We start from the raw sequence: 113,314 nt of genomic DNA, 5'->3' as shown, positions 1-113,314 counted from the left end.
CGGCGAGGTCGAAGAACGGCAGCTCCACCCGGGCGTTCTCCAGCGGGGTCATGCCCAGCTCCCGGACATGCTCCACCCACTGAAGGGTGTCCACGTAGTACTCGTGGTTCCCCGTGACGAAGTACGCGCCGTCCGTCGCCTCAAGCTCCGCGAGCGGGGCCGCCGCCGAGCGCAGATCGGACACCTCGGCGTCCACCATGTCGCCGACCACCGTGATCAGATCGGGCTGGGTGCGGTTGATGGCGTCCACGATCCGGCGGCTGTGCGAGCTGCCGAGTATCGCGCTGAGATGAATGTCACTGACCACCGCGATCCGGTAGCCGTGCGCGGCGCGCGGCAGCTTCGCCAGCGGGACCCGGACATGCTTGGTGGTCAGCTGCCGGAAGCGGTAGCTGCCGTAGCCGACCGTGCCGGCCGCCACCAGGCCGGCGCCGACCGCCACCGTACGGGCCACGAACTGCCTGCGGTCCGTCTCCGCCCGGTCCGGGGTGGTCGGCGCGTCAGAGGCATCAGAGGCATCAGAGGCGTCCGGGGTGCCGGAGGTGTCCGCCCGCTCCCGGGGCGCGTCGGGGAGCCCACCGGACCCCGCGCCCGCGCCCGTACCCGCGCCCGCCGCGACCGGCTCGCTCACCGGCTCGGCCTCGGTCTCCGCCCCGGTCCCGGTCCCGGCGCCGGCCCCGGCCCCGGCACCCGCCCGCCGCGCGTCGCGCCGCCGCAGCACCCGCAGCAACAGCGGACGCAGCACCTCACCCACCGCCAGCGCCAGCAGCAGGTACAGCAGCATCGCGATCCAGTAGCTGCCCGGCCAGGCCACCAGCCGCTTGACGGAGAACGGCACCCCCGCCGCACCGCCCCACTGGAACAGCACCGTGGTCACCGGCAGCAGCACGAGCGCTGCGGTGCCCACCCGCCGGTACACCCCGCCCGGGGCCGACACATCGGCGACGAGCCGTTTCCACAGATACCAGTGGACAGCGCTCAGCAGCAGCAGTCCGACAAGGGCCGCGACGATGGCCATGAAGAATCCAGATCCTCTCACTGACACAGGTTCATGAGTCAGGACGCAGAAACCGCCCGGAGCGATGACAGCCCCGACCCACGATCAGAACGATCTTCGCCCGGATGAACGTGCCGCCTCACCGGATCGGGCCCCCTGCACTCGCAGGCCCCGCACTCACTATGGGTAAGTTCACGGTGTGCCGATTCTGCGATCGCCCTCTTTTCCGATCATGGTCCGCCGTGGCCGCGTGCGCCGGGCGCTGGCGCTGCCGCTGACGGCCGCGCTGCTCCCGGCAGCCGCCCTGCTGCCCGCCGCCACCGCCACCGCCGCCGCCCCTGCCGCCCCCGCCACAACCGACGACAGCATCGTCATCGGCGGCGAACGGCTCGGCGCGAACGGCCCCCAGGTGTCCCTCGGGCCCGGCGCCCCCAAGCTGCCCGACGACATCTCCTCCCGGGCCTGGATCGTGGCCGACGCGGAGACCGGCGAGGTGCTGGCCGCCAAGAACGCGCACCACCGGCTCGCCCCGGCCTCCACCCTCAAAATGCTGTTCGCGGACACCCTCATCCCCAAGTTCGACGCGGGCGAGATCTACACCGCCGAACCCGAGCACTTCACGGGCATGGGCGAGGGCAGCAGCGCGGTGGGCATCGCCGACCACCAGACATACACCGTGGAGGACCTGTGGCACGGGGTCTTCCTCGCCTCCGGCAATGACGCCGTGCACGCCCTCACCGCCATGAACGGCGGCATGGACACCACCGTCGCCGAACTGAACGAGCGCGCCGCCGACCTCCAGGCCCTGGACACCCACGTGGTCTCCCCCGACGGCTACGACGCCGAGGGCCAGACCTCCTCCGCGTACGACCTCACCCTCATCGCCCGCGACGGCCTCAAGAACGACGACTTCCGCCGCTACGCCGCCACCGCCCGCACCGACTTCCCCGGCGGCGCCCCGGAGGAGGACGAGGACGGCAAGCCGGGCAAGCGCCAGTCGTACGCCATCCAGTCGACCAACCGGCTGCTGGTCGGCGACCGCGGTCTGGAGCCGTACGACGGGATCGCCGGGGTCAAGAACGGCTACACCACCAACGCCGGGCACACCTTCACCGGCGTCGCCGAGCGCGGCGACCGGGTGCTGCTGGTCACCTGCATGAACCCGTCCCAGGGCGACGGCCTCCAGGTGTACCGGGAGACCGCCGCCCTGTTCGACTGGGGCTTCGAGGCGGCCGGCTCCGTCGAGCCGGTCGGCGAGCTGGTGCCGCCGCTCAGCGAGATCGAGGCCGCCGCCCGCGAGGCGCAGCTCGCCGACGACGGCAAGAACGCCGGCAGCGGCACCCCCCTGGACGGCGACACCGCCGCCCACAGCGGCGCCCGCCCGGCGAGCATCGGCACCGTACTGGGCATCACGGGCGCGGCGCTGGTGCTGATGGCCGTCGCCGCCTACGTCTTTCACCGGCGCCACCCCCTGCCCACCATCGCGGGCCTGCCAGCACGTCTGCGCCGCTCCGCTCCTCCTCGCTGACCGCCGTCGCCGTCCAGGCGCAGCAGGCCAGCACCAGCCGGGCGATCAGGTTGATCCACACCAGCAGCGCGACCGGCGCCCCGAACGCGCCGTAGACGGTGCGGCCGGCGATGTGCAGCAGATAGCCGCCGAGCAGCAGCTTCAGCAGTTCGATGCCGACCGCGCCGACCAGGCAGGCGTCCAGCAGGGCGCGGCGCGGCGGCCGTACCCCGGGCAGCCACACCAGGACGTACAGCAGCAGGGCGAACGTCGAGGCGATGGCGAAGGCGTACGCGGCGGCCTGGAGCAGCGCCTGGGCGAGGCCGCCCTCGGTGACGCCGAGCCAGCCGGTGGCCCAGTGCACGGCGTTCATGGCGAGCGCGGAGGCGGTCAGCGAGACGATGACGACGGCGCCCAGGCCGGCCAGTACGCCGATGTCCTTGACCTTGCGCAGGATCGGGTTGCCGGCCGGGTCCGGGAGGTGCCACACGGTGCGCAGGCTGCCGCGCAGCGAGTCGATCCAGGAGGCGCCGGCGGGCAGCAGCAGAAGCAGCGCGGCGAGGCCCACGGCGCGGGCGCTGGTGAAGAACGACTGGAGGTCCAGTTGCTGGGAGATGCCGGGCACCTGGTCGGTGAACCAGTGTTCGACGCTGCTGACCTGGGAGTCGTTCAGGACGGTGGCGGCGATGGCGGCGGCCAGCGCGATCACCGGGAAGAGGGTGAGGAAGCTGGTGAAGGTGATGGCGGCGGCGAGCCGGGTCCAGGTGCGTTCCTCCAGGTGTTCCCACACCCGGTAGGCGCGGGAGGCGAACAGCGCGGCGAAGACCGGTCCTGCCCAGGGCAGCCGGGACAGCCGCTGCTCGATGGTGATGTCCCGCTCCCGTACGGTGCCGGGGTGCGCGCCGCCGATGCCGGTGGCGCCCGTCGCCGCCCTGGGGGTTTTCGGCCCTTTGCCCATGGTTGAGAACTGTAGGGCGGCGGGGCGGTGGGTCGGGCGGTTACACGGCGGTCTCGGGGGCGCGTTCCCGGGAGCCGGCGAAGTGGAACTCCCGCTGCAACCGCCAGGCGCCGTCCCGGCCCTGCTCGTACAGCGCGAACCCGGAGGCCGTCCAGGCCGCCTCGTACTCCGCCAGCTCACTCTCGGCGGCGTCCATCCGCTCCTCGGCGATGCCGTGCGCGATGGTCACATGCGGGTGGTACGGGAACTGGAGCTGGCGGGCCAGGGGACCCTGCGGGTCGCGGACCCGCTCCTGGAGCCAGCCGCACGCCGAGCCGCCCTCCACCACCTGGACGAACACCACCGGCGACAGCGGGCGGAACGTACCGGTGCCGTACAGCCGCATCGGGAAGGCGCGCCCGCCGGCCGCGATGGCCGCCAGATGCTCCTCGATCTCCGGGCGGGCCGCCGGCGCGACCGCGGTCGGCGGCAGCAGGGTGACATGGGTGGGGATCTTGGCGGCGGCGGCGTCACCGAAGTCCAGGCGGCAGCGCTGCAACCGACTGCCGTACGGCTCCGGTACCGCGATCGACACGCCCAGCGTGACGGTCCCCACAACCTGCTCCCTTCCTGCGGTGCCCGGCCGCCAGTGTGCCGGGGGGCGGGGTCCGTACGCGGCGGCCCGCCGTCCCTTTTCCGTCATCTTCCCAAGGTGCGCGCTCCCGAGGTGCGCGCGTGCGCGCGAGCGCGCGTGCGACGGCTCAGGACCGCAGCGGCAGGAACCCGACCCGGTCGTACGCGGTGGCCAGCGTGTCGGCCGCCACCGCGCGGGCCTTGGCGGCGCCCTTGGCGAGCACCGCGTCCAGCTCGGCCGGATCGGCGAGGTATTCCTGGGTGCGCTCCCGGAACGGCGTCACCCAGTCGGCGACGATCCCGGCGAGCTCCGTCTTGAGCGCACCGTACAGCTGTCCGGCGAACTTCTCCTCCAGCTCGGGCACGGTGGTGCCGGTCAGCGCCGAGTGGATGACCAGCAGATTGCTGATGCCGGGCTTCCCGGCCGGGTCGTAGCGGATCTCGGTGCCGGTGTCGGTGACCGCCGACCTGACCTTCTTCGCGGACGCCTTCGGCTCGTCGAGGAGGTTGATGATGCCCTTGGGCGAGGACGCCGACTTGCTCATCTTGGCGGTCGGGTGCTGGAGGTCGTAGATCTTCGCCGCGTCCTTGAGGATGTAGGCCGCCGGGATGGTGAAGGTCTGGCCGAACCGCCCGTTGAAGCGCTCGCCGACATCGCGGGTCAGCTCGATGTGCTGCCGCTGGTCCTCACCGACCGGCACCTGGTCGGCCTGGTAGAGGAGGATGTCGGCGGTCTGGAGCACCGGGTAGGTGAACAGCCCCACCGTGGTGGCCTCGGCGCCCTGCTTGGCGGACTTGTCCTTGAACTGCGTCATCCGCGACGCCTCGCCGAAGCCGGTGAGGCAGTTCATCACCCAGGCCAGCTGGGTGTGCTCGGGCACATGGCTCTGCACGAACAGGGTGCAGCGCTCCGGGTCGAGCCCGGCGGCCAGCAGCTGGGCGGCGGCCAGCCGGGTCGCGGCGCGCAGCTCGGCCGGATCCTGCGGGATGGTGATGGCGTGCAGATCGACCACCATGTAGAAGGCGTCGTGCGTGTCCTGGAGCGCTACCCACTGGCGGACGGCGCCGAGGTAGTTGCCGAGGTGGAACGAGCCCGAGGTCGGCTGGATTCCGGAGAGCACGCGGGGACGATCGGTTGCCATGCCGCCCATTGTCTCAGGCGTTCGCCGCTTCCTGTCCCGGGTGTACCAGGCGGTGCACGGTGTACCGCGGCTGTCCGCTGACCGGACGTTCGCCCGCGCTTTCTTCCGCGTCCCGGCCACCGGCGCCACAATCGGCGGCGGATGATCCCCGTCACAGCCGCCGGAAGATCACAGGAGAGCTGCCCATGATCGTGAAGCCGTCCAGGTCGTCAGCCGGACTGATCAGCGCCGCCGAGGCCCACAGCGCCCACAACTACGCCCCGCTGCCGGTGGTGATCGCCTCGGCGCGCGGCGCCTGGATGACGGATGTGGAGGGCCGCCGCTATCTGGATCTGCTGGCCGGCTACTCGGCGCTCAACTTCGGGCACGGGCACCCGCGGCTGATCGCCGAGGCCAGGGCGCAGCTGAGCCGGCTGACCCTCACCTCGCGGGCGTTCCACCACGAGCACTTCGCGGCGTTCTGTGCGGGGCTGGCCCAGCTGTGCGGGATGGAGCTGGTGCTGCCGATGAACACCGGGGCGGAGGCGGTGGAGACGGCGGTCAAGACGGCGCGGGCGTGGGGCTACCGGGTGAAGGGGGTGCGTCCGGGGCGGGCGAAGATCGTGGTCGCCGAGCAGAACTTCCACGGCCGGACGACGACGATCGTCAGTTTCTCGACGGACGAGGAGGCGCGGGCGGACTTCGGCCCGTACACCCCGGGGTTCGAGATCGTCCCGTACGGGGACCTGGCGGCGCTCGAAGCCGTCATCGACGAGGACGTGGTGGCGGTGCTGCTGGAGCCGATCCAGGGCGAGGCGGGGGTACGGGTGCCGCCGCCCGGCTATCTGGCGGGGGTGCGGGAGCTGACCCGGGCCAGGAACGTGCTCTTCCTGGCGGACGAGATCCAGTCCGGCCTGGGCCGTACCGGGGCGACGTTCGCGTGCGAGCACGAGCATGTGGTGCCGGACATGTACATCCTGGGCAAGGCGCTGGGCGGCGGGGTGCTGCCGGTGTCGGCGGTGGTGTCCTCGGCGGCGGTGCTCGGGGTGCTGCGGCCGGGCGAACACGGGTCGACGTTCGGCGGCAATCCGCTGGCGTGCGCGGTGGCGCTGGAGGTGATGGCGATGCTGCGGGAGGGCGAGCCGCAGCGCCGGGCGCGGGATCTGGGCGAGCAGTTGCACCACGAGCTGGCCGGGTGGGTGGGTGCCGGGGCGGTGACCGCGGTGCGCGGGCGCGGCCTGTGGGCCGGGGTGGATGTCGATCCGGCGCTCGGTACGGGGCGGGAGATCGCGGAGCGGCTGATGCGGCGGGGGGTGCTGGTGAAGGACACCCATGGCTCGACGATCCGGATTGCGCCTCCGCTGGTCATCTCGGAGCGGGATCTGGGGTGGGCGCTGGAGCAGTTGCGGGCGGAGCTGATGGGCTGACCCGGGCTGCCCGCGGCCCGGGGCGGGGCGGGCCGACCGGGGGCCGGGGCGGCCGGGGGCCGGGGCGGCCGGGGGCCGGGGCGGCCGGGGGCCCGGCCCGGCCCGGCCCGGCTACCGGGTCAGTCGCCGATCCGGGCGATGGACCCGGTGAGCAGCCGTACCAGGGCCGCGTTGTCCACGTCCGTCACGACCTCGACCGGCGGCGGCTCGGCCGCCGACTGGCCGGGCCGGTGCCGCAGCCGGCCGGGGGTCCAGCGGATGGACTTGCCACGGGTGAGCGAGCCGTGCAGCTCGATGCCCACCGCGTAGCGCCGGGTCCGTACCAGCGACGGCTCCAGGAGCAGCGCCACCGTCAGCGGGTCGTGCAGATAGCAGCCCGGCAGGCCGCGGGTGGCGGCCGAGTAGCCGATCCAGGCCCGCGCCCAGGGGCTGACCGCCGCCCGTACCCGGGGGTCGGTGGCGGCGTCGACCGCCGCCCAGTCGTCGAGGGTGAGCTGGGTGCGGGTGGTGACGTCCAGCGGGACGAGGGTGATGTTCGCGCCGCTGGTGAGCACCGCGTGGGCGGCCTCCGGATCGACCGCGAAGTTGGTGTCCACGGGCTGCCCGTCGACGTCGAAGGCGCCGCCCATGATGACGATCCGGCCCACCTCGGCGGCGAAGCCCGGGTGGAGCCGCATGGCGAGTGCCACGTTGGTCAGCGGGGCGATCGCGATCAGCGTGATCCGGCCGGGCTCGGCCCGTACCAGGTCCACCAGCGCCTGCGCCGCCGACGGCGCGGTGTCCGGGCGGAGGTACGCGCGGGGCGGGGGCACATCCTCGTAGAGCCGGGCCAGCTCGGGGTCGGTGACCGGCCGGTCGAGGTGGGCCCGCCAGTCGGGTCCTGACTCGGTGAGGGCCCGCTCGGCGCCGCCGTGGACGGGGATGTCCGCGCCGAGGTCGGCGAGCAGGGTACGAGCGGCGGCGTAGCCGACGTCGCGGTGGGTGTTGCCGGAGACGACGGTGACGGCGGCCAGGTCCAGGCGGTCGCGGGCGGCGACGGCGAGGGTCAGGGCGAGGGCGTCGTCGACGTTGGCGCCGGGGACGCCGTTGCCCGGGTCGCAGTCGATGACGAGCCGCTGCCGGGCACCGGGGGCGCTCGGGAGGGCGTTCGGGAGGGCGGTCACCGGGCGTCCGCCAGGGCGTTGAGGTCGCGGCCCCGGGTCTCGGGGGCGAGGAACGTGGTGCCGAAGCCGATCGATGCCATCAGCAGGAAGTATGCGGCGATGGGCCACCAGTGGCCACTCCAGGCGAGCAGGGCGGCGGCGATCATCGGGGCGGTGCCGCCGGAGAGGATGGCGCCGAGTTCCTTGGCGAGGGCCATCTTGGTGTAGCGGTTGCGGGCGCCGAACAGTTCGACGCCGTAGGCGGCCTGCACGCCGAAGATGCCGAGGGAGGCCAGGGCCATGCCGACGACGATGACGGTGAGCACGATCCACGGTTCGCGGCTCTCCAGGAGGGCGAAGGCGGGGATGGCGTAGATCATCAGGGCGAGGCAGAAGGCGCGGTAGGTGACGCGCCGGCCGAAGCGGTCGGAGGCCAGGCCGGCCAGCGGGATGACGGCGAAGCCGACGAAGGAGGCGACCAGGACGGCGGTGGTGGGCACCGACTTGTCGACGCCGAGGGCCTTGGCCACGTAGCCGATGAGGAAGCCCTGGGCGAGGTAGGAGGGGCCGTTCTCTCCGATGCGCAGCCCGAGCATGATGAAGAACGCCTTGTTGCGGGCGAGGAACGACGCGTGCGCCCGGCCCTGGTCGGCCTGCTCGGCCTGCTGAGCCCGTTCGGCCTGTTCGGCCTGTTCGGCCCGTTCGGCTTGTTCCGCGCGGGCGGCCCGGGTGGTCTGGGACGCCTCGGCGAGCGCGTCCTGGTGGGCCTGGAAGACCGGGCTCTCCTGGAGGTTGCGGCGGATGACGAGGGCGACGACGGTGATGAGGAAGGAGCCGAGGAACGGCAGCCGCCAGCCCCAGGACATCAGGTCCTCCTCGGGGAGGGTGAGCACGAGCAGCCAGACGCCGGAGGCCAGCAGGGTGCCGCTGTTGGAGCCCAGGCCGATGACGGAGGCGACCAGGCCGCGGCGCCTGGTGGGCGCGTACTCGGCGAGCATGACGGCACCCCCGGACAGTTCGGCGCCGGCGCCGAAGCCCTGGGCGAGCCGCATGAGGACGAGCAGGGCCGGGGCGAGGACGCCGATCTGCTCATAGGTCGGGATCAGCCCGATGAGGGTGGTGGAGACGCCCATCAGGGCGACCGTGGTGACGAGCACGATCTTCCGGCCGCGCCGGTCGCCGAGCCGGCCGAAGAAGACGGCGCCGACCGGCCGGGCGAGGAATCCGACGGCGTACGTGGCGAAGCCGAGCAGCAGGCCGACCGCGGCGGAGTCGCCGGGGAAGAAGACCTCGCCGAACACCAGTCCGGCGGCCAGGCCGTACAGGGCGAAGTCGACGTACTCCATGGTGGTGCCGAGCCAGATCGACAGGACGGCGCGGCGGAAGCGGGAGCGGCCTTCGGGGGTGTCGAGCTGGAGGTCGGCGGCGGCCTGGGGCGGGGGCGCCGCCGTGGTGCCGGGGTGGTTGAGGGTGGTGGTGTCCACGGGGATGGCTCAGATCTGTCGCAAGGGGGGAGCGGGGACGACAGTGGCCCCTCGGGGACGCCCAAGGTGGGGCAGAGAGCCACCAGTGCCGGGTAAGCCCTGGTGCTCGGCACGAGCCTCGGCGGCGACAGAAACCGGACAGTAAATTCCGGGCAAAGCGCCGGCGAAGAGATCGGCCGGCCCGTAGAGCGGCGGCGGGGCGCAGCGGGCCACCGTCCCTTGGGCGGGGGCCCGGGCGGGGGCTAGGGTGGGCCTGGGTATCTTGATGACGAGATATTGAGATCCCAGAACGACCCAGCCGGCCCGGAGGGACAGACCGTACCCATGGCAAAGATCAAGGTAGCCAACCCCGTCGTCGAACTCGACGGCGACGAGATGACCCGCATCATCTGGCAGTTCATCAAGGACAAGCTGATCCTTCCGTACCTCGACGTCGAGCTGAAGTACTACGACCTCGGCATCGAGCACCGCGACGCCACCAACGACCAGGTGACGATCGACGCGGCCGAGGCGATCAAGCAGTACGGGGTCGGCGTGAAGTGCGCCACCATCACCCCGGACGAGGCGCGGGTCGAGGAGTTCGGCCTCAAGAAGATGTACCGCTCGCCCAACGGCACCATCCGCAACATCCTGGGCGGTGTCATCTTCCGCGAGCCGATCATCATGGAGAACGTGCCGCGGCTCGTCCCCGGCTGGACCAAGCCGATCGTCGTCGGCCGTCACGCGTTCGGCGACCAGTACCGCGCCACCGACGTGAAGATCCCCGGCGAGGGCACCCTCACCCTGTCCTTCACCCCGAAGGACGGCTCCGAGCCGATCGAGCTGGAGGTCTACGACTTCCCCAGCTCCGGCGTCGCGCTGGCCATGTACAACCTGGACGACTCCATCCGCGACTTCGCCCGGTCCTCCTTCCGGTACGGCCTGGAGCGCAACTTCCCGGTCTACATGTCCACCAAGAACACGATCCTCAAGGCCTACGACGGCCGCTTCAAGGACCTGTTCCAGGAGGTCTTCGACGCCGAGTTCAAGGCCGAGTTCGACGCGCGCGGGCTCACCTACGAGCACCGGCTGATCGACGACATGGTCGCCGCCGCCCTGAAGTGGGAGGGCGGCTACGTGTGGGCCTGCAAGAACTACGACGGTGACGTGCAGTCCGACATCGTCGCCCAGGGCTTCGGCTCGCTGGGCCTGATGACCTCCGTGCTGATGACCCCCGACGGCAAGACCGTCGAGGCCGAGGCCGCGCACGGTACGGTCACCCGCCACTACCGGCAGCACCAGCAGGGCAAGGCGACCTCCACCAACCCGATCGCCTCGATCTTCGCGTGGACCCGGGGCCTGGCCCACCGTGGCAAGCTCGACAACACCCCCGAGGTGACCGAGTTCGCGCACAAGCTGGAGCAGGTCTGCATCGAGACCGTCGAGGCCGGTCAGATGACCAAGGACCTGGCGCTGCTCATCGGCAAGGACCAGCCGTGGCTGACCACCGAGGAGTTCCTCGCCGCCCTCGACGAGAACCTGAAGAAGAAGATCGCGGCGACCGCGTGACGCGATAGCGGCACGGCAGCACGGCAGTACGGCAGTACCGTGCGGGCCCCGGAACGGCACCGGGGCCCGCACGCGGGATTCCACCACCACACGGCAGGAAGCGGAGAAGGCCAGAGATGTCCCAGACCCCCGTCAACGTCACCGTCACCGGCGCGGCCGGCCAGATCGGCTACGCGCTGCTCTTCCGGATCGCCTCCGGCCAGCTGCTGGGCCCCGATGTCCCGGTCCGGCTGCGGCTGCTGGAGATCACCCCGGCGCTCAAGGCCGCCGAGGGCACCGCCATGGAGCTGGACGACTCGGCCTTCCCGCTGCTGTCCGGCATCGACATCACCGATGACCCGAACGTCGCCTTCGCCGGCACCAACGTCGCGCTGCTGGTCGGCGCCCGCCCCCGTACCAAGGGCATGGAGCGCGGTGATCTGCTGGAGGCCAACGGCGGGATCTTCAAGCCGCAGGGCAAGGCCATCAACGACCACGCGGCGGACGACATCAAGGTGCTGGTGGTCGGCAACCCGGCCAACACCAACGCGCTGATCGCCCAGGCGGCGGCCCCGGACGTCCCCGCCGAGCGCTTCACCGCGATGACCCGGCTCGACCACAACCGGGCGCTGACCCAGCTGGCCAAGAAGACCGGCACGCCGGTCTCCGAGATCCGCCGGCTGACGATCTGGGGCAACCACTCGGCGACCCAGTACCCCGACATCTTCCACGCGGAGCTGGCCGGGAAGAACGCCGCCGAAACCGTCAACGACGAGGCATGGCTGGCGGATGAATTCATTCCCACCGTCGCCAAGCGCGGCGCCGCCATCATCGAGGCGCGCGGCGCCTCGTCGGCCGCGTCGGCCGCCAACGCCGCCATCGACCACGTCCACACCTGGGTGAACGGCACCGCCGCCGGTGACTGGACCTCGATGGCGATCCCCTCGGACGGCTCGTACGGCGTTCCCGAGGGCCTGATCTCCTCGTTCCCGGTGACCACTTCGGGTGGTACGTACGAGATTGTCCAGGGGCTGGAGATCAACGAGTTCTCCCGTACCCGGATCGACGCCTCCGTCCAGGAGCTCGCGGACGAGCGAGAGGCCGTGCGCGCACTGGGCCTGATCTGACCGGTTGGGCATATCCTGCGGAATGCGGCCCGGCCCGATGGCGCCGGGCCGCACCGCCGCCCAGCTGAGAAGGCCGAAGGAACGGACACCATGCGGAAGAGCCGGCGCGTCCTGATCACGGGAGTCGCGGTGCTGGGCCTCACCCTGAGCGGCGGCGGCTGCGCTCTGCTGGACGAAGGGGTGGCCGGCGCCGGCGAGGGGCCCGAGACCCGGATCGCGATAGCCGTCCCCGACTGGCCGGGCGGGCAGGCGAACGCGGCGGTGGTGGCGTACGTCCTGGAGACCGAACTGGGCGTCGGCGTGGACCAGCTCCCGGTGGACCAGGCGCGGGCCTGGGACAGCCTGAACAACGGCACGGTGCAGGCGGTGCTTGAGGACTGGGGCGGGCTGCCGGAGAAGACGGAGCTGTACGTCCGGCAGAAGCGCAGCGTGGTGGACGCCGGCGATCTCGGGGTCACGGGCCACATAGGGTGGTTCGTGCCGAAACGGTTCTCCGACGCGCACCCCGAGGTCCTCGACTGGCAGAACCTCAACGACTTCGCCGACGCCTTCAACGGCGAACTCCTCCAGGCCGACCCCGCCTACGCCACCTTCGACGCGGCGATCATCGAGGAACTGGGCCTGAACCTCACCCCGGTCACGGCCGGCAGCGAGAACGCCCTGCTGAACACCATCACGGAGGCATCGGCCACCGGCAGCCCACTGCTGACCTACTGGTGGCAGCCGCACTGGCTGAACGCCGAGGTGGAGATGGCGGAGATACGCCTCCCCCGGCACACCCTGGGCTGCCAGAGCGACCCGGCCACCGTCGCCTGCGCCTACCCCGACCTGGCCCCTCGCAAATACCTCAACGCCACCTTCGCCCAGTCCGACACCCCGGCGGCGGACTTCCTGCGCGCCTTCCGCTGGACGACGGACGAACAGAACGAGGTCGCCCGCCTGATCGAGGCCGACGGCCTGTCCCCGATGGCGGCGGCCGAACGCTGGCTGACCGAGAACCCCGAGAAGCTGGCCGAATGGTTTCCGGAGCCGCAGGACTGACGTCGCGGGAGGGCGGCGCGGTCAACCGGGGCCGGGAACGCTACTGCACCTCACCCCCGACCCCCGACCGCCCGGCCGGCACCCCGACCAGTTCCACGATGACCCGTTCCCGTACCGGCTCCCCGTACACGGCGACCACCGCGTCCGTGATGGCGGCGATCAGCCGCCCGGTGGCATCGGGGTACTCCGGGTGCTGGAAGGCGCCCTCGCGCATGGTGAGCACGACGAACGGCTCGTTCTCGGTGGCGACCACCCCACCGACTCCCCGCCGCCCGGCCGGAATCCCGAACAGCTCGACCACGACCAGCGGCCGGAAGAACTCCCCGAACACCCCGATGACCGCTTCCGTAAGCTCCTTGATGAGCCGCGGCTCCGCCGTGCCGTCCAGTTGCGCCTCGTCGATGTGCACCTGGTAGTGCGGCATGGAGACTCCCTCGCATCAGAAATACCTTTGATGACAAAGCTAAAATCCGAGGTGCGCGATGTCAACCCACAACGATGAACCGGACGTGGACGAGGCCGTCAGAAAACTGCTGCTGCTGATGCCCCGGATGGTCGGCCGCGCCAAACGGATCCAGGTCCCCGCAGCGCTCCAGTCGATGGCCCTGGCCCCGCGCCATCTGTCACTGCTGTCCTACCTGCTGTTCGACGGCCCCATGACGGTCAACGACCTCGCCACCCGCCTGGAGGTGGCCCCCACCACGGTGAGCCTGATGGTCGGCGAACTGACCCGCAAGGACATCCTGGAACGCCGCCCCGACCCCACCGACCGCCGCCGCCGCATCATCAGCATCACCGACCCCATGCGCCCCGCCATCACCCAATGGCTCTCCCCCGGCGCCACCGCCTGGCGCAAGGCCCTGGCCCCCCTGACCCCCGACCAGCGCCAGCTGTTCGTCCACACCCTGCGCGCCTACGAAGCCGCCCTGACCTGGGAGGACGACGCGGCCGAAGCGCATCCCAAGGATTGATCGCGCTGGAACCGTTCCCGTACCGGTCGGCAGCCAAGGCGCGCATAGCGCTGTCGGCATGGCCTTGCGCGCCGCCTCAGCCGCAGGGGCGTACTCGATGCGATAGCCGCTCACGCGGCCTCCGAGCCGGCCTCATCGCCTGCGGGGAGGCAGCCGGAGTGATCCCCGACCTCCAGTCTGCGGCCACTGCGCATTCCTTCCATTCGGTGAATCCCCGCCGATGAACGGGCTTCGCGCGTACGTTTCCTATACGGCAGCTGATCATCGAAGCGGAAGACGGACAGCGCGACATGAGATTCGGCGGCGCTGTACCGGGCTTCGATGCCGTCCGTTCCGCGCAGTCTCCGCAAGTGCTCCAGCGAGATAATGAATCCGGGTGGACAGCGTGAGCGCGGTATCCTCCACCGCTTCGCGCCGTCGGGTGACGTCCGAGTCCGGGTCGCCGAGCAGAAAGCGGATCCGGACACCGGCCTGGGCCTTCTTCCGGAGGGCTGCGGAAAAGTTCGGATGGTCCAGCCACAGAAAGTAGTTGGTGTATCCGGCGAAGGTCAGTTCATGCCGCGCGTCCGAGATCAGCGACCGCCACACCGAGGACGGGCACGCGGACCGGTAAGGATAGACCGAGACGACCTCACGGTCCGGCCCCGTCTTCATCACTGCCTTCGCGGCGGCGGGCCACAGCACAGACTCCTCCACTCTCAGGCGTTCAGCCACCGCCACCCGCGTTCGCGGGTGGGGGACCCGCCCCTCATACAGCCACCGTTCACCTGTACGGTCCTCGACTTCGCAGGACCGCGCCAACTGGTGGGCGGACATTCCCGCTTCAGAGATCGCACGCCTTAGCGCCTCATTCAACGTCACTCCTTCGTCAGAACTGACACTTCTGAGGCTAGGGAGAAAGTGTCGGAACTGCCGCCGGAATGACGTGGTTCTGACCGGAAGGGTGAGAGAACGTCGGCCTTTCACGACGGAGCCCCGACGACGGATGGAGGCCGTCCCGGAGCGTGGTCAACGCTGAAAGGAGCGTCAACATGACGAAGGCCAAAGCGGGATCGACCGGAACGGCGGTGCTGGAGGTGCGTCGGCAGGCCGTGCTCACGGTGGCCCGGGAGAATCTCGCCGATGCGGAGGGGCTGCGGCTCGACTCGGCTTCCACCGAGGAACTCACGTACCACTTCTGCGTTCTCAAGCGCAGTCTGCGCGAGGTCCTCGCGGAGGTGACGCCGTGACGGCGCGGGTGGCCGTGCTTGTTCCGGTGGACGGGGAGGCGCGGACGGTGGTGCTGTCCGTGGTCGAGGCGGAGTTGCCGCACGCCCGGCTGTGCCACGCGCTCAGCGGGGAGCCGGTGCCCGGTGGGGCACCCGAGTGCCGGTTTGATCGCAAGCTTGATCCTCGGCGGCGGGCCTGGGCAGGCATGAGAAAGCCCCCGGGGCCGGTACGGGAGGGGACCGGCTCCGGGGGGATCTGAGGGGGTGGGTGGGTCAGGGGCGGCGGGGGGTGGTGGCCGCCGGGGTGCGGTCGGCTTCTTCCAGGGCCGCCATCGCCTCTTCGATCAGCCGCTCCTCCGTGCGGCGCCGCTCCGCCGCGAGGTACGCGGCCCGTTCGGCGCGGAACTGTTTCAGCGTGGCCACCGCCATCGCGATCATCACCAGGCTGAACGGCAGGGCGATGATGATCGCCACCGTCTGAAGGGTGGTCAGCGCGTCACTGCCCGCGGCCACCAGCAGGGCGATGGCCACCGTGCCCTCCACCAGCGACCAGAACACCCGGCTCCAGCGCGGCGGCACCGGGTCGCCGCCCGAGGCCAGCATGTCGACCACGTACGAGCCGGAGTCGGAGGAGGTGACGAAGAACAGCACGATCAGCAGCATCGTGATGCCCGCGACCAGCGCCCCGCCGGGGAAGTGGTCGAGCAGGGCGAACAGCGCGCTGTCCTTGTCCACACCGTCCGGGCCGACCATGCTGCCCGGCTCGGCGCGCTCCTGCTGGACGGCGGAGCCGCCGACCACCGAGAACCAGAAGAAGGTGAGCGCGCAGGGCACCAGCAGGACGCCGCCCACGAACTGCCGCACCGTGCGGCCCTTGGAGACCCGGGCGATGAAGATGCCGACGAACGGCGCCCAGGAGATCCACCAGCCCCAGTAGAAGACGGTCCAGCCGCTGACCCAGTTGCGGCCCTCCTCGCCGTGCGCGGCGCCGGTGTCGAAGCTGAGGGAGGGCAGCGACTGGAGGTAGTTGCCGATGTTCTCGGTGAAGTCCGAGAGCAGCAGGGTGGTGGAGCCGGCGATCAGCAGGAAGGCCATCAGGCCGAAGAACAGCACCATGTTGATGTTGGACAGCCACTTCATGCCCTTGCCGAGGCCGGACAGCACCGACAGCAGCGCCAGCATGGTGATGCCGACGATCAGCGCCACCTGGAGCGCCGTACCCGGGTTGTCCGCCCAGCCGAGGAAGTCGGCGCCGGCGGATATCTGGAGCACGCCGAAGCCCAGCGAGGTGGCGACCCCGAAGATGGTGCCGACCAGTGCGATGACGTCGATGACGTCGCCGGCCCGGCCCTTGACCCGGTCGCCCAGCAGTGGCTCAAGCGCCCAGCGGATGGACACCGGCCGGCCCTTGCGGTGCACGGCGTAGCCGACCGCCAGGCCGACCACGACGTAGATGGCCCAGGGGTGGATGCCCCAGTGCAGGAAGGTCTGTGAGAACGCCGCCTGTGCGGCCTCCGCCTCATCGCCGTTCACGCCGGGGCGGGGGGAGTCGTAGAAGGTCAGCGGCTCGGCGACGCCCCAGTAGACGAGGCCGATGCCCATGCCGGCGGCGAACAGCATCGCCAGCCAGGAGGCGGTGGAGAAGTCCGGCTTGTCGTCGTCCTTGCCGAGTTTGATGTCACCGAAGCGGCTGAGTCCGACCCAGATCACGAAGATCACGAAGAGTGAGACCAGCACCATGTAGTACCAGCCGAGGTTGCCGACCACGTCCGAGTTGAGGTTCTTCACCACGCGGTTGGCGGCGTCGTCCCAGATGATGGCCCACAGCACGAACACCCCGATGATCGCGATCGAGGGCCAGAAGACCCAGGGTGCGATCGTGTGGAACCACGGCTGTGGTTTCACCGGTGATGGTGGCGTGGGTTTCGGGTCCGACATGCGTTTCCCCTCTGGGCGGTGCGAAAGGCCGTGCGAACGGCCTGGTCAACGTGTCGCGCCTGCCCGAAGGCGAAAGATGTATGTGTCACGGTTCGGTTTCCGTGCGGAGACGAATCCCACACGGCGGACGTCAGAAGCCGCCGCCTCCCCCGTCCCCGCCGCCACCGCCACCGTCGCCACCGCCACCGCCGCCGTCACCGCCGGAGCCGTGGCCGGAGTCGGTCCCGGAGTCGGCGCCGGCCGCGTAACCGCCCCCGCCCCCGTCCGAGGAGTGGCCGCCCCGCCCCCGCGCACCGGTGGCCGCGCCGGCGGCCCCCATGCTCCGGATGACCAGGAACAGCACGGTGCCCGCGAACAGGACGATCACGAACGGAAGCACGATCGCGAAGATCCCGATCCACATGTGCGCCCCCCTTTCCCTGCCCCGTCTCTCCCCCGCCCACGAGCCCGCAAGCGGCCCGTCGTCGCCCTGTGACGGTGCTGTGACGGGTCCGGGACCGCTGTTGTCCGGTGTTATCCGGCCGAGAACCGCAGCACGTCGTTGAAGAACGGCACCTCAAGCCACGGCTTCGGCTGCGCCATCAGCGTCAGCAGCACGATCGTGGTGCCCAGCAGCCCGTACGTGACGATGTCGGTGGTCCGCGAGCGGACCGCGAGCATGCCCACCTCGGGCAGCCAGGCGCGCAGCACCGCGCCCGCCAGCACCGCCCCGCCGACGATCAGCAGCCCGACCCGGAAGTTGCTCAGGGTGACCAGCAGCCCGACGAGGGTGCCGCCACCCACCCCCACCAGCGGCCACTGCCGTATCGCCGCGGGCGCGCTGCCGGGCGCGGTGCGCCGGCCGCCCTCGGGACGGGCGGTGTCGCGGGGGCCGTACTTGTCGGACGGGGTGCCGCCGCCGCCCACGGTGGCGACCTTGCGGACCCGGCCGATCCAGCCCCGTACGGTACGGGGCAGCAGGGGTCGGGTCATGCGGCCGACCGCCGCTCCGCCGCCTCGACCACGTTGCGCAGCAGCATCGCGCGGGTCATGGGGCCGACGCCGCCGGGGTTCGGCGAGAGCCAGCCGGCCGCCTCCGCCACGCCCGGGTGGACGTCGCCGACGATCTTGCCGCTCTCGTCCCGGCTGACGCCGACGTCGAGGACGGCCGCGCCCGGCTTCACGTCCTCGGGCTTGATCAGGTGCGGCACCCCGGCCGCCGCCACGATGATGTCGGCGGCGCGCAGCTGTGCGGACAGGTCGCGGGTGCCGGTGTGGCACTGGGTCACGGTGGCGTTCTCGGTGCGCCGGGTGAGCAGCAGCGGCAGCGAGCGGCCCACGGTGATGCCGCGGCCGACGACGGCGACCTGGGCGCCGGCGATCTCCACGCCGTGCCGGCGCAGGAGTTCGATGATGCCGTTGGGGGTGCAGGGCAGCGGGGCGGGCTCGCCGAGCACCAGCCGGCCGAGGTTGACGGGGTGCAGGCCGTCGGCGTCCTTGTCGGGGTCCATGAGGGCGAGGACGCGATTGACGTCGATGCCGCGCGGCAGCGGGAGCTGCACGATGTAGCCGGTGCAGTCGGGGTCCTCGTTCAGTTCGCGGACGACGGCCTCGATCTCCTCCTGGGTGGCGGTGGCGGGCAGCTCGCGCTGGATGGACGCGATGCCGACGGCAGCGCAGTCGCGGTGCTTGCCGGCCACGTACTTCTGGCTGCCGGGGTCCTCGCCGACGAGTACGGTGCCGAGCCCGGCGGTGATGCCGCGCTCGCGGAGGGCCTGGACCCGGGTGGTGAGGTCGGACTTGATCGCCGCGGCGGTCGCCTTGCCATCGAGAATCTGCGCGCTCATGACCCCTATCCTCGCGGATGCGGGGCCGTGCCCTCCAATCGCCCGCCGGGAACCCTGGACAGGGGGCGGGTGGGCACGATCAAATGACGGGCGCCATTGTGTACAAAATGAAGATCCGAGAGGGTTGTTGACCGCATGAGCACTCCGGCTCCGGCTTCGCCGACGCCTTCGCAGATGCCCGGCCGTACGCGTTCCGCCCGCGGGGTCTCGTACGGGGTGGCCGCTGTCACCCTGCTGATGGCCCTGATCTCGCTCCAGGCCGGCTTCGGGGACGAGGAGACCCTGCGCGAGCTGGAGCTGACGGCCGGCCCGGTGATCACCCTCGGGCTGATCTTCCTGGCGTACGCGGCCACCGGCATCGCGCTGGCCGCCCGCTTCGCCCGGGGCGGGGCACGGGTGCGGATCGGCGGCATCGTGTGGGGCTCGGTGGGCGTGGTGCTGGGCTTCGGCACCGGGACGCTGGGCCTTGTGGTGCTCGCGGCGTCGGTGGTGGTCGTCGTGCTGCTGGTCATGGGGGACAGCCGCGCCTGGTTCGCCCGGCCCAGGGACTGACGCAACCCGCTGGGTGCGCGGGGGTGTTGGGCGGCGCGTTATCAACTCGCGTAGAAAAAGTCATGAGCACGTCATCTGAGCGCTCAACAATCTGTCAGGAACCCCCACATCCCTACGGGAGGCACCCTGATGGTTACCCGCGTCCGACGGCGCGCGGCAGTGCTCATCACCGCACTGTGTACCGCGCTGCTGTTCGTTCTCCTGGGCCAGCCGGCCACCGCCGCACCGCCCAACATCCCCTCCGCCGCCACCGCCCGCACCGAGCTGGCCGCCCTGCGCGTCGCCGCCGAGGGCTCCATGACCGGCTACTCCCGCGACCTCTTCCCGCACTGGACCTCCTCCGGCGGCTGCACCACCCGCCAGACCGTCCTCAAGCGGGACGGCTCCAACGTGGTCGTGGACGGCAACTGCCAGCCCACCTCCGGCACCTGGTACAGCCCGTACGACGGCATCACCGTCACCGCCGCCTCCGGCGTGGACATCGACCACATCGTGCCGCTCGCCGAAGCCTGGCGGTCCGGCGCCAGCACCTGGACCACCGACACCCGGCGGGCCTTCGCCAACGACCTGTCCAACCCGCAGCTGATCGCCGCCAGCGCCAGCTCCAACCGCTCCAAGGGTGACTCGGATCCGGCCAACTGGAAGCCGATGACCTCCTACCAGTGCACCTACGCGCGCATGTGGATACGCGCCAAGTACCGATGGGACCTGAGCGTGGATTCGGCCGAGAAGAGCGCCCTGACAAGCATGCTCAACACCTGCTGATCATGGTCAGATGTCGGGTATGAGTGATTCACCGAGCACCCAGAGCCAGGACAGCGAACGGTTCACGACCTTCAAGCCGCCGCGCGGCGGGGTCATGACCAAGGAAGTCGGGGCGATCAACGGCGAACTGGAGCTGCACACCAGAGCCGACGAGGACGGTGTCCTCCATCTCCGGATCCGCTACGCGGGCGCCAATGAGTGGTACACGCTGGAGGGCGCGCCGTACCAGCTGTACGACGCGCGCGACGCCGGTGTCCTGCACGACATCCTCATCGAACTGCTGCACCGCCCCCAGCCCTGACGGCCCGGCGACGGCGGACGGCCGCGCTTCCGAAGCGGAAGCGCGGCCGTCCGGCACAGAGCCGTTCCATCAGTGGAAGAAGTGCCGCGTTCCGGTGAAGTACATCGCCACCCCGGCCGCCCGGGCCGCCTCCATGACCTCGCCGTCCCGCTTCGAGCCACCGGGCTGCACCACCGCGCGAATCCCGGCCGCCGTCAGCACCTCCAGGCCATCGGCGAACGGGAAGAACGCGTCCGACGCCGCGTACGCGCCCGCCGCCCGGTCCTCGCCCGCCCGCTGCACCGCGAGCCGCGCCGAGTCCACCCGGTTGACCTGACCCATCCCCACGCCCACCGTGGCGCCGTCCTTGGCCAGCAGGATCGCGTTCGACTTCACCGCGCGCGACGCCCGCCACGCGAACGCCAGCTCGGCCAGCTCCGCCGCGTCCAGCGCCTCGCCCGCCACCAGCGTCCAGTTCGCCGGGTCGTCCCCGTCCGCCTGGAGCCGGTCGGCGACCTGGAGCAGCGTGCCGCCCTCCAGCGGCCGGTACTCGCCGGCCCCCGCCCCCGCCGGGGCCCCCGGGGCGCGCAGCACCCGGATGTTCTTCTTGCGGGCCAGTACGTCGACGGCGCCCGGCTCGTACCCCGGGGCCACGATCACCTCGGTGAAGATCTCCGCGACCTGCTCGGCCAGCGCCACCGACACCGGACGGTTGACGGCGATGACGCCGCCGTACGCCGACAGCGGGTCGCACGCGTGCGCCTTGCGGTGCGCCTGCGCCACATCGGCGCCGACCGCGATCCCGCACGGGTTGCTGTGCTTGATGATCGCCACGGCCGGCGCCTCGTGGTCGTACGCGGCGCGCCGGGCGGCCTCGGCGTCGATGTAGTTGTTGTAGCTCATCTCCTTGCCGTGCAGTTGCTCGGCGGCCGGCAGCCCGGTGCCGGAGCCGTCCGCGTACAGCGCGGCCCGCTGGTGCGGGTTCTCGCCGTAGCGCAGCACGCCCTGCCGGGTGAACGTCAGCTGGGCGGTGGCCGGGAAGTCCTCGGTGCCGCCGCCGGCCGCGTCCTCGCTCTGCCGCGCGAACCAGCCGGCCACCGCCGCGTCGTACTCGGCGGTGTGCGCGAACGCCTCCGCCGCCAGCGCGCGCCGCTGCGGCAGCGTGAAACCGCCCTCGGCGACGGCGGCCAGCGTGTCCGCGTACCGCTCCGGGTTGACGATCACGGCCACCGACGGGTGGTTCTTGGCGGCGCCGCGCACCATCGACGGGCCGCCGATGTCGATGAGCTCCACGCACTCGTCGAAGGACGCGCCGGAGGCGACCGTGTCCTGGAAGGGGTAGAGGTTCACGATGACCAGATCGAACGCCTCGATCTGAAGCTCCGACAGCTGCTGCCGGTGCTCGGGGCGGCGCAGATCGGCCAGAATCCCGGCGTGCACCCGCGGGTGCAGGGTCTTGACCCGGCCGTCCAGCATCTCGGGGAAGTTGGTGACCTCCTCGACCGGGGTCACCGGTACCCCGGCGGCGGCGATCGTCTTCGCGGTGGAGCCGGTGGAGACCAGCGCCACCCCGGCGGCGTGCAGGCCGCGGGCCAGCTCCTCCAGACCGGTCTTGTCGTACACGCTGACCAGCGCCCGGCTCACCGGGCGCTTCGTACCTTCTTCGGAGGTCACGGGATGGAAACCTTTCGTCCCTCGATGCGGTATCCCTCGCGGGCGAGACGGCCCACGGCGTCGACGAGCAGGGAGCGTTCGACTTCCTTGATCCGCTCGTGGAGCGACGCCTCGTCGTCCTCCTCGCGGATGTCCACGGCACCCTGGGCGATGATCGGGCCGGTGTCCACCCCGGCGTCGACGAAGTGCACCGTGCAGCCGGTCACCTTGACGCCGTGGGCGAGCGCGTCCCGTACGCCGTGGGCGCCGGGGAAGCTCGGCAGCAGCGCGGGATGGGTATTGATGAATCGCCCGCCGAACCGGGCGAGGAAGGCCGGCCCCACGATCTTCATGAAGCCGGCCGAGACGACGAGATCCGGCTGGTACGAGGCGACCTCGTCGGTGAGGGCGCGGTCCCAGTCGGCGCGGGTGGGGAAGTCGCGCAGCCGGCGCACGAACGCCGGCACCCCGGACCGCCCGGCGCGCCGCAGCCCCTCGATGCCGTCGCGGTCGGCGCCGACCGCGACCACCTGTGCTCCGTACCAGCGGGGGCCGAGGGCGGACTGGGCGTCCAGCAGGGCCTGGAGGTTGGTGCCGGAGCCGGATACCAGGACGACCAGGCGTGCGGGATCCTTCGGCTGCGGTGCTGGGGCCACGGCGGGAATCTTCCTTGAGCGGTGGGCAAAGCGCGACAGGGCCGTCGGCCACCGGTCACCATACCGGCATACCGGGCCTCCCCCGTGCGACGGGTGAGGCCGGTCCCAGGTACGGTCGTTGCCAGCGAACCGTGGACGAAGGGGACAGCCACACCATGACCGATCGACGGCGAGCCTCGGGGCGCCAGGACCGGCCCCGCGAGGAGCACAACCCCTTCGCGCCGCCGCCCGAGGGCCAGCCCGACCGGCCGTGGCAGTCCCGCCGTGACGAGGACGGGAACGGCGAGGGGAACGGCGAGGAGAAGAAGGACCCGGCACACGGGGACAGCGGGGCCAGCGGGGACAGCGAGGGCGGCGAGGAGAACCAGCGCTCGCGCTGGGGCAGCCAGTGGAGCCGGCGCCAGCCGGGCCGGGGCGGCCCCGGCTTCGGCGAGTCCCCGCGCCGCCCGGGCGGCAACGGCCGCGACGGCGGCCCCGGCCCGCTCGGCCCGCGCTGGGACCCGACCGACCCGGCGCAGCGGCACGCCCGGTACGCCGTGCTGGCCGGCATGTGGGGCATCTTCGCCGGTCTTTTCGGCTGGGAGTGGCTGGGGCTGCTGCTGGGCGCGCTGGCCCTGTACTGGGGCATCAGCGCGCTGCGCGGTGGCCCGAAGGACGAGAAGGAGTCCGCGAAGAAGCCCGGGGAGCAGGCTGAGGAAGCCCCGGAACACGCTCGCGCGACGGTCGCCCAGGTGGAGGGCGAGGCACCCGTACCCCCGCGTCCGGCGACCCCGCCGGCCACCGCACCGCCCGGCGCCCGCCGCTCGCCGATCGGCATGTCGATCGCCGGTGTGATCCTGGCGGGCATGGCCCTGCTGATCGTCTTCACCACGTACACGGTGCAGCTGGTCTACAAGGACTACTTCGACTGCTACCGGGACGCTCTGACCGCCCCCACCCGCGAGGCGTGCGAGACCCATCTGCCCAAGCAGCTCCGCCCGCTCCTGGGCGAGCGCGACTGACCCGCGCCGCCCGGGGCCGCCCGCCCCGTCAGCGGGTGTGGACGCGGATGCGGTAGCGCAGCCCGGACGACGCCGAGGACCGCCAGCCCCGGTCCTCGGCCACCCGCCACTCGGGGCCCGGGGCGGGGGCGTACGTGTCGCCCTCCACCACCGCGTCGATCTCGGTCACCGAGAGCGTGGTGGCGTACTCCAGGGCGGCCCGGTAGATCTCCCCGCCGCCGATCACCCACGGGGTGCCGGCGGCGTCGGGGCCCGCCGCGAGTTCCAGCGCGTGCGGGACGGACCCGGCCCGTTCCGCGCCGTCGGCGGCCCAGTGCGGATCACGGGTCACCACGATGTTGCGCCGGCCGGCCAGCGGGCGGAACCGCGCGGGCAGCGAATCCCAGGTCCGGCGCCCCATCACCACCGGATGCCCGAGGGTGGTGGCCTTGAAGTGGGCCATGTCCTCGGGCAGCCGCCAGGGGATCGCGTTGCCCGCGCCGATCACTCCGTCGAGGGTCTGCGCCCAGATCAGTCCGACGTTCACCCTCACACCGCCACCGGGGCCTTGATGGCCGGGTGGTGCCGGTAGTCGAGCACCTCCACGTCCTCGTAGGCGTAGTCGAACAGCGAGTCGGCGCGGCGCAGCCGCAGCCGGGGGAAGGCGAAGGGCTCGCGGGTCAGCTGCTCGGTCACCTGCTGGACGTGGTTGTCGTAGATGTGGCAGTCGCCGCCGGTCCAGATGAAGTCGCCCGCCTCCAGGCCGGCCTGCTGGGCCACCATGTGCGTGAGCAGGGCGTAGCTGGCGATGTTGAACGGGACGCCGAGGAACAGGTCGGCGCTGCGCTGGTAGAGCTGGCAGGAGAGCCGGCCGTCTGCCACGTAGAACTGGAAGAGGGCGTGGCACGGGGCCAGCGCCATCTTGGACAGGTCGGCGACGTTCCAGGCGGAGACGATCATCCGGCGGGAGTCCGGGTCGCGGCGCAGGGTGTCGAGGATCTCGCCGATCTGGTCGATGTGCCGGCCGTCCGGGGTGGGCCAGGAGCGCCACTGCACGCCGTAGACCGGGCCGAGTTCGCCGCGCTCGTCGGCCCATTCGTCCCAGATGGTGACGCCGTGCTCATGGAGCCGGGCGACGTTGGACTCGCCGCTGAGGAACCAGAGCAGTTCGTGCACGATGGATTTGAGGTGCACCTTCTTGGTCGTGACGAGCGGGAACCCCTGGGAGAGGTCGTAGCGCAGCTGGTGCCCGAACACGCTTCGGGTGCCGGTGCCCGTCCGGTCGGCCTTGGCCGTCCCCGACGTGAGCACCAGCCGCAGGAGGTCTTCGTACTGGGTGTCCGTCACGGGACTCGATTCTAGGCGGTGCCCGCCTCGAACGCCCGGGCCACGGCCAGGCTGTCCTCGTAGATGTGGTGGCGGGTGATCAGGCCGTCCGCCACGGTCAGGTGCAGGGCGAAGGCGGCGCGGTAGGGGCGGCCGGTGGGGCGGGCGGTCTGCCGGATCTCGCCGGTGACGACGGCGTCGGGGCCGTCCACCAGGATGCGCTCGACGACGGTGCCGTCCTCCTGCGGCACATGGTGCCGCGCCACCTCCCGGTAGTGCGCGGCGATGTCGGCGCGGGTGTGCCGGTGCCGGATCCAGGGGGTGGCCGTACGACCGTGCTCGGCTTCCGGCCAGTCCAGTTTCCAGTCGACGCGCTCCGCGTACAGTCCGGCGGTCTTCTCCGGGTCGCCGGCGGCGATGCGGGTCAGCAGCTCGCCGACGACGGCCCGGGTACTCGAACTTGTGTCCATGGCGGGGATTCTCACATGTCGCCCTCGGCGAGTTGGGAGAGGTCGGTCTCCTGGTCGAAGGGCACATCGGGGGTACGGGGCACCGCCGCCGGCGGTGCGGCGGGCGGCGGCTCCGGCCGGGTGCGGAGCCGCAGGCGGAGCCGGCCGATCGTGCCGGCCGCCTCGGGCGCCGTCCCCTCGGCACCGCGCCGGCGCGCGCGCCGCCACGGTCGTCGGCCGCCGGCCTTCGCCTGCTCCGGCTGCTCCGCCCCGTCCGCCCGGTCCGCCCGGTCCGCCCGCCGCCACAGCCGTGCCAGCCGTGCCAGCCGGACCGGCAGTTCCCGCAGCCCCGACGTCCGCAGCTGCCACCCCCGCAGCGCCAGCGCCAGCGGTACGCCCGCCAGCACGCCCCACCCGGCCGCCGCCAGGCCGGTCAGCCCCGGATCGGGGCCGAACTCCGCCAGCGCCCGGGTCCCCAGCGGCCCGCCCGCCAGCGCCGCCAGCGCGGCCAGCGCCACCCCGCACCCCACCGCCGCCAGCAGCGCGGTGAGCGCGGTGGCGCCCCAGCCGGACCCGGACCGTACGGCCCCCCGCGCCGTGAACCACGCCAGCACCCCCACCCCCGCCACCGGCACGACGGCCGCCACCGCCCACGCCGCCCAGCCCTCGCCCAGACCCACCGGGGCCACCGCCAGCAGTGGAAACGCGGGCAGCCGCGGTTCGCCACCGCCCGAGCCCGTCCCGGCCAGCGCGCTCACCGGCGCCACCACACTCCCGGCGCCCAGCGTGAACCCGGGACCGAGCCCGTACGCCGCCGCCCACACCGCCGCGTTCGGCGCCAGCGCCAGCCCGAGCAGCAGCACCGCGAACCGCCCCGACCAGGGCCCGGACAGCTGCCCGAACGTCCGCTGCGCCACCTCCGCGTGCAGCACCAGCGCCCCGGCCGCCAGCAGCGCGCCCGCCCCGACCACCGTCGCCGTCCCCGCCACCGCCGCCCGCCCGGCCGCCGCCAGCCGGTACGGGTCGGGCCACGAGGCAGGCCACCGCCCCGGCCACCCCAGTACCGACACGGCGGACGCCGCCGTCACCACCCCCGTCAGCAGCGGCAGCATCAGCAGCGCGCTCAGGGGGCGCGCGCTGATCGGCCCGCCCAGCGTGTACAGCACGGCGGGCACCGCCGCCAGCAGATACCCGGCGCTCACCCACAGCGCGGCGCGTGGCCCGACCGCCGGCTCGTCCTCACCGACGAGCGCCACCCGTACCGCCCGGTGCAACAGCCAGCACGGCAGCGCGGTGAGCAGCAGCGGGGTGAGTCCGATCGGCGCGGGTACGCCGCTGAGCGTCTCGGCGCGCACCAGCTCGGTGCCGTGCGCGAGCAGCCACAGCCCGGCGACGACGCGCAGCGCGCCGCCCGCTCCGCTGTCGGGATAGGGGGAGGTGGTCCACAGCACGAGGCCGGTCACGGCCAGCGCGCCGAAGCCGAGACCGGCCGCCACCAGGCCCTCGCCGAGCCATCTGGTGTGGGTGATTCGGCCGTCCGGGGCAAATCGCTGGATAAGGAGGCGCACGCCGCCATGCTGCCAATACCGCCCGGCAGGCTGAGGTATCGCCACGGTCGGGACCAGGAGGGAACAGCAGCCGGTGGAGACTCTGACCAGCACACCGAGCCGCACACGTACGCCCGTTCGGGGGGTGACGCCGGAGGCGGCGTTCGCGGCACTGTACGAGGCGCACGCGGCCGGGCTGGCGCGGCAGGCGTATCTGCTGTGCGGCGGCGACGCGCGGTTCGCGGCGCGGGCGATGGAGCGCGGGTTCCAGCGGAGCTGGGAGGAGTGGCCGGCGGTGGCGGCCGATCCGGATCCGCTGGTACGGGTGCGGGCGGCGGTCTACGGGTACGCGCTCTCGCCGTGGCACCGGCTGCGCCCGTGGGGGCGGCCGGCGCCCGTACTGCCGCCGCTGCTCGACCTGCCGCCGCACCGGCGCCGCACGGTGGTGCTGCACGACTGCGCCGGGGTGGGCCTGGCCGGCACGGCGGCGGAGACGGAGGCCACCGAGCCGGTGGCCCGCGCCCGGCTGGTGGCGGCCCGGGCGGCACTCCCCCCGGGCCTGCCACCGCTGGCGGCCCTGGCGGCGGCGGTCCCGGTCCGCCCCCGCCACCCCGACACGGTCCGCCACGCCGGCGAACGCACCACGGCCCGCCGCACCCGGGCCACCCTCCTCCTGACGGCGGCCACCCTCGCGGCGATGACGGCATCGGCCCTGACCGCCGTGCGCTGAACCCGGCGCGCGCCTCCCACCGCGGTTCCCGGGCCGCCGCGGCTCCGCCGGCGCGGCGGCACCCGGACTCAGCCCCGGCGGAGGCGACGGCCGCGGCGCAGACTCCGGCGATGGAGCCGAAGGCCGGCGTAATAGACCCGGGCCTCGGCCGTGTTGAGCAGGACGGCCGGGCCGGCCAGGGTCAGCAGCAGCGCACAGCCCAGGGCCTGGTAGAACACGATCAGCGCCAGCCCCAGCAGCCCGTAGCAGGCGGTGAACACCGTCGCGATCCAGCGCGCGGCGGCCGAACCGCGCCGCACGAGGCCTGCGATGAGAAAGTGCCCCAGGCTGACCGCGCCCCACAACCCGATCCACGGGCTCCAGCCGCGCAGCCCGTCCAGCATGTTGTCCTGGAGCAGCGCCATGAGCAGCAGCATCCCGGGGACGAAGGTCAGCACCCATCCCTGGTGGGTGAGGAGCGCGGCGGCCTGCACCACAGGTTCCGGTGCGCCGGGGATCGGGCGGCGCGGCGCGGTCAGTATGCCGCAGTGCGTGCGGACATCCCGGGTCAGCATGACGCCGATGGCGAAGACCGTGACCACCAGGCCGAAGAACACCACGGACAGGTCGGCGCCGGTGGCCCGCAGCAGCCCGATCTGGGCGATGAGCAGCAGGGCCAGCACCGCGACGGTGAGCGTCCAGCCCCGCCCGGAACCGCGCCGGACGGCGCGGCCGGTGACCGCGAGCAGCGCCGCGCACAGCAGGATCACGACGGCACACAGCCGCTGTCCGTCGCGGTCCCAGCCCGTGCCGCCGAAGAAGCCGTCCTCGTGGACGGTCAGCCCGGTCACGCCCAGGCCCAGGGCGACCGGGAGCATGACGAGGTAGAGGCAGCCGACGGCGGGGTCCGGGTCTCCCCCGGTGCCCGGCCACGCCCTGCGGTCCGTACCCGGCGTTCCGCTCATCCGCTGCCCTCTCCCCCGGCACCACGCCCCTGCGAGCAACAAAGCGCCGCCCGTCCGTGGTGTCAAGAGCGGCGCGGGAGCCGGCGCGGAGGCTCAGCGACGGCGAAGGGCGCCCCCGCCGTACGGTGTACGGCGGGGGTGCCCTCGGCGCAGCAGATCGCTCAGCTCGCGGCCAGCAGCTCGCGGGCCAGCAGCGCGGTCTCGGACGGGGTCTTGCCGACCTTCACGCCCGCGGCCTCCAGGGCCTCCTTCTTGGCCTGCGCCGTGCCGGAGGAGCCGGAGACGATGGCGCCGGCGTGGCCCATGGTCTTGCCCTCGGGCGCGGTGAAGCCCGCCACGTAGCCGACGACCGGCTTGGTGACGTTGGCCTTGATGAAGTCCGCGGCCCGCTCCTCGGCGTCGCCGCCGATCTCGCCGATCATCACGATCAGATCGGTGTCGGGGTCGGCCTCGAACGCCGCCAGGGCGTCGATGTGGGTGGTGCCGATGATCGGGTCACCGCCGATGCCGACCGCCGAGCTGAAGCCGATGTCGCGCAGCTCGTACATCATCTGGTAGGTCAGGGTGCCCGACTTCGACACCAGACCGATCCGGCCGGGCTTGGTGATGTCGGCCGGGATGATGCCCGCGTTGGACTGGCCCGGGGTGATCAGCCCGGGACAGTTGGGGCCGATGATGCGGGTCTTGTTGCCCTTCTGGCCGGCGTACGCCCAGAAGGCGGCGGTGTCGTGCACCGCGATGCCCTCGGTGATGACGACGGCCAGCGGGATCTCGGCGTCGATCGCCTCGATGACCGCGTCCTTGGTGAACTTCTCCGGTACGAAGATCACGGTGACGTCGGCGCCGGTGGCCTCGATGGCCTCCTTGACGCCGCCGAAGACCGGGATCTCGGTGCCGTCGAAGTCAACGGTGGTGCCCGCCTTGCGCGGGTTGACGCCGCCGACGATGGTGGTGCCGGAGGCCAGCATCCGCCGGGTGTGCTTCTGGCCCTCGGAGCCGGTCATCCCCTGGACGATGACCTTGCTTTCCTTGGTGAGAAAGATAGCCATGGTGTGTTCGGTGTCCTCGTCCGTCGTTACTTGGCGGCCAGCTCGGCGGCGCGGTCGGCCGCGCCGTCCATGGTGTCGACCTGCTCCACCAGCGGGTGGTTGGCGTCGGTCAGGATCTTCCGGCCCAGCTCGGCGTTGTTGCCGTCGAGACGGACGACGAGCGGCTTGGTGACGGCCTCGCCCTTGCTCGCCAGCAGGTCGAGCGCCTGGACGATGCCGTTGGCGACGGCGTCGCAGGCGGTGATGCCGCCGAAGACGTTGACGAAGACCGACGTGACGTCGGGGTCGCCCAGGATGATCTCCAGGCCGTTGGCCATCACCTCGGCGGACGCGCCGCCACCGATGTCGAGGAAGTTGGCCGGCTTGGCGCCGCCGTGGGCCTCGCCCGCGTACGCGACGACGTCCAGGGTGCTCATGACGAGCCCGGCGCCGTTGCCGATGATGCCGACGTTGCCGCCTTCGAGCTTGACGTAGTTGAGGCCCTTGGCCTTGGCCGCCGCCTCCAGGTGGTTGGCCGCGGCCTTGTCCTCCAGCTCGGCGTGGCCGGGCTGGCGGAACTCGGCGTTCGCGTCCAGGGAGACCTTGCCGTCCAGCGCGACGATCTTGCCCTCGCCGGTCTTGACCAGCGGGTTGACCTCGACCAGCAGGGCGTCTTCCTTGATGAAGACGTCCCACAGCCGCTGGAGGGTGGTGACGACCTGGTCGGCGATCTCGGCCGGGAACTTCGCCGCCTCGACGATCTCGCGCGCCTTGGCCTCGGTGACCCCGTCGATCGGGTTCACGGGGATCTTGGCGAGCGCCTCGGGGTTGGTGGCGGCGACCTCCTCGATCTCCACGCCGCCCTCGACGGAGGCCATGGCGAGGAAGGTGCGGTTGGTGCGGTCCAGGAGGAAGGAGACGTAGTACTCCTCCACGATGTCCGCGGTCTGGGCCAGCATCACCTTGTGGACGGTGTGGCCCTTGATGTCCATGCCCAGGATGGCGCGGGCCTTCTCCACCGCGTCCGCGGGGTCGGCGGCGAGCTTGACGCCGCCGGCCTTGCCACGGCCACCGACCTTCACCTGCGCCTTGACGACCGCGCGGCCACCGAGTCGCTCGGTCACCTCGCGCGCCGCCTCCGGCGTGTCGATGACTTCACCGGCCAGCACCGGTACGTCATGCTTGGCGAAGATGTCCCTCGCCTGATACTCGAACAGGTCCACGCGCGTCCGTCCCTCAATCAGTGGTCTCGCGGTTCGTACTTTCAGCGTGGGCGTGCCGGGTGGCCGCAGCGCATGCGATTCAGGCGGGCAAGCGAGCACGCGGCAGGTCCGCAGTGCAGCGTACCGGGGGGCTATTTGCCTATTTGAAATCCAGGTCACACCTGGGTGGTGACAAGGGTCACAAAACCGTACGGGCCTGCCGCGCCGGGGCCGGTCAGGCGGCCCGGATGTGCTCCCGCACCCAGGTCACGACGTCGCCGGTGGGCGCCCCGGGGGTGAAGATCGCCGATACTCCGGCGGCTTTCAGCGGGGGAATGTCCGCCTCCGGGATGATCCCTCCCCCGAAGACCTTGATATCGGCGGCGTCCCTTTCCTTCAGCAGTTCGATCACCCGCGCGAAGAGTGTGTTGTGCGCGCCGGACAGGACGGACAGGCCGATCGCGTCGGCGTCCTCCTGGATGGCGGTGTCCACGATCTGTTCGGGGGTCTGGTGCAGTCCGGTGTAGATGACCTCCATGCCCGCGTCGCGCAGGGCGCGCGCGATGACCTTCGCGCCGCGGTCGTGGCCGTCGAGCCCCGGCTTGGCGATAACGACCCGGATCGGTCCGGAAACACCCATCAGAAGCCTCCCGAGAACCTCCGGCGCCGATGCCGGAGTGAACGGACATTAACTTCAGCATCCCGCAATCGGCCAGGCTTACGCACGCGCCGCGAGGCAGATCACATGGCGGGTGGGGTCGGGCTCTCATTCGAACGAATATCGAACAAATCGTGTGGCACCGATGGTGCCGCTCCCGAATGGCGGCTGAATGCCCGATTCCTCAACTCGCGAAACCCCGCGAAAGATTGTCGCGGCCAGGAAACGACAGGTACAGTCGCGCTGCCGTACGCAGCCGCCGGGTCCCCACCCCAGCTCCTGTAGTCGAGCCGAAAGGCGTAGTCAGTGAGCGATCGTCACCCGTCGGGAGCCTTCTCTCCGACCGGACACACTGACGAGATCGGAAACCCCTCCTACGGGACGCTCTCGTACGACGGTTACGCGACGTACGACGGGTACCAGGCACAACCGCAGGCGCACGCACCGGCACCGACCCACACCCAGGGATACGACGGCTACCAGGGCGGTGGCTGGGACAGCGCCTACGGCTGGGAACAGCAGCAGGCCGCCGCCGGTACCGCCACGCTGGCGCCGGAGGCCGACGACCAGCAGACGTACGCCGGTTACGACGCGTACGAGACCTACGGCGCACCGGCCCCCGACACGTACGACACCCCCGTGCACGGAACCCCCCTGTACGAACAGGAGTCGCAGCCGGCGGAGGCGGAGGCGGAGGCAGCACCGGAGCGGGAACAGGACCCGCAGGCACCGCCGGAGCCGGAGCAGGAGCCGCAGCAGCGGTTCGCCGAGGCCGCCGAGACCGCCGGGGACGACGGCTGGCAGCCGGAGCCGTGGCAGCCCTCGGAAGGGCCGCAGGACGACTTCCCCGACGAGTGCGCCCCCGAACGCCCGGCGGGCCGCGGCCGGCGCCGCTGCGTCAAGCCCAAGCGCTCCGCCCTGCTGTCCGTCGCCGCGCCCTCCCTCGCCGTGCTGGGCATGACCGCCGTGGCCACCGCCGCCACCGTCTCCAGCTCGGACAGCGTGGAGGACGAGGCCCCGGTCGCCGCCCCCGACCCCGGCGAGGCCAAGCAGGTCGAGGCGAACAAGGAGTTCAACACCCAGCTGGAGAGCCTGTCCGCCGCCGCCGACGACTACGCCGACCGCGCCAACCGCACCCAGGGCCGGCTCGACCTGGAGGAACGGCTGGAGCAGGAACGGATCGCCGCCGAGGAGGAAGCCGCCAGGATCGAGGCAGCGCGCCCCAAGTTCGCGCTCCCGGTCGACCAGCACGGCCTCAGCGCCTACTACGGGCAGGCCGGCATCAACTGGCTTTCCCTGCACACCGGCATCGACTTCCCGGTCAGCTACGGCACCCCGGTGAAGGCCGTCACCGACGGCTCCATCCGCACCCAGTGGCACATCAGTTACGGCAACCTGCTGATCCTGACCGCGCCGGACGGCACCGAGACCTGGTACGCGCATCTGAGCAGCACCGCCTACCAGTCCGGGTACGTCCAGGCCGGCACGGTCATCGCGTACTCCGGCAACTCCGGCAACTCGACCGGTCCGCACCTGCACTTCGAGGTCCGCCCGGCGAGCGGCGGCACCCTCGACCCGCTGACCTGGCTGCGCAACAAGGGCCTGGAGCCCAACTGACATACGGCTGTCCGACCGCACGACAGCACGACCGCGCCACGGGGAACGGCAGGCCCGCCCCTTCGAGGGCGGGCCGCCGCGTCCGCGCAGCGCCGATCAGGCGGTGCGGTAGGCGTCGATGATGGTGACCTCGGTGAAGCCGCCGTCGGCGCCCGTCAGTTCGGCGCGCAGAGACACCGAGCCGTCGGCCGCCGGGTTGACGACCTGGATGGCGCCGGCCGTGACCACGGCCTCCTGCCAGGTCCCACCACGGTCGTAGGAGACGGCGACCACCAGCGTGTCCACGCCGGCTTCGGCCGCCGCGCCCTGAACCTCCAGGGGCACGGTGACGGTCGCCCCGGCCGGGAGGGTGCTGTCCAGCGCGGTCGCGGGGGCGAAGCGCACCATGGAGAGCGGCAGCCGTTCCTGATGCTCGGTACGGGCCGAGGTGAAGGTGTGCACGGCGTCGATCCTGGTGCTGACGGGGTACAGACCGGAACGGTCCATGGTCGTCTCCAGCCGGTACCCGGCCCGCTCGGCCGGAACCGGAATCCGCAGCCGGTCCATCGGGGCGCGCGCACCCGCGTACTCCTCGCCGTTGACGAACAGCGTGGTCCGCGCCGAGGTGAACGGCGTGTAGCCCTCGCCGCCCTCGCCGTCCGAGCCTTCGGCGAACGAGCCGGTGAGCACATCACCGTTCCGGAAGAGACCGACCGCCGGTACCCGCCCCCCTTCGCCTCCGTTGTCCACCATCGGCCCGAAGACCGCCGTGTTCATCGTGAGCCGGTACCGCGCACCGCCCGCGTAGGAGCGCCCCGGGCCCTTGATGCGCCACGTCTTGACGTGGGCCGGGTCGTCCAGATCGAGGCTGACCTTGCGGTTCGCCGGGACGAACACCCGCGCCGTGGTGGGTGCCACCACGGAGCTGCGGAAGGTCAGCCCGACATGGTGGTCGACCGTCAGGTCCAGCGCGGTGACGGGTTCTGGCGCACCCACCCGCACCTCAAGTTCCGCCATGTCCCGGGTGGCGAAACGACCCCGGAGACCGGTGGGGACGGCTCCCTCGACCTCGTCCACCGCGTAGTACTGGAGCAGTTGGTCCCGCGAGCGCAGCATGGCCTGGAAGACGGTCGTCAGCTCGGCGTTCCCGGGCAGCTCACCGACCTGGCCGACGCGCAGGTTGTTCTCGCCCGCACCGAGGTAGTGGAAGCCCCTGAAAGGGTTGCCCGCGATGGTCAGCTGAACGTCCGCCACCAGCTGCACGGGAAGAAATTCCGCCCCCTGGCCGGTGTTCTCCGGCAGGTCGTACCCGACATCGCCCGCGTCCTCGGCCGCGTAGCGCAGCGTGGTGTCCCCGGAGATGATCAGCCCCGGCTGGAACAGTCCGTCCGAGGTGAAGGTTTCGCCGGAGTCGTCCGAGCCGGTGTTCCCGAAGTCCGCGATGTAGTGGCCGGGGCGCAGTCGTACGGTGGCCGGCTCCCCCGTGGTGCCCCCCAGCACGTGGTCCGCCAGGTGATCCCGGTCGTGGAGGAAGAGCGTCCACGTCTCGGTGCCCGCTTCCCGGCCGTCCCGCCCCAGGGGAACGATGGTGACGTCGTACATCTCCGCCTCCCGCTCGACACCGGCCACCGCGCGTACCGTGCGGCCGTTGTGGTCGGTGGCGGTGAGGTAGGCGCTGTACGTGCCGTACACCTCGCCACCGATCCGGGTGTCGGCGGTGACGTCGACGGTGGCGGTACCGCCGGCCGGGACGGTGAGCCGGCCGGCGGAGAGGGTGTAGAAGCCTTCGGGTGCCGGATGGCCCTCGGGGTCGACGGCCGTCACATCGAGGGCGAGGGTCACTTCCTCACCGCTCAGGTTGCGATAGGTCAGCTCGCGGCTGACCGGGGCGGCGTCCTCGTGCGGATACCGGACGGTGCCCAGGTTGAGCGGGCCGTTCTCGGCGATGACGGCGACGTCGAGGGCGTCCGGCACACTGATCCGGCCGGTGCCCTGCTGGACCGGGGTGAGTCCTTCGCCGCCGAGGGCCGAGCCGGTGAGGGCGGCCTTGAGCTGCCGGCCGGTCCAGTCGGGGTGGGCCTGCTTCAGCAGCGCGGCGGCGCCCGATACGTGCGGGGTGGCCATGGAGGTGCCGGAGAGGGACACATAGCCGTCGGCCACCGGCGTTCCGTAGTCCCAGATCGCCGCGTCCGGTGCGCCCGCGGCGGCGATGTCCACTCCGGGGGCGGTGACGTCGGGCTTCAGCGCGCCGTCCCTGGAGCGCGGGCCGACGGATGAGAAGTCGGCGATCCGGTCCCGCTTGTCCACGGCACCGACGGTCAGGGCCGCGTCGGCCGTGCCGGGGGAGCCGATGCTTCCCTCGGTGGGGCCGGAGTTGCCGGCCGAGATGACGAACAGGGCGTCGGACGCGTCGGAGAGCCGGTTGACGGCCTCCTCCACCGGGTCGATCTCCGGTCCTGCCGAGCCGCCCAGGCTCATGGAGATGATGTCGGCGCCCTGGTCGACGGCCCACTCCATGCCGGCGATGATGTCCGACTCCCAGCCGAAGCCGTTGTCGTCGAGCACCTTGGCGGCGATGATGCCGGCGCCCGGCGCGACACCGGTGCGCTCGCCGTCCGAGTGCGCGCCGGTGCCCGCGACGGTGGACGCCACATGGGTACCGTGCCCGTCCCGGTCCACGGCGTCCGGGGAGTTGGAGAAGTTCTCGGCGGCGATGAGCTGTCCGGCCAGATCGGGGTGGTCCGCGCTGACTCCGGTGTCGACGACGGCGACCTTGACGCCCTCGCCGTCGTATCCCGCCGCCCACGCCTGCGGGGCGCCGATCTGCGGCACCGACTCGGCGAGCGTCTTCTCCATCATTCCGTCGAGTGCGATGGCCTCGATCCCGGGCGCGGCGGCCAGGGTCGCCGGTCCTCCGGCGCCGGGCCCGGTGAGCGCGTCCCAGACCCCCGCGGCCTGTTCCGCGCTGACCGTCATGGCCTCGCCGTTGATCGAATCCAGCCGGGTGCGATCGGTGGGGCCGTCCGCGACGGCTGTCCGGAAACGCGTGCCGTCGTAGCTGACGATCAGCGGCAGCCCACCGGCCCGTGCGTACGGCTCGGAGGCCAGCAGCCCGATGTCGAAGAGCCGCCGGTCGAGGGTGCCGGCCATCAGCAGCGGCTGGGCGTCCGCGGGGAGGACCAGGGTACGGCCGTCCACCGTCGTGGCGCGGAACGGCAAGGATTCCCGCCCCTGGGCCGGAACGATCGCGGTGACCTCGCCCTCGTGGTCCAGCAGGACCCGGTCACCGGTGATGAGCGTGATGGCGCTGGGCGCGCCGCCGTCCGAGGACCTGACGGGCAGGACGATCGGGTCCCCCGCGGACCCGCCGGACCCGCCGGGGTCGGCCGCGGCGGCGGCGGTGAATCCCGCCACCATACTGACCGCGATGGCTGCCGCCACGAGTGAACGTGGCACGTTGCGGCTCAATGTTCCTCCTGAGCTGGGCCGTGGATACGGATCGCGGGTGCACGGCGCACCGGATTCCGCGGTTCCGGATCATCCACGCGATGCGCGCGGCGATCCTTAAGCCCGACGGGAGGAAGCGTGGATGACCCGTGGCTCTTTCCACGAGTTGTCTGATTTCCGGTCAACTATCGGGTCGTGGGGACGGTCAGGACCCCGGACCTGGCTGAGCGGCCCGGCCGACGGCTTCACCGGCACCCGTACCCGCCCCACACACGAACGTCGGCCTCCAGGACCACGATCAGGTCCTGGAGGCCGACGTCACACGCCCGATCCGTGCACGGCGTCCCCGCGAAGGAGGCGGGCCGTCGCGGGGACGAGCCGGGTCAGTTCGAGCGCTCGCCCAACCGGTAGGCGACACCGAGCGCGGCGATCGGGGCCACGAAGACGAAGATCCAGTTGACCGCCTCGGCCCCTTCCTTCCAGGCGTCGAACACGTCGCCGAAATCACCGAAGAGGAAACCGAAGGCGCTCTTCTGCTCCAGACCGAACATGGCGGCCTCATCGGCGGAGAGTCCGCTGACCGTGTCGGCGAGGATGGCCGACAGCGCGAACAGCTCACCGAGGAACATCGACACCAGCGCGATCACCGCACCCGCCGCGTAGGCACCCCAGTTGCGCGGGGCCAGCTTGCCGATCGGCAGCGCGATCAGCGCACCGATGAGCAGTGCGGCGTAGGTGAACTGCGGGTACTCGCCGGACTCCTCGTCGAACATCGCGGCCACGATGTAGCCGTACGCGATGAGCAGCACGATCCCGATGCCCAGCGCCGCCAGGATCGCCAGCAGAACCTTGTTGCCGCCGCCCACCGGGGGCGGAGGCGGCGGGAAGCCGCCCTGCGGCGGGGCCCCGTACGGCTGCTGCGGGGGTACCGGCTGGCCGTAGCCGCCCGGGACACCGGGCGGCGGCTGCTGCGGGTAGCCGTAACCCGGCTGGGGCGGCTGCTGCTGCGGGGGTACGGGCTGGCCGTAGCCACCACCGCCCGGCGGGGGCTGGTGCGGCGGCGGCTGCTGGCCGTAACCGCCCGGCTGTTGCGGCTGCTGCCACGGCTGGCTCATGAAAATTCCCCCTGGGTGGAGAGAGTTGATCCCGTACTCCATGGTCGGAACAGCGAAGAGGAGCACGCAGAACTACGACGACGACAATGCCGGGCCATCTCATCTCGTCCGGGGGGACTTCACAAGGCTTTTATCCCGTCTGTGACAGGACAGCGACACATTTCCGGCCGACGGCGGCGCAGCGTCAGAGCTTCTCCACCGGGGCGTAACGAAGCAGCAGCCGCTTCGGCTTCTCGCCGCCGAAATCGATCGTCGCCTCCGCCCGGTCACCGCTGCCCTGCACCGAGACCACCCGGCCCAGGCCGAACGTGTCGTGGCTGACCCGGTCCCCGGCCGCCAGGGCGACGACCTGCCGCTCCGTACCTCCCCTGGCCGGGGCCCGGCCGGTCGCGAAGCCGCCGGTCAGGCCGGACGACGAGGAGGCGGTACGGCGGCTGCCGGGGGCGGTCGGCGGCGGCGCCGCCAGCGGTCCGGTGCGCCGCCACTCCAGGTGCTGCTCGGGGATCTCCTCCAGGAACCGCGACGGCGGGTTGTGCTGCGGCTGCCCCCAGGCGCTGCGCAGCGCGGCGCGCGTGACGTACAGCCGCTCGCGCGCCCGCGTGATGCCCACGTAGGCGAGCCGGCGCTCCTCCTCCAGTTCCTTGGTCTTGCCGAGCGAGCGCATGTGCGGGAAGACGCCGTCCTCCATGCCGCTGAGGAAGACCACCGGGAACTCCAGGCCCTTGGCGGTGTGCAGGGTCATGAGGGTGATCACCCCCTTGTCCTCGGCGTCCGCCTCGTCCGGGATCTCGTCGGAGTCGGCGACCAGCGCCACCCGCTCCAGGAACTCGGCGAGGGTGCCGGGGGATTCGTCCTCGCTCTCCCGCTGCTGCTCGAACTCCAGGGCGACGGAGGCCAGTTCCTGAAGGTTCTCCACCCGGGTCTCGTCCTGGGGATCGGTGGAGGACTGCAACTCGGCGAGATAGCCGGTCTGTTCGAGAACCGCCTCCAGTACGGTGGCGGGCCCGGCGCCCGACTCGGCGATGGTGCGCAGTTCCTCCAGCAGGACGTTGAAGCGCTTGACGGCGTTCATGGAGCGCGCCGCCATGCCGTACGCCTCCTCCACCCGCGCCAGCGCCTGCGCGAAGGAGATCTTCTCGCGCTGGGCGAGCGCGTCGATCATCGCCTCCGCGCGGTCGCCGATGCCGCGCTTGGGGACGTTGAGGATGCGGCGCAGCGGCACGGTGTCCTCGGGGTTGGCCAGCACCCGGAGGTACGCGAGGACGTCGCGGACCTCGCGGCGCTCGTAGAAGCGGACGCCGCCGACGACCTTGTAGGGCAGGCCGACCCGGATGAAGATCTCCTCGAAGACCCGGGACTGGGCGTTGGTGCGGTAGAAGACGGCGACATCGCCGGGCTTGGCGTCGCCCGCGTCCGTGAGCCGGTCGATCTCATCCGCCGCGAACTGGGCCTCGTCGTGCTCGGTGTCCGCGACATAGCCGATGATCCGGGCGCCGGCGCCGGCCTGGGTCCACAGGTTCTTGGGGCGGCGGCTCTCGTTGCGCTCGATGACGGCGTTGGCGGCGGACAGGATGGTCTGGGTGGAGCGGTAGTTCTGCTCCAGCAGCAGGGTGGTGGCCTGCGGGTAGTCCTCCTCGAACTGGAGGATGTTGCGGATGGTGGCGCCGCGGAAGGCGTAGATGGACTGGTCGGCGTCGCCCACCACGCACAGCTCGCCGGGGTCGTCGCCGGTGCCGACGAGTTCCCGGATGAGGGTGTACTGGGCGATGTTGGTGTCCTGGTACTCGTCGACCAGGATGTGCCGGAAGCGCCGCCGGTAGTGCTCGGCGATGTCGGGGAACGCCTGGAGCAGATGGACGGTGGTCATGATGATGTCGTCGAAGTCCAGCGCGTTGGCCTCGCGCAGCCGGGACTGGTAGAGGGCGTACGCCTCGGCCAGGGTCTTCTCGAACCCTCCCCCAGACTCCGTCTGGGAGGTGCCCCCTGTGGCCTGGGCGGCGAACGTCTCCTCGTCGATGAGTTCGTTCTTGAGGTTGGAGATCTTGGCGCTGAACGACTTCGGCGGGAACCGCTTGGGGTCCAGGTCCAGGTCGCGGCAGACCAGCGCCATCAGCCGCTTGGAGTCGGCGCCGTCGTAGATGGAGAAGCTGGAGGTGAACCCGAGGTGCTTGCTCTCGCGGCGCAGGATGCGTACGCAGGCGCTGTGGAAGGTCATCACCCACATCGCGGCGGCGCGCGGGCCGACCAGCTCGGCGACCCGCTCCTTCATCTCGCCGGCGGCCTTGTTGGTGAAGGTGATGGCGAGGATCTGCCCGGGGTGGGCGCCGCGCGCTGCCAGCAGATGGGCGATGCGGTGGGTGAGGACGCGGGTCTTGCCGGAGCCGGCGCCGGCCACGATGAGCAGCGGCGCGCCGCTGTGGGTGACGGCGGCGCGCTGTGCGTCGTTCAGGCCGTCGAGCAGCTGGGCGGGGTCGATGACGGGCTTGGGGGCGCCGTTGCGGTAGTAGAGGTCCCGCTCGGCCACCTCGGAGGACGCGGCGAAGAGGGCATGCGGGATCTCCTCCTCGTGCTCCTCGGGTGGGGGAGGCGGCGGCTCCGCACCGGGGGGTACGAGATCCGCCAGAACACTGTCGTCAAAGAGGCCGCTCATCGTCTCCCGAGTCTAGAACCCCGCCGCCGGGTGCGTTCCCCTATCCCGGAAGGGCACCGGATGGGCACCGGAGACTCCGGGAAACCCGAAACAGATCACAAATTGATTTCGGTCATATCGCACATCAGTCTTCACAAGTACCCCTCAAGGTGGCTAGCGTGCGACGGCAGGTGGCTCGCTCCCCTGCCCGCCGGCCCCGGCGGCACGAGCCGCCGGCCGCTGAGCCCGGGTGCGCCGTGGGGGCCACCTTCCCCCGGCAGGCGGACGAGGAAGAGGACACAGAAGGAGACCACCGGCCTTGGGTACTCACCGCAAGCCGCGTACCGGAATCCTGGAATCCCCCGCCGGCCGCCGGGGCGCCCTGGGCATGGGCGCCGCCGCGCTCGCCTCGGCCACCCTGCTGTCGTCCCAGACGGCCTACGCCGACGACATCGACGACCAGCGCGAACGCGCCGAGTCCGCGGCGGCCCGCGCCTCGGAGGTCAAGGACCGGGTCGACACGCTGTACCGCGAGGCGGGCAGCGCCACCCAGCACTACAACGCCGCGCAGGAGAACGTCACCGAGCAGCAGGCGCGCGTTGAGGAGCTGCTGCACGAGGCGGAACGGGCCACCGGCCAGGTCAACGAGGCCCGCCGCACGCTCGGCAGCTACGCCGCCGCCCAGTACCGCACGGGCGCCGGCTCCGCCATGCCGTCCACCCTCACCTTCATGCTGTCGGCGGACCCGCAGAGCTTCTTCGACCAGCGGTACGCGCTCTCCCGGCTCGGCGATCAGCAGCAGCAGGCGCTGGCCGACTACACCGAGCGGCAGACGGAGGCGACCGAGCAGCGCGAGGCGGCCACCGAGGCGCTGGACGAGCTGGTGGTGCGGGAGGACGAACTCCAGGCGCAGAAGGAGACGGTGCAGGGCAAGCTCGCCGAGGCGCGGCAGCTGCTGGAGCAGCTGACCGAGGAGGAGCAGAACGAACTGGCCGAGCTGGAGCGGCTGGAGCGCGAGGAGGCCGAGCGGATCGCGGAGCAGGAGCGGCTGGAGCGGGAGGCGGCGGAGCGGGAGGCGGCCCGGCTGGCGGCGGAAGCCGAGGCGGAGGCCGCGGCTGCGGCCGCGGCTGCGGCCGAAGCGGAGGCCGACGCCGGGGAGAACACCGGCGGCGGCTCGGGAAGCGACTCCGGCGGCGGGTACGCGACGAAGGCGGCGGCGGCGATCGCGTACGCCGAGGCCCAGCTGGGCAAGCCGTACGTGTGGGGCGCCACCGGCCCGAACTCGTTCGACTGCTCGGGGCTGACCCAGGCCGCCTGGCGCGAGGCCGGGGTACAGATCCCCCGGGTGACCTGGGACCAGGTGAACATCGGCACCAAGGTCGCCAAGTCCGACCTCCAGCCCGGCGATCTCGTCTTCTTCTACAGCGACATCAGCCACGTCGGCCTGTACATCGGGAACGGCCGGATGATCCACGCCCCGAAGCCGGGCGATGTGGTGAAGGTCGAGTCGATCGACTACATGCCCTGGCACAGCGCGGTCCGCCCGGCCTGACCCCCGCGGGCGCCCCGGCCCGCGAGCCTGTGAAGTTCCGGTGAAGCGCGCGTGGTCGCCGGTCCCCGGGGCGGGCGGACCCGCGTAGCGCAGATCACATTCGCACCTTCCCGCCCTGTTAGTGTTTCGCGGCCCGCTGCCCCCTCCCCCCACCGGATGCGGGGCGGCGGCGGACATCTGCGAAGACACACGGGGTTGGTCAATGAAGATTGCGACACGGGGAGCAAGGACGGCGGCGGCAGCGGCTGCGGCGGCCGGGATGGCGGCGATGCTGGCCCTGACCGCCTGCGGCGGCGACAGCGGCGGCGGCTCATCGCCGGACGGCCCGGGGAGCGGTGAGGGCGGCAGCACGTCCTCGGACACCGACACCCTCCCGCAGGACGCCGTCGCGGCGCTGGGCGGCGCGTCGTCCTTCCACGCCACGGGCACCTGGAACTACGCGCTGAGCCCCTTCGACGTCGACCTGCGCATGGACACCGACGGCACCTGCGCCGGCACCGTCACCGAAGGAGACCACGGCGGCTACGAGATCATCATCAGCGGCGAGACCGTCTGGCTCAAGCCGGACGCCGCGTACTGGGAGCGGCAGCACCGGCTCAGCCAGGCAGTGATCGCCGAGGTCGACGGCGCGTATCTGGTCCTCGACCGGGCCGACGCCCGCACCCTGGTGCTCGACATCTGCGACCCGGAACAGTACGTCCGCCAGGTCGACTCCTTCGTCACCATCAACCACCGGATCGCCGACATCGGGACCTCCACCCACCACGGCGTCCAGGTCCGCACCCTCCAGACGAGGGACGGCGAGATCAGCATGCGGATCGCCACCGGGGGCGAGCCGTATCCCATCCATCTCAAGGACCCGGGGTCCATGGCGATCGACCTGGGCTTCACCGCGTTCGGCGAGCCGGTCACCGCCGAGGAACCCGCCGCCGACTCGGTCATCACCGAGGACCGGCTCCAGCAGCTGACGTTCGCCCTCGGCTGACCGGACCTGGCGGCACCACTCAGGTGCCCGAGCCGCCGTAGTGCCGCAACTGGCCGCGCCACAGCAGATACGCGCCCGCGTACAGCAGTGGCCCGGCCAGGGGCGCGCCGTACGCCAGCCACGGGGCGATCTGGAGCCCGTCCGCCCGCTCCAGGAGCACCCCGGCCGGCAGATAGGCGACGAAGGCGACCGGCAGCAGATAGGTGAGGGCGAGCCGGGCGGCGTCCGGAAAGGCTTTCAGGGGATAGCCGCCGAAGGTGTTCATGATGTCGTCGACGAAGGTGCGCAGCGCCAGATTGGACAGCATGCGGAACGAGAAGGACGCGGCAGCCAGTTGCAGCGCCCCCTCGACCATCGCGCCGCCCGCCAGGGCCAGTACGAGATAGAGCAGCGCCCCCGGGCTCGGGGTGAAGCCGGCCGGCCCGGCGGCCAGCGCCAGCACGGCGACGCCGGTGGCCAGATCGCCGAGGGTGGGCAGATGTACCTGCCGGCACAGCAGTTGGGTGAGCACGCCGGCGGGGCGCACCAGATAGCGGTCGAACTCGCCGGTACGGATGGCCTGGTCGAGATGGTGCAGCTGACTGGTGGGCACCACCCACAGACCGTGCGCGGTGACCCGCATCCCGTACAGGAAGGCGATCTCGGCCATGCTCCAGCCGCCCAGCTCCCCGAACCGGGAGGTGATCACCCACAGGAAGAGCAGCCCGGTGCCCTGGTAGGCGGCCCCGCCCGCGAGGGTCAGCAGCAGGTTGCTCCGGTACTGGAGCTGGGCGCGGTAGGCGGCCCCGGCCAGCAGCAGATAGGTACGGAGCGCGCGCACGGCCCGGTCACCCGCCCTGCACGACGACCCGGCGCAGGGCTCGCGCCCACACCAGCCGCAGGGTCAGCCACAGCGCCACCGTCCACCCCAACTGCACGGCGAGCGCGGCCAGTACGGGCCCGGCGCCGTGGATCTGACCGAGGTAGAGGGCGATCGGCGTGTACGTGGTGGTCTGGAACGGCAGCACCTGCGCCAGCCAGGCCAGCCCCGGCGGCATGAACCACAGCGGCACCAGCGCGCCCGCGAAGAACTGCGCGACGACCCGGTGGATCATGAAGATGCCGGTGACCTCCAGGGTCCAGAAGCACACCATGGAGACGATCACCGCCAGCAGCAGCGCGTTGCACAGCGCCGGCAGCACACTGAGCGCGGCGGCCAGCGCGGCACCTGCCGATGGGGGCGGCTGGGCGCCTCCGACCAGCATGGCGAAGGGCAGGGCCAGCAGCGCGAGCGGGGCCTGGGCGGCGACCGCACCGGCCTGGCCGGCGAGCATCTGGGCCGGGAAGCCGATGGGCCGCACCAGGTCGAAGACCACGCTGCCCTCGCGCACCCGCTGCGGGATGGCGGTGGGGGCGAGCCCCGGCGGGTTGAACAGCCAGTTCTGGACGGCGGCGTAGGTGACGTACGCGAGTTGGGTCTCCAGTGGAATGGGCTGCCCGGCCGGGTAGATGGCGCGCCAGACGAGGGCGAGCAGCGTGACCTGGACCAGCAGGCCGAGCATCCGCAGCAGGAAGTCGCCCCGGTACATGAGCTGGCCGCGCAGGTGGCGGCCGGCCATGCCCCGGCAGGCGGCGTACTTCTGCCGCCGGGTCAGCACGGGCCGCCCTCACGGGCCGTGTAGATCCGGTGGACGACGCCTTCCAGGCCGGGCGCCGGCAGCGACAGATCGGTGACCGCGTGCCGGGCGACCACCGCCGCTATCACCTCGGCGGCCGGGGTACGGGCCGGGTCGAAGCGCACCGTGACCCGGCCCGGATCGGTGCCGGGTTCCGTGCCGACCCCGGGCAGTTCGACGCCGCGCCACCGGGTGCCCTCCCCCAGTTGGACGACGAGCCGGCGGCCCGGCGCGTACCGCTGTGTGAGCCGGGCGAGGTCCCCGTCGTACAGCACCTTCCCGCCGTCGATGAGGACGATCCGGCGGCACAGCCGCTCCACATCGTCCAGGTCGTGGGTGGTGAGGACGATGGTGGTGCCGTCCTCGCGGTTGCGGGTGGCGAGGAAGGCACGGATGCGTTCCCTGGCGACCACGTCCAGACCGATGGTCGGCTCGTCGAGGAAGAGCACGCGCGGCTCGGGCAGCATGGCGGCGGCCAGATCACCGCGCATCCGCTGGCCGAGGGAGAGTTGCCGCACCGGGGTGTCCAGGAACGGGCCAAGGCCCAGCAGTTCGGTGAACCGGGCGAGGGTGGCCCGGTGCCGGGCCGGTCCGACTCCGTACAGCCGGCCGATGAGGTCGAGGGAGTCGCGCAGCGGGAGATCCCACCACAGCTGGGTGCGCTGCCCGAAGACGACGCCGATGGTGCGGGCGTGGCGCTCGCGGTCCTGCCAGGGGACGATGCCGTTGACCCGGATCCGGCCGGCGGTGGGGCGCAGGATGCCCGTCATCATCTTGATGGTGGTGGATTTCCCGGCCCCGTTCGGACCGAGGTAGCCGGTGAACTCGCCCTGGGCGAGCGCGAAGGTTACCCCGTCCACCGCGCGGGTGGTGTCGTACCGGCGGGTGAGCAGCGTACGGACCCCGCCCAGCGGCCCCTCGACCCGCCGGGGCCGGCGAAACTCCTTGACCAGTCCCTCGACTTCGATCACGGGCGCCATGTCTAGCCGAACACGCGGGCCGCCCGCGACCGAATTTGCGGGTTGCGGGTGGCGGGTTCCTGGCACGATGGGGCGCATGGTGACGATCCTGCGCGGGGCACAGGTGACCCTGCGGCCGGCGGTGGCGGGGGATGTGGCCGCGCTGGCCGCGATCCGTGGCACCCCGGAGGTGTACGCGCGCTGGCGCGGCGGCCCGGACATGGTGACGGAGGTGCGGGACGATCTGGCGGATCCGGACGTCACCACACTGGTCATCGAGTACGCGGGGGCGGTGGCGGGGGCGATCCAGTGGCATGCCGAGACGGACCCGGAGTACCGGCACGCGGGCATCGACATCTATGTCGATCCGGCGGTGCACGGGCGCGGGGTGGGCACCGACGCGGTACGCACCCTGGCCCGGCACCTCATCACCGACCTCGGCCACCACCGCCTGGTGATCGACCCGGCGGCGGACAACGCGGCGGCCATCGCCTGCTACCGCAAGGTGGGTTTCCGGCCGGTGGGCATCATGCGGCAGTACGAGCGCGGGTCGGACGGCAGCTGGCACGACGGCCTGCTGATGGATCTGCTGGCGGCCGAGCTCAGCTAGCGGGGCGGCCTTCCTCCTCCTCGCCCCACTGCCGGTACTGCTTGTACGCGGGCCGCTGCATCAGGATGCGCTGCATCACGTGGATGGCGTCGATGACATCGGGGGTGTCGGAGGGGTGGATCTGCGGCAGGGCGAAGAACGCGGCGCCGGCCCTGGCCACCAGCAGCCAGGCGTCCGCCTCCTGTTCGGTGAAGCCGAGGCGCAGGACGCGGGCGCGGTCCCGCAGTTCGGCCTCGGTCCAGCCGGCGGTGGGGTCGGTCGCGGTGGCCGTGTCGGTGGGGGCCGGGGCCGGGGCCGGTGTCTCGGCGGCCTGGGCGGGAGCGGCGGCGGTGACGCCGACGGCTGAGGCACCCGCCACGGCGGCGGCGCCGCCGAAGAGGGTGCGCCGGGAAACAGGAGGTGTCATGATCCCAACAGTCCCAGAACCGTGCCCCCGTCACAAGACACGCCGTACCTTCCAGATCTCCTCCGTGGGCCACCGCCGCGCCCAGCCGGCCGGCACCGGGGTGTCGTGGCTGAACCACCGCGTACCGTCCTCGTCCTGCGGCGCGGCCAGTTCGATCAACTCCTCGACACCGAACCCGTTCGCCCGCAGCAGCCGGATCAACTCCCCGTGCGGAAGATTGAACTCGGTGGCCCGCGCCCACGCCAGCCGCCGCAGCCCGAACAGCGGGCGCAGCAACGCGGTATCCACCGGGCCGCGTTCGGGCAGACACATGGCGAACAGCGGCGACGGCCGCAGAAACACCAGTTGCCCACCGGGCGCCAGCAGCCGCGCCGCCTCCGGAATCCAGCGGTGGGGATCGCACCACAGGGAGGCCCCGTACTCGCTGATCGCGAAGTCGAACCCGCCGGCCCGGCACGGCACCCGCGCCGCGTCCCCCTGCACCAGCGGAAACCGGGCCCCGAACTCGGCCCGCAGCGCCCGCGCGGTCGCCAGCTGCTCGCCGGAGATGTCGATGCCCACCGGCCGCGCCCCGGCCCGCGCCAGCCACCAGGACACATAGCCGGTGCCGCAGCCCAGTTCGACCGCCCGCTTCCCGGCGATGTCCCCGGGGATCATCCCGACCCGCGACTCCGGTGTCCCCCACAGCCCCCACCGGGGCTCCGCCGCCGCCCAGTGCCCCCGGGCCACCGCCCGGTGGGCGTCGGCGCCGACCTCGTCCCAGTACCGCCGGTTCCGCCCCGCGTCCGTCTCCGCAGCAGTCGCCATGGGGCCATCCCACCGGCCGCGGCCCGCCCCCCGCAAGGGGATAAGGGTGCACACGCCGCCCCGGGAACGGCATCCGGGGGCCCGTAAAACCGGGGGAAGGCGGCGCGTACGCTGCACCGCATGGACGTACTCATCCATATATTCGTCGCCCTGCACATCATCGGCATCGCCGCCCTGCTCGGGGGTTTTCTCACCCAGCTGAAGGCCATGGGCGCCGGCGAGGCCCGGATCGTGCCCGGCATGCTGCACGGCGCCGCCACCATGCTGGTGACCGGCCTGGTGCTGGTCGGCCTGAACCAGGCCGACGACAACGAGGTCAACAACACCAAGCTCGCCGTGAAGCTGGCCCTGCTGCTGGTGCTCAGCGTCCTGGCCTACCTCAACCGCGACGAGGAGAAGCTCGCCACCCCCGTCTTCGCGACGATCGGCCTGCTCACCACGGCCAACATCTTCATCGCGACACTGTGGTGAGCGCGGGCCACGCCCGCCTCCGACACGCTGTCGCCGCCGCGCTGGCCGCCACCGCCGCGCTGCCCCTCACCGGCTGCCAGGGCGACGGCGGGTCGCGGGACGGGGAGTGGACGCAGGAGTGGAACGGCGACGTGGTCCAGAGCGCCTGCACCACGGCCGGCACCAGGATCACCGTCGGCGTCTCGGGCGAGGAGTTCACCGCCCCGGTCAACCACATGCTGATCACGGCGACCAACACCGGCACCGCGCCGTGCAGCGCCTACGAGGGTCCGCTCATCCGGTTCTCGGCGCACGCCGAGGCCACCGTGCCGTATCTGCCGGAGAGCAAGCCACGGGCCGTCGCGACGCTGCTGCCCGGTGGGTCCGGGTACGCGGCCGTCCTGCTCTCCGGCGGCGATTCGGACGCGGGCGGCACCACCGACTTCCTTGAGCTGGCCTTCTCGGCCGGCGAGCGGGTGCGGGTTCCGCTGCCCGAGGGCGGGGTGTGGGTCGACGCGGAGTACGCGCAGGTCACCTACTGGCAGACCGACCCCGCCGCCGCCCTCCTCTGGTAGCACCGGCGCGCACCGCGCCGGGCCGGGCCCGTACCCCCCTTGCCCGGGAACCCCCGCTTCCGCATTACGCTCGATCGCAAGCGTGTCGCGTCCTGTCCCCGGTCCCAGAAGGTTCTCCGATGCCGTCGTCCCGGCCCTCCAGCTCCGCCCGGCGCCCCGATCCGCGCCCGTACGCCGTGCGCAAGCGTCCGCTGACCTTCGCGGTGCTGGCGGGGGTGCTCGTGCTGGTACTGGTCTTCGGGGCGATGGCCGCGCTGTTCACCACCGGCGGCGGCAGCGGCAGCGGCGGCCGGGACACCGGTGCCCCGGCCGACGGCACGATCCAGCCGCTGCCCGAGGGGCACCCGGCGCTCGCCCTCGCCCGCCGTGCCACGGACGACCCGCTGGCGCTCGGCGCCGCCGACGCCCCGGTCGTCATGATCGAGTACAGCGACTTCCAGTCGGCGTTCAGCGGCATCCACGCCCGGGGCGTGCACCACCAGCTGATCGAGGAGTACGTGGACTCCGGCGCGCTGCGGATCGAGTTCCGCAACTTCCCCGTCTACGGTCCGGAGTCCGACGCCGCCTCCCGCGCCGCCTGGGCGGCCGGGCAGCAGGGACGGTTCTGGGAGTTCTACGACGCGGCCTTCGCGCAGGAGTTCCACCGCGACACCGGCCGGTTCTCCGAGGAGGGGCTGCGCGAGCTCGCCGCGGCGGCCCAGGTGCCGGACATCGACCGGCTGCTGGCCGACATGGAGTCCCCGGAGGCGGACGAGGCGGTCGCCACGGACGCCGAGGAGGGCGTCGAGCTGGGCGCCACCACCACCCCGGCCTTCCTTCTCAACGGTCACCCCATCGTGGGCGCGCAGTCGATCGACACCTTCCGCGACACCATCGACCAGTTGCTCGACGCCGCGTGACTTCCCTGCGGGGGCGAGCGCGAACTTCCGCGTGACGACCATCACACCCACCGCCAACACCGAACCGACCCGGCCAGATCACCGGGAGTGAAACGGTCACCATCGATCACCGATCGAGCGATTGCCGCCAATCCCGTTCCAGGGGCCCCGTACCGCCCCCCGCCCCGCCTACCGTCCTCAGCCATGGCCCAGCATCGCAAGCCCGGCTCCCCCAGCTACCCGTGGCGCAGACCCGCCACCACGGCCCCCACCGCCGGCACCCCCACCGCCCCGCTCCCCGCCGGCCACCGCCGGCCGCGCCCGGCCGGTGCCGTACGGACCACCGCGACCGCCACCCTCACGCTGGCCGGCGCGGCCTCGGCGGCGGTCGCCGGCGGCGGTACGGCGCTGGCCGAGCCGGAGCCCGGGCCCGAGCAGGTACGCGAGCAGATCGACACCCTGCACCACGAGGCGGAGGCGGCCACCGAGCGCTACCACGCCGCCAACGAGGCCGCCGCGCAGGCCGAACGCGACCTCGAACGGATCAGCCAGGCCGCCGACGGCAGCACCGACCGGCTCAACACCTACCGCCGGGCGCTGGGCTCGCACGCCGCCGCCCAGTACCGGGCCGCCGGGCTGCCCCCGGAGGTGCAGCTGGCGCTGTCCTCCCACCCCGACGACTACCTCGCCCGCGCCGCCACCATGGACCGCAGCGGCGACCGGCAGGCCGACGCGGTGCGCGGCGCCCAGGAGCAGCTGCGCGAACTGGAGCGGCTGCGGGCCGAGGCCACCGAGCTGGCCGACGAGCTGACCGACGCCCGCGAGGAGGCCGACGCCGAACGCGACACCGTGGAGACCAAGCTCGCCGAGGCCGAGGCGCTGCTGGAAACCCTCACCGCCCGCGAACGCCGGCAACTGCTCGCCCAGGAGGCGCACGGCGCCGACGCCACCCCGGCCACTTCGGCCACTTCGGCCACTTCGGCCCAGGCTCAGACCCCGGCCGCCGCCCCCGCCGCCGGCCCCCGCGCCCAGAGCGCCACCGCCTTCGCCCTCGCCCAGCTCGGCAAACCGTACGGCTGGGGCGCCACCGGGCCCGACGCGTACGACTGTTCCGGCCTCACCCAGGCCGCCTGGGCCGCCGCCGGGGTCTCCCTCCCCCGCACCAGCCAGAGCCAGGCGGGCGCCGGAACCCGGGTCAGCCGCGACCAACTCGCCCCCGGTGACCTGGTGTTCTATTACTCCGGGCTGACCCATGTCGGCATGTACATCGGCAACGGCCAGATCGTGCACGCCTCCCGCCCCGGCACCCCGGTCAGAACCGCCCCGGTGGACTCCATGCCGTTCGCCGCCGCCACCCGGCCCGCGTAAGCCGAACCACCCCGGATAGGGCAGAATTTCCCCTCCACAGTGCAGGGGGAGGGAACCCATCGTGTCCGTGCAGCCGGCCCCAGAAGGCGACTGCCCGCTCGGCGCCCGCGCAGGCTACCGGCGCGCCGTACGAGCCTTCCGCGCCGAACGGGAACGCCTCGCCGCCGGCCACGGCATACCCGAAGCCCTCACCTACTCCCCCGAGGCCACCCGGCAGTGGATCTCCGACGAACTCACCGCCGCCGCCCACACCGTCGCCGACCGCGCCCGCGCCGCCGGGCCGGCCTGGCTGCGGCTGCGCGCCCAGCGCACCACCATCGCCCTGTGGTCAGCCGTCATCGCCCTCCTCCTCGGCCAGGCCCTCACCGCGATCGGCGCCGGCTGGACCCTGCCCCGTAGCGCCGCGCTGCTCGCCGCCGTGCTGCTCGCCGCGCTGCTCACCCCGGTGGCCTGGCTGCACCGCGCCCGGGGCGGCGTGCTCGCGCCACTGATCGGCGCGGACAACCGCATCTCCACCTCCCGAACGGTCGCCGCCGGCTGGCTGCTGCTGGCCGCCTACGCCGTGCTCACCCTCGCCCTCACCCTGGCCGGCACCGACGACCGGGCCCACCGCGCCGCGCTGCGCGCCGGCCTCGACCTGCCGCACGGCGCCGGGCTGCTCACCGTCGTGGCACTGACCTGCGCCGTCGCCCTGTGGACCGGGCACGCCGTGGCGCACCGGGTGCGGCACTTCCGCGCCCAGAAGGTACGGGCGCACCGCCCCCGCGCCCTGGACCCGCTCACCGACGACTCCGGCGGCATCAGCTTCAGCGCCGCGCAGTACGTGCTGGTCAACGCCGCCGCGCTGGTCTTCGCCGCCGTACAACTGGCCCGCGACCCCTACCAACTGCCCAGCCCGCCCTGGTCGCTGGCCGCGCTGGTGGCGGTCTCCGGGATCGGCTACGCCGCCACCAAGCTCGCCGAGGGCGGGCGCCCGGTGATCCAGTCGGTGGTCCGGGTCCGCGAGCCGGGCGGGCCGCACTCCCCGATCCGGTACGGGGACGAACTGGAGATCCGCGGCTCCGGCTTCGTACCGGCCGGGGCCGAAGTCGCCGATCTGCTGGCCGGAACGATCGTCCGGATCGGCGACGTACTCGTGCCGGTGCCGCTGGTCCCGGTGCCGGGCGGCGGCTTCGCCAACCCCAGCGACACCGTGCTGCGGCTCCCGGTGCCGGCCGAACTCGACCCGGGCCCGGTCGACATCCAGGTCATCACGGCGGCCGGTACGGAGTCTGGCCGGTACCCGATCACGGTGGCAGACTGAACCACTCCGAACCGCCGGAGGGGGCGCCCGCCATGCCAGTGACGCACGATCTCGATCTGCGGCGCGACGGCGCCGCCCGGTACGCGCTGCTGCCGCTGCGCCTCTTCCTCGGCCTGACGTTCCTGTACGCGGGATGCGACAAGTACCTGGACGCCGGGCCGTTCTCGGCGTTCTCCCGGGAACACTCCATCGCGCTGCTGGAGTTCTCCCGCGACACCACCCCCATACCCTGGCTGGTCGATCTCGCCCTCGACCGGCCCACCCTCGTCGGCCACGGCGCGGCCGTCGCCGAAATCCTCGTCGGGTGCTGCGTGCTGGCCGGGCTGCTGACCCGGTACGCGGCCGGGCTCGGCGCGCTGCTGACGCTGCTGATGTGGCTGACCGTCTCCTGGAGCACGTCCCCGTACTACTTCGGCGCCGATCTGCCGTACCTCTTCGGCTTTGTCACCCTGCTGCTGGCCGGCGGCGGCCCGTACACGCTGGACGCCCGGCTGGCCCGCCGCGAACACCGCCGTGGCGCGCTGATCTTCGGCTAAGCCGTGTTCTCCCGGTCCTTGCGCTGCTGGCGGGAGCGCCGCACCGACTGCGTGATGATCGACACCGCGCCGGAGAGCAACAGCACCCAGGCGACGAGCGCGAGCAGCACCGCCACCGGCAGCCGCCCGTCGTGGGCCCACACCTGGACGAGGACCACCGCCGCCACACACAGCAGCGACAGCCCCAGCACCAGCCGGGCGGGCTCGAAACGGTGCCGGTCCATCCCTCGGTACTGACTCATCGCCCGCTACCGCCCTTCCAGCGACGCCGCCGCCGTGGTGTCCTGGTCCCAGCGCACCACTTCCACATGCCCCAGCCCCATGTCCAGATTCAGCTCGACGGTGCCCACCTGCCCCACCCCGGCGGACGGCGAGTAGCTGTCCGTCTGATCGTTGTTGATCCCGCCCCACACATGGTCCGGGCCGCCGTTGGTGTCGTAGCCGGGCACCTCGTTGTAGGTGTACGCGCCGGCGGTGATCCTGGTGTGCACGATCACCTCGGCGTTCCGCGGGACGATCACCCTGATCTGCCCGGCGCCGACCCGCACCGTGGTACTGACGCTCTCGCCGTCCGCCAGGACCAGGCCGCCGAGATCGAGCTCGGCCCGCCCGGTGCCCAGTTCGTACCGCTCCAGCACCTGGTCCGCCGCCACCGCCTCCCACGTCGTCTCCGACCAACTGGTGGTGATGTTCTTCGGCAGCACCGACGCGCCCGCCAGCAGGATGGCGGTGAGCACCACCACGATCACACTGCCCGCCCCGAGCCGTCCGAAGAACGCGCTCACCAGCCAGGCCAGCCCGTACACCGCCAGCACCACGCCGAAGGCGCACACCAGCACCGTGCCCAGCGGATACCGGAACCAGGTGACGGCCATCGTCAGCAGCCCCGAGACCACCGCCGCCAGGAAGACCAGGCCGCCCAGCCATGCCCCGCGCCGCGGCGGGGGCATCGGCATCGGCCGGGTCAGCGGGGTGCCCGGCGGCGGCGCCGCCCAGGGCCCGCCCGGCTTGGCGAGATCCACCGGCGGCGCCCCGTACCGCGCGTCCGCCGGCCCCCACAGATAGTGCCCCTGCCGTCCATACATCCGCATGCCCTCTCCCCCGATTCCCCCCGGGCCACCGGCCCCGGTGGACTCCCGCCACCACGACGCCACCGCCCTGGCCGGCGGCGCCTCTGCCTCCGGCGGCGCGGTGGCGGCCACCGCCCGCGCCGCCCCCGCGTCCCGCTCCCGGTGGTCCTCCCCGGCCAGCGCCCGGCGCCGCGACCAGTACGCCGCCCCGCCGACCGCGGCCACCAGCATCACCGTGAACGCCATCGTCGGCGAACGGGTGCTCACCGACGCCACATACAGCCCGGTGCCCACCAGCGTGAACAGCAGCGCGGTCAGCCCCGGCCCCTCCACCCGCCCGGACAGCAGCCGCCGGCCCTCGTTCTCCTCCTCGCCCTCGAACGGGATCAGCAGCCAGGCGATCCCGTACGCGATCAGGCCGAGCCCGCCGATGACCGACAGCACCGCCAGCGGCACCCGGAACAGCACCGGGTCAAGATGGAAGTACCGGCCCAGGCCACCACAGACCCCGCCGACCACCTTGTGCCGGCGGCTGCGCGTCAGCCGCGCCGTCGCCACCGCCGCTGCCGGGAGAGCCGGCTCGTCCACGCTCATGCCTCCATGGTGCGGCCTGCCACCGGCAGCGCGGATCCGGGGCCGCCCCCGAGGAATCCCTGAGATCCGGGACCGCCCGACCGGGGGTTCTCCCCACCCTTGATGGGGGGCACCCCTGATGTGCGAAACGGGCCGGTCGTGTGACGATCGGAGCATGACCACCGCCACCACGCCCGCGGGCGGCCCGCTGCCCGCGCCCGCGCCGCCGCCCGAGGAGGTGCCCGCGCGCAAGCTGTACCGCAGCGCCGAGGGCCGCTGGCTGGGCGGCGTGGCGCAGGGCCTGGCCGGGCATGTGGGGGTGCCGGTCTCCTGGGTGCGGGTCGTGCTGGCCGCCCTGGTGATGGCCAACGGTCTGGGCATCCTGGTGTATGGGGCGTTCTGGTTCGTGGTCCCGCTGGGCACCCCCAGCCAGAAGGCGGCCGTCCAGGCGCGGGCCCGGGCACGGCGCGGCCGGCGGCCCGCCAAGGGGCAGCTGGTCGCGTTCGTCGTGCTGGCCGCCGCGATGGGCGTGCTGGCCGCCAACCTCCAGTTCTCCGTCGGCGACGCCTATCTGTGGCCGCTGCTGATCATCGCGGTGGGCGCCGCGATGGTGTGGCGGCAGGCCGACAACGCGCGCCGCGAGCACTGGGCCGAGGTCACCCGCCGCACCCGCTGGCTGCCGCTGCTGCGCTCGGCGGCCGGCGCCGTGCTCGTCAGCCTCGGCGTCACCAGCTTCGTATGGCTGCGCTCCGCCACCGAGCCGGGCGAGAACCTGAGCACCGCCCTCCAGGCGGCCGTGGCCGTGGTGGTCGGCATAGCCCTGCTGGCCGGCCCGTATCTGGTGCGGATCATGCAGGACCTCTCCGAGGAGCGCACCATGCGCATCCGCGCCCAGGAGCGCGCCGAGGTCGCCGCCCACGTCCACGACTCGGTGCTGCACACCCTGACCCTGATCCAGCGCAACGCGGAGAACCCGCGCGAGGTGGCCAGGCTCGCCCGCGCCCAGGAGCGGGAGCTGCGCACCTGGCTGCACAAGTCGGCGGAGCACCCCGGCCGCGGGGTGGCGGCCGAGGAGGAGGCGCAGCCGCAGACCTTCGCCGAAGGGGTACGGGCCACGGCCGCCGAGGTGGAGGACCACCACGGGGTGCCGATCGAGGTGGTGTGCGTCGGCGACTGCCCGGTGGAGGAGGCGCTGTCCGCCCAGCTCCAGGCGGCCCGCGAGGCGATGGTGAACGCCGCCAAGTACGGTGGCGAGGGCGGTCCGGTGCGGGTGTTCGCGGAGGTGGAAGGGCGTACCGTCTTCGTATCGGTCCGCGACCGCGGCCCCGGCTTCGACCCGGAGGCGGTGCCGGCCGACCGGATGGGCGTCCGCGAGTCCATCATCGGCCGGATGGGGCGGCACGGCGGCACGGCGCGGGTGAAGTCCACGGCGGGCGAGGGGACAGAGGTGGAGCTGACGATGGAGCGATCGACATGACGGCGGCTGGGGCGGCGGCGAAGGAACGGCGCGCGCGGGTGGTCCTGGTGGACGACCACCGGATGTTCCGGGCGGGGGTGCGCGCGGAGATCGGCCGCACGGAGGAGACCGGCATCGAGGTCGTCGGCGAGGCGGGCGACGTCGATCAGGCGGTCACCGTCATCAGGGCGGCCCGCCCCGATGTGGTGCTGCTGGACGTCCACCTCCCGGGCGGCGGCGGCGTGGAGGTGCTGCGCCGCAGCGCGGGCCTGCTGTCCTCGGTGCGCTTCCTCGCCCTGTCGGTCTCCGACGCGGCGGAGGACGTCATCGGCGTGATCCGGGGCGGCGCGCGCGGCTACGTCACCAAGAACATCACCGGTACGGATCTGGTCGACGCGATCTTCCGCGTGGCGGACGGCGACGCGGTGTTCTCCCCCCGGCTGGCCGGCTTCGTCCTGGACGCTTTCGCGTCCTCCGACACCACCCCGGTCGACGAGGACCTGGACCGGCTGACCCAGCGCGAACGCGAGGTCCTCCGCCTGATCGCGCGCGGCTACGCGTACAAGGAAGTCGGCAAGGAACTCTTCATCTCGGTCAAGACGGTGGAGAGCCACGTCTCGGCGGTCCTGCGCAAACTCCAGCTCTCCAACCGCCACGAACTCACCCGCTGGGCCACGGCCCGCCGCCTGGTCTGACCGGCCCCGACGGGTTCCGCCGCCATCCACAGGAGTGGGTGGCGGCGCAACCGTTGACCGCTACGGGGCGGGGGCGGAAGTGAGAGTGCGGGTCACTCCCACTCGATGGTGCCCGGGGGCTTGCTGGTGATGTCCAGGGTGACGCGGTTGACGTCCGGGACCTCGTTGGTGATGCGGTTGGAGATCTTCGCCAGCAGGTCGTACGGCAGTCGCGACCAGTCCGCCGTCATGGCGTCCTCGGAGGAGACCGGGCGCAGCACGATCGGGTGGCCGTACGTGCGGCCGTCGCCCTGGACGCCCACGCTGCGGACGTCCGCCAGCAGGACCACCGGGCACTGCCAGATCTCCCGGTCCAGGCCCGCCGCCGTCAGCTCCTCGCGGACGATCGCGTCCGCCGCCCGCAGGATGGTCAGCCGCTCCCGCGTCACCTCGCCGACGATCCGGATGCCGAGCCCGGGACCGGGGAACGGCTGGCGGTGGACGATCGCCTCCGGCAGGCCCAGCTCCGCGCCGACCATCCGGACCTCGTCCTTGAAGAGCATCCGCAGCGGCTCGATCAGCTCGAACTCGATGTCGTCCGGCAGCCCGCCCACGTTGTGGTGCGACTTGATGTTCGCCGTGCCGGTGCCGCCGCCGGACTCCACCACGTCCGGGTAGAGCGTGCCCTGCACCAGGAACGCCACGTCCTCGCCCGCCGCGCCCGCCTCGGCGATCAGCTCGGCCTGCGCCTGCTCGAAGACCCGGATGAACTCCCGGCCGATGATCTTCCGCTTCTGCTCGGGGTCGCTCACCCCGGCCAGCGCGCCCAGGAACCGCTCGGAGGCGTCGACCACCCGCAGCTGGGCGCCGGTGGCGGCGACGAAGTCCTTCTCGACCTGCTCGCTCTCACCCTGCCGCATGAGCCCGTGGTCGACGTACACGCAGGTCAGCTGGTCCCCGATGGCCTTGACCACCAGCGCCGCGGCCACCGCCGAGTCCACCCCGCCGGAGAGCGCGCAGATCGCCCGCTTGCCGCCCACCCGGGCCTTGATCGCCGCGACCTGCTCCTCCACGATGCTGCCGGTGGTCCAGGTCGGGGCGAGCCCGGCGCCCCGGTAGAGGAAGTGCTCCAGCAGCTGCTGCCCGTGCGTGGAGTGCAGCACCTCCGGGTGGTGCTGCACGCCGTACAGCCGCCGCTCGTCGTTCTCGAACGCCGCCACCGTGACCACGTCCGTGGAGGCGGTCACCGTGAACCCCTCGGGCGCCGCCGAGCAGGCGTCGCCGTGCGACATCCACACCTGCTGCCGCTCGGGGGTGCCCGCGAAGAGCGTGGATCCCGGCCGGTCCACGGACAGTTCGGTACGGCCGTACTCGCGCGAACCCGTGTTGTCGACCGTGCCGCCCAGCTCGCGCGCCATCAGCTGGAAGCCGTAGCACAGGCCGAGCACCGGCACCCCGGCCTCGAAGAGCGCGCGGTCGATGCCGGGCGCGCCCTCCGCGTACACGGACGAGGGCCCGCCGGAGAGGATGATCGCCTTGGGGCGCTTGGCCAGCATCTCGGCCACCGGCATGGTGGACGGCACGATCTCGCTGTACACCCGGGCCTCTCGCACCCGGCGGGCGATGAGCTGGGCGTACTGGGCGCCGAAGTCGACGACGAGAACGGGGTCGGGCGCGGACGCGGGGGCGGGCGCGGTGGGAGACGCAGAAGCCACGGGGCGGCCTTTCGGCGGTGCGGTGGAGCGGGGGTCTTGGCGTCGAGTCTACCGAGACCGTACGGGCACCCCCGCTGGCCGGTTCGTACCGCCCGCTGGCATACTCGGCTGCATGCTTCGTCACGCGCGTCTGTTTACCTATGGCACCGGCCCGGCCGGCTGCCATGCGGCGAGCTGCGTTCAGCACTGAACTGACGACACAGCGACCACCAGGCGCCCCGGGCTCAACGGCCCGGGGCGCTTCGCGTGGTCGCCGGGTACGTGACCGGCCGGGGCTCCGTCCGTACCGAGGAGACCCAACGACATGACCACCACCCCCGCCGATACGGCCACCGCCCGCATCGCCGGCGCCCGGCAGCGGATCGACGAGCTCGACGCCCGTATCGTCGCGCTGATCAAGGAACGGATGAGCGCCTCGGACGAGATCCAGCAGATCCGTATCACCGACGGCGGGCGCCGGGTCGATCTGGCGCGTGAGATGGACATCCTGCGGCACTACGGGGACGCGCTGGGCCGCGAGCGGGGCACCCGGCTGGCGATGACGCTGCTTGAGCTGTGCCGGGGCACCGGCGGCTGATGTCCGTCCGCGCGCACGCGCGGCGCGTCACCCGTACGGCGCGTGACCGGCCCGCCCCACGGGTCGTTGAAGGTGGTGTCCCCGGAGCGATGAGACGCCTGAGCGTCGTGGGACCTCGCTCCGGTGCGGGTGGCCGGGCAGCAGGGGACAGCAGGCCGGTCACAACCCTGACGGCCGGTCCTCGGGACGCCGAGGACCGGCCGACTGGTGGGCGGACAGGTACGGGCCGGTACGGGCCGGGTACGCGTCCGGTACGGATTTCGGGCCGGGCTCTTGCCCGGAACGCCCCCCATCCCCCACCATGTCCGATACCGCGACCTGGTTGACCACTGGCATCCCCCTCGCCATTGGTCCGACCTCCGGCGGCGGCGCCCCTGGCGCCACCGCACCCAGCACCGGCGGCACCCGCCCGGCCGCCCGTGCTGATCGCAGAGGCCCTGGCCGCCGCTTCCCCAAGCCGGCGGCCAGGGCCTCTCCTTATGCCCAGCAACGCGCACCTCATTCCACTCATGCGCATCTCGTGTCCATTCCGTAACCGCGATGGGCACAACCGATCGAATGCGTGACCAGTCCAACCCGGTGTCATCATCGTTTCAACGAGAGGCACTTATGAATCTTCGCCGCGCCGCCGCGATCGCTGCCGTGACCGCCGTCATGGCCCCGGCCGCACTGCTTGCCGCCTCCCCCGCGCTCGCCGCCGACGGCGACCCGGCCGACGCTCCCGAGGTCGTCCAGGAGGACACCCTCACCACGGAGCCCGCGACCGGGGAGAACACGGAGGGGGACGACGCCGACGACGCCGGCGAGATCGCCACCCCCGACCCCGAGGACGAGAACTCCGGTAACTCCGGGGACTCCGAGGACACCGACGACGCCGACAACGGCTCGGACGACGGTTCGGACGACGGCTCGGACGACGGCTCCGGGGAGGGGAACGAGGAGGACGAGGAGGAAGAGGGCACCGACGACGGGGACAACGGCGACGACGAAGGTCTGCCGAACCCCGACGACGAGTGCGTCGACTGGGAGTTCGACGCCCCCATCAACGCCGAACTGATCGGCCTGCCCAGCCAGGTCGTCGCCGGTCAGTGGACCGAGTTCACCTACCGCATCAGCAACGAGTTCGACAAGCCCGTCGAAACCCTCTACGCCTACGCCGAGGTCTTCGGCTGGGACAACGACTTCAACGACATCGCGATCGACCTCCAGTGGCTGGTCGACGGTGCGTGGGAGAGCATCGAGGACCAGTACGGCTACTTCGGCGAGACCGACGTCCTTGCCCCCGGTGAGTACGTCGAGGCCCAGCTGCGCCTGAAGGTCGCCGCCGACGCCCCGGCCGGCTCCGGCTACGCGCTCAGCACCGGCGTCTACGTCTCCGCCGAGGGTGTCTGCCAGGAAGGCGAGTGGAACGTCTACGACTTCGAGATCGTCCCCGCCGGCACCACCCCTGACGACAAGCCCTCCACCGGCACCAAGGAGCAGGGCAACAAGCCTGCCCCGCAGGGCCAGTTCGAGAAGCTTCCGGTCGGCGGCGAGCTGGCCAGGACCGGCTCGTCGTCCACGCTGCCGATGTTCGCCCTCGCCGGTGCCACCGCGGTGGCCCTCGGCGCCGGCACCATGTTCGTCGTCCGCCGCCGCTCCGGTGCCACCATCGCCTGAGCCCGGCTGACGAGGTAACGGCCGCCTGACGGCCGACGCAGACCGAAGGGATCCGCCCCCATTCCCCCGGAGGGCGGGTCCCTTCGCCACGTCCGTCCTCCCTCGCCCCCTCGCCCCCTCGCCTCCTCCCGCCGGGTTCAGCGCACCCGCAGCACCTTCAGCACCCGCAACGCCCGCGACAGCACCGCCGCGTACCGCCGGTCATCCATCCCGAACGCCGGCCCCATCGGCACCAGCCGCTGCTGCGCCACCGTCTGCGACTCGGTGTACTTGGTGATCCCCTCCACCCCGTGGCGCCGCCCGACCCCCGAATCACCCCAGCCGCCCATCGGCGCGGCCACACTCCCGTACGCCGCCGCGAACCCCTCGTTGATGTTCACCGTCCCGGCGCGCAGCCGCCCCGCGACCCGGCGCCCGCGCCGCGCGCTGCCCGACCACACCGAGGCGTTGAGCCCGTACGGCGTGGCGTTCGCCCGCGCCACCGCGTCCGCCTCCTCCACGAACCGGTACACCGACACCACAGGACCGAACGTCTCCTCCTCGCACACCAGCATCGGCGGCCTTACCCCCTCCAGAATGGTCGGCTCGTAGAAGTACGGGCCCAGGTCCGGCCGCGCCCGGCCCCCCGCCCGCACCGTCGCGCCGCCCGCCACCGCGTCCGCGACATGGCGGGTGACGGCGTCCAGTTGGGCCTGGGAGGACAGGGACCCCATGTCCGCGCCGTAGTCGAGCCGCGCGCCCAGCCGCAGCCCACGGGCGAGTTCGGCGAACCGCGCCACGAACTCCTCGGCGATCGACTCGTGTACGTACAGCCGCTCGATCGACACGCACAGCTGCCCGGCGGAGGAGAAGCACGCCCGTACCGCCCCGGCCGCCGCCCGCTCGATGTCGGCGTCCGCGAGGACCAGCATGGCGTTCTTGCCGCCCAGTTCGAGGCTGGCGCCGATCAGCCGGCCCGCCGCGCCGCGCGCCACCTCCCGCCCGGTACGGGTGGAGCCGGTGAACGTCACATAGTCCGCCTCCCGGACCAGCTGCGGGCCCAGCACCGGACCCGGACCCAGTACGATCTGCCACACCTCCTCCGGCAGTCCGGCCTCGATCCCCAGCCGGCGCGCCCACAGGGCGGTGAGCGCGGTCTCGGTGTCGGGCTTCATCACCACCGCGTTGCCGGCCACCAGGGCGGGCAGCGCGTCGCCGACGCTGAGCTCCAGGGGGTAGTTCCAGGGCGAGATGTGCCCGATGACACCGCGCGGGTGCCGCAGTTCGCGCACCCGGGTCAGCAGCGGGAACGCGCCGGGGTGCCGCCGGGGGCGCAGATACCCCGGGGCCCTGCGCCCGTAGTGGCGGGCGGCGACCACCACCGCCTGCACCTCCTCGTGGGCGTGCAGCCGTGCCTTGCCGGTCTCCAGCTGAATGAGGTCCAGCACCTCGTCCTGCCGGGTGAGGAGCAGATCGTGAAAGCGCAGCAGGACGGCGGCCCGGCGGCGTACGGACCACTGCGCCCACGGATCCTGGGCGATCCGGGCGCGCTGGAAAGCCGCGCTCACCTCCGGCAGGGTGGCCTCGGGCAGCGTGGCCAGCGGCCGGCCGGTCAGCGCGCTGTGGCAGGCGGTACGGCCGCTGCCCGGCACTCCCTCGGTGAGCCGCGCGACCAAGTCGGCGGGCAGCTCGGCCGGCAGCTCGGCGGACGCTTCGGCTGACGCTTCGGCAGACAGCTCATCGGACGGCAATGTCGTCATAGCGGGAGGGTACGGCGGGGGTGCCGCCGTGCCTACCCATCAGTAGCGATAGCTGTCCGCCACCACGTCGAACACCTCGCCGATCTCGTCATCGGCGGCGGCCGGACCCCGTACCAGCACCACGTGGTAGCGGTCCCCCAGCTGCATCACCTGGTTGTGCGCGATCCACTCGGTGCCGTCCGCGCGCCAGCGGAAGTCGCCCTGCGCCATGACGGACGCGCCGACCCGGGTCTCGCGCAGCCCGCTGGAGGTGCCGTACGTGTCGGACCGGAAGCCGGTCAGCTCCCGCTGATGCTCCATCTGATAGTTCATCGGGCCCTGAGCGAAGTCGGCGGTGCCGTCCCGGCCGGGCACGACCACGATCTCGATGTCCCCGCCGGAGAACACGACCGCACCGTCAGCGGTGGTGGAGCGCTGCCAGCCCTCGGGCAGCGTCATGCTGAACCCCGCCGGGTCCTCCTGCCCGGCGTACCCCTGCGGAACGCCCCCGCCGCTCTGCCCGTCGGGGTTCGGCTCTGGCTCGTCGTCGGGGTCACCTCCGGGATCGCCGTCGGGGTCGCCGTCGGGCGGTGACGCGGGCGGTGCGGGCGAGGGGGACGGCGCCGGTGGCGCGCTGGTCTCGGGGGCGGGACCGGCCCGGTCCTGCGGATCCTCGGCGAGAAACAGCAGGATATAGCCGATCGAACCCGCCAGACCCAGCAGCGTGAGCGTCAGCAGCACCTTGCCGAGCCGACGCGGACGATCCCCGCGCCCCCGGCCACGCCGGCGCGGGCCGACCAGCTCACCACGGCGGCGCACGATCGGCAGCCGGCGCGGATCGGACGGCCGCCCCGGCTCCAGCGCGGGCAACGGCGTGGTGACCGTACGCCGCCCCACCTCGGGCTCCGGCGCGCTGCGCAGCAACGACCGCAGCCAGCCGCGCAGTTCCTCGGCGCTGGGCCGCTCGGTCGGATCCTGCCGCAGCAGCGACTCGACGATGGGGCGCAGCGCGCCGCACTCCTCGGCGAAGGCGGGCGGCTCGGCGCAGACCGCCTGCACGAGTTCGGCGGGGTGCTCCTCGGGGTACGGGGGGTGGCCCTGCACGGCGCGGAACAACAGGGCACCCAGCGCCCAGAAGTCGGCGGGCGGGCCGACCGGCGGCGCGAGCTGCCAGTGGTCGTGCACCGGGCCCGCCTGCTCCGGCGCCCAGCGCTCGGTGACGGCGCCCACCGTCATGATGCGCGCCTGCCGGGCGCGCTCGGCGGCGAGCGCGGTGTCCGGGCCCCGGTAGCGGGGCGTCGACGACGCCTCTATGGCCGCGTGGGCCGACGGGGGTCGCGGTGCGGGGTCCCACCCGGTACGTACGGCGCGGCTCTCCCGCCCCGGCGCGGGCAGCTCGGCCGGCCCGGAACCGCCCGCCGATCCGGCGGCGTGCGCCCCGGCCCTGGTGCCCGCCCGGTACGCGGCGATGGCCCCACTGCGCGCGGCCCGCTCCTCGGGGGACAGCCGGGCGCCCTCGCCGCCCTCGAAATCCCAGGCGGCGGGAAAGCCCTGCGAGCCGCCGCCACCACCCCACCGCCGATACCGATCGGCGGTATCCGCCCCCGGCCCGGCGTCGGTGTCGGTGTCGGCGTCGGTGTCCCACCGATCCGGAGCCACCCCCATGGGCCCGTGCCCCCCAGCAGCGGCAGGAGCCCACCGCTGCCCGCCGGCCCCTTGCGGCCCGGGCTGAGGCCCATGCGGCCCCGTCACGCCACCCCCCTGCCCCGGGACGAAGCCCAACGGCCCCGGTACACCGGGCTGCCCGTCCTGCGGGCCGGACCAGCCCGCAGATGCGCCCACCGGGCCCTGCCCGGCGTAGCCCTCGGCCCCGGCCGAACCATCGCCCTGCGCAACGGGCGCCCGCGCCCCCGGAAAGCCGTCCCCCGCGGCGGGCCAAGCGCCCTCCGGCGCGCCCTGCCCACCCGGAACGCCACCTTGCGGCCCGGCGCCGAACTGCCCACCGGACAACGCACCCGGTCCCTGCGCGGAGCCCAACGGGCCGTGCCCGCCCCAGCCCCCGGCCTGCGGACCACTCCCACCCGGCAGTGCAGGGCCGGCCTCCGGGGGCCGGCCCCGGCCGCCGCCCTCAGCCCCCACCGGGCCGTCCTGCGGCCCGTCCCACGCTTGAACCCCGCCCAACGGGCCATGCCCACCATGGGTCTCGGACCCGGCCGCGCCATCGCCCGGCCGACCGCTCCCACCCAGCAGTTCCGCACCCCCCGCACCGAAGGGGGCCGGGCCGGCCTCCGAGGGCCCGCCCTGGCCGCCGCCCAGTGCCTGCGCAGCCGCACCGGCGCCCGAGGCACCCGGGTGTCCGTCCTGCGGGCCGGACCAGCCCGCAGATGCGCCCACCGGGCCCTGCCCGGCGTAGCCCTCGGCCCCGGCCGAACCATCGCCCTGCGCGGCGGGCCAAGCGCCCTCCGGCGCGCCCGATGAACCGCCCGGCCCCTGGGCCGGGCCCTGCGAGCCATCCCCGCCAGGGCCCGCCCCGGCGCCGCCGTGCCAGTCCGACGCACCGGCCGGGGCCTGCTCGTTCGGGGTTTCCCAGCGCTGGTAGCGGTCCGCCGGCTGCGTATCAGCACCCTCGCCGCCGCTGCCGCTCGTCCACGGTGCTCCGGTGACCGGGGGCGCCCCCCAGGGCTCCGCGCCCTGCGGCCCGGGTACCTGACCCGCGCCCTGACCCGCGCCCTGACCCGCCGCCCCCGCCGCGCCGCTTCCCGCCGGCAGCGACTGCCGGCCCTGCGCCGGGGGTGCCGGCAGCGGGTCGTACCCGCACAGCACTTCCTCCGCCGCCCCCGACGCCAGCCCCGTCAGCAGCGCCCGACCGTCGTCGCAGATCAGCACCGTACGGGTGGTCACGTTCCGGTGCGTCCAGCCGTGCGCGTGCACGATCCGCAGCGCCGCCAGCAGATCCGCCGCGACCTCCGCCGCCCGGTACGGACCGAGCCGCGCCTCGGCCAGCACCGCCGCCAACGGCCGCGCCGACACCAACTCACTCACGATCCAGAGCCCATCGCCCTGGACGAACACATCAAAAACCTGATCGAGCCGCGGATGGTCCGGCAACTGCCCCGCCGCCGCAGCCGCCTCCAGCGCCCGCCGCACCACCGGATCCTCCGGTGAACGCGTCGCCCGGTCCCCAACCCCCCGCCGCACACCGGCCGGACCGACCCGGCCGCCGTCCTCGTCCACCATCTCGGCGTCCACGACCTCCGGCAACGGCACCTGCCGCACGAGCACTTCCTGCCCGCTCGCCGTGTCGAACGCCCGAGACTCGACCAGTTCGAACGCCTCGGACGGCGTCCTGGGAAGCCGATAGCGATCGGCCAGCAGCCGCCCCGCGTACGTATCCACGCCGCCTCCCCACCGCTTCCGTGACTCGGTCACTCACGATACTGGGCGTAGACATACCACGCCCACGATCCGTCAACTCCTGGCCAAGCCGGTCTGTGTCGGGACCGAGTCCTCAGGGCAGCGGCGTGAAGGTCCGGAACGCGGTGTCGCGCAGCGTGCGGCACTCCTCCTCGTCCCATGCCTCGACAGCGCACGTGATCATGATGGCGTAGCCACGGTTCGGGTCCACCTGGAAGCCCCGGTTGAGAATCCGTACCCGCTTGCCGCGCTCCGTACGCTCGAACTCCCAGTCCGCGACGGTCGGATAGCCGCGCCAGCCGACCGTTTCGATGCCGATCCGCTGGTAGGCGGTGCTGTTGTTCCGCACCGCCGGCTCCAGGTCGCGCCACGCGCCCGCGGCGTCATCCCCAGGGGTGGCGTTGAAGTCAACCTGCACCTTCGGAGGTCCCCCGTCCGGGGCGCTGAAGATGCCGCCGGAGTTCTGGCCGGCTATGCCGGTACGGCGCCAGCCCTCGGGCAGCGACATCCGGAACCGGAAGTCGTCGTCGGTCAGTTCGGCGTACCCCTGCGGGTTCTCTGGCAGGGTGCCGTCTCCGTCGTTCTCCGGCTGGGTGCCGGGCGCCCCGGAGGACTGGCCGGTCTCCGGCTCGCTGCCCGGGGGCGGCGGTACGGGGTCGGTACCGGGGTCGGTGCCCGGATCCGTCCCGGGGTCGGTCCCGGGGTCCGTACCCTGCTCCTGGCCGCCGTCCGAGGTGTCCGGATCGGTGCCGTCGCCGCCACCGGCATCGCCGGCCTCGCCGTCGTCCGTGGGCGGCGGCTGGTCGGTCGGTGCCGGTCCCTGTTCCTGGTCCTGCCCCTGGCCCTGGCCCTCCGTGTCATCGCCGCCGCGCAACAGCACCAGGGTGGTGCCGAGCACGGCCAGCACGGCGATCAGCGCCGCCGCGATGATCAGCGCACGCCGCCGCCCGGCCGCCGGATCCGGCCCGACCGCGGGCGCACCGTACGGGGGCGTCCGCTGCGGTACGGGCGGCGGCGGCCCGGCGGGCGCGGCCGGCGCCGCGCCGGCGGCGGGCAGGCCGACGACCATCGTCGCGTCGGCCGGACTGTCCGGCCCCGCCGCCAGCGCGGCGGTGAGCAGTTCCCGGGTACGCGGCTCGTCCAGCCGGTCAGCGGGTGCCTTCGCCAGCAGCCCGGTGATGACTTCGGCCAGCGGACCCGCCTGACGCGGGGGGCGCAGCGGGGAGTTCATGACGGCGGAGAGCGTGGCGATGGCGCCGCCCTCGTCGTACGGCGGGCGTCCCTCGACGCAGCAGTACAGCAGCGCGCCGAGCGACCACAGGTCGGCGGCCGGGCCGAGCGGCCCGCCGCGGGCCCGCTCGGGGGAGATGTACGAGGGGGCGCCGACCAGCATGCCGGTGGAGGTGATCGACGGGTCGCCCTCGACCTTGGCGATGCCGAAGTCGGTGAGAACGATCCGGCCGTCCTCGTCCGCGATGAGCACGTTGGACGGTTTCACGTCACGGTGCAGGATGCCCTTGTCGTGGGCGGCGCGCAGCACGGTGAGGATGGCGAGGCCGATCTCCGCCGCGCGGGCGGGCGGCATGGGGCCGTCCTCGCGGATGAGGTCGGCGAGGGAGCGGCCCTCGATCAGCTCCATCACGATCCACGGGCGGGAACCCTCGTCCACCACGTCGTAGATGGTGACCACGCCCTGGCTGCGGATGGTGGCGATGGCCTTGGCCTCGCGCAGCGTGCGGGTGATCAGGCGCTTGCGTTCCCCGTCGTCGATGCCGTTGGTGAGGCGGAGTTCCTTGACGGCGACCTGGCGGCCGAGGATCTCGTCGGTGGCCTCCCAGACGGTGCCCATGCCGCCGCGGCCGACGATGGAGATGAGCCGGTAACGGCCGCTCAGCAGCCGGCCGGGGGGTGGCGTGGTGAGCCCGGCGATCTCGCCGGCCCGCTTGCGGGCGGCGGCCTCGTCGGCGTCCACGGTCGCGGCCGGGCGCGGCTGGTCCGCAGCCGGCTCGGCGTCCTTCGCGGGAGCCGCGGCGGACCGCACCCCGGGCTGAGACGTTGCCTCCGGTTCGGGTTCCGGTTCGGGTTCCGGTGCGGGTTCCGGTGCGGGTTCCGGCTCGGACGCCGCCTCGGGGCCCGCCTCCGCCGGTTCCGACTCCGGCGGCGCTTGCGACCTGAGCGGCGCCTCCGGCGCGGACTCCGGTCGCCCGGCCTGCCCCTCGCCGCCGGCCGGCCGGCTCTCCTCGGCCGGTTCCGGGATCACGTCCACCGGGGCGGCGGCCTCCGCCGCCCGTTCCGGCTGCGCGGCGGTGTCCGCGTTCCGCTTCGGGTCGACTTCCGATTCCACGGCCAACTCCTCGTGGTCTCCAACGGCGGATCGCGGCGCGCCCACGGCCGCCCCCTGCACAGTCGCCGGTTCGGTGACCGGCTCCGGCCGGGCCTGCGCACCGGTCAGGCCGTCCGATGCTGCCGGTGCGCCGCCGCCGTCACCGGCGCGCGCAGACGCGCCGTGCGGTGCCGCCGTCACCGCCTCCGGGCCCGCGCCCACGTCCGTGTCCGTGTCCGTGTCCGTGTCCGTGTCCACCGACCTCGTCGGCCGACCGGCCGGCTTGCCGGCCCGCTCACCGGTCCGCGTTCCGGTGTCCCCGCTGTCCTGGCCCATGCGTCGTGTCCCCTCCGGCTTCCCGGGCCATTGTCACCCATGCCCGGGCCGCCCCGACCACGGACCTTCAGCTGAACGACGACGGCGGGGGCGGCTGAACCAGCCCCGACTGGTAGGCGATGACGACCATTTGGGCACGGTCCCTGGCATGCAGCTTGCCCATCGCCCGCTGCACGTGCGTCCGTACGGTCAGCGGGCTGACCACCAGTTCTTCGGCGATCTCGGCGTTCGACCTGCCCTCCGCCGCCAGCGCCATGACCTCCCGTTCGCGCGCCGTCAGAGTGGCCAGCCGCTCCGGCGGCGCCAACTGCGCTTCCGGGTCAGGGGTGGCCAGAAAACGGGCGATCAGTGTCCGGGTCGCCACCGGGGACAGCAGCGATTCGCCGGCCGCCACCGTACGGATTCCGGCCAGGAGTTCATCGACGCTGACGTCCTTGCCGAGGAAGCCGCTCGCCCCGGCCCGCAGCGCCTGCGCGACGTATTCATCGGTCTCGAAGGTGGTGAGGATCAGCACCCGGGTTTCCTCAAGTCCGGCGCCCTCGGCGCAGATCGCGGCCGTGGCGGCGAGTCCGTCCGTGCCGGGCATCCGGATGTCCATCACCACCACGTCCGGCCGGTGCCGTTGGGTGAGGTCGATGGCCTCCTGCCCGTCGGCTGCCTCCGCCACCACCTCCATGTCGGCGCTGGAGTCGATCAGGATCCGGAAGGTGGCGCGCAGCAGCGCCTGGTCGTCGGCGAGCAGAACACGGATGGTCATGTGGGGGCACTGTTCTCTTCGGGCCCCCGCGCTCGCAGGGGCAGTTCGGTGGTCACATCGAATCCTCCGCCGGGTCGGGGCCCGGCCCACAGCTGTCCGCCGACCGAGTGGGCGCGTTCCCGCATCCCGATCAGGCCGAAGCCACCGCCCCCCGGAGCCACAGCCGCCACCCCGCCCTCATTGGTGACACTGATCCGCAGCGACTCCCCCGCCCAGCTCAGCCGTACCCGCGCGCTCCGCACCGTCGCGTGCTTGGTGACATTGGTCAGCGCCTCCTGCACGATCCGGTACGCCGTCAGGTCCACCGCCGGCGAGAGTAGCCGCGCCGCGCCCTCCGTCACCACCTCCACCTCAAGCCCGGCCGCCGCGAATCCCCCGGTCAGCTCCGGCAACCGGCCAAGACCCGGCGCCGGTTCGAGCGTGTCCCGGTCATCGTCCTGGCGCAGCAGCCCCACCGTGGCCTTCAACTCCCGCAGCGCCGAAGCCGTCGTCCCGGCCAGATCGTCGAGGATCCGCCGGATCTGCTCCGGGTCCGTCCCGCCCCGCGCCAGATGGGCGGCGGTGCCCGCCTGGGCGTTGGCCAGCGCCAGATGGTGGGCGATCTCGTCGTGCAGTTCCCTGGCGATCCGCATCCGCTCCTCCGCCACCCGGTGCCGTGCCTCCTCCTCGCGGGTCCGCTCGGCGGTCTCCGCCCGGTCGTGCAGGGACTGGAGGTAGGCGCGCCGCAGCCGTACGGAGCTGCCCAGCACCGCCGACAGCGGCACCCAGGCGCTGGGGTTGATGGTCTTGAGGAGGATCAGATGGTTCAGCGGGGTGGGGATCGCGGTGGTGATGATGATCAGCACGGTGATGACGACGGCGTACCGGTTCGCCGTCCGCTGTTCGCCGCCGAGCGCCATCCAGAAGACGGTGAGCATGACGGGTGCCACCAGCAGCGGGGTGAGCAGGTAGCCCTGTACGGCCAGGCCGATGGCGCAGCCGGCCGTCACCACGCAGACGGTACGCAGGTGGTCGCGCCGCCACAGCAGCGCCAGGCAGCTGACCACCGCCAGTGGTACGGCGGGCACCCAGCTGATCTCATGCCCCGGCTCCATCGAGCCGAGCACCCCGCCGACGATGGTGCAGCCGAGCGTCACCAGCACCAGGACCGCGTCGACGGTGCGCGGGTGGGCGGCCAGCCGGCGCTGCCATCTGCTGCTGCGGCTCATCGGGTTGGTTCTCCTTTCGGACGCCGGTGCCTTGTCATGGTCGGGGACGCGGTGCCCGTTCCGGTGGCGGTACTCCGCCAGGGCCGCCCGTGTCCCGGTACGGGCGGCCCCGGGTTCACCCGGCGATCGGGGCGGTCAGACGTCGGCCGGCTCCCGTACCGCCGCCGCACCGGCACCCGAACCCGCACCCGCACCCGCACCCGCACCGGCGGCCCGCTGCCCCGGCGCCGCACCGTACCGCCGCCCGAGTGCCTCGCCCTCGACATCAACCCGGGGCAGCAGCCGGTCCAGCGGGCGCGGCATCCACCAGGCCGCCCGCCCGAGCAGCGCGAGAACCGCCGGGACCAGCGCCATCCGCACCACGAAGGCGTCGAAGAGCACCGCGATGGCCAGCCCGAAGCCGATCATCTTGATCATCGATTCCTTCGCGCCGACGAACCCGGAGAACACGGCGATCATGATCAGCGCGGCGGCCACCACCACCCGGGCGCTGTACCGGAACCCGCTGACGACGGCGTCCCGTGGCGCGTCCCCGTGGCTGTACGCCTCCCGCATCCGGGCGACGAGGAAGACCTCGTAGTCCATGGCGAGTCCGAAGACGATGCCCACCAGGAAGATCGGCATCAGGCTCATGATCGGCCCGGTCTGCTCCACCCCCAGCAGGTCGGCACCCCACCCCCACTGGAAGACGGCGACAACCGTGCCGAGCGCCGCCAGCACCGACAGCAGGAATCCGAAGGCGGCTTTCAGCGGCACCAGGACGGAGCGGAAGACCGCCATCAGCAGCAGGATGGCCAGGCCGACCACGACCACCAGGTACGGGAACAGCGCGCCCTGCACCTTCTGCGCGACGTCGATGTTCATCGCCGTGGTGCCGGTGACCTCGAAGGTGGCCCCGGTGCCGGCCTCGGTGGCGGGCCGGTCCTCGCGGATGGTGTGGACGAGGTCCTTGGTCTGCTTCTCGCTGGGCCCGGCGTCCGGCACGGCGGAGAACAGCGCGGTGTCACCGTCCGCGTTGAACTGCGGCGCCGACACCGACACCACCCCGTCGGTGGCGGCGATCGTGTCGTGGACGGCGGTGACGGCGGCCTGCGGGTCGGGGGCGCCCTGGGCGTCGACGACGACGGTCAGCGGGCCGTTGAAGCCGGGGCCGAAGCCGTCCGCGAGCGCGTCGTAGGCGCGCCGCTCGGTGGTGGAGGTGGGCTTGGCCTCGTCCCCCGGCATGCCCAGTTGCAGATCGAGCACCGGCATCGCGAGCACGCCGAGGCCGACCACCGAGGTGATGAGTACGGGGACGGGCCGGCGCAGCACGAACCGTGCCCAGCGGGAGCCGCCGTTGCGCTCGCCGCCCTCCTTGCTCCGGCCGCGCCTGCGGACGGACCTGGACAGTACGGCGCGCGGCCAGCAGCCGAGCAGCGCGGGGACGAGCGTGAGCGCGATGAGGACGGCGACGCCGACCGCGCCGGCCGCCGCCAGGCCCATCTTGGTGAGCACGGGGACGCCGACGACCGCGAGACCGGCCAGCGCGATGATGACGGTGAGGCCGGCGAAGACCACCGCCGATCCGGCCGTGCCGACCGCCATCCCGGCCGCCTCCTGGGGCGCGCGTCCCCTGGCGCGCTCCTCGCGGTAGCGGGAGACGATGAACACGGCGTAGTCGATGCCGCAGGCGAGGCCGAGCATGGTGGCCAGGGTGCCGGTGGTCATGGACAGGCCGAAGGTGCTGCCGAGGGCGAGGATCGCGGCCATGCTGACGCCGACCCCGATGATCGCGGTGAGCAGCGGGAGCCCGGCGGCGGCCAGTGATCCGAAGGTCATCAGCAGCACGACGGCCGCCAGGGCGATGCCGATCATCTCGGCCGAGCCGCCGGCCGCCGGCTGGGTGGCCAGCGCGGTGCCGCCGACCTCCACGGTCAGCCCGGCGTCGCGGGCCTGCTCGACGACGGCTTCCAGCCCGCCCTTGTCGGCCTCGGTCAGATCGCCGGCCGGCACCCGGTAGGTGACCGTCGCGTACGCCGTACCGCCGTCCGCGCTCACCGCCGCCGTACCCGCCTGGAAGGGGCTGACCACCTGGGCGACCTGGTCGCCGGCCGCCGCGCCGGCCACCGCCCGCTCGATCGCCGCCCGGGGGCCGTCGGCCGTGACCCGCTGCCCGTCCGGCGCGACGAACACGATCCGGGCGTCGGCCCCGTCGGCCTGGGCGCCGGGGAAGCGCTGCTCCATCAGGTCGAAGGCGCGCTGGGACTCGATGCCCGGCATCCCGCCGCCCTCGTCGGGGGCGGCGGGCGCGGTGGCGGCGCCGAAGCCGACGAGGGCCAGGACGGCGACCCACAGGAGGGCGACGTACCGGCGCCGCCGGAAGGCCAGCCGGCCGAGTCGGTAGAGAAGTACAGCCATGAGCAGGGTCTCCGCATCTGCGTTTCGGATACCTGCCCAGGCTCGCGTTCACGGCCGCCCGTGTCGTCGTGCGGCTGCCGACACCCGCGCTACTGAAATCGCAGTACGGGCGCCGCGCCGGAACCCTCCTGCGGTGCTACAGCGGCACGGTGTCGGGCGCGCCGAGCCGGGCCGCGTCCGCCGTCTGGTCGTCGGGCTGGAGCTGCGACTCGCGCTCCGCCTCGACCCGCTTCTCGTAGTGCTCGACCTCGCGCTCGATCTGCTGCTGGTCCCAGCCGAGCACGCTGGCCATCAGCTCGGCGCACTCGCGGGCGCTGCGGGTGCCCCGGTCGAAGGTCTCGATGGAGATCCGGGTGCGCCGGGTGAGCACGTCCTCCAGGTGCCTGGCCTGTTCGTGCGAGCAGGCGTAGACGATCTCGGCCTTGAGGTAGTCGTCGGCGGCCGGCAGTGGTTCGGCGAGCGCGGGGTCGGCCTCGATCAGCTCCAGGATCTCCTCGATCATCGAGCCGTAGCGGTTGAGCAGATGTTCCACCCGGGTGTGGTGCAGTCCGGTGCGGGCGGCGATCCGGGCCCGCCCGTTCCACAGCGCGTGGTAGCCCTCTGCCCCGGTGAGCTGGATCTCCTCGGTGCAGCAGGCGGCGACCCGCTGGTCCAGGCCGTGTACGGCGGCGTCCACCGCGTCCTTGGCCATCACCCGGTACGTGGTGTACTTGCCGCCCGCGACGACCACCAGGCCCGGTACGGGGTGGGCCACGGTGTGCTCGCGCGACAGCTGGCTGGTGGCGTCCGACTCGCCGGCCAGCAGCGGGCGCAGCCCGGCGTACACGCCCTGGACGTCGTCCCTGGTCAGCGGCACCGCCAGCACGGAGTTGACGTGTTCGAGCAGGTAGTCGATGTCGGCGCTGGAGGCCGCCGGGTGGGCCTTGTCCAGGTCCCAGGCGGTGTCGGTGGTGCCGACGATCCAGTGCCGGCCCCACGGGATGACGAACAGCACGCTCTTCTCGGTGCGCAGGATCAGCCCGGTGGAGGAGTGGATGCGGTCCTTGGGCACCACCAGGTGGATGCCCTTGGAGGCGGTGACGTGGAACTGGCCGCGTTCGGCGATCATGCCCTGGGTGTCGTCGGTCCAGACGCCGGTGGCGTTGACGACCTGCTTGGCGCGGATCTCGTACGCGCCGTTCTCCTCCAGGTCGAGGACCTTCACCCCGACCACCCGCTCGCCCTCGCGCAGGAATTCGGTGACCCGTGCCCGGTTGGCGGCCAGCGCCCCGTAGGAGGCGGCGGTACGGACCAGGGTGGCGACGTACCGCGCGTCGTCCATCTGGGCGTCGTAGTACTGGAGGGCGCCGACCAGCGCGTCCTTCTTGAGGCAGGGCGCGACCCGCAGGGCGTGCCGCCGGGTGAGGTGCCGGTGGTGCGGCAGGCCGCGGGCGTGTCCCGAGGACAGCGCCATGGTGTCGTACAGGGCGACGCCGGTGCCCGCGTACAGCCGCTCCCAGCCCCGGTGCTGGAGCGGGTAGAGGAACGGCACGGGCTTCACCAGGTGCGGGGCGATCCGGCCCAGCAGCAGGCCGCGTTCCTTGAGTGCCTCGCGGACCAGGGCGAAGTCCAGCATCTCCAGGTAGCGCAGCCCGCCGTGGATCAGCTTGCTGGAGCGGGAGGAGGTGCCGGCGGCCCAGTCCCTGGCCTCGACGATGCCGGTGTTGAGGCCGCGGGTCACGGCGTCCAGGGCGGTGCCGGTGCCGACCACTCCGCCGCCGACGACGAGGACGTCCAGTTCGCGCTCCGCCATCCGGGCGAGTGCCTCGGCCCGCTGTCCGGGCCCCAGGGTCGCTGTTCTCACCGTGCCGCCTCCTAGGTGGTTCGCCGCTTCTTCGCGTCCGGTCCCATCACTGTGCCGATATCACCGGGGACTTACCCCGCTTGTCGATGCTCTCCCATTTCCCCTTCCACCGCCCCCGCGCGGCACCCACCGTGCCAGGCTGACAATCCGCTATATATGTCATATATGTGCGTTCTTGCGCACCGGGACAGGGGAGAAGGGAACCCACCGCACATGCCCGCTGACCTCGCCGTCCTGGGACTGGGCCATCTGGGTCTGCCCGCCGCGCAAGCCGCCTCCGCCATCGGCGTCGGCACCGTCGGCTACACCGACGACCAGCACACCGCCGCCGAACTCAACGCCGGCCGCCCCCCGGCCGGCAGCACCCTCACCGCACCCGACCTGCGCCGCATGCTCGCCGCCGGCTTCCACGCCACCAGCGACCCCGCCGTCCTCACCCGGGTCCGCACCGCCCTCATCTGCGCCCCCACCCCACCGGCCGCCGACCACCGCACCCTCGACCTCACCGGCGTCCACGAGGCCGCCCGTACCCTCGCCCCCCGGCTGCGCCCCCGCACCCTCGTCGTCCTCGAATCCACTGTCCCCCCCGGCACCACCGAGGACCTCCTCGCCCCCGCCCTCGAAGCCGGCTCAGGACTGCGCGCCGGCCACGACTTCCACCTCGCCCACGCCCCCGGCCGGCTGGACCCCGGCAACCGCAGCTACGACTACGCCGGCACCCCCCGCGTCATCGGCGGCCTCACCCCCGCCTGTACCGAGGCCGCCGCCGCCTTCTACGGACGGCTCACCGACAAGGTGGTACGCGCCAAGGGCGTCAAGGAAGCCGAAACCGTCAAGGTCCTCGAAACCAACTACCGGCACGTCAACATCGCCCTCGTCAACGAGATGGCCGTGCTCTGCCACGAACTCGGCGTCGACCTGTGGGACGTGGTGCGCTGCGCCGAGACCAAACCCTTCGGCTTCCGCTCCTTCCGCCCCGGCCCCGGCGTCGGCGGCCACGCCGCCCCCATCGACATCGCCCCCGGCCGGCTGCGGATGGTCGAACTGGCCCAGGAGGTCAACTCCCGGATGCCCGGCTACGTCACCCAGCGCGCCGCCGCCCTCCTCAACGAGTACGGCAAGTCCGTGCGCGGCGCCCGGCTGCTGCTCCTCGGCGTCACCTACAAGCCCGACCTGCCCGACCAGCAGGGCGCCCCGGCCCGCGAGATCGCCCGCCGCCTCATCGAACTCGGCGGCCGGCTCAGCTTCCACGACCCCTACGTCACCCAGTGGCGGGCCGGCGACCAGCCCATCCCCCGCGCCGACTCCCTCTACGAGGCCGCCGCCGGCGCCGACCTGACGCTGCTGCTCCAGCACCACTCGGTCTACGACCTCCAGGGCCTCGCCGCCAAGGCCCAACTCCTCCTGGACACCAGAGGCGCCACCCCCACCGGAGCCGCCTACCGCCTGTGACGGGCACCGCGCGAAAAGGGCCCGATCCGCGCACCAGCACGGACCGGGCCCTCGTCAGCTCGTCAGCTCTCAGCAGCGGGTCAGCTCGACGCCGCGACCGTGACCTCCACGCGCTGGAATTCCTTCAGCTCCGAATAGCCCGTCGTCGCCATCGCCCGGCGCAGCGCGCCGAAGAAGTTCATCGAACCGTCCGGAATGTGCGAGGGGCCGGTCAGGATCTCGGCCGTCGAACCGACCGTGCCCAGCCGCACCTTCTTGCCGCGCGGCACATCCTCGTGCACCGCCTCCATGCCCCAGTGATTCCCGCGCCCCGGCGCGTCCGTGGCCCGCGCCAGCGGCGAACCCATCATCACCGCGTCCGCACCGCAGGCGATCGCCTTCGGCAGATCGCCGGACCAGCCGACCCCGCCGTCCGCGATCACATGCACATACCGGCCGCCCGACTCGTCCATGTAGTCCCGGCGCGCCGCCGCCACATCGGCCACCGCCGTCGCCATCGGCACCTGGATGCCCAGCACATTGCGCGTCGTGTGCGCCGCGCCCCCGCCGAAGCCCACCAGCACCCCGGCCGCACCGGTCCGCATCAGATGCAGCGCCGCCGTGTACGTGGCGCAGCCGCCGACGATCACCGGCACGTCCAGCTCGTAGATGAACTGCTTGAGGTTCAGCGGCTCGGCCGCGCCCGACACATGCTCGGCCGACACCGTGGTGCCACGGATCACGAACAGATCCACGCCCGCGTCCACCACCGCCTTGGAGAACTGCGCGGTGCGCTGCGGCGACAGCGCGGCGGCCGTGACGACGCCCGCGTCCCGTACCTCCTTGATGCGCTGCCCGATCAGCTCCTCGCGGATCGGCGCCGCGTAAATCTCCTGCAACCGCCGGTTGGCGCCCTCCTCCGACAGCTCGGCGATCTCCGCCAGCAGCGGCTCGGGGTCCTCGTAACGGGTCCACAGGCCCTCAAGGTTCAGCACCCCGAGCCCGCCCAGCTCACCGATCCGGATCGCGGTCGCCGGCGACACCACCGAGTCCATCGGCGCGGCCAGGAACGGCAGCTCGAAGCGGTAGGCGTCGATCTGCCAGGCGATCGAGACCTCCTTGGGGTCCCGGGTACGCCGGCTGGGCACCACCGCGATGTCATCGAACGCGTACGCCCGCCGCCCGCGCTTCCCGCGCCCGATCTCGATCTCCGTCACCTGAAGAGCCTTTCCGTGTACATTCGCCCGGCAGCCTCCCAGTATCCCCGAGCCGCCCGGTCATTCCTCCAGCAGGACCTGGGTGAAGTCCACAACGTGGATCACCAGCACCAGCAGCAGGCCGTCACTCACCACGTACTCGATCGCGATATTCGGGGTGAGCGCCAGCGATCTGGTGGCCTCGTCACCCGAGATCGGCACCGACATCTTCGGGCGCGGGTCCTGGGCCAGCACCGCCAGACCCCGCTCCAGCAGGGCCCGGCGGTCCGCGGGCAGGCCATCACGAGACCGCGCCGCCTCCTCGCTGAACTTCATCGCATAAAGCATGAGGCCCAGCTTAGGGGCTACTGACGCGTCAGCGCCGCGAGTAGTTCGGGGCCTCGGTCGTCATCTGGATGTCGTGCGGGTGGCTCTCCTTGAGGCCGGCCGCCGTGATCCGGACGAACCGGCCGCGCTCCTTGATCTCCGGCACGGTACGGCCGCCCAGGTAGTACATCGACTGGTGCAGCCCGCCCACCAGCTGGTGCACCACGGACGCCAGCGGCCCGCGGTAGGGCACCTGGCCCTCGATGCCCTCGGGGATCAGCTTGTCGTCGTCGCCGACCGCCTCCTGGAAGTACCGGTCCTTGGAGTACGAGCGCCGCTCACCGCGCGACTGCATCGCGCCCAGCGAGCCCATCCCCCGGTACGACTTGAACTGCTTGCCGTTGATGAACTGCATCTCGCCCGGCGACTCCTCGCAGCCGGCCAGCAGGCTGCCCAGCATCACGGTGTCCGCCCCGGCGACCAGCGCCTTGGCGATGTCACCGCTGTACTGGAGGCCGCCGTCGCCGATCACCGGGATGCCGGCCTCGCGCGCCGCCAGGGCCGCCTCGTAGATCGCCGTCACCTGCGGCACGCCGATGCCGGCCACCACCCGGGTGGTGCAGATCGAGCCGGGACCGACCCCGACCTTGATGCCGTCGACCCCGGCGTCCACCAGCGCCTTCGCGCCGTCCCTGGTGGCCACGTTGCCGGCCACCACATCGACCCGGTCGTAGTTCGACTTGATCTTGGCGGCCGTCTCCGGGACCAGCTTGGAGTGGCCGTGCGCGATGTCCACGACCACGAAGTCCACGCCCGCCTCGATCAGCGCCTGGGCGCGCTCGTACGCGTCCCCGGCGACCCCGACCGCCGCACCGACGATGAGCCGGCCCTCGGCGTCCTTGGCGGCGTTGGGGTACTTCTCCGCCTTCACGAAGTCCTTGACGGTGATCAGCCCGCCGAGCCGGCCCTCCGCGTCCACCAGCGGCAGCTTCTCGATCTTGTGCCGGCGCAGCAGTTCCATCGCCGCCTGGCCGGAGATCCCGACCTGGCCGGTGACCAGCGGCATCGGCGTCATGACCTCGCGCACCTGGCGGCTGCGGTCCGGCTCGAAGGCCATGTCACGGTTGGTGACGATGCCCAGCAGCTTCCCGGCGGCGTCGGTGACCGGCACCCCGCTGATCCGGAACCGCCCGCACAGCTCGTCGGCCTCGCGCAGCGACGCGTCGGGCCGGATGGTGATCGGGTCGGTGACCATGCCCGACTCGGAGCGCTTGACCCGGTCGACCTGGGCGGCCTGCTCCTCGATGGACAGATTGCGGTGCAGCACGCCCGCGCCGCCCTGCCGCGCCATGGCGATGGCCATCCGCGCCTCGGTGACCTTGTCCATGGCCGCCGACAGCAGGGGGACGTTGACCCGTACGTTGCGGGAGATGTACGAGGAGGTGTCGATGTCGCTCGGCGCCATGTCGGCGGCGCCCGGCAGCAGCAGCACATCGTCGAAGGTCAGGCCGAGCGCCGCGAACTTGTCCGGGATTCCCTCGGTGTGATCACTCATGTCTGCCCTCTCCACGCTCGCGGCTCACGCGCTGTCCGTCACGCACGCATCCATTCGGCCTACGCACCCTTGCCCAGCCTGGCTGTCCATGCTAAGCGGAACCGGCGGCGTCCTCTTACCGGCCGCTTATGCTCCGGCAGTGATCCTGGTGACGTACCGAACGTCTCAGCGCCCGGCGAGGGCCCGCAGCCGGCTGAGTGCCCGGTGCTGCGCCACCCGCACGGCCCCCGGCGACATACCCAGCTTCTGCCCGGTCTCCTCGGCGGTCAGTCCGATCGCGACCCGCAGCAGCACCAGCTCCCGCAGATGGTCGGGGAGGTTCGCCAGCAGCTTGCGCGCCCACTCGGCGTCGCTGCTGAGCAGCGCCCGCTCCTCGGGGCCGAGCGAGTCATCCGCCCGTTCGGGCATCTCGTCGGAGGGGACGACGGTGGATCCGGGCCCGCGCATCGCCGCCCGCTGGAGGTCGGCGACCTTGTGCTGGGCGATGGCCACCACGAACGCGTCGAAGGGCCGGCCGGTGTCACGGTAGCGGGGCAGCGCGTAGAGCACCGCCAGGCAGACTTCCTGTGCCAGATCGTCGACGAAGTGCCGGGCCTCGCCGGGCAGCCGGGCCAGCCGGGTGCGGCAGTAGCGCACCGCCAGTGGGTGCACGTGGGCCAGCAGGTCATGAGTCGCCTGGGCGTCGCCCTCGGCGGCCCGATGGACGAGGGCGCCGATCGCCGTGGTCTCGTCATCGCGCATCGGTCCATGGTGCACCGTCGCGGCGCGGTCCGGTGCACCGTGTGCGGAGTTGTGCACCGAAGCGTTATGTGAAGCGTGCTGAGATGTCTGCGAAACGTTCGAGGCGTTCGAGGTGTCCGGAGCGGGAGTGCCGCTGACCGTCATATCCCGCATATCCCGGGCCCTCCCCTCGCACCTGGCCGGCTCGTCCCCAAGGAGCGTCATGCTTCAAGCATGCGGCACCGGGGAAAGTTTCAGGCCCGCTCCGTGCCGGACGGGGCGACAGACACGGGCCGCCCCTCCCCGTCCGGTTCTTGTGGCCCGGCCGCCTCAGCGGACCAGGCCCCAGCGGAAACCCAAGGCCACGGCGTGTGCGCGGTCGGAGGCACCGAGCTTTTTGAACAGTCGGCGGGCGTGGGTCTTGACGGTGTCCTCGGAGAGAAAAAGCTCACGTCCGATCTCGGCGTTGGACCGTCCGTGGCTCATTCCCTCCAGCACCTGGATCTCCCGGGCGGTGAGGGTGGGGGCGGCGCCCATGTCGGAGGAGCGCAGCCGGCGCGGGGCGAGCCGCCAGGTCGGGTCGGCCAGCGCCTGGGTGACGGTGGCCCGCAGTTCGGCGCGCGAGGCGTCCTTGTGCAGATAGCCACGGGCACCGGCGGCGACGGCGAGGGCGACGCCGTCGAGGTCCTCGGCCACGGTCAGCATGATGATGCGGGCGCCGGGGTCGGCGGACAGCAGCCGGCGTACGGTCTCCACCCCCCCGAGCCCCGGCATCCGGACGTCCATCAGGATGAGATCGGACCGGTCGGCACCCCAGCGGCGGAGGACTTCCTCGCCGTTGGCCGCCGTGGTGACCCGCTCCACGCCGGGCACGGTGGCGACCGCGCGGCGCAGGGCTTCCCGGGCGAGCGGGGAGTCGTCGCAGACAAGAACGGACGTCATGGCCGGCCTCCGCAGCTGATGCGCATCACGTTGAGCCTCCAGGCTGTTGTGTGTCGTCACCTGTGCGATTGACAGCCCCGGACCTTCCTGGTCCGGGCGGTGGTCTCTTCCGTCAACCGCCTCCGCCCTCTCAACGACGGTCACCCGAAAGAGTTACGGCTTCCGTACTTCACCTTCGATCGCCCTTGGGCTATCGACCCCACAGCCTTCCGCACTCTACGTGACGGTTCCGTCACGCGATAGGCGCGCTTCGCCCAACACGCCGAACATTCGTTTTTGCCCTATTTAGACGCTCTTGCCCTTTTCAAGAGGTTTCCGGATATATTCGGCTGGTAGTCATATTTACATCTGCCCGACGGCGGCGGATGTGGACTGACCGGGTCACACCACACCGGGCCAGCACGACAGCTCGTATCCGATGGGACACTCTCATGGCAGATTTCTCCCGGCTTCCGGGCCCGAACGCCGATCTGTGGGACTGGCAGTTGCTCGCCGCCTGCCGAGGGGTGGACAGTTCCCTGTTCTTCCACCCCGAGGGCGAACGCGGCGCCGCCCGCAGCGCCCGCGAGACACAGGCGAAGGAAGTGTGCATGCGCTGCCCGGTGCGTTCGGAGTGCGCGGCGCACGCCCTGGCCGTACGTGAGCCGTACGGCGTGTGGGGCGGGCTGACCGAGGACGAACGCGAGGAGCTGATGGGCCGCGCCCGCCGCGGGCTTGTCGACGCGAACACGCCAACCCGCCGGGACTGACCGGAGCCGACCGGCTACCGTCTCCGCTTATGACAACTGCATTGGTGACGGGAGCCACCGCCGGGATCGGGGCCGCCTTCGCCCGGCGGCTGGCGCGCGACGGCCACAATCTGGTGCTGGTGGCGCGCGACGCGGAGCGGCTGCGGAGCACGGCGGCCGAATTGCACGATCTGCACGGGATCGAGGCCGCGGTGCTGGTCGCCGACCTGGCCGAGGACGAGGGGATCGCGGCGGTCGAGGAACGGCTCGGCGACCGCCGCCACCCCGTGGACCTGCTGGTCAACAACGCCGGATTCGGGCTCAAGGGGGTCTATCCGGACGTGCCCATGGCGGACGAGCTGCGGATGCTGAAGGTGCACTGCGAGGCGGTGCTGCGGCTGACCACGGCGGCCGTCACCACCATGCGGGCCAGGCGGCGCGGCGGGGTGGTGAACGTGGCCTCGGTGGCGGCGTTCGTACCGCGCGGGACGTACGGGGCGTCCAAGGCGTGGGTGGTGCAGTTCACCCAGGGCGCGGCCCGGGACATGGCGGGCAGCGGGGTGCGGCTGATGGCGCTGTGCCCGGGGTTCGTACGCACCGAGTTCCATCAGCGGGCCCGGATGGGCACCGGCGCCATTCCGGAGTGGATGTGGCTGGACGCCGACAAGGTGGTGGACGCGGGGCTGCGGGATCTGGCCCGCGGGCGGTCCGTGTCGATCCCCGATCCGCGCTACAAGGCGCTCATGGGGGCGGCGAAGCTGGTGCCGCGCGGGGCGCTGGGCGGGATCACCGGCCGGGCGGGGCGGAAGTACGGGCCGCGCCGGGAGGGACCGGGGGCCGGGACGGATACCCCTGGGGAGTAGCAGGAAATGATCACGCCCCCGGTTTTAGACTGACAGCGTGAGGTGAATGCACTCTCCCGAGGGAATCCACCATGACGTTCGTGCAGGTAATTGACCTCAAAACCAAAAAGGTCGGTGAGATGAACCGTCTCATGGACCGCTGGACCGAGGCGACCAGGGGAAAGCGTACGGCTACCCACTCGATCGTCGGCAAGGACCGGTCGGATTCCACTCATGTCGTGGAGATCGTGGAGTTTCCCTCGTACGAGGAGGCGATGAGCAATTCGAAGCTCCCGGAAACCGATCGGATATTCAAGGAGATGATGGAACTGTGCGACGACGTCCCACGGTTCACCGACCTGGATGTCGTCCGCGACGAGCAGCTCAACAAGCGCGCGGCACGCGCCTTCTTCGAGACCGTGATCAATGACCGGGACCTCGGCGCGGCGGACGGGCTCCTCAGCCCGGAGTACGCCGACCACGACCCCGGCAACGCGGCCGACCCCCTCGGGCTGCGGGAGTTCAAGGAGCAGGCGGGCATGTACATCAGTGCCTTCGAGCCGGTGTTCGTCATCGAACAGCAGATCGCGGAGGGCGATCTGGTGACGACCCGGTGGACGGTCACGGGGACCCACTCCGGTGAGTACCTCGGGCTCGAACCCACCGGCCGGCCGCTGACCATCACCGGCCACACCACTTTCCGCTTCGCGGGCGGGAAGATCGCCGAGGGCTGGTGGAACTGGGACCAGCTCGGTGTGATGAGCCAGCTCGGCCTGGTCGAGACCTGAACCTGACCGCGCCGTGGCGCCGCTGACGGGAGAAGGCCCCCACCCCGCCCGGGAAACGGGCGAGCCGGGGGCCTTCCGTACGCACTGACGCGTGGCGTCAGCGGCGCGATGGCCTCAGTGGCTGTGGCCGTGACCGCCGCCGGCGGCCTCCGGCTCCTCTTCCTTCTTCTCCACCACGAGGGTCTCGGTGGTGAGGAGGAGGGAGGCGATGGAGGCGGCGTTCTCCAGCGCGGAGCGGGTGACCTTGACCGGGTCGATGACGCCGGCCTTCACCAGGTCGCCGTACTCGCCGGTGGCGGCGTTGAAGCCCTCGCCCTTGTCCAGGTCCGCGACCTTGGAGGTGATGACGTAGCCTTCGAGGCCGGCGTTCTCGGCGATCCAGCGCAGCGGCTCGACGACGGCGCGGCGCACGACGGCGACACCGGTGGCCTCGTCGCCCTCCTTGTCCAGGCCGCCCTCCAGCACCTTGGCGGCGTGCACCAGCGAGGCGCCACCACCGGGGACGATGCCCTCCTCGACCGCGGCGCGGGTCGCGGAGATGGCGTCCTCCAGACGGTGCTTCTTCTCCTTCAGCTCCACCTCGGTGGCGGCGCCGACCCGGATCACGCACACGCCGCCGGCCAGCTTGGCGAGGCGCTCCTGGAGCTTCTCGCGGTCCCAGTCGGAGTCGGTGGACTCGATCTCGGCCTTGATCTGGTTGACCCGGCCGGTGACGTCGGCGGTGTCGCCGGCGCCGTCCACGATGGTGGTGTCGTCCTTGGTGATGGTGACCCGGCGGGCGGTGCCGAGCACATCGAGGCCGGACTGCTCCAGCTTGAGGCCGACCTCCTCGGAGATCACGGTGGCGTTGGTGAGGGTGGCGATGTCGCCGAGCATGGCCTTGCGGCGGTCACCGAAGCCGGGCGCCTTGACGGCCACCGCGTTGAAGGTGCCACGGATCTTGTTGACGACGAGGGTGGACAGCGCCTCGCCCTCGACGTCCTCGGCGATGATCAGCAGCGGCTTGGAGCCCCCGCCGGCCTGCATGATCTTCTCCAGCAGCGGGAGCAGATCCTGGATGGCGGAGATCTTGCCCTGGTGGATCAGGATGTACGGGTCGTCGAGGACGGCCTCCATACGCTCCTGGTCGGTGACGAAGTACGGGGACAGGTAGCCCTTGTCGAAGGCCATGCCCTCGGTGAAGTCCAGCTCCAGGCCGAAGGTCTGGGACTCCTCGACGGTGATGACACCGTCCTTGCCGACCTTGTCCATCGCCTGCGCGATGAGCTCGCCGACCTGCTTGTCCTGGGCGGACAGCGCGGCGACGGCGGCGATGTCCTCCTTGGAGTCGATCGGGCGGGCGGTGGCCAGCAGGTCGTCCGAGATGGCGCGGACCGCGGCGTCGATGCCCTTCTTCAGGGCGGCCGGGGAGGCACCGGCGGCGACGTTGCGCAGACCCTCGCGGACCAGCGCCTGGGCCAGGACGGTGGCGGTGGTGGTGCCGTCACCCGCGATGTCGTTGGTCTTGGTCGCCACCTCCTTCACCAGCTGGGCGCCGAGGTTCTCGTACGGGTCCTCGATCTCCACCTCACGGGCGATGGTGACGCCGTCGTTGGTGATGGTCGGGGCGCCGAACTTCTTGTCGATGACCACGTTGCGGCCCTTGGGGCCGATGGTCACCTTCACCGCGTCCGCGAGCTGGTTGACACCGCGTTCGAGGGCGCGCCGGGCGTCCTCGTCGAACTTCAGGATCTTCGCCATGACGTGCGCATCCCTCGTAAAAGTGTGTGGAAGCCGAAGCTGAAAGAAACAGCCGCGCCCCTCTCCCGGCTTGTCTGTGACGGGGAGCCGGGGCGCGGCCGGGTGAAGCGAAGCGCTGGGGCTTACTTCTCGATGATGGCGAGCACATCGCGGGCGGAGAGCACCAGGTACTCCTCGCCGTTGTACTTCACCTCGGTGCCGCCGTACTTGCTGTACAGCACGATGTCGCCGACCTTGACGTCGAGCGGCAGGCGGTCGCCGTTCTCGAAGCGGCCCGGGCCCACGGCGAGGACGGTGCCCTCCTGGGGCTTCTCCTTCGCGGTGTCCGGGATGACCAGGCCGGAGGCCGTGGTCTGCTCGGCATCGAGCGGCTGGACCACAATGCGGTCCTCAAGCGGCTTGATGGCAACCTTGGAACTGGTGGTGGCGGTCACGTCCGACCTCCCCCTTCGGAGAGCTCTTAAGGGTCTGCTGTCTTGTGATAGCGCCCTGGAGGACCCGTCGTCGCGGGTGCCGGATCCGCCCGTCGCGCATTGCTGGCACTCACCGGTGGAGAGTGCCAGCCTTGAGCGTAGGCGCCGATTAGCACTCAGTCAACCAGAGTGCCAACACGCGCCCCCTGCGCACCCCACGGGCAGGCCGGCCGACCGTTCAGTCCTCGGCGGTGCCCTCACAGAAGTCGGTCCCGCCGATCACCGGGATGTCCTCGCCGCAGGCGATGACGCTCCACGCCAGATCGAGGGTGAACGAGTGGCCGCCCGCCCGGTAATCGATCCAGGTATTGGCGATGTGCGCACCACTCTCGCCCACCTTGAGCTGGAGGAAGAGCTCGGTGAAGCCGTGCTCGATCTCCTTGACCTCCTCGCACTTCTGGCTCACCGGGTGACCGGGCCCGGCGGGAATGATGTCCCCGGCGAGGTCACCGTGGTCGAGATGCGGCAGCCGGCCGATTCCGCCGTACACGACGAGGTAGCCGTCGCTGTGCTCCTCCCAGTCCGGCGGAACGTCCTCGGCGTCAAGAACGCGGAACCTCCGTTCGATGGCCAGCGGTGCCACGGCGGTCTCGTGGCGGATGTCCTCGATCTCGATCTCGGATCCATCCGTGGAACACAGCACCATCCCGCCGAAAGCGACGTCCCAGGGCGTGGCCCGCGGCGCCCAGGCGCTGAGTTCCACCCCCACCGACTGCGCGGACAGCGGCCCGCCGCCCTCGGTGTGGGTAAGCCGCCGTGCTTCGGGCATCGAGCAGGCCCCCAGGCAAAGGGAAAGACCCACGATCACCGCCGGCGTCATTCTCATTCGACCCCCCCGGTCGTGAAAGACGGAGCGGGGGTGTCCCGGCCTGGCACGGCCCCCCGCCGCGTGCTGACTCTACGTCAGTGGTGTTTCACGGCGCATCACCCGGTTCTCAGAGGTAGTCCTCCAGGCGGGCGACGGCGAAGCCCTGGGAGGTGGCGGTGTTGAGGACCCGGCGGATCATGTCGGGCATCGTGCCCGCCCATTCCGAGGTGCCCCGGAAATGGGTGAGGATGATGTCGCCCGGGTGGAGTTTCTTGTCGGCGCGGCCCCAGTCGATGCGGTCGGGGAAGGCTTCCTCGGCCCACAGCGGGACCACCTCCACCCCGCAGGAGGCGGCGGCGCGCAGGGTGTCGCGGTCGTACGCCCCGTACGGGGGACGGAACATCGTGGGGCGTTCGCCGATCTCCTCCTCCAGGGTGTCCTGCTGGTCGCAGATCTCCGCGCGCTGTTCCTTGGCGGAGAGCCGGGGGAGTTCGCGGTGGTTGACGGTGTGGTTGTGGATGCCCCAGCCGTCGTCGCGGGCGGCGCGGAAGTAGTCGTAGTCGTCGCGGGCCACGTAGTCGGAGAGGAAGGCGCTGACCGGGACGTCGAGTTCGCGGAGCATGTCCAGCAGCTCGGGGTCCTTGTGGGCGCCGTCGTCGATGGTGAGGAAGACGACCTTGTCGTCCGTGGGGACCCGGGTGATGACGGCCGGCAGGCCCTTGCCGTCGATGTGGCCCGGCTCGGTCTCCGGGGTGAGTTTCTTCCGGGGCGGGGCCGGCGGGCGCAGCGGGGCCTTGCGCAGGCCCCAGCTCTTGGCGGCGGCGAGCCGCTTGGCCTCGGCCTTCACCAGGTCGGCGGCGTACGCGGTGAGCGCTTCGGCGGCGGTACGGGCCTGGGCGCGCTGCGGTGCGCCCAGCGCGGCGTCGGGGACGGGGGCTGCGCCGGTGGGGGCGGGGGCGGTGCCGCAGGAGAGCAGGCCGCACAGGGTGATGCCGGTGAGCCCGGTCCAGAGGAAAGACTTTTGTCTTACTTGTCCGATAATCCTCATGGAGCGGATGCTGGCACCGCCCACCAGGGACACGCGGCACGACGTACCGGCGCACCGGGGAGAATGACCCACGTGGCCGCATCCGATTCCCCCGCCCGATCCACCTTCGACGCCCTGCTGAGCCCCGAGGGCCGGCAGCTGCTCGCCGAACTGCGGGACTTCGACCCGGCGGACGAACTCACCCTCGCCACCCGGCTGCGCCGCGACCACCCCGCCGGCCTGGTCTCGGCCGCCATCGGCCAGGCCCGGCTGCGGCAGCGGGCGGCGGCCAAGTTCGGGCCGGCCGACGCGGCCCGCATGTACTTCACCCCGCACGGCGTCGAGCAGGCCACCCGTACGACGGTCGCCACCTGGCGCGCCCGGCGGATGGCGGACCTCGGCGTACGGCGGGTGGCCGATCTGTGCTGCGGCATCGGCGGCGACGCGATCGCGCTCGCCCGGGCCGGCATCGCCGTGCTCGCCGTCGACCGCGACCCGCTCACCTGCGCCGTGGCCGAGGCCAACGCCGCCGCACTGGGGCTGGGCGAGCTGATCGAGGTGCGGTGCGCGGACGTCACCGAGGTGGACCCGGCCGGGTTCGACGCGGTGTTCGTCGACCCCGCCCGGCGCGGCGGGCGGGGCCGGATCTTCGACCCCGAGGCGTACTCACCCCCGCTGTCCTGGGCGCTGGGCGCGGCGGCCCGCGCCCCGTACGCGGCGCTGAAGGTCGCCCCCGGCATCCCGCACGAGGCGATCCCGGCGGAGGCGGAGGCGGAGTGGGTCTCGGACCGCGGGGAGGTGAAGGAGGCGGTGCTGTGGTTCGGTACGGGCGGGGCGGGCGTGCGCCGGGCCACGCTGCTGCCGGGCGGCGAGAGTCTGACCGGCGCCACCGGACAGGCCCCGGCGGGGCCGCCGGGACGCTACCTGTACGAGCCGGACGGGGCGGTGATCCGCGCCCATCTGGTGGCGGAGGTGGCCGGGCGGCTGGACGGCCGGCTGCTGGATCCGACCATCGCCTACATCACGACGGACGCGCCGGCGCCCGCGACCGCCGCCGCGTACGCCAGCGGCTACGAGATCAGCGACGTACTGCCGTTCAACGTGAAACGACTGCGGGCCCTGCTGCGCGAGCGCGGCGTGGGCACGGTGACGGTCAAGAAGCGCGGCTCGGCCATCGACCCCGACGAGCTGCGCAAACGCCTCAAGCCGGCCGGACCGAACCGCGCCACGGTCATCGTGACCCGGCTGTCCGGCGCCCCGGTCATGCTGCTGGGCCGGCCGCTGGACCGCTCTCCGCGTCGTTCAGGGTGAGCAGGTCCGCCGCCAGGCCGGCGCACCGCTCGGGCCCCAGCGGCTCGACCAGGTGGCGGCGCAGCGCGCCGGCCAGCGCGCGGGCGGCGGCGGTGGCGGTGGTGGCGCCGTCCTCGGTGAGCACGGCGTAGACGACCCGGCGGTCCATACGGGAGGGGCGGCGGTCCACCAGCCCCTGGTGGGCGAGGCGGTCCACGACCTTGGTGGTGCCGGCGGTGGAGAAGCCGAGGGCCTGGGTCAGCTCGCGCATCGGCGCGGCGCGGCCGGGCGCGGTGACCAGGTGCCACAGCACCTGGAACGAGGACTCGGCCACCCCCGTCTCGGCGGCGACCTCGGCCAGCAGCCGGTCGGTCAGGCGGCGGAAGCCGGTCTGCATGGCGTGCCACTGCTGAAGCAGCTCGCGCTCGCCGCCCTGGGGGCAGTCCGGCCCACCCTCATCCGTCCGCATCCCCGTCCCTCCTCACTCTTGCGGAAGGATAACCGGCCTCGTTAATATCTCGCTAGTTACTTAATAGCCAGTAAGAGGATTGCCATGTCGACCGAACTGTCCGCCGAACTGACCCAGCTGACCGCCGGCCGCTGGGAGCTGGACGCCGCGGGCTCCACCGTGGAGTTCGCCCGCAAGAACTTCTGGGGGCTGGTCACCGTCACCGGCACCTTCGGGGAGCTCGGCGGCCACGCCGACCTGCTGAAGGACGGCACCGCGCGCGGCACCCTCACCATCGGCGCCGGCTCGCTCGACACCCGCAACGCCCCACGCGACCGGCATCTGCGGACCGCCGACTTCTTCGACGTCGAGAACCACCCGAAGATCCTCTTCGCCGCCGAACAGGTCACGGCCGAGGACGGCGCCCGGGTACGCGTCAGCGGCGAACTGACCGTCGCCGGCATCACCCGGCCGCTCACCCTCACCGCCAGCGCCACCGAGATCACCCCCCGTGCCGTCACCCTCCGCGCCGAGCCGGAGATCGACCCCGCCGACCACGGCATGACCTGGAACCGAGCCCGGATGATGAAGGGCCCCGCCAGGCTCACACTGACCGTGCGGTTCGTCCGCGCATGATCCGCGCATAACCCGCTCGGCACGGGGCACCCGGGGGTCTCTTCCCGGACAGCCGAAAGGACGTGACCACCGTGCGCGTCGCCTTCCTCATGGCGCCAGAAGGCGTGGAGCAGATCGAACTCACCGACCCCTGGGACGCCCTGCTCGCGGCCGGCGGCGAGCCCCGCCTGGTGTCCACCCACCACGGCCGCATCCAGGCCCGCCACCACCTCGACGCGGCCGACACCTTCGCCGTCGACGAAACCGTCTCCGACGCCTCGGTGGACGCGTACGACGGCCTCGTGCTGCCCGGCGGCGTCGCCAACCCCGACGCGCTGCGGCTCAACAGCCGAGCGCTGGCGTTCATCAATGGCTTCTTCGCCACCGGCCGCCCCATCGCCGCCATCTGCCACGCCCCCTGGACGCTGGTGGAGGCCGACGCGGTGCGCGGACGCACCCTCACCTCCTGGCCCAGCCTCAAGACCGACATCCGCAACGCGGGCGGCACCTGGGTCGACGAACCGGTCGTCATCGACGGCAACGGCCCCAACACCCTCATCACCAGCCGCAAACCGGGCGACCTGCCGGCGTTCGACGAGGCGTTCCTGGCGCAGTTCGCCGCCGCCGCGGCCTGAACCCGCCTCCGTACGCGCGGTCCACGTGCGCCCGCGCGCCACTGGCTGACATCCTCACCACCATGTTGACGGTCCGTACCGGCCCATAAGATCGTCGCTGGTACGCAACTCAACGAACACATGGGTGGGTGGGCAGCATGCGCGGCCGGAACATCACAGTCGCAGTCACCGTCGCGGTCGCCATCGCCGTCGGCGGCTGCATGGCCGTCGAGGAGGTCACCGAGGACTCGGCGGCCGAGACCGACCCGACAACCCCGGGCGACAACGCCCCGCCGCCCACCGACTTCATCGTCACGGCGCTCCCCGGGCTGCCCACCCCCGAGGACGCCCGCACCCAGCTCGGTGAGCTGACCATCGCCGAACAGCGGCCGATGACCGGCTACGACCGCGACAAGTTCCCGCACTGGTCCTCCCAGGACGGCTGCACGGCCCGCCAGCGGGTACTGCTGCGCGACGGCGAGAACGTCGTCACCGACGACAAGTGCAAGCCCACCTCCGGCACCTGGTACAGCGCCTACGACGGGGTGACGCTGAACGAGGCCAAGGACGTGGACATCGACCACATGGTCCCGCTGGCCAACGCCTGGCGCTCCGGCGCCGACACCTGGGACAACGACCGGCGCGCCGCGTTCGCCAACGATCTGACCCACCCCCAGCTGCTGGGCGTCAGCGCCGCCTCCAACCGCTCCAAGGGTGACCAGGGGCCCGAGGACTGGCAGCCGCCGCTGGAGGACTTCTGGTGCGAGTACGGGCTGGCCTGGACCCGCGTCAAGCACGAGTACGACCTGACGGTCACCCAGGACGAGCACGACGAACTCGGCGCCATGCTCAACACCTGCCCTGCCTGACACCTGACCTCCCCGAACTCCCCTACCTCGCCGAACTCGCCGCCGGCGCCCCGGTGCGCCGGCCGCACGGCGGGGAGGAGGCGGCCGTGTACGCGGTGGGCGACTCGCTCGCCGTACGCGTCGCCCCGCCGTGGCAGCCGCCGGAGCTGGTCCGCTGGTGCGCCGACCTGGCCCTGGCCGCCGCCACGGGCCCGCACGCGGTGCCGGAGGCGATCGCCCCACTGGACGTACGGACGGTCGACGGCCGCACCGTATCCGTATGGCCGCTGGTGACGGACGCGGAGCCGCCGGACCCGGACGCACCCGGGATGGCCGCACAGGCGGCGCGGCTGCTCGCCCGGCCGCACCGCGCGCCGGCGGACCACCGGCCGGCCACCCCGCGCCCGGCGGCGGCGTTCGCCGCCCAGCGGGGACCGGTGGAGGGCCTCGCCGACCCCGAGCTCGACGCGTGGCCGGCCGACTTCCCGCACACCTCACGGGCCGGACCGCAGCCGCTGCACGGCGACTACTGGAGCGGCAACACCCTGGCCAGGGACGGCCGGCTGGTGGCCGTACTGGACTGGGACGAGGCGTACATCGGCCCGCCGGCGGCCGATGCGGCGGCCGGGGCACTGGAGTGGGCGGACGAGTTCGGCACGGACCGCGCGGCGCGGCAGGAGTTCGCGGCACAGTACGCGGCGGCCGGCGGCCCGGCCGGGCTGGTCGATGAGGTGACGCTCGTTCAGCTGATGCGGCACCGGCTGCGCCGCGAGGCCGCCTACTTCACGCTGGCGCGGGACCGGGGCGCCACGCACGACGCGGAGGAGTGGGCGTACCACCGGCGGCGGACGGCGGCGTTCGCCGCGCTTCGGCCCTGAGCGGGCGATGGTGCGCAAGTCGGTGCGAACCACCGGCTCGTGGACGGTCAGGAGGGGCGGTAGTTCTCGGCCTTGTCGAGGATGGTGGTGAACTTCTGCCACCGCTCGGCGGCTTCGGCCGTGGGGCCCACCGTGAAATCCTCCGGGTCGAGGAAGTCCAGCCTCGCCCGGGTGGCCGGGTCCAGGTCCCGCCACGCCGCCTCGTCCTGTGGTGATCGAGCCACCGGGCGATGCTACCGCCCCGAACGGCCGGTGGCCCCGTACCGCGCGGTGCCGCGCCGTACGGGGCCACCAGGCCCGCTGGGTCAGCCCAGCCTGAGCAGCTTGCTGGTGAAGCCGGGCTCCGTCAGCTCGTGCTGGAGCGCCACCGGGACGGTGGTCTCGCTGCCGCCGGTGCCGTCGCCGACCGTGAGGGTGCCGACCTCGGTGCCGGCGTCGGCGGAGTGCGGCAGGGGTTCGCCGGTGCCGCCGTCACCGGCACCGTTCAGCTTCAGGCTGAGCTTCAGCCCGGGCCAGCCGGCCGCCTTGACGTCCTCGGTCACGATGACGGGCGTACGGCCGCCGAGACCGTCGTCCACGTACCCGACGACATCGCCGGCGCTGAGCACCGTCTCCTCGATCAGCTCCTGCTGTGCGAAGCGGATCAGCGCGTCGCCGGCGGTGAGCGCGCCGGTGAGGATGGACAGGTCCGAAGGGTGCGCGGGCTGGCGCAGCACGGCGCCGACGATCAGGCGGGTCTCGTCGCCGACGGTCTGTTCGGCGGCGAAGAGCAGGTTGCCCAGGGCGGTGGTGGTGGTGCCGGTCTTGATGCCGACCACACCGTTCATCGGGACCAGGTGATTCCAGTTGCCGTGCAGGTCACCGTTGCGGTCGGTGTAGCTGGGCAGCCGGACGATCTGCCGGAACACCGGGTCCTCCATGGCCGCCTTGCCGAGGATGACCTGGTCCTCGGCGGTGCTGACGGTGTCCGGGTTGAGGCCGGAGGGGTCGGTGTAGGTGGTGTTCTTCATGCCGAGTTCGGCGGCGGTCTCGTTCATCTTGGCGACGAAGTCGGCCTCGGAACCGGCATCCCAGCGGGCGAGCAGCCGGGCCACGTTGTTGGCGGAGGCGATCATGATCGCCTGCATGGCCTCGCGCTGGGTGAGGGTGTCGCCGTTGGCGACGCCGACCACCGACTCGTCGTCGGAGTCGCCGAGGGCCACGTCGTCCTCGGCCTGCTGATCGACGGGGATCTCGGCGCCGGTGGACTCCGGGTCGGGGTCCATGGGGTGGTCGCGCATGATGATGTACGCCGTCATGACCTTGGCGACCGAGGCGATCGGCACCGGCTCCTGATCGCCGGAGCTGCCGAACGAGCCGATGCCGTCCACGTCGAGGGCCGCCTGGCCGGATTCCGGCCAGGGTGCGGTGGGGGCGTCGCCGCCGAAGGTGAAGGTCTCGGCGGCGGTGAGGTGGAGGGTGGGGTCGGGGAGCGGCCGTACGGACTGGGCGACCGCGAGGATGATCAGGAGCAGGAGGACCAGGGGCGTCCAGATCTTGACCCGCCGCACGGCGTTGCGGAGCGGAGTGGGCGGCGGCGGAGGCGTGTTGGTGAGCGCGGCCAGCAGTTCGAGCGGCGCCCGCTCGGAGTCCGCCAACGGCGGCGGCCCGCCGGGCATCGGCGGAACATCCGGGCCGGAGCCCGGCTTCGGCGGTATGGACCCGCCGCCATCGGGCGCCGCGCCCGGCTGCGTCGGGGTGTTCCCCGGGAGCGTCGCGGGCGGGGCCGTGGGTCCGCCGTCGTGGTCCGCCGGCGGGGCGGGGACCTCTGTGGCGCCCGACGCGCCGGATGCGTCCGGCTTCGCCGGGGCTGGGGCGGCCGGGCCGCCGGTCGAGCCCCCGGGCGCAGGGTCCGGCCGCGACGAGGTGTCCCGGGCGGCTGCCGCCGCCGGGGAGAAGACCATCGTCGCGTCCGGTCCAACAGACGCACCGCCGTCCGCCCCACCGGCAGCAACCCCCGGCTTCGCGGGTGCCGGGGCGTCCGGGCCGTCGTCCGACCCGGCCGAGGCAGTACCGGCATTGGCGGGCGTCCCCGAAGCGTCCGAGGCATCGTCCGACCCCGCCGAAACGGCACCGGCACCGGCCGGCCCATCCGGTGGCGCGATCGGCCGGGCCGGGCTGTCGGTCGAGGCCCCGGGGGCGCCGGCCGGCTTCGCGGGGGTGTTCCCCGCGGGTGCCGGGTCCGGGTCGGCAGCCGCGGCGGCCCGCGGCTTCGCCTCATCGGAACCGGCGCCGTCGGACGACCCCGCGGCCGTCGCCGTGGAGAGCACCATCGTCCCGTCGGCACCAGCGGTCTCCCCGGAGTCGCCACCGGCGGCGGACCGCCCGGCCGGTGCCGCGTCCGAGCGGGCCGGAACCGTCCCCGCGCCATCGGACGGCCCAGCGGCTGCCCGGTCCGGCCGTGCCGGGATGCTCGCTCCGGCGCCGTCTTCCGTGGCCGAGGTGGCGGACCCTTCGGCGGCCGGCCGGCCGCTCGGCTTCGCCGGGACCGGGCCGGGGCCCTGGGACGGCTCCGCGCGGGGGTCCCGGGCAGCGGTCGGCGCCGTGGAGGGCGCCACCGTTCCGTCGCTGCCGGCGCTCTTGGCGGCGCTCTCGCCGCCGCTCCGCTCCGCCCCGGCCGCGTCCCCACCGGCCGCGTCCCCACCGGCGGCCGACCGCCCGGCCGATGCCGCGCCCTTGCCCTCGCCCTCGCCCTCGGGTGCGCCGTGCGACCGGGCCGGGGCCGGCTGGGTAGACGGGGTCGACGGGGTAGACGGGGCCGACGGGGTTGCGGGAACTGTTTCCGGGGGGCCGGACGTCCTTTCCCCTGACCGCTGCTGATCCCGATCCCGCTCCGCGATGTCCGGGGACTCGCCCGCCACCGTGCCTCCTAGCAACCTGATCTTCATACGTTCGCCGCTGCCTAACAGTCTGCCGGGTGCTGTGCACCGTGGCTGACCACTCCCGCGGTGGCGGAAATCCGCCCTCCTCCCCCTTTGACGGCCCCGACATATCTACGGGTTCCATCACAAATCAACCACGCACTCTCGACAGAGTCATGTGAGAGGCGTCACCCTGTCTTTCATCCACGCGGGGAGGCATGGATGAGCAGGAGTCGTAGGACCATTCCGGAGGAGCTGCTGCTGCTCGCTCTGGACCCGGCCACGGGTACCACCGCACAGCCGCAGTCACTCGACCTCGGTCTGGCCGGAGCCCAGCTAGTGGAGCTGGCGCTGGCAGGACGGATAGCCCCGGACGGGGACCGCATAGCCGTGGTGCTGCCACGGCCGACTGGAGATCCCACTTTGGACTCCGCCCTGGAGTTGCTGCGCCGCCGTGGCAGCCCCGTACGGGCGGTCAACTGGATCGGCGGGCCCCGGCTGGGGCTGCGCCAGACGTATCTCACCCATCTCGAACGCTGCGGCATGGTGCACGCGGTCGAGAACCAGATGTGCGGCGTGCTGCCCACCACCCGGTATCAGGCGACGGACACCGCCGTCAGCCGGCAGATCCGGGCGCGGCTGGACACCGCCATCCGCACCGGGACCCCACCGGATGCCCGTACCGCCGCGCTCGCGGCGCTCGCGCATGCCGTGGGTCTTGGGAAGCATCTGTATCCCGGGAACGAGGGGCGGTCATCCCGCTCCCGGTTGCGGGATCTGATCCGGCACGACCCGATGGGCGGGCTGGTGGCGCACGCGGTCATGGATGTGCAGAACGGGGTGGCCGGCCAGGCCGCCGCCCGGCGTCAGCAACAACAGCAGCAGCAACAGCAGACGGCGACGGAGCGGACCCCCGCCACCGTCGGCCCTGCGCCCGCCGCCGCTGCCACCGCCGGGGCCGGGGTGCGCGTACGTTCGCGTTCGCTCTCCCACTAGACCAACCGGGAGCCGCATCCGGCATGGGGTGCGGCCGGGGTGCCGATCCGCACCCCGGCCGTACCCCATGCCGGTGTTTTCCAGCGGGCATACCTCCGTAGATGGCAGGCTGCTGAGCACCAGTCATATTGATCTACGTTACGGAGGTGCATCGTCTGTGGCGGGTAATGTCAATCCCACTGTCCGGCGGCGCAGGCTCGGTCAGGAACTGCGGCGGCTCCGCGAGGACAAGGGCATGACGGCCGAGGAGGTCGCCGACCGGCTGCTGGTGTCGCAGTCGAAGATCAGCCGCCTGGAGAACGGTCGCCGCAGCATAAGCCAGCGCGATGTGCGCGACCTGTGCGGCGTCTATGACGTCGATGACAAGAAGCTGATCGAGTCCCTCATGCAGATGGCCCGGGAGTCGCGGCTTCAGGGCTGGTGGCACGCGTTCGCCGAACTGTCGCCCACCTACAGCGTGTACATCGGGCTGGAGATGGACGCGTCCTCGCTGCGCGTGTACGAGCCGCAGATCGTGCCTGGGCTGCTCCAGACGCACGATTACGCGGCGGCGGTGATCGCCGGGGCGCTGCCCGAGGTGGCGCTCGAAGAGGTGGACAGCCGCGTCCAGGTGCGGTTGCGGCGCCAGCACCGGATTCATGAGGACCGGGTGCCGCTGCGGCTGTGGGCGGTGGTGGACGAGGGCGCGCTCCGGCGCACGGTGGGTGGTGTGGAGACGATGCGCGGGCAGGTGGAGCAGTTGCTGGACTGTTCGCGGCTGCCGCACGTGACCTTGCAGGTGATGCCGTTCTCGGCGGGTGCGCATCCGGGGGTGAACGGCCAGTACACGATCATGGAGTTTCCGGAGAATTCGGATTCCACGGTGGTGTATCTGGAGGGCGTCACCAACGATCTGTATCTGGAGAAGCCGCACGATGTGCAGCATTACAGTGTGATGTACGAGCATTTGCGGGCGCAGGCGCTCAGTCCGGAGCAGACCAGGGAGTTCCTGGAGGGGCTGCTGGCGGAGTTCACCAAGCAGGCGTCGTAGGCCGTCACATCACACCCCGGCCCACCCCGGCCTCGAAAGTCGCAGATTGTAGGGTCAGATTCCTTTTCAGTAAAGAGAATTACGCGCTCATCATTCGGTCGGGTGAAGTTCTCCGTCAGGTGTCCGGCCGGACGAGTACGGTCGCTCCGACGCGCCGCCGAATGATCTCCAGCGGCGCCCCCACCCCCACCGGGAGAGAGAGCCGGAGCAGCCATGGCAGTGAAGCAGGGCACCACCCCCACCTGGACGAAGTCCTCATATTCGGGCGGAAATGGCGCCTGTATCGAGGTGAGGTCCGAGACACCCGCTCTGCTCACCGTCCGGGACTCCAAAGTCCCGGCCGGGCCGCGGCTCGGATTCGGCACGGCGCCCTGGACCACGTTCGTCGGCGCGGTGGGCCAGACCGGCTTGCAGCCGCGCTGAGCCGTACGCGTACGGGTGCCCGCCCGTTCTCTCCCACCACGCCGGGAGGGCACCCGTACCCGTACGCACTCCGCCCCGCTCAGCCGCGCGGGTACCGCTCCAGCCACGCCGCCGCCGACTCCCCCGGGCCGTGCAGCGCCGGCCCCTGCGTCATCTCCAGCGCGAAGTCGTCCGCCAGCTCGGCGATCACCGCCCGCCCCTCCAACTCCACCAGCCAGCCCGGCGGCAGCGCCGTCTCACCGTGCAGCGCGCCCAGCAGATTGCCGCACACCGACCCCGTGGAGTCCGAGTCACCGCCGTGATTGACCGCGAGCAGCAGCCCGTGCTCCATGTCCTCCGCGACCAGCGCGCAGTACACCCCGATCGCCAGCGCCTCCTCGGCCACCCACCCCTCCCCCAGCGACGCCACCCGCTCCGGGGACGGCAGCCCCTGCCGCACGGCGCCCAGCGCCCGCTTGAGAGCGTCCGTGGTCTCCTCGTGGTCCGGCCAGCTGCTCAGCTGCACCAGCGCCTTCTGTACGGCCGCGTCCAGCCCGTCGCCGCGCACCAGCCCGTGCGTGATCGCCGCGAACGCCCCCGCCGCCAGCCGCCCCGTGGGATGCCCGTGCGTCTGCGCCGCGCACTCCACGCCCAGCTGGAACACCAGCTGCGGCTCCCAGCCCACCAGCAGCCCGAACGGCGCCGACCGCATCACCGTGCCGCAGCCCTTCGAGCCGACGTTCTTGGGCTTCTCGACGGTGCCCATCACGTCGTCCGCCAGCCCGCTCAGACAGGCGTTGCCCGGCGCCCGCTGCGCGTACAGCCACTCCTGCCGGGCCAGCCAGCCGTCGCCCGCCCGCCGCTCGTCCGGCCCCCACTCGTGCTGGGTGCGGTACCAGCGGCGGTACGCGGCGTGCACATCGGTCGGCGGATGCCAGGCGCCGGTGTCCCGCCGCACATGGGCGCGGATCAGCCCGTCCACCGTGAACAGCGTCATCTGCGTGTCGTCGGTGATCGCGCCGCGCCGCCCGTACGCCTGCACGTAGTCGCGCACCCCCTGCGGACCGTACGTCTCGCGGATCGCCTCCAGCGAGTCGAACTCCACGCCCGCGCCCAGCGCGTCCCCGATCGCGCCGCCCAGCAGGCAGCCGCGCACGCGGGAGCGGAACTCCTGCTGCTCCGCGCGCCCCCATATCGCGCCGGCCACCGGCCCCGGCGCCGTCACCGGCCACCGCCGCTGGCGGTTCCGACCACCGGCAGCAGCGCCGGCAGCTTCCCGTCGGCCGCGTGCGCCGCCGCCGTACGCTCGGCGCCGACCGCCCCGTACAGCGTGGTCCGCAGCTTCGACGGCCGCCCGGCCGCCTCGGCGATCGCCCGCAGGTCGGCCACCGAGCGGTACGAGCCGTACGCCGAGCCGGCCATCCGGGAGATGGTCTCCTCCATGAGTGTGCCTCCGAGGTCATTGGCGCCCGATCGCAGCATCTCGGCGGCGCCCTCGGCCCCAAGTTTCACCCAGCTGGTCTGGATATTGGTGATGTAGGGGTGAAGGAGCAGCCGGGCCATCGCCGTCACCGCCCGGTTGTCGCGGGCGGTGGGGCCCGGGCGGGCGATGCCGGCCAGATAGACGGGGGCGTTGGTGTGGATGAAGGGAAGCGTCACGAACTCCGTGAAACCCGCGACACCCTTCTCCTGGTTGGCGCGCTGGATGCCGGCCAGCGTGCGGAAGTGGCCCAGCCAGTGCCGGGGGCTGTCCACATGCCCGTACATCATGGTGGAGGAGGACCGCAGCCCCACCTCGTGGGCGGTGGAGATCACCTCCACCCAGGTGTCGGCGGGCAGCTTGCCCTTGGTGAGGATCCAGCGCACCTCGTCGTCCAGGATCTCCGCCGCCGTGCCCGGGATCGAGTCCAGGCCCGCCTCCTTGGCCGCCGTCAGCCACTCGCGGATGGACAGCCCGGTGCGCGAGGCCCCGTTGATGACCTCCATCGGCGAGAACGCGTGCACATGGATGCCGGGCACCTTCTCCTTCACGGCGCGCACGATGTCGAAGTAGGCGTCGCCGGGCAGATCGGGGTGGATGCCGCCCTGCATGCACACCTCCACCGCGCCCACCTCCCACGCCTGCGCGGCGCGCTCGGCGACCTGGTCGAGGGAGAGGGTGTACGCGTCGGCGTCGGTGCGGCGCTGCGCGAAGGCGCAGAACCGGCAGCCGGTGTAGCAGATATTGGTGAAGTTGATGTTGCGGGTGACGATGTACGTGACCTCGTCGCCGACGACATCGCGCCGCAGATCGTCGGCGGTACGGCACAGGGCGTCCAGCGCCGGCCCGTCCGCGTGCAGCAGGGCGAGCGCCTGGGCGTCGGTCAGCCGCGTCGGGTCGCCGGCCGCCACCGACAGGGCCTCCCGTACGTCCGCCTCGATCCGCTCGGGCACCATGCCGGGCGCGGCGGCCTCGCGCAGCGCGGACCAGTCCCCGTACACCTCGTCGAAGTCGGTGCGGCGATCCCCGGTACGGCCCTCCGTATCGACTTCGCGGTGCAGGGCGGTGCGGCCGGAGGCGGTCAGCGGCTCGTCCGGCTCCTGCCAGGGCAGCCCGCGCGGGGCGGCGTCCGGGCGGGCCAGGCCGGTGTCCGGGTCGGCGAGCGCCCGTACGTGCGGCAGCACCCGCGGGTCCAGCCAGGGCTCGCCGCGCCGGATGAACTCCGGATAGATGGTCAGCCGCTCGCGCAGCTCGAACCCGGCGGCGGCGGTACGGGCGGCCAGCGCGTCGATCACCGGCCAGGGGCGCTCGGGGTTGACGTGGTCGGGGGTGAGCGGCGAGACGCCGCCCCAGTCGTCGATGCCGGCCCGGATGAGCAGGGCGTACTGCTCGTCGACGAGGTTCGGCGGCGCCTGGATGCGGGCGGCGGGGCCCAGCAGCAGCCGGGCCGTGGCGATGGTGGCGGCCAGCTCCGCCACCTCGGCGTCCGGGGTGGCGCGCATCGCCGTGTCCGGCTTGGCCCGGAAGTTCTGCACGATGACTTCCTGGATGCCGCCGTACGCGCGGGCGGTGCGGCGCAGCGCGAACAGCGCGTCCGCGCGCTCCGCGTACGTCTCGCCGATGCCGATCAGGATCCCGGTGGTGAACGGGACGTTGGAGCGGCCGGCGTCCTCCAGGACACGCAGCCGTACCGCCGGCTCCTTGTCGGGCGAGCCGTGGTGCGGGCCGCCCGGCTCGGACCACAGCCGGGTCGCGGTGGTCTCCAGCATCATGCCCATGGACGGGGCGACCGGCTTCAGCCGCTGGAAGTCGGTCCAGGTCAGCACGCCCGGGTTGAGATGCGGCAGCAGCCCGGTCTCCTCCAGGACCCGGATCGCCATCGCGCGGACATAGGCGAGCGTGTCGTCGTACCCCTCGGCCTCCAGCCACTCCCGGGCCTCCGGCCAGCGGTCCTCGGGGCGGTCGCCGAGCGTGAACAACGCCTCCTTGCAGCCGAGGGCCGCCCCCTGGCGGGCGATGTCCAGCACCTCGTCGGGAGACAGGAACATGCCGTGGCCCGCGCGGCGCAGCTTGCCGGGCACGGTGACGAAGGTGCAGTAGTGGCAGCGGTCCCGGCACAGCCGGGTGAGCGGAATGAAGACCTTCTTGGAGTAGGTGATGACCCCGGGGCGGCCGGCGGCCTCCAGGCCGGCGTCCCGTACCCGGCCCGCCGCCACCGCCAGTCGTTCGAGGTCATCGCCACGGGCTTGGAGCAGCACCTCCGCCTCGGCCGCGTCCAGCGCCACCCCGTCGCCGGCCCGGCGCAGCGCGCGCCGCATGGCGTTCTGTGTTGGTCCCTGCGCGCTTGTCGTCATTCTCCGAGCATACGAGCGGGACGGGAGCGCGCGGCCGGGAATGTCACTGTGCGGTGACACGATGTCTAACCCACTCTTTCTCGGGGAGAGTTCAGACCGATAGACTCCAACGTTCGGCAACGTTCGCCCCAGCAGCGTTTCAGAAGCGGTCGAGAAGCAGAGGACACTCATGGCCGAAGGCAAGGGGATCCCGGTGCGCAATGCCGCCTTGCGGTTCGCCGTACTCGGCCCGGTACGGGCCAGGGACGGCGAGACCGAACTGCCCACCGGAAGCCCCCAGCAGCGCGCCCTGCTGGCCGCGCTGCTGCTGCGCGGCGGAAGTACCGCCACGGCGCAGCAGCTGGTGGACGCGATATGGGGAGAACAGGCCCCGCAGCAGGCGGTCGCGGCGCTGCGCACGTACGCCTCGCGGATGCGCAAGTCGCTGGGCGCGCGGGCGGAGGACGTCTGGATCAGCGAACTCGGCGGGTACGCGCTGCGGCTCGGCCCGCACGACGAGCTGGACCTGGACCGGATGCGGCGGCTGGTCGGGCGGGCGGACGCGGCGGCCTCGGCCGGCGACCTCGACAAGGCGCTGGAGCTGTACGGGTCGGCGCTGGCGCTGTGGGACGGCGAGCCGCTGGCCGGGGTGCCGGGCCCGGACGCCGAACTGCACCGGGCACGGCTGGCCGAGGAGCAGGCGGCGCTGCTGGAGAACCGCCTCGATGTGGCGCTCCAGGCCGGGCTGCACGCCGAGTCGGTGTCGGAGCTGACCGCGCTGACCACGGTGCATCCGCTGCGGGAACGGCTGCGCGAGCTGCTGATGCTGGCGCTGTACCGCAGCGGCCGGCAGGCGGAGGCGCTCGCCGTGTACGCGGACGCGCGCCGCATCCTCATCGACGAACTCGGGGTCGAACCGCGCCACGAGCTGTCGGAGTTGCAGCAGCGGATCCTGAACGCCGACGCCACACTGGCGCACCCGACGGACGCCCCGGCGGCCGTGCCGGCACTGGTACGGCCGGCCCAACTCCCCGCCGCCGTACCCGACTTCACGGGGCGGGCGGCGTTCGTCGCCGAGCTGGGGCGGCAACTGGCCGCCTCCGGCGGGCGGGTGATGGCCGTCTCGGCGGTCGCCGGGATCGGGGGCGTCGGCAAGACGACGCTGGCGGTGCAGGTGGCGCACGAGGCGCGCGAGCAGTTCCCGGACGGCCAGCTGTACGTCGATCTCCAGGGCGCCGGGCCCTCCCCCAGCGACCCGGAGGCGGTACTCGGGGCGTTTCTGCGCGCGCTGGGCGTGGCCGACGCGGCGATCCCGGACGGGATCGCGGAGCGCTCCGGCCTCTTCCGGTCGCTGCTGGACGGGCGGCGGGTGCTGGCCCTGCTGGACAACGCGCGCGACGCGGCCCAGGTGCGTCCGCTGCTGCCGGGCACGCCGGGCTGCGCGGCGCTGGTGACCAGCCGGATCCGGATGGTGGACCTGGCCGGCGCCCACCTGGTGGACCTGGATGTGATGAGCCCCGAGGAGGCCCTGACGCTGTTCGCCCGCATCGTGGGGCGCGAACGGGTCAATGCCGAGCGGGACGCGGCGATGGACGTGGTCGCGGCGTGCGGCTTCCTGCCGCTGGCGATCCGGATCGCGGCGGCCCGGCTGGCGTCCCGGCGCACCTGGACGGTGTCGGTACTGGCCCGCAAGCTCAGCGACGAACGGCGCCGGCTGGACGAACTCCAGGCCGGCGACCAGGCGGTGGCGGCCACCTTCGAGCTGGGATACGGGCAGCTGGACGCGGAGCAGGCGCGGGCGTTCCGGCTGCTGGGCCTGGTCGAGGGCCCGGACATCTCGGTGACGGCGGCGGCCTCCCTCCTGGACCGGGAGGCGCACACCACCGAGGACCTGCTGGAGTCCCTGGTGGACACCTCCCTGCTGGAGTCGGCGGCCCCCGGCCGCTACCGCTTCCACGACCTGGTACGGCTGTTCGCCCGGGCCTGCGCCGAACGCGACGAACAGCCCCCGGCGGAACGGGAGGCGGCGCTGGCCCGGCTGCTGGACTTCTACCTGGCCACGAGCGCCAAGGTCTTCGCCCTGAAGCGCCCCGGCGGCCGGCTGGTGGAACACCTGGAGACCACGTACCAGCCTCCGGTGGACTTCGACAGCGACGAGCAGGCCCAGGACTGGCTGTTCGCCGAGGCGGGCGGCCTGCTGAGCGCCGCCCAGGCGGTCGCCATGTCCCGGAAGGTACGGACGGCCGCCGATCTGCTGCTGGTGGCCCGGGGGCTCGCCGAATCGGGGGCATACGCACGGCAGTTCATGCTGGCCTGCGAGGCAGTGCTGGGGGAAGCCCGACTGCGCGAGGATCCGCACGCCCAGGGCCGGGCCCATTTCGCACTGACGCTGGCCTACAGCCTCTCCGGCCGCTTCGAGCTGGCCGATGAACACGCCCAGCACGCCATGCTGCTGGGCGTCGCGGCCCAGGACTTGATGGTACAGACCCACGCGCTCAGCGAGCGGGGCATCATCGCGATCTACCAAGGCAACGACGAGGCGGCCGAGACCTACCTCAACGAGTCGTTGGCGGCCTACCGGGAGGAGGGTAACCATGCGGGGGAAGCCAACACCCTCAGCAACCTGTCCCGGGTCCTGGGCAACCTGGGACGTTTGGACGCAGCCGTCCAGGTGGCCCGCCAGGCGCTCTCGATCCACCGGAGAATGGGCTCCGTCCTGCGACTCGGCAACGGACATTACGCCCTCGGGGTCGCACTGAGCCGGGGTGGCGCGCACCAGGAGGCATTGCGTGAACTCGCCACGGCCCTGGGTATCTTCGAAAACCACCGGCAGCCGATGTGGGTCGGGATGACCCTGCTGCGGCAGGCCGAGGCGCTGCTGGAGACCGATGAAGCCGGTGAGGCCGCGGTGAAGGCCGAGGACGCCCTGACCCAGTTGCGGGACATCGGCGGCGACTGGCGCCGGGGCTTGGTGCTGACGGTGCTCGGCCGGGCGCTCGATGCCATCGGACACTCCGACCGGGCCCGGGCTTGCTGGGAGCAGGCCCTCAAGTTCTTCGAGGAGTCGGGAAGTCCCGAAGCGGAGGATGTCCGCAACCGTCTGGCAGCCGTCGGCGTCTGAATCAGACGAAACGGCCGCATCAACAGCACCGTCCGGGCGTTCAGCGAACATTTATCGCCGGCTGACATCTTCTGTCTCGGCAGCCGAATACGGGGGGTGCCGGGCAGGCCGCGCATACCGCAGGGGGGATGGCGGTGGCCTGCTCTCTAGAGCACGAATAGGGGAGTTCAACATGACCGACGTCAAGTCTCTGGATGACAACCGCGTTACGGGGGAGCTCACCGTCGGGGAGGACAGCAACGTCACCTCGGAGCCCAAGGGTGGCAAGGTGAAGCCGCAGGAGGACAGCAACGTCACCTCGGAGCCCACGGTGCTGGAGGACAGCAACGTCACCTCGGAGCCCGTCAAGTAGCGACAGCACCAGACCCAGGGACCGGCTGTGTCAGCTCTTCGCTCGCACAGCCGGTTCTTGCTGTGCGAAGCCGGGCACCTACCCATTACCGCCCTGTCCTCGGCATCGGAAGCCGTGGGTGGGGTTCTGACGGGGGATTCCTTCACTCTCGATATCAGGAGATACGTATGACGCGCACGAAAAAGGTCCTTTCGACTCTCGCCATCGCCGCCGCGGTCGTCGGAGGGACCGCGGCTCAGGCGCTGGCCGCCGACACGCACATGACGAACATCCCGACCGGTGCCGGCCTCGTGGTCGACGCTCCCGCCGAGGACGGCCACGTCACCGTGAAGCCGCTGGAGGACGACAACGTCACGGTGAAGCCGCTGGAGGACAGCCACGTCTCCGACATACGGCCGCTTGAGGACAGCCACATCTCCGACGTCCAGGGTGGCTGGGACTGGTAAGCGGATCGGTCGGCCGGCCGGCTGAACGGCCGGCCGGCTGAGCCGCTGAACGGTGGGGGCGGACCCGGGAGGGTCCGCCCCCTTCGCGTTTAGCGGTTGTTTATGGCGGGCTGTCATGCTCATCGTGTCCGGTCACACAGGGGTGCGTGACCGGTCTCCCAGGGGGGATCAGATCCGTTCAGCGACCGCGGGGGAGGCGCTGAACGGATCGGGGTCCGATCGGCCCGGGTGGCGTGGAGGGGGCGCCATCCGGGCCGTTCTGCTATGCCGTTCTGCTATGCCGTTCTGCTATTGCTACGGCACGTAGACGGTGGCGGCCGGCGGGCTGGTCTCCGCCGGGCCGAACTCCAGCAGCTCGCGGCCGAAGATCCGGGCCTCACCGGCCGGATGGAAGCCGTACTCCTCCGGCGAGGCGACCCCGGCAGGCGGCAGCGCCAGCACCTCCGCCTCCTCCCGCAGCAGCGCGCCCATCCCCGTACCGGCACCGACCCGCGACACCTCGCCATCGGTCAGGGTCACCGTCAGCACGGCGTAGGCCGGGCCGGCACCACGCTCGCTCACCGGCAGGCTGGTGAGGACCAGGGTGCCCGACTGGCGGCCGGCACCATCCGGTCCGTCCGCCGCCCACACCGCCTCGGCCGACAGCCGCCGCTCCAGCCACGCGGGAAGATCGAGGCCGCCGGAGGCGACGGTGCCGCGCGGCACACCGTGCAGGACGACCACATGCGCCCCCGACCCCTGGATCCCCGCCAGCACCTCGCCCGGCGGCACCCCGGCCACGTCCCAGTTGAGCACCCGGTACATGCCGCCCGCCGTGTCCACCGGCAGCGGATCGGCCGCCGGCCGCGCCGCCTCCGCCAGCGGCGGCACCGCCAGCAACACGCTCGCCGCCACCACCGGCCCGAACGGCCGCAGCAACCGGGCCGGCTGTACGGACTCCCACGCCACCCAGCCCAGCGCCAGCGCGCCGGCCACCACCAGCCACGGGCTGGGCACCAGCACCAGCGCGGCACCCACCCCGCAACCCGCCCCGGCCAGCGCCAGATCGACCGGCGCGCCGTACCCCGTGGCCGCCGTACGCCCCCAGGTGGTCAGCGCCCGGCGCAGCGCCTGCGGCAGCACGGCGAGCGCCAACAGCACCGCCGGGGCCGCCAGCGGCGACGGCAGCAGGGCGAACGTCACGGCGAGCGGCAGCGCGATCAGCACCCCGCGCGGCAGCGGTACGGACAGCGCCGCGACCCCGATCGCCGTGCCGAGAGTGATCCACACCCCGGCCAGCGTCACCGAAATCCCGGCCCAGACGGCGAGGAACGCCGGGGAACCCAGCACCGCGTACAGGCCCAGCGCCGGGCCGAGCAGCGCCACCTGGATGCCGCCGCCGGTGATGGGTGGCGGGGTGCCGAGGGCCGCCGCCCAGGCACCGGCGGCGAGCAGAACGGTCAGGAGCACCGCGAGGGAGCCACCGAGCAGGCCGCCGTGCAGCAGCGGATCCCACAGATCACCGAACAACCGCAGCGTCACATCGGCGGCCACGGCGAGCGCCACCGCCCGCGCCGCCCGCCCGGCACCGTCCTCGACGACGGCCGGCAGCCGGCGCACCACCAGCACCAGCGAGGCCAGCGCGACGGCGAGCGCCGCGCCGACGACCGGCCCGACCCGCAGCGGCTCCACCATCAGCACCGCCCACAGCACGGCGAGCACCCCCAGCGCGACCGGCAACGCGTACCGCGCCCCCAGCCACCACACCAACGGCCCGGCCAGGGCGGCGGCCATGACGGCCGGCAGGAGGAAGGGCAGATCGGATATGGAGGTACCGATAACGGTCCCGGCCAGCCGCAGCAGTTGCAGGGTGACCAGGGAAACCACAGCGGTGAGCAGCGTGAGCACGGTGGGCGTGGACCGTACGGCTACGGTCGGGATGGTCACCATGGCCGCTGACCCTAGCCGGTGGACCACCACAAGGATCAGCCGAGGTCGAACGCCCCAAGGTCACTCCGCTTGACGGCCCGGACGAACCCGGCCCAGGCGGCGGCCGGAACGACGATCACGGGCCCGGCGGCGGACTTGGAGTCCCGGAACGGCACCAGCTCGGGGAGGCCATCGGCGACCTCGACACAATCGGCGTTGTCCGAACCGCTGTAGGACGACTTGCGCCACGACAGCTCGCCCGACAGGTCCCGCTTCTCAGTCATCTTCGTACTCTTTCAGGTAGCGGCGGACAAGGGACAGGGAGTCGTCCTCCGGCAAGGCCATGGACCGCGCCACGTCAAACAGTTGCTGGAGTTCAGCGATCTTACTCGCGTCTGTCACCGGCTCACCGGACTTGAAGCTCTCCACAAGAGCCATCGTGGCGCCGTTCTTCATCGTCATCAAGGTCAGACCTCCTCCCAGCAAGGAATGACCTCCCTGCGCAAAAGGAAGCACCTGAACCGTGATGTGCGAGTGTGCAGCGGCCTCCAGCACATGGCGCAACTCCTCCGCCATCGTCGCCTTGCTACCCATTGGTCGCCTTATGGCGGCTTCGTCCACAATCGCCCAGTAGAAGGGTGGGTTCTCTCGACCGAAGATTTCCTTCCGTCGCATGCGGACCTCCACCCGCTGCGCCAGGTCGGCCTCGGAGAGCCCGGCGTTACCGATCCGGAAGAGTTCATGCGCGTAGGCCTCGGTTTGCAGTAGCCCCGGAATGACGCAGCTGGTGAACACCTGAATCCGCAGCGCGTGCGGCTCCTTCTTCACCAACTCCCGACTGTATTTGGCGATGAGCGACTCCCGGGCAAGGCCATACAGGTCCGACAGGGTTCCCTCCGTGCCGAAGAATGTGTCCAACGCGCCTACCAGTGCGTCGGAAGGCAACTGCTGTCCCTGCTCGACCCGGGCGATGTAGGAATGCGGATATCCCACCTGGTCCGCGAGCGCGCGGAGCGACAACTCTCGCCGCTCCCGCAGGCTCCGCACCCGCTTCCCCAGCCGCACTTGCAGCGCGGCCCTGTCGTCGTCGTTGTGCAACTCCATTCGAACGAACCTCCGTTCAGGAACCCGGTGTCACCAAAACGGAGTTGGTGACGACCGCACCCCACTCGGCCATTGCGGTGACACCATGACTACCGCAGGATGGCCATGTCCAGCAAGAACTCCCCCGGGAGGTACGACCCGCCGAAATCTTGACCGATTCTCAAACGCATGACAGGACGCAAAGAGGCGCGGCGTTCTCATTTACCTGTGTTCGATTGCCAAGGTGCAGCAATTCCACATTCGGCTTATGGTCGATAAATGGGTCGAGAACTGGTACGCAACGCATTCGCGGCCGTACTGGCCGTTCTCGGGGCGGCAGGCGCACTGCTCGGGGTTTTTCAGCACTGGTACGGCACCCGAACCGGCCGGTCGTTCCGGATCACCCAGTTGTTCACGACGACCGGAATCACGGGGGACAAGGCCGCGCTGTTCAACGGCCTCTTCCTGGTGATGCTGGTGGCCGCGATCATCACCGCGCTGGCGATTCTGCTGCGGTCGGGGTGGCTGGCGCTGCTCGCCGCCGTGTTGGTACTGGGCTTCACCATCCTGTGGATGGTGCGGCAGTACCAGGTCGCCCACAGCCTGACCTTCGGCGGCGGCGGCCTGGGGTGGGGCTGGGCGAGCACCTTGATCGGCGGCGTCCTGCTGCTCCTTTCAGCAGCCGCCATGACGGGCGGCGCCTCCACCTCAGCCATGCACGGGCGCCACGCCAAACCCCGCCGCGGACAGCGGCGCGAGGCGGAGCCGGAGCCGGCCGCAGCGCCGGAACCGAAGCCGGAGGAGGGGCCGGCGCAGGGGCCGGAACGGTCCCACGGCGAGGTCGTCGAGGGCCCCTGGGCGGCGGGCGACGCCCCCGACCGCAACGCCGCTCCCCCGCCCGGGCGGACGCGGCCTTCCGAAGAGGGCAAGGGCGGCAGTGACGGCGAAGGCCGCGAGGGCGGCGAGGGTGAAGGCGGCCGGGGGCGGGACGCGGCGTGAGCGGTCGCGGTCGCGGCTGGGGATGGCTGGGCGTGGTGGGTTGACCGGTGGTCAACCCACCGCGCCGGTCAACCCACCCGGATCAGGCTGTCGATCATGCCGCCCCATGCCTGGCCTTCCCAGTTGATGAACAGGCGGTTGCCCTCATCGTTGAGTTCCAGGGTGCCGCGTTCGCGGTCGGGGTTGTCGGTGGTGCAGGCGAGTTCGATGACCGGCTCGGGGGTGTCCGCGCCCGTTACCGTGCCGGGGCAGCTCAGCGGGCCGGTGGTTTCCAGCGTGTCGCCGGTGATGGTGAGGGTTTCGATGTCGTTGGCATCGTTGATGGCCTCCCACACACCGTCCAGGCCGTCCCCCTTGATCGAGCGGGCCTCGTCCTCCGCGATCCGGTCCTCGGCGCTCTGGTCCTCGCCGGCTGACTCGTCCTCGGTGTTCTGGTCCTGCGCGCCCTCGTCCTGCTGGTCCTGCTGCTTCGACGCGTCATCGCTGCCGCAGCCGCTCAGCAGCACAAGTGCCGCCACCGCTGCAGCTGCCGCCGCCGCTCGTCGCGCTGTTCCCCGTATCCGCATGGTTCTTCCTGCTTTTCTTTCCGGTTTTGTGCCGCTTGTGCGGTTCTCTGCTCAGCCCTGCCGTGTCCCCCGCGCCGCATCCAGCGCGTACACGCAGTGGTCCTTGCTGCACGCGAACACCACACCGCCCGAGACCGCCGGGCTGCCGGTGATGGCGCCGCCGGTCTCCAGTTTCCAGCTGAGGCGTCCGCTGCTCGCGTCCAGGGTGTACAGGCAGTGGTCCTCGGAGCCGAAGTGCACCCGGCCCTCGCTCACCACCGGGCTGCCCACGATCGAGTCGCCCGCCGCGAAGCGCCAGCGCGGGGTGCCGCTCACCGCGTCCAGGGTGTACATGGCGGTGCCGCTGCCCAGATGCACCAGGCCGTCGGCGACCACCACCGCCTCCGTGGACTGTCGCGCCTCGGTCGCGATCCGCCAGCGGTCGTCGCCGGTGGCCAGGTCCAGGGCGTAGACGGTGCCCAGGTAGTCCGTGAAGTAGATGCCGGCCGCCCGCGAGGACGGCGGTTCGTACGCCGGGGGCGCGAGGATGGCCGCCGGGGTGTCGAAGCGCCAGCGTTCCGCGCCGGTCGCCGCGTCCAGGGCCAGCACGCGGGAGCCGGCCGCCACGTACACCACCCCGTCGTCGGTGGGACATATCCGTACCGGCACGCCGCCGGTGGCGGTGGCGTCGCCCACCGGGTAGCGCCACAGCTCGCTGCCGGTGCGCGCCTCCAGGACGTACAGCTGGCCCTCGCCCCAGGCGTAGACCGCGCCGCCGTGGATGACGGGGGCGGTTTCGCGGGTCTCGAAGTCGGTGTGCGCCCCGGACAGCTCCCACAGCTGCTCGCCGGTGCCCGCCTCCCACACCTGGACGCCGCCGCCCCGGGTCGCGGTGAGCACGGTGCCACGGTCGGCGCGCAGGCCGTAGATCCAGCCCTCGGTGGGCACCCGCCAGCGGTCGGAGCCGTCGGTGGCGTCCAGCGCGTACAGGCTCGGGCCGTCCGAGGCGAGCACCCGGCCGCCGGTGACCGCCATCGACCAGGCGACCTCGCGGGTCTTGAACTGTCTGCGTCCGCTGGCCACGTCCAGCGCGTGCACCTCGAAGGAGGTGACGTACAGCAGGCCGTCACGGACCAGGGGGGTGCCCCACAGGTCGTTCGTCATCCGGAAGCGCCAGGGGCGCCAGTCCGGCGGCACCGTCACCGCCACCGGGGCCGGCGTCGGTGCGGGGGCCGGGGCGGGTGCGGGTGCGGGTGCCGGGACCGGTCTGGGGCCCGGGCCGATCGGGAGCTGGGAGCCGGCCAGCCGGACCGTGGCCTGTTCCTTGACCGGTTCCCTGACCGGTTCCCTCACCTGGACCTGGATCTGGGGTTCTTCCCGCGCCGGAGGCGGAGGCGGAGGTGGCAGCGGCGGCGGGGGCGTGGCGGCCGGCCGTGGTGCGGGCGGCCCGGGTGGCGGGGGCGTGCCGCGCCCGCGGTGCCGGCGTTCCTCGATCAGCGCGACCGCCCCGGCCGGCAGCCACGCGGACGCGGAGCCGCTGTCGTCGTCGGACGACGCGAACAGGTGCGGCGCCAGCTGTGCCTGGAGGTCGGCGGGGGTGGGCCGTTCCTCGGGCTTCTGGGTCATCAGGGAGTCGATGAGTGGCCGCAGCTCGTCGGGGAGCCCGGTCAGGTCGGGGCCTTCGCGCAGCAGCATGAACACCGTCTCCACCGGGTTCGCGCCGTGGTACGGGGCGTGCCCGGTGGCCGCGAACACCAGGGTGGAGGCGAGCGAGAACACATCGGAGGCCCCGGTCACCCCGCGTGAGTCCCGGGCCTGCTCGGGCGACATGTACGCGGGGGTGCCGACGGCGACGTTGGTGAGGGTCAGCCGGGTGTTGGAGACGCCGGAGGCGATCCCGAAGTCGATCACCCGGGGGCCGTCCTCGACGACCAGCACATTGGAAGGTTTCAGATCGCGATGTACCAGGCCGGCGCCGTGGATCGACTGGAGCGCCTCGGCGATACCGGCCGCCAGCCAGCGCACGGCCTGCGGCGGCAGCGGCCCGCACTCATTGACGATCTCTTCCAGGGACGGAGCGGGTACGTAGGCGGTGGCCAGCCACGGCACGGCGGCCCGCGGGTCGGCGTCGACGACGGCGGCGGTGTAGAAGCCGGACACGGCGCGGGCCGCCTCGACCTCGCGGGTGAAGCGCACCCGGAACAGCTGATCCTCGGCAAGCTCGGTGCGTACGGTCTTGATCGCCACCCGCCGCCCGGACGCCGAGCGGGCCAGGTAGACGAGCCCCATGCCGCCGGATCCGAGCCGCCCCAGCACCTCGAACGGCCCGATCCGCCGTGGATCGTGCTGCGTCAGCTGCTGCACCATCGTGCTGGACACCTCCCCGTCAGGACGCTCGTTCGTTCGTGCCGCCCCCCGAGCAGCATCTCATTGCTCCACACCACCGGTGGACCTTCGAGTCGATTCTTCCCCGCGCCACTGACAGTGGCGAACCCGGGGCCGCGTTTGCCCCACTACCACCCCGATACCCGTTCGGACGCGGCCGGATCGCGCCCTTCGGATACGTCGATAAGCTGACGGCATGACAGGACATGTAACGACTGTGGACGGCCGGGTGGCGGGCCGCCGCGGGCAGGCCACTCGGCAGAAGCTGCTGGACTGCCTGGGCAAGATGCTGGCCACTTCCCCGTACCGCGACGTCAAGGTCATCGATGTGGCCCGCAAGGCCGGCACCTCGCCGGCGACGTTCTACCAGTACTTTCCGGACGTCGAGGCGGCCGTACTGGAGATCGCCGAGGTCACGCTCCGCGATTCGGCGGCGCTGTCGGAGCTGGTAGTGGGCCGGTCCTGGACCGGGAAGGCGGGCCGGCAGACCGCGGAGGAACTGGTGGACGGCTTCCTGGCCTTCTGGCGCCGGCACGACGCGATCCTGCGGGTGATCGATCTGGGCGCGGCGGAGGGCGATCGCCGTTTCGTCCGTATCAGGACCCGGATCCAGGGCGCGATCGTCAAGCCGCTGGCCGAGTCGATCGACGGTCTTCAGGCCAAGGGCCGGGGCAGCGCGGCGATCTCCTCGGCCGCGTTGGCGGGTTCGCTGGTCGCCATGCTGGCGACGGTGTCGGCGCAGCCCAAGAGCCTTCAGTCGCTGGGCGCCAAGCAGACCGATCTCAAGCCGGCGCTGGCGCAGTTGGTGCATCTGGGTGTCACCGGCAAGAAGCCGGCTGCCTGACCCGCCCGATCCGGCTGAGCGGCGGGGGGCGTTGGGGATCGGTTCCTGTCTCCGTACGACCCGGTGTCCCCGCCGTCCGTTCTGCGTATCCTCAACGCCATGCCCACGCCCACGTCCGAACCACTCCCCCCGGTCCACGTCATAGGCGCGGGTCCCGGCGGGCTCGCCGCCGCCGCGGCGCTCAAGCAGCGCGGCATCCGCGCCGTCGTGGTCGACAAGGCCGGTGATGTCGGCGCTTCCTGGCGCGGGCACTACGACCGGCTGCATCTGCACACCACCCGCCGCTGGTCGTCGCTGCCGGGGCTGCCGATCCCGCGTTCCGCCGGGCGGTGGGTGGCCCGCGACGACTTCGTGCGGTATCTGGAGCGGTACGCGATCCATCATCAGCTGGATCTGGCGGCGGGGGTCGAGGTCTCCCGGGTGGAGCGGGAGACGGAGCACTCCGGCGGCTGGGTGCTGTCGGCCAACGGCGGGCGGAAGCTGCGGGCTTCGGCGGTCGTCGTCGCCACCGGCTTCAATCACACCCCGTTCGTGCCGGACTGGCCGGGCCGCGAGGGCTTCACCGGCGAGTTGCTGCACGCGCACCGCTACCGCAACCCGGGCCCGTACGCGGGCAAGGACGTGCTGGTGGTGGGCATCGGCAACACCGGCGCCGAGATAGCCGCCGATCTGGCGGGCAAGGGCGGGGCGGGACGGGTACGGCTCGCGGTGCGTACTCCGCCGCACATTCTGCGCCGCTCGACGCTGGGCTGGCCGGCGCAGGCCAATGGGGTGCTGATCCGGCGGCTGCCGGTGGCGGTCGTGGACCGGGCGGCGCGGCCGATGGCGCGGATGCTGCCCGATCTGACGCGGTACGGGCTGCCCCGGCCGGCCACCGGCCTGTACTCGCGGGTGCGGGAGGGGGCGATTCCGGTGCAGGATGTCGGGCTGATCCGGGCGGTACGGAAGGGGAAGGTCGAGATCACCGGCGCCG

Annotated in this window: 102 protein-coding genes and 1 pseudogene (2 of these 103 only partly in view); 44 read left to right on the top strand and 59 right to left on the bottom strand. The window is 72.2% G+C overall.

Annotated elements, in window-relative coordinates; all coding sequences use genetic code 11:
* Nucleotides 1-1,018 carry the 5' portion of a metallophosphoesterase gene (locus AC5WRL_RS09385; protein ID WP_496087903.1) on the bottom strand. The gene continues 353 nt to the left of window position 1, outside the view, so the window shows 1,018 of its 1,371 coding nt (coding positions 1-1,018); its start codon is at nt 1,016-1,018; its stop codon lies off the left edge, out of view.
* A 211-nt stretch (nt 1,019-1,229) separates the two neighbouring features.
* Here AC5WRL_RS09385 and AC5WRL_RS09380 point away from each other — a divergent pair, with 211 nt between their 5' ends.
* Entirely contained in the window at nt 1,230-2,525 is a 1,296-nt protein-coding gene (locus AC5WRL_RS09380) for a D-alanyl-D-alanine carboxypeptidase family protein (RefSeq protein WP_496087902.1), read from the top strand.
* On the opposite strand, the gene AC5WRL_RS09375 is transcribed toward AC5WRL_RS09380, so the two are convergent.
* From AC5WRL_RS09375 to trpS, 3 genes are all read right to left on the bottom strand, one after another.
* On the bottom strand, nt 2,407-3,462 hold the full coding sequence (locus AC5WRL_RS09375; RefSeq protein ID WP_496087901.1) for a YihY/virulence factor BrkB family protein: 1,056 nt from the start codon (nt 3,460-3,462) through the stop codon (nt 2,407-2,409). The genes AC5WRL_RS09380 and AC5WRL_RS09375 overlap by 119 nt on opposite strands.
* A 40-nt stretch (nt 3,463-3,502) precedes the next feature.
* On the bottom strand, nt 3,503-4,057 hold the full coding sequence (locus tag AC5WRL_RS09370) for a 2'-5' RNA ligase family protein (protein WP_496087900.1): 555 nt from the start codon (nt 4,055-4,057) through the stop codon (nt 3,503-3,505).
* Nucleotides 4,058-4,202: 145 nt separating this feature from the next.
* Nucleotides 4,203-5,216: a tryptophan--tRNA ligase gene (trpS, locus tag AC5WRL_RS09365; RefSeq protein WP_496087899.1), complete on the bottom strand. Its 1,014-nt coding sequence runs from the start codon at nt 5,214-5,216 to the stop codon at nt 4,203-4,205.
* A gap of 185 nt (nt 5,217-5,401) precedes the next feature.
* Between trpS and rocD the strand changes: the two genes are divergently transcribed.
* Nucleotides 5,402-6,622, top strand: a complete 1,221-nt coding sequence (gene rocD / locus AC5WRL_RS09360) for an ornithine--oxo-acid transaminase (protein ID WP_496087898.1) — start codon at nt 5,402-5,404, stop codon at nt 6,620-6,622.
* 119 nt (nt 6,623-6,741) lie between these two features.
* On the opposite strand, the gene AC5WRL_RS09355 is transcribed toward rocD, so the two are convergent.
* Nucleotides 6,742-7,785, bottom strand: coding sequence for a nucleoside hydrolase (locus tag AC5WRL_RS09355; protein ID WP_496087897.1), 1,044 nt, complete (start codon nt 7,783-7,785; stop codon nt 6,742-6,744).
* On the bottom strand, nt 7,782-9,248 hold the full coding sequence (locus tag AC5WRL_RS09350) for an MFS transporter (RefSeq protein WP_496087896.1): 1,467 nt from the start codon (nt 9,246-9,248) through the stop codon (nt 7,782-7,784). Before AC5WRL_RS09350 ends, AC5WRL_RS09355 begins: the two co-directional genes overlap by 4 nt.
* A 324-nt stretch (nt 9,249-9,572) precedes the next feature.
* Between AC5WRL_RS09350 and AC5WRL_RS09345 the strand changes: the two genes are divergently transcribed.
* From AC5WRL_RS09345 to AC5WRL_RS09335, 3 genes are all read left to right on the top strand, one after another.
* Nucleotides 9,573-10,796 carry an NADP-dependent isocitrate dehydrogenase gene (locus AC5WRL_RS09345; protein ID WP_496087895.1) on the top strand — a complete coding sequence of 408 codons (1,224 nt, stop codon included), beginning with the start codon at nt 9,573-9,575 and terminating at the stop codon, nt 10,794-10,796.
* 116 nt (nt 10,797-10,912) lie between these two features.
* Nucleotides 10,913-11,902 carry a malate dehydrogenase gene (locus AC5WRL_RS09340; RefSeq protein WP_496087894.1) on the top strand — a complete coding sequence of 330 codons (990 nt, stop codon included), beginning with the start codon at nt 10,913-10,915 and terminating at the stop codon, nt 11,900-11,902.
* A 90-nt stretch (nt 11,903-11,992) separates the two neighbouring features.
* Nucleotides 11,993-12,943 carry a glycine betaine ABC transporter substrate-binding protein gene (locus AC5WRL_RS09335; RefSeq protein WP_496087893.1) on the top strand — a complete coding sequence of 317 codons (951 nt, stop codon included), beginning with the start codon at nt 11,993-11,995 and terminating at the stop codon, nt 12,941-12,943.
* A 40-nt stretch (nt 12,944-12,983) separates the two neighbouring features.
* On the opposite strand, the gene AC5WRL_RS09330 is transcribed toward AC5WRL_RS09335, so the two are convergent.
* Nucleotides 12,984-13,367 (bottom strand): tautomerase family protein, encoded by a 384-nt coding sequence (locus AC5WRL_RS09330; protein WP_496087892.1) that lies wholly within the window; start codon nt 13,365-13,367, stop codon nt 12,984-12,986.
* 58 nt (nt 13,368-13,425) lie between these two features.
* Here AC5WRL_RS09330 and AC5WRL_RS09325 point away from each other — a divergent pair, with 58 nt between their 5' ends.
* Nucleotides 13,426-13,914 (top strand): MarR family winged helix-turn-helix transcriptional regulator, encoded by a 489-nt coding sequence (locus tag AC5WRL_RS09325; RefSeq protein WP_496087891.1) that lies wholly within the window; start codon nt 13,426-13,428, stop codon nt 13,912-13,914.
* A 261-nt stretch (nt 13,915-14,175) separates the two neighbouring features.
* On the opposite strand, the gene AC5WRL_RS09320 is transcribed toward AC5WRL_RS09325, so the two are convergent.
* A complete protein-coding gene (locus AC5WRL_RS09320; RefSeq protein WP_496087890.1) occupies nt 14,176-14,628 on the bottom strand; it encodes a hypothetical protein in 453 nt (150 codons plus the stop codon).
* Between the two features lie 317 nt (nt 14,629-14,945).
* Here AC5WRL_RS09320 and AC5WRL_RS09315 point away from each other — a divergent pair, with 317 nt between their 5' ends.
* The gene (locus AC5WRL_RS09315) at nt 14,946-15,143 is read left to right on the top strand and encodes a hypothetical protein (RefSeq protein ID WP_496087889.1); all 198 of its coding nucleotides are present in this window, start codon (nt 14,946-14,948) and stop codon (nt 15,141-15,143) included.
* A 252-nt stretch (nt 15,144-15,395) separates the two neighbouring features.
* Here AC5WRL_RS09315 and AC5WRL_RS09310 read toward each other — a convergent pair whose 3' ends face one another.
* The 4 genes from AC5WRL_RS09310 to AC5WRL_RS09295 all read right to left on the bottom strand — a co-directional run bounded on the left by AC5WRL_RS09310 (nt 15,396) and on the right by AC5WRL_RS09295 (nt 18,886).
* Complete coding sequence (locus AC5WRL_RS09310) at nt 15,396-17,027, bottom strand: BCCT family transporter (protein WP_496087888.1); 1,632 nt, start codon at nt 17,025-17,027, stop codon at nt 15,396-15,398.
* Nucleotides 17,028-17,190: 163 nt separating this feature from the next.
* Nucleotides 17,191-17,463: a hypothetical protein gene (locus tag AC5WRL_RS09305; RefSeq protein ID WP_496087887.1), complete on the bottom strand. Its 273-nt coding sequence runs from the start codon at nt 17,461-17,463 to the stop codon at nt 17,191-17,193.
* Nucleotides 17,464-17,573: 110 nt separating this feature from the next.
* Nucleotides 17,574-18,032: a DUF3017 domain-containing protein gene (locus AC5WRL_RS09300; protein WP_496087886.1), complete on the bottom strand. Its 459-nt coding sequence runs from the start codon at nt 18,030-18,032 to the stop codon at nt 17,574-17,576.
* Entirely contained in the window at nt 18,029-18,886 is an 858-nt protein-coding gene (locus AC5WRL_RS09295) for a bifunctional methylenetetrahydrofolate dehydrogenase/methenyltetrahydrofolate cyclohydrolase (RefSeq protein ID WP_496087885.1), read from the bottom strand. Before AC5WRL_RS09295 ends, AC5WRL_RS09300 begins: the two co-directional genes overlap by 4 nt.
* Nucleotides 18,887-19,021: 135 nt before the next feature.
* On the opposite strand from AC5WRL_RS09295, the gene AC5WRL_RS09290 reads away from it, so the two are divergent.
* From AC5WRL_RS09290 to AC5WRL_RS09280, 3 genes are all read left to right on the top strand, one after another.
* Nucleotides 19,022-19,438 carry a hypothetical protein gene (locus AC5WRL_RS09290; protein WP_496087884.1) on the top strand — a complete coding sequence of 139 codons (417 nt, stop codon included), beginning with the start codon at nt 19,022-19,024 and terminating at the stop codon, nt 19,436-19,438.
* A gap of 129 nt (nt 19,439-19,567) precedes the next feature.
* Entirely contained in the window at nt 19,568-20,203 is a 636-nt protein-coding gene (locus tag AC5WRL_RS09285) for an HNH endonuclease family protein (RefSeq protein ID WP_496087883.1), read from the top strand.
* Nucleotides 20,204-20,222: 19 nt separating this feature from the next.
* On the top strand, nt 20,223-20,504 hold the full coding sequence (locus tag AC5WRL_RS09280) for a hypothetical protein (RefSeq protein WP_496087882.1): 282 nt from the start codon (nt 20,223-20,225) through the stop codon (nt 20,502-20,504).
* Between the two features lie 69 nt (nt 20,505-20,573).
* On the opposite strand, the gene purH is transcribed toward AC5WRL_RS09280, so the two are convergent.
* Nucleotides 20,574-22,157 carry a bifunctional phosphoribosylaminoimidazolecarboxamide formyltransferase/IMP cyclohydrolase gene (purH, locus tag AC5WRL_RS09275; RefSeq protein ID WP_496087881.1) on the bottom strand — a complete coding sequence of 528 codons (1,584 nt, stop codon included), beginning with the start codon at nt 22,155-22,157 and terminating at the stop codon, nt 20,574-20,576.
* On the bottom strand, nt 22,154-22,801 hold the full coding sequence (purN, locus tag AC5WRL_RS09270) for a phosphoribosylglycinamide formyltransferase (protein ID WP_496088006.1): 648 nt from the start codon (nt 22,799-22,801) through the stop codon (nt 22,154-22,156). The genes purH and purN overlap by 4 nt, the downstream gene beginning before the upstream one ends.
* Before the next feature lie 146 nt (nt 22,802-22,947).
* Between purN and AC5WRL_RS09265 the strand changes: the two genes are divergently transcribed.
* Complete coding sequence (locus AC5WRL_RS09265) at nt 22,948-23,793, top strand: hypothetical protein (protein WP_496088016.1); 846 nt, start codon at nt 22,948-22,950, stop codon at nt 23,791-23,793.
* 28 nt (nt 23,794-23,821) lie between these two features.
* Here AC5WRL_RS09265 and AC5WRL_RS09260 read toward each other — a convergent pair whose 3' ends face one another.
* Genes AC5WRL_RS09260 through AC5WRL_RS09245 form a run of 4 tightly spaced genes read right to left on the bottom strand, consistent with a single transcriptional unit; the run spans nt 23,822 to nt 27,115 of the window.
* Nucleotides 23,822-24,319, bottom strand: coding sequence for a dihydrofolate reductase (locus AC5WRL_RS09260; protein ID WP_496087880.1), 498 nt, complete (start codon nt 24,317-24,319; stop codon nt 23,822-23,824).
* Nucleotides 24,320-24,321: 2 nt separating this feature from the next.
* Entirely contained in the window at nt 24,322-25,119 is a 798-nt protein-coding gene (locus tag AC5WRL_RS09255; RefSeq protein ID WP_496087879.1) for a thymidylate synthase, read from the bottom strand.
* A gap of 11 nt (nt 25,120-25,130) precedes the next feature.
* A complete protein-coding gene (locus tag AC5WRL_RS09250) occupies nt 25,131-25,568 on the bottom strand; it encodes a nuclear transport factor 2 family protein (protein WP_496087878.1) in 438 nt (145 codons plus the stop codon).
* An 11-nt stretch (nt 25,569-25,579) separates the two neighbouring features.
* Nucleotides 25,580-27,115: a cell division protein PerM gene (locus AC5WRL_RS09245; RefSeq protein ID WP_496087877.1), complete on the bottom strand. Its 1,536-nt coding sequence runs from the start codon at nt 27,113-27,115 to the stop codon at nt 25,580-25,582.
* Between the two features lie 124 nt (nt 27,116-27,239).
* Here AC5WRL_RS09245 and AC5WRL_RS09240 point away from each other — a divergent pair, with 124 nt between their 5' ends.
* The gene (locus AC5WRL_RS09240) at nt 27,240-27,824 is read left to right on the top strand and encodes a hypothetical protein (RefSeq protein WP_496087876.1); all 585 of its coding nucleotides are present in this window, start codon (nt 27,240-27,242) and stop codon (nt 27,822-27,824) included.
* 68 nt (nt 27,825-27,892) lie between these two features.
* Here AC5WRL_RS09240 and AC5WRL_RS09235 read toward each other — a convergent pair whose 3' ends face one another.
* From AC5WRL_RS09235 to icmB, 4 genes are all read right to left on the bottom strand, one after another.
* Nucleotides 27,893-28,768, bottom strand: coding sequence for a hypothetical protein (locus tag AC5WRL_RS09235; RefSeq protein ID WP_496087875.1), 876 nt, complete (start codon nt 28,766-28,768; stop codon nt 27,893-27,895).
* Nucleotides 28,769-28,929: 161 nt separating this feature from the next.
* The gene (sucD, locus tag AC5WRL_RS09230; protein ID WP_496087874.1) at nt 28,930-29,817 is read right to left on the bottom strand and encodes a succinate--CoA ligase subunit alpha; all 888 of its coding nucleotides are present in this window, start codon (nt 29,815-29,817) and stop codon (nt 28,930-28,932) included.
* Between the two features lie 26 nt (nt 29,818-29,843).
* Nucleotides 29,844-31,019: an ADP-forming succinate--CoA ligase subunit beta gene (gene sucC / locus AC5WRL_RS09225; RefSeq protein WP_496087873.1), complete on the bottom strand. Its 1,176-nt coding sequence runs from the start codon at nt 31,017-31,019 to the stop codon at nt 29,844-29,846.
* Between the two features lie 214 nt (nt 31,020-31,233).
* Complete coding sequence (gene icmB / locus AC5WRL_RS09220; protein ID WP_496087872.1) at nt 31,234-31,638, bottom strand: coenzyme B12-dependent isobutyryl CoA mutase small subunit; 405 nt, start codon at nt 31,636-31,638, stop codon at nt 31,234-31,236.
* A gap of 324 nt (nt 31,639-31,962) precedes the next feature.
* Between icmB and AC5WRL_RS09215 the strand changes: the two genes are divergently transcribed.
* Nucleotides 31,963-33,273: a M23 family metallopeptidase gene (locus AC5WRL_RS09215; protein WP_496087871.1), complete on the top strand. Its 1,311-nt coding sequence runs from the start codon at nt 31,963-31,965 to the stop codon at nt 33,271-33,273.
* Between the two features lie 96 nt (nt 33,274-33,369).
* Here AC5WRL_RS09215 and AC5WRL_RS09210 read toward each other — a convergent pair whose 3' ends face one another.
* The 3 genes from AC5WRL_RS09210 to pcrA all read right to left on the bottom strand — a co-directional run bounded on the left by AC5WRL_RS09210 (nt 33,370) and on the right by pcrA (nt 40,464).
* The gene (locus tag AC5WRL_RS09210) at nt 33,370-36,708 is read right to left on the bottom strand and encodes a S8 family peptidase (RefSeq protein WP_496087870.1); all 3,339 of its coding nucleotides are present in this window, start codon (nt 36,706-36,708) and stop codon (nt 33,370-33,372) included.
* Nucleotides 36,709-37,082: 374 nt separating this feature from the next.
* A complete protein-coding gene (locus AC5WRL_RS09205) occupies nt 37,083-37,814 on the bottom strand; it encodes a hypothetical protein (protein ID WP_496087869.1) in 732 nt (243 codons plus the stop codon).
* 184 nt (nt 37,815-37,998) lie between these two features.
* Nucleotides 37,999-40,464 (bottom strand): DNA helicase PcrA, encoded by a 2,466-nt coding sequence (gene pcrA / locus AC5WRL_RS09200; RefSeq protein ID WP_496087868.1) that lies wholly within the window; start codon nt 40,462-40,464, stop codon nt 37,999-38,001.
* Between the two features lie 298 nt (nt 40,465-40,762).
* Between pcrA and AC5WRL_RS09195 the strand changes: the two genes are divergently transcribed.
* Together AC5WRL_RS09195 and AC5WRL_RS09190 are read left to right on the top strand one after the other, a co-directional pair.
* The gene (locus AC5WRL_RS09195; protein ID WP_496087867.1) at nt 40,763-41,995 is read left to right on the top strand and encodes a C40 family peptidase; all 1,233 of its coding nucleotides are present in this window, start codon (nt 40,763-40,765) and stop codon (nt 41,993-41,995) included.
* Between the two features lie 202 nt (nt 41,996-42,197).
* Nucleotides 42,198-42,980 (top strand): hypothetical protein, encoded by a 783-nt coding sequence (locus tag AC5WRL_RS09190; RefSeq protein WP_496087866.1) that lies wholly within the window; start codon nt 42,198-42,200, stop codon nt 42,978-42,980.
* 19 nt (nt 42,981-42,999) lie between these two features.
* Here the strand turns inward: AC5WRL_RS09190 and AC5WRL_RS09185 are convergent, their stop codons facing one another.
* The 3 genes from AC5WRL_RS09185 to AC5WRL_RS09175 are packed head-to-tail and all read right to left on the bottom strand — an operon-like array spanning nt 43,000 to nt 45,615.
* Nucleotides 43,000-43,800: an ABC transporter permease gene (locus AC5WRL_RS09185; RefSeq protein ID WP_496087865.1), complete on the bottom strand. Its 801-nt coding sequence runs from the start codon at nt 43,798-43,800 to the stop codon at nt 43,000-43,002.
* A 7-nt stretch (nt 43,801-43,807) separates the two neighbouring features.
* Nucleotides 43,808-44,617: an ABC transporter permease gene (locus tag AC5WRL_RS09180; protein WP_496087864.1), complete on the bottom strand. Its 810-nt coding sequence runs from the start codon at nt 44,615-44,617 to the stop codon at nt 43,808-43,810.
* A complete protein-coding gene (locus AC5WRL_RS09175) occupies nt 44,611-45,615 on the bottom strand; it encodes an ABC transporter ATP-binding protein (protein WP_496087863.1) in 1,005 nt (334 codons plus the stop codon). The genes AC5WRL_RS09180 and AC5WRL_RS09175 overlap by 7 nt, the downstream gene beginning before the upstream one ends.
* Before the next feature lie 76 nt (nt 45,616-45,691).
* Here AC5WRL_RS09175 and AC5WRL_RS09170 point away from each other — a divergent pair, with 76 nt between their 5' ends.
* Complete coding sequence (locus tag AC5WRL_RS09170; protein WP_496087862.1) at nt 45,692-46,204, top strand: GNAT family N-acetyltransferase; 513 nt, start codon at nt 45,692-45,694, stop codon at nt 46,202-46,204.
* Here the strand turns inward: AC5WRL_RS09170 and AC5WRL_RS09165 are convergent.
* Together AC5WRL_RS09165 and AC5WRL_RS09160 are read right to left on the bottom strand one after the other, a co-directional pair.
* On the bottom strand, nt 46,197-46,610 hold the full coding sequence (locus AC5WRL_RS09165) for a hypothetical protein (protein ID WP_496087861.1): 414 nt from the start codon (nt 46,608-46,610) through the stop codon (nt 46,197-46,199). The genes AC5WRL_RS09170 and AC5WRL_RS09165 overlap by 8 nt on opposite strands.
* Before the next feature lie 30 nt (nt 46,611-46,640).
* Nucleotides 46,641-47,417: a class I SAM-dependent methyltransferase gene (locus AC5WRL_RS09160; RefSeq protein WP_496087860.1), complete on the bottom strand. Its 777-nt coding sequence runs from the start codon at nt 47,415-47,417 to the stop codon at nt 46,641-46,643.
* 120 nt (nt 47,418-47,537) lie between these two features.
* On the opposite strand from AC5WRL_RS09160, the gene AC5WRL_RS09155 reads away from it, so the two are divergent.
* The 6 genes from AC5WRL_RS09155 (at nt 47,538) to AC5WRL_RS09130 (ending at nt 52,527) form a co-directional block, all read left to right on the top strand.
* Entirely contained in the window at nt 47,538-47,888 is a 351-nt protein-coding gene (locus tag AC5WRL_RS09155) for a hypothetical protein (RefSeq protein ID WP_496087859.1), read from the top strand.
* Entirely contained in the window at nt 47,885-48,442 is a 558-nt protein-coding gene (locus tag AC5WRL_RS09150; protein WP_496087858.1) for a DUF4232 domain-containing protein, read from the top strand. Before AC5WRL_RS09155 ends, AC5WRL_RS09150 begins: the two co-directional genes overlap by 4 nt.
* Nucleotides 48,443-48,561: 119 nt before the next feature.
* Nucleotides 48,562-49,341 carry a DsbA family protein gene (locus AC5WRL_RS09145; RefSeq protein ID WP_496087857.1) on the top strand — a complete coding sequence of 260 codons (780 nt, stop codon included), beginning with the start codon at nt 48,562-48,564 and terminating at the stop codon, nt 49,339-49,341.
* 183 nt (nt 49,342-49,524) lie between these two features.
* Nucleotides 49,525-50,688, top strand: coding sequence for a C40 family peptidase (locus AC5WRL_RS09140; RefSeq protein ID WP_496087856.1), 1,164 nt, complete (start codon nt 49,525-49,527; stop codon nt 50,686-50,688).
* Nucleotides 50,689-50,749: 61 nt separating this feature from the next.
* Complete coding sequence (locus tag AC5WRL_RS09135) at nt 50,750-51,991, top strand: hypothetical protein (RefSeq protein ID WP_496087855.1); 1,242 nt, start codon at nt 50,750-50,752, stop codon at nt 51,989-51,991.
* A gap of 32 nt (nt 51,992-52,023) precedes the next feature.
* Entirely contained in the window at nt 52,024-52,527 is a 504-nt protein-coding gene (locus AC5WRL_RS09130) for a DoxX family protein (protein ID WP_496087854.1), read from the top strand.
* Here the strand turns inward: AC5WRL_RS09130 and AC5WRL_RS09125 are convergent.
* Entirely contained in the window at nt 52,524-52,769 is a 246-nt protein-coding gene (locus AC5WRL_RS09125; RefSeq protein WP_496087853.1) for a hypothetical protein, read from the bottom strand. The genes AC5WRL_RS09130 and AC5WRL_RS09125 overlap by 4 nt on opposite strands.
* Before the next feature lie 6 nt (nt 52,770-52,775).
* Nucleotides 52,776-54,191, bottom strand: coding sequence for a PspC domain-containing protein (locus AC5WRL_RS09120; protein WP_496087852.1), 1,416 nt, complete (start codon nt 54,189-54,191; stop codon nt 52,776-52,778).
* Between the two features lie 154 nt (nt 54,192-54,345).
* On the opposite strand from AC5WRL_RS09120, the gene AC5WRL_RS09115 reads away from it, so the two are divergent.
* Entirely contained in the window at nt 54,346-55,647 is a 1,302-nt protein-coding gene (locus tag AC5WRL_RS09115; protein WP_496087851.1) for a PspC domain-containing protein, read from the top strand.
* Nucleotides 55,644-56,321: a LuxR C-terminal-related transcriptional regulator gene (locus AC5WRL_RS09110; protein WP_496087850.1), complete on the top strand. Its 678-nt coding sequence runs from the start codon at nt 55,644-55,646 to the stop codon at nt 56,319-56,321. The genes AC5WRL_RS09115 and AC5WRL_RS09110 overlap by 4 nt, the downstream gene beginning before the upstream one ends.
* 92 nt (nt 56,322-56,413) lie before the next feature.
* On the opposite strand, the gene guaA is transcribed toward AC5WRL_RS09110, so the two are convergent.
* Nucleotides 56,414-58,015, bottom strand: a complete 1,602-nt coding sequence (gene guaA, locus AC5WRL_RS09105; RefSeq protein WP_496087849.1) for a glutamine-hydrolyzing GMP synthase — start codon at nt 58,013-58,015, stop codon at nt 56,414-56,416.
* A gap of 304 nt (nt 58,016-58,319) precedes the next feature.
* On the opposite strand from guaA, the gene AC5WRL_RS09100 reads away from it, so the two are divergent.
* Together AC5WRL_RS09100 and AC5WRL_RS09095 are read left to right on the top strand one after the other, a co-directional pair.
* Entirely contained in the window at nt 58,320-58,592 is a 273-nt protein-coding gene (locus tag AC5WRL_RS09100) for a chorismate mutase (RefSeq protein WP_496087848.1), read from the top strand.
* Nucleotides 58,593-59,201: 609 nt separating this feature from the next.
* Nucleotides 59,202-60,251: an LPXTG cell wall anchor domain-containing protein gene (locus AC5WRL_RS09095; protein WP_496087847.1), complete on the top strand. Its 1,050-nt coding sequence runs from the start codon at nt 59,202-59,204 to the stop codon at nt 60,249-60,251.
* A 137-nt stretch (nt 60,252-60,388) separates the two neighbouring features.
* On the opposite strand, the gene AC5WRL_RS09090 is transcribed toward AC5WRL_RS09095, so the two are convergent.
* From AC5WRL_RS09090 to AC5WRL_RS09060, 7 genes are all read right to left on the bottom strand, one after another.
* Nucleotides 60,389-61,990, bottom strand: coding sequence for a succinic semialdehyde dehydrogenase (locus AC5WRL_RS09090; protein WP_496087846.1), 1,602 nt, complete (start codon nt 61,988-61,990; stop codon nt 60,389-60,391).
* Between the two features lie 39 nt (nt 61,991-62,029).
* On the bottom strand, nt 62,030-65,365 hold the full coding sequence (locus tag AC5WRL_RS09085; protein ID WP_496087845.1) for a serine/threonine kinase C-terminal domain-containing protein: 3,336 nt from the start codon (nt 65,363-65,365) through the stop codon (nt 62,030-62,032).
* 112 nt (nt 65,366-65,477) lie between these two features.
* A complete protein-coding gene (locus AC5WRL_RS09080; protein WP_496087844.1) occupies nt 65,478-67,727 on the bottom strand; it encodes a serine/threonine-protein kinase in 2,250 nt (749 codons plus the stop codon).
* Nucleotides 67,728-68,109: 382 nt separating this feature from the next.
* Complete coding sequence (locus AC5WRL_RS09075) at nt 68,110-68,799, bottom strand: response regulator transcription factor (RefSeq protein WP_496087843.1); 690 nt, start codon at nt 68,797-68,799, stop codon at nt 68,110-68,112.
* Nucleotides 68,796-70,007 carry a sensor histidine kinase gene (locus AC5WRL_RS09070; protein WP_496087842.1) on the bottom strand — a complete coding sequence of 404 codons (1,212 nt, stop codon included), beginning with the start codon at nt 70,005-70,007 and terminating at the stop codon, nt 68,796-68,798. Before AC5WRL_RS09070 ends, AC5WRL_RS09075 begins: the two co-directional genes overlap by 4 nt.
* A gap of 135 nt (nt 70,008-70,142) precedes the next feature.
* Nucleotides 70,143-72,404 (bottom strand): MMPL family transporter, encoded by a 2,262-nt coding sequence (locus AC5WRL_RS09065; RefSeq protein WP_496087841.1) that lies wholly within the window; start codon nt 72,402-72,404, stop codon nt 70,143-70,145.
* Between the two features lie 136 nt (nt 72,405-72,540).
* Entirely contained in the window at nt 72,541-74,247 is a 1,707-nt protein-coding gene (locus tag AC5WRL_RS09060) for a glycerol-3-phosphate dehydrogenase/oxidase (protein ID WP_496087840.1), read from the bottom strand.
* Nucleotides 74,248-74,460: 213 nt separating this feature from the next.
* Between AC5WRL_RS09060 and AC5WRL_RS09055 the strand changes: the two genes are divergently transcribed.
* Nucleotides 74,461-75,699, top strand: coding sequence for a nucleotide sugar dehydrogenase (locus AC5WRL_RS09055; RefSeq protein WP_496087839.1), 1,239 nt, complete (start codon nt 74,461-74,463; stop codon nt 75,697-75,699).
* An 80-nt stretch (nt 75,700-75,779) separates the two neighbouring features.
* On the opposite strand, the gene AC5WRL_RS09050 is transcribed toward AC5WRL_RS09055, so the two are convergent.
* The 5 genes from AC5WRL_RS09050 to AC5WRL_RS09030 form a co-directional block, all read right to left on the bottom strand.
* Nucleotides 75,780-76,895: a GuaB3 family IMP dehydrogenase-related protein gene (locus AC5WRL_RS09050; protein ID WP_496087838.1), complete on the bottom strand. Its 1,116-nt coding sequence runs from the start codon at nt 76,893-76,895 to the stop codon at nt 75,780-75,782.
* Between the two features lie 60 nt (nt 76,896-76,955).
* Nucleotides 76,956-77,222: a hypothetical protein gene (locus AC5WRL_RS09045; protein WP_496087837.1), complete on the bottom strand. Its 267-nt coding sequence runs from the start codon at nt 77,220-77,222 to the stop codon at nt 76,956-76,958.
* A gap of 28 nt (nt 77,223-77,250) precedes the next feature.
* Nucleotides 77,251-78,756: an IMP dehydrogenase gene (gene guaB, locus AC5WRL_RS09040; protein WP_496087836.1), complete on the bottom strand. Its 1,506-nt coding sequence runs from the start codon at nt 78,754-78,756 to the stop codon at nt 77,251-77,253.
* 165 nt (nt 78,757-78,921) lie between these two features.
* Complete coding sequence (gene shbA / locus AC5WRL_RS09035; RefSeq protein ID WP_496087835.1) at nt 78,922-79,497, bottom strand: RNA polymerase sigma factor ShbA; 576 nt, start codon at nt 79,495-79,497, stop codon at nt 78,922-78,924.
* Between the two features lie 309 nt (nt 79,498-79,806).
* Nucleotides 79,807-80,418, bottom strand: coding sequence for a response regulator transcription factor (locus tag AC5WRL_RS09030; RefSeq protein WP_019431595.1), 612 nt, complete (start codon nt 80,416-80,418; stop codon nt 79,807-79,809).
* 431 nt (nt 80,419-80,849) lie between these two features.
* Between AC5WRL_RS09030 and AC5WRL_RS09025 the strand changes: the two genes are divergently transcribed.
* From AC5WRL_RS09025 to AC5WRL_RS09015, 3 genes are all read left to right on the top strand, one after another.
* On the top strand, nt 80,850-81,167 hold the full coding sequence (locus tag AC5WRL_RS09025) for a WhiB family transcriptional regulator (RefSeq protein WP_496087834.1): 318 nt from the start codon (nt 80,850-80,852) through the stop codon (nt 81,165-81,167).
* 29 nt (nt 81,168-81,196) lie between these two features.
* Entirely contained in the window at nt 81,197-82,009 is an 813-nt protein-coding gene (locus tag AC5WRL_RS09020) for an SDR family NAD(P)-dependent oxidoreductase (protein WP_496087833.1), read from the top strand.
* A gap of 71 nt (nt 82,010-82,080) precedes the next feature.
* Nucleotides 82,081-82,776, top strand: coding sequence for an ester cyclase (locus tag AC5WRL_RS09015; RefSeq protein ID WP_496087832.1), 696 nt, complete (start codon nt 82,081-82,083; stop codon nt 82,774-82,776).
* Nucleotides 82,777-82,890: 114 nt separating this feature from the next.
* Here AC5WRL_RS09015 and groL read toward each other — a convergent pair whose 3' ends face one another.
* The 4 genes from groL to AC5WRL_RS08995 all read right to left on the bottom strand — a co-directional run bounded on the left by groL (nt 82,891) and on the right by AC5WRL_RS08995 (nt 86,845).
* Complete coding sequence (groL, locus tag AC5WRL_RS09010; RefSeq protein ID WP_496087831.1) at nt 82,891-84,516, bottom strand: chaperonin GroEL; 1,626 nt, start codon at nt 84,514-84,516, stop codon at nt 82,891-82,893.
* A 122-nt stretch (nt 84,517-84,638) separates the two neighbouring features.
* Nucleotides 84,639-84,950: a co-chaperone GroES gene (groES, locus tag AC5WRL_RS09005; protein ID WP_019431600.1), complete on the bottom strand. Its 312-nt coding sequence runs from the start codon at nt 84,948-84,950 to the stop codon at nt 84,639-84,641.
* 217 nt (nt 84,951-85,167) lie between these two features.
* Nucleotides 85,168-85,758 carry a hypothetical protein gene (locus AC5WRL_RS09000; protein WP_496087830.1) on the bottom strand — a complete coding sequence of 197 codons (591 nt, stop codon included), beginning with the start codon at nt 85,756-85,758 and terminating at the stop codon, nt 85,168-85,170.
* Between the two features lie 166 nt (nt 85,759-85,924).
* A complete protein-coding gene (locus AC5WRL_RS08995; protein ID WP_496087829.1) occupies nt 85,925-86,845 on the bottom strand; it encodes a polysaccharide deacetylase family protein in 921 nt (306 codons plus the stop codon).
* Nucleotides 86,846-86,908: 63 nt separating this feature from the next.
* Here AC5WRL_RS08995 and AC5WRL_RS08990 point away from each other — a divergent pair, with 63 nt between their 5' ends.
* Entirely contained in the window at nt 86,909-88,135 is a 1,227-nt protein-coding gene (locus tag AC5WRL_RS08990) for a THUMP-like domain-containing protein (RefSeq protein ID WP_496087828.1), read from the top strand.
* Here AC5WRL_RS08990 and AC5WRL_RS08985 read toward each other — a convergent pair.
* Nucleotides 88,086-88,583, bottom strand: a complete 498-nt coding sequence (locus AC5WRL_RS08985; RefSeq protein ID WP_496087827.1) for a MarR family winged helix-turn-helix transcriptional regulator — start codon at nt 88,581-88,583, stop codon at nt 88,086-88,088. The two genes, AC5WRL_RS08990 and AC5WRL_RS08985, sit on opposite strands and share 50 nt — an antisense overlap.
* 84 nt (nt 88,584-88,667) lie before the next feature.
* On the opposite strand from AC5WRL_RS08985, the gene AC5WRL_RS08980 reads away from it, so the two are divergent.
* The 4 genes from AC5WRL_RS08980 to AC5WRL_RS08965 all read left to right on the top strand — a co-directional run bounded on the left by AC5WRL_RS08980 (nt 88,668) and on the right by AC5WRL_RS08965 (nt 91,517).
* Nucleotides 88,668-89,198, top strand: coding sequence for a YceI family protein (locus tag AC5WRL_RS08980; protein WP_496087826.1), 531 nt, complete (start codon nt 88,668-88,670; stop codon nt 89,196-89,198).
* Nucleotides 89,199-89,269: 71 nt separating this feature from the next.
* Complete coding sequence (locus AC5WRL_RS08975; protein ID WP_496088005.1) at nt 89,270-89,812, top strand: type 1 glutamine amidotransferase domain-containing protein; 543 nt, start codon at nt 89,270-89,272, stop codon at nt 89,810-89,812.
* A 137-nt stretch (nt 89,813-89,949) separates the two neighbouring features.
* Nucleotides 89,950-90,660, top strand: coding sequence for an HNH endonuclease family protein (locus AC5WRL_RS08970; protein ID WP_496087825.1), 711 nt, complete (start codon nt 89,950-89,952; stop codon nt 90,658-90,660).
* Nucleotides 90,657-91,517, top strand: a complete 861-nt coding sequence (locus tag AC5WRL_RS08965) for a phosphotransferase (protein ID WP_496088004.1) — start codon at nt 90,657-90,659, stop codon at nt 91,515-91,517. Before AC5WRL_RS08970 ends, AC5WRL_RS08965 begins: the two co-directional genes overlap by 4 nt.
* Before the next feature lie 47 nt (nt 91,518-91,564).
* On the opposite strand, the gene AC5WRL_RS08960 is transcribed toward AC5WRL_RS08965, so the two are convergent.
* Nucleotides 91,565-91,741 carry a hypothetical protein gene (locus AC5WRL_RS08960; protein WP_496087824.1) on the bottom strand — a complete coding sequence of 59 codons (177 nt, stop codon included), beginning with the start codon at nt 91,739-91,741 and terminating at the stop codon, nt 91,565-91,567.
* Nucleotides 91,742-91,822: 81 nt separating this feature from the next.
* Complete coding sequence (locus AC5WRL_RS08955) at nt 91,823-93,175, bottom strand: D-alanyl-D-alanine carboxypeptidase (RefSeq protein ID WP_496087823.1); 1,353 nt, start codon at nt 93,173-93,175, stop codon at nt 91,823-91,825.
* Between the two features lie 1,464 nt (nt 93,176-94,639).
* On the opposite strand from AC5WRL_RS08955, the gene AC5WRL_RS08950 reads away from it, so the two are divergent.
* From AC5WRL_RS08950 to AC5WRL_RS08940, 3 genes are all read left to right on the top strand, one after another.
* Nucleotides 94,640-95,413: a GOLPH3/VPS74 family protein gene (locus tag AC5WRL_RS08950; RefSeq protein ID WP_496087822.1), complete on the top strand. Its 774-nt coding sequence runs from the start codon at nt 94,640-94,642 to the stop codon at nt 95,411-95,413.
* Between the two features lie 157 nt (nt 95,414-95,570).
* Nucleotides 95,571-96,443: a helix-turn-helix domain-containing protein gene (locus AC5WRL_RS08945; RefSeq protein WP_496087821.1), complete on the top strand. Its 873-nt coding sequence runs from the start codon at nt 95,571-95,573 to the stop codon at nt 96,441-96,443.
* Between the two features lie 213 nt (nt 96,444-96,656).
* Entirely contained in the window at nt 96,657-96,866 is a 210-nt protein-coding gene (locus AC5WRL_RS08940; RefSeq protein ID WP_496087820.1) for a DUF397 domain-containing protein, read from the top strand.
* Nucleotides 96,867-96,945: 79 nt separating this feature from the next.
* On the opposite strand, the gene AC5WRL_RS08935 is transcribed toward AC5WRL_RS08940, so the two are convergent.
* Together AC5WRL_RS08935 and AC5WRL_RS08930 are read right to left on the bottom strand one after the other, a co-directional pair.
* Nucleotides 96,946-98,052 carry an ADP-ribosylglycohydrolase family protein gene (locus AC5WRL_RS08935; protein WP_496087819.1) on the bottom strand — a complete coding sequence of 369 codons (1,107 nt, stop codon included), beginning with the start codon at nt 98,050-98,052 and terminating at the stop codon, nt 96,946-96,948.
* 14 nt (nt 98,053-98,066) lie between these two features.
* Nucleotides 98,067-100,679, bottom strand: coding sequence for a bifunctional FO biosynthesis protein CofGH (locus tag AC5WRL_RS08930; protein WP_496087818.1), 2,613 nt, complete (start codon nt 100,677-100,679; stop codon nt 98,067-98,069).
* A 148-nt stretch (nt 100,680-100,827) separates the two neighbouring features.
* Between AC5WRL_RS08930 and afsR the strand changes: the two are divergent.
* The 3 genes and pseudogenes from afsR to AC5WRL_RS08915 form a co-directional block, all read left to right on the top strand.
* A pseudogene (afsR, locus tag AC5WRL_RS08925) lies at nt 100,828-103,779 on the top strand (SARP-family global regulator AfsR); the annotation flags it as partial.
* 172 nt (nt 103,780-103,951) lie between these two features.
* Nucleotides 103,952-104,131, top strand: a complete 180-nt coding sequence (locus tag AC5WRL_RS08920; RefSeq protein WP_496087817.1) for a hypothetical protein — start codon at nt 103,952-103,954, stop codon at nt 104,129-104,131.
* A gap of 167 nt (nt 104,132-104,298) precedes the next feature.
* Nucleotides 104,299-104,577 (top strand): hypothetical protein, encoded by a 279-nt coding sequence (locus AC5WRL_RS08915; RefSeq protein WP_496087816.1) that lies wholly within the window; start codon nt 104,299-104,301, stop codon nt 104,575-104,577.
* 294 nt (nt 104,578-104,871) lie between these two features.
* Here the strand turns inward: AC5WRL_RS08915 and AC5WRL_RS08910 are convergent, their stop codons facing one another.
* Genes AC5WRL_RS08910 through AC5WRL_RS08900 form a run of 3 tightly spaced genes read right to left on the bottom strand, consistent with a single transcriptional unit; the run spans nt 104,872 to nt 107,589 of the window.
* Nucleotides 104,872-106,506 (bottom strand): hypothetical protein, encoded by a 1,635-nt coding sequence (locus AC5WRL_RS08910; RefSeq protein WP_496087815.1) that lies wholly within the window; start codon nt 106,504-106,506, stop codon nt 104,872-104,874.
* Between the two features lie 35 nt (nt 106,507-106,541).
* Nucleotides 106,542-106,769, bottom strand: coding sequence for a DUF397 domain-containing protein (locus AC5WRL_RS08905; protein ID WP_496087814.1), 228 nt, complete (start codon nt 106,767-106,769; stop codon nt 106,542-106,544).
* Nucleotides 106,762-107,589 carry a helix-turn-helix domain-containing protein gene (locus tag AC5WRL_RS08900; RefSeq protein WP_496087813.1) on the bottom strand — a complete coding sequence of 276 codons (828 nt, stop codon included), beginning with the start codon at nt 107,587-107,589 and terminating at the stop codon, nt 106,762-106,764. The genes AC5WRL_RS08905 and AC5WRL_RS08900 overlap by 8 nt, the downstream gene beginning before the upstream one ends.
* A gap of 258 nt (nt 107,590-107,847) precedes the next feature.
* On the opposite strand from AC5WRL_RS08900, the gene AC5WRL_RS08895 reads away from it, so the two are divergent.
* A complete protein-coding gene (locus AC5WRL_RS08895) occupies nt 107,848-108,567 on the top strand; it encodes a hypothetical protein (protein ID WP_496087812.1) in 720 nt (239 codons plus the stop codon).
* A 68-nt stretch (nt 108,568-108,635) separates the two neighbouring features.
* Here the strand turns inward: AC5WRL_RS08895 and AC5WRL_RS08890 are convergent, their stop codons facing one another.
* Both AC5WRL_RS08890 and AC5WRL_RS08885 read right to left on the bottom strand, forming a co-directional pair.
* Nucleotides 108,636-109,085, bottom strand: a complete 450-nt coding sequence (locus AC5WRL_RS08890; RefSeq protein WP_496087811.1) for a hypothetical protein — start codon at nt 109,083-109,085, stop codon at nt 108,636-108,638.
* Nucleotides 109,086-109,184: 99 nt separating this feature from the next.
* Entirely contained in the window at nt 109,185-111,479 is a 2,295-nt protein-coding gene (locus tag AC5WRL_RS08885; RefSeq protein ID WP_496088003.1) for a serine/threonine-protein kinase, read from the bottom strand.
* A 214-nt stretch (nt 111,480-111,693) separates the two neighbouring features.
* Here AC5WRL_RS08885 and AC5WRL_RS08880 point away from each other — a divergent pair, with 214 nt between their 5' ends.
* Nucleotides 111,694-112,341, top strand: a complete 648-nt coding sequence (locus AC5WRL_RS08880) for a TetR family transcriptional regulator (RefSeq protein WP_496087810.1) — start codon at nt 111,694-111,696, stop codon at nt 112,339-112,341.
* A 99-nt stretch (nt 112,342-112,440) separates the two neighbouring features.
* A protein-coding gene (locus AC5WRL_RS08875) for a flavin-containing monooxygenase (protein WP_496087809.1) crosses the window boundary here: on the top strand, nt 112,441-113,314 show its 5' portion. The gene runs 287 nt beyond the window's last position; only the first 874 of its 1,161 coding nucleotides appear in the window; it begins with the start codon at nt 112,441-112,443; the stop codon falls past the right edge of the window.

The organism is Streptomyces sp. NTD107, assembly GCF_059510435.1.
Note: the sequence above shows the minus strand (reverse complement) of the source record. Positions and strands in the feature narration are given on the sequence as shown.

Coding starts and splice junctions, on each gene's coding strand:
- AC5WRL_RS09190 (WP_496087866.1), top strand. CDS start 42,198: ATGAAGATTGCGACACGGGGAGCAAGGACGGCGGCGGCAGCGGCTGCG.
- AC5WRL_RS09160 (WP_496087860.1), bottom strand. CDS start 47,417: ATGGCGACTGCTGCGGAGACGGACGCGGGGCGGAACCGGCGGTACTGG.
- AC5WRL_RS09030 (WP_019431595.1), bottom strand. CDS start 80,418: ATGACGTCCGTTCTTGTCTGCGACGACTCCCCGCTCGCCCGGGAAGCC.
- AC5WRL_RS09315 (WP_496087889.1), top strand. CDS start 14,946: ATGACGAAGGCCAAAGCGGGATCGACCGGAACGGCGGTGCTGGAGGTG.
- AC5WRL_RS09120 (WP_496087852.1), bottom strand. CDS start 54,191: ATGAGCGTGGACGAGCCGGCTCTCCCGGCAGCGGCGGTGGCGACGGCG.
- AC5WRL_RS09305 (WP_496087887.1), bottom strand. CDS start 17,463: ATGTGGATCGGGATCTTCGCGATCGTGCTTCCGTTCGTGATCGTCCTG.
- AC5WRL_RS09090 (WP_496087846.1), bottom strand. CDS start 61,990: ATGACGACATTGCCGTCCGATGAGCTGTCTGCCGAAGCGTCAGCCGAA.
- AC5WRL_RS08995 (WP_496087829.1), bottom strand. CDS start 86,845: ATGAGGATTATCGGACAAGTAAGACAAAAGTCTTTCCTCTGGACCGGG.
- AC5WRL_RS09290 (WP_496087884.1), top strand. CDS start 19,022: ATGAGCACTCCGGCTCCGGCTTCGCCGACGCCTTCGCAGATGCCCGGC.
- AC5WRL_RS09110 (WP_496087850.1), top strand. CDS start 55,644: ATGACGGCGGCTGGGGCGGCGGCGAAGGAACGGCGCGCGCGGGTGGTC.
- AC5WRL_RS09065 (WP_496087841.1), bottom strand. CDS start 72,404: ATGGCTGTACTTCTCTACCGACTCGGCCGGCTGGCCTTCCGGCGGCGC.
- AC5WRL_RS08915 (WP_496087816.1), top strand. CDS start 104,299: ATGACGCGCACGAAAAAGGTCCTTTCGACTCTCGCCATCGCCGCCGCG.
- AC5WRL_RS08985 (WP_496087827.1), bottom strand. CDS start 88,583: ATGCGGACGGATGAGGGTGGGCCGGACTGCCCCCAGGGCGGCGAGCGC.
- AC5WRL_RS09335 (WP_496087893.1), top strand. CDS start 11,993: ATGCGGAAGAGCCGGCGCGTCCTGATCACGGGAGTCGCGGTGCTGGGC.
- AC5WRL_RS09115 (WP_496087851.1), top strand. CDS start 54,346: ATGACCACCGCCACCACGCCCGCGGGCGGCCCGCTGCCCGCGCCCGCG.
- AC5WRL_RS09095 (WP_496087847.1), top strand. CDS start 59,202: ATGAATCTTCGCCGCGCCGCCGCGATCGCTGCCGTGACCGCCGTCATG.
- guaB (WP_496087836.1), bottom strand. CDS start 78,756: ATGAGTGATCACACCGAGGGAATCCCGGACAAGTTCGCGGCGCTCGGC.
- AC5WRL_RS09205 (WP_496087869.1), bottom strand. CDS start 37,814: ATGAGCCAGCCGTGGCAGCAGCCGCAACAGCCGGGCGGTTACGGCCAG.
- AC5WRL_RS09265 (WP_496088016.1), top strand. CDS start 22,948: ATGACCGATCGACGGCGAGCCTCGGGGCGCCAGGACCGGCCCCGCGAG.
- AC5WRL_RS09000 (WP_496087830.1), bottom strand. CDS start 85,758: ATGCCCGAAGCACGGCGGCTTACCCACACCGAGGGCGGCGGGCCGCTG.
- AC5WRL_RS09100 (WP_496087848.1), top strand. CDS start 58,320: ATGACCACCACCCCCGCCGATACGGCCACCGCCCGCATCGCCGGCGCC.
- AC5WRL_RS09340 (WP_496087894.1), top strand. CDS start 10,913: ATGTCCCAGACCCCCGTCAACGTCACCGTCACCGGCGCGGCCGGCCAG.
- AC5WRL_RS09300 (WP_496087886.1), bottom strand. CDS start 18,032: ATGACCCGACCCCTGCTGCCCCGTACCGTACGGGGCTGGATCGGCCGG.
- shbA (WP_496087835.1), bottom strand. CDS start 79,497: ATGCGCGATGACGAGACCACGGCGATCGGCGCCCTCGTCCATCGGGCC.
- groL (WP_496087831.1), bottom strand. CDS start 84,516: ATGGCGAAGATCCTGAAGTTCGACGAGGACGCCCGGCGCGCCCTCGAA.
- rocD (WP_496087898.1), top strand. CDS start 5,402: ATGATCGTGAAGCCGTCCAGGTCGTCAGCCGGACTGATCAGCGCCGCC.
- AC5WRL_RS09075 (WP_496087843.1), bottom strand. CDS start 68,799: ATGACCATCCGTGTTCTGCTCGCCGACGACCAGGCGCTGCTGCGCGCC.
- AC5WRL_RS08930 (WP_496087818.1), bottom strand. CDS start 100,679: ATGACGACAAGCGCGCAGGGACCAACACAGAACGCCATGCGGCGCGCG.
- AC5WRL_RS09015 (WP_496087832.1), top strand. CDS start 82,081: ATGACGTTCGTGCAGGTAATTGACCTCAAAACCAAAAAGGTCGGTGAG.
- AC5WRL_RS08990 (WP_496087828.1), top strand. CDS start 86,909: ATGACCCACGTGGCCGCATCCGATTCCCCCGCCCGATCCACCTTCGAC.
- AC5WRL_RS09235 (WP_496087875.1), bottom strand. CDS start 28,768: ATGAGCGGAACGCCGGGTACGGACCGCAGGGCGTGGCCGGGCACCGGG.
- AC5WRL_RS09130 (WP_496087854.1), top strand. CDS start 52,024: ATGCCAGTGACGCACGATCTCGATCTGCGGCGCGACGGCGCCGCCCGG.
- AC5WRL_RS09145 (WP_496087857.1), top strand. CDS start 48,562: ATGCCGTCGTCCCGGCCCTCCAGCTCCGCCCGGCGCCCCGATCCGCGC.
- AC5WRL_RS09055 (WP_496087839.1), top strand. CDS start 74,461: ATGCCCGCTGACCTCGCCGTCCTGGGACTGGGCCATCTGGGTCTGCCC.
- icmB (WP_496087872.1), bottom strand. CDS start 31,638: ATGGGTGTTTCCGGACCGATCCGGGTCGTTATCGCCAAGCCGGGGCTC.
- AC5WRL_RS08940 (WP_496087820.1), top strand. CDS start 96,657: ATGGCAGTGAAGCAGGGCACCACCCCCACCTGGACGAAGTCCTCATAT.
- AC5WRL_RS08920 (WP_496087817.1), top strand. CDS start 103,952: ATGACCGACGTCAAGTCTCTGGATGACAACCGCGTTACGGGGGAGCTC.
- AC5WRL_RS09285 (WP_496087883.1), top strand. CDS start 19,568: ATGGTTACCCGCGTCCGACGGCGCGCGGCAGTGCTCATCACCGCACTG.
- AC5WRL_RS09250 (WP_496087878.1), bottom strand. CDS start 25,568: ATGGACACAAGTTCGAGTACCCGGGCCGTCGTCGGCGAGCTGCTGACC.
- AC5WRL_RS09045 (WP_496087837.1), bottom strand. CDS start 77,222: ATGCTTTATGCGATGAAGTTCAGCGAGGAGGCGGCGCGGTCTCGTGAT.
- AC5WRL_RS08950 (WP_496087822.1), top strand. CDS start 94,640: ATGAGCAGGAGTCGTAGGACCATTCCGGAGGAGCTGCTGCTGCTCGCT.
- AC5WRL_RS09125 (WP_496087853.1), bottom strand. CDS start 52,769: ATGAGTCAGTACCGAGGGATGGACCGGCACCGTTTCGAGCCCGCCCGG.
- AC5WRL_RS08980 (WP_496087826.1), top strand. CDS start 88,668: ATGTCGACCGAACTGTCCGCCGAACTGACCCAGCTGACCGCCGGCCGC.
- AC5WRL_RS09155 (WP_496087859.1), top strand. CDS start 47,538: ATGGACGTACTCATCCATATATTCGTCGCCCTGCACATCATCGGCATC.
- AC5WRL_RS08895 (WP_496087812.1), top strand. CDS start 107,848: ATGGGTCGAGAACTGGTACGCAACGCATTCGCGGCCGTACTGGCCGTT.
- AC5WRL_RS09140 (WP_496087856.1), top strand. CDS start 49,525: ATGGCCCAGCATCGCAAGCCCGGCTCCCCCAGCTACCCGTGGCGCAGA.
- AC5WRL_RS09025 (WP_496087834.1), top strand. CDS start 80,850: ATGGCAGATTTCTCCCGGCTTCCGGGCCCGAACGCCGATCTGTGGGAC.
- AC5WRL_RS08885 (WP_496088003.1), bottom strand. CDS start 111,479: ATGGTGCAGCAGCTGACGCAGCACGATCCACGGCGGATCGGGCCGTTC.
- AC5WRL_RS09295 (WP_496087885.1), bottom strand. CDS start 18,886: ATGAGCGCGCAGATTCTCGATGGCAAGGCGACCGCCGCGGCGATCAAG.
- AC5WRL_RS09020 (WP_496087833.1), top strand. CDS start 81,197: ATGACAACTGCATTGGTGACGGGAGCCACCGCCGGGATCGGGGCCGCC.
- AC5WRL_RS09325 (WP_496087891.1), top strand. CDS start 13,426: ATGTCAACCCACAACGATGAACCGGACGTGGACGAGGCCGTCAGAAAA.
- trpS (WP_496087899.1), bottom strand. CDS start 5,216: ATGGCAACCGATCGTCCCCGCGTGCTCTCCGGAATCCAGCCGACCTCG.
- AC5WRL_RS09345 (WP_496087895.1), top strand. CDS start 9,573: ATGGCAAAGATCAAGGTAGCCAACCCCGTCGTCGAACTCGACGGCGAC.
- pcrA (WP_496087868.1), bottom strand. CDS start 40,464: ATGAGCGGCCTCTTTGACGACAGTGTTCTGGCGGATCTCGTACCCCCC.
- AC5WRL_RS09165 (WP_496087861.1), bottom strand. CDS start 46,610: ATGACACCTCCTGTTTCCCGGCGCACCCTCTTCGGCGGCGCCGCCGCC.
- AC5WRL_RS09380 (WP_496087902.1), top strand. CDS start 1,230: ATGGTCCGCCGTGGCCGCGTGCGCCGGGCGCTGGCGCTGCCGCTGACG.
- AC5WRL_RS08880 (WP_496087810.1), top strand. CDS start 111,694: ATGACAGGACATGTAACGACTGTGGACGGCCGGGTGGCGGGCCGCCGC.
- AC5WRL_RS08970 (WP_496087825.1), top strand. CDS start 89,950: ATGCGCGGCCGGAACATCACAGTCGCAGTCACCGTCGCGGTCGCCATC.
- AC5WRL_RS09330 (WP_496087892.1), bottom strand. CDS start 13,367: ATGCCGCACTACCAGGTGCACATCGACGAGGCGCAACTGGACGGCACG.
- AC5WRL_RS08900 (WP_496087813.1), bottom strand. CDS start 107,589: ATGGAGTTGCACAACGACGACGACAGGGCCGCGCTGCAAGTGCGGCTG.
- AC5WRL_RS09070 (WP_496087842.1), bottom strand. CDS start 70,007: ATGAGCCGCAGCAGCAGATGGCAGCGCCGGCTGGCCGCCCACCCGCGC.
- AC5WRL_RS08955 (WP_496087823.1), bottom strand. CDS start 93,175: ATGCCCGGCGGGCCGCCGCCGTTGGCGGACTCCGAGCGGGCGCCGCTC.
- AC5WRL_RS09375 (WP_496087901.1), bottom strand. CDS start 3,462: ATGGGCAAAGGGCCGAAAACCCCCAGGGCGGCGACGGGCGCCACCGGC.
- AC5WRL_RS09280 (WP_496087882.1), top strand. CDS start 20,223: ATGAGTGATTCACCGAGCACCCAGAGCCAGGACAGCGAACGGTTCACG.
- AC5WRL_RS09175 (WP_496087863.1), bottom strand. CDS start 45,615: ATGGCGCCCGTGATCGAAGTCGAGGGACTGGTCAAGGAGTTTCGCCGG.
- AC5WRL_RS09170 (WP_496087862.1), top strand. CDS start 45,692: ATGGTGACGATCCTGCGCGGGGCACAGGTGACCCTGCGGCCGGCGGTG.
- sucD (WP_496087874.1), bottom strand. CDS start 29,817: ATGGCTATCTTTCTCACCAAGGAAAGCAAGGTCATCGTCCAGGGGATG.
- AC5WRL_RS08910 (WP_496087815.1), bottom strand. CDS start 106,506: ATGGTGACCATCCCGACCGTAGCCGTACGGTCCACGCCCACCGTGCTC.
- AC5WRL_RS08905 (WP_496087814.1), bottom strand. CDS start 106,769: ATGACTGAGAAGCGGGACCTGTCGGGCGAGCTGTCGTGGCGCAAGTCG.